The sequence below is a fragment of the Salinimicrobium sp. TH3 genome (assembly GCF_026676115.1).
GTDB lineage: Bacteria > Bacteroidota > Bacteroidia > Flavobacteriales > Flavobacteriaceae > Salinimicrobium.
Map to the genome: position 1 here is coordinate 115,343 of NZ_JAPONB010000005.1, position 115,343 is coordinate 230,685.

Consider the following 115,343-nt stretch of genomic DNA (forward strand, 5'->3'; position numbering starts at 1 on the left):
ATTCCTCAATGTAAATACCTCCCAGGCAAACAACGTTACCACGGGCCGTATTTACCAAAGTGTAATTGAAAAAGAGCGCCGCGGGGAATTTTTGGGAAAAACAGTACAGGTTATTCCTCATATTACTAATGAGATCAAAGAGCGCGTTCAGCTTTTAGGTAAAAATCATGAGTACGACATTGTAATTACCGAGATTGGTGGTACCGTGGGGGATATTGAATCTCTACCGTATATTGAAGCAGTGCGACAGTTAAAATGGGAATTGGGAGATGACAATGCACTGGTGATTCACCTCACGCTTGTTCCTTATCTTTCGGCTGCCGGCGAACTCAAAACAAAGCCCACCCAGCACAGTGTTAAAACTCTCATGGAAAGCGGACTTAGAGCCGATATCCTGGTTTGCCGTACAGAACATGAACTCTCTGATGATATAAGACGAAAGTTGGCCTTGTTTTGTAACGTGAAGCAAGAAGCAGTTATCCAATCCATTGATGCGTCCACGATTTATGACGTACCAAATATGATGCTGGAAGAAGGTCTGGACACAGTTACGCTGAAGAAATTAAATCTACCCGATGACACCACTCCAGATCTTACGCAGTGGAATGAATTTTTAAAGAGGCACAAGAACCCAAAACACGAAGTCACCATAGGGCTTATAGGAAAGTATGTGGAACTCCAAGATTCTTATAAATCTATACTTGAAGCCTTTATTCACGCAGGTGCTGCCAATGAGGTGAAAGTAAACATTGAAAGCATACATTCGGAATTTATCAACGAGAGCACAATTAAAAATAAGATATCTCACCTGGATGGAGTTTTGGTAGCCCCCGGTTTTGGGGAACGGGGCATCGAGGGTAAAATAGATGCTGTACGTTTTGCGAGAGAAAACAAGTTACCCTTTTTGGGAATTTGCCTGGGAATGCAAATGGCAGTGATTGAATTTGCGCGCAATGTGCTGCAATTGAAAAATGCGAATTCAACCGAAATGGATTCTACTACTCCACATCCCGTCATTGATCTTATGGAGGAGCAAAAAGAAGTCACTCATATGGGCGGGAGTATGCGACTGGGATCCTGGGAGTGTTCTTTGAAGGAAAATTCTATTGCCAGAGAAGTTTATGGTAAAAGCCAGATCTTTGAAAGACACCGTCACCGTTATGAATACAACAACCGTTATGCTCCCCAAATGGAGTCACACGGTTTGAAAAGCACAGGAGTAAACCCGAAAACAAACCTGGTTGAGATCATTGAAGTTGAAGATCACCCCTGGTTTGTTGGCGTACAGTATCACCCTGAATATAAAAGTACAGTGGCTTCGCCACACCCGCTTTTTATAGCCTTTATTAAAGCTGCAAAAGAATACTCACAGAAAAAAAAGAATGCCAGCCTGGCACAATAGTCCTGTTTGGTCACAATTTTGACTGGCAATGACGGCGGAACGGTCCGCATTTATTATTTTTTAGAATGGAAGAAAAAAAATTTGATATTAATTCTCTTATAGGTTTCCTTTTAATTGGAGGGATCCTGTTATGGATGTTGTACATGAATCCTTCTGCTCCAGAAGTTGTGGAGGAACCGGCTACAGACGAAGTTGTAGTTACTCCAGATGAACAAGAGGGCCTGGCACAATCTGAAATAATACAGGAGGCAGATTCTGCAGCCGTTGCTCGTGCAGCCAGCAGGTTGGGTGCTTTTGGATATTCGGCCACTTTACCTTCGGCTACAGAGAATGAAACTTCGGTTGAGAACGACGTTCTTGCATTGAGCTTTTCAAACAAAGGCGGTTATCTTTCCGAAGCAAAGATGAAGAACTACAAGACCTTTGATTCGATTCCTGTTTATCTTATTAAGGACAATAATGCCTCTTTAAATCTCACATTTACAACAAGTGATGGAAGGGTATTAAATACAAAAGATCTTTACTTTGAACCTACAGTGACCAAAAATGTAGAAAATACTGTTGTCTCCATGAAGTTAAAGGTCTCTCCGCAAGAATTCCTTGAATATCGATACGTTCTGAAACCGGGAGAATACATGATGGATTTCACCATCCGCTCACAGGGTCTTAGCGACGTCCTCAATCCATCAGATCCTGTCCTGCTTGACTGGAAACTTAAAGGCTACCGGCATGCGAAAAGTATAACCTACGAAAACCGTTATACCAAACTTGTTTACGAGTATGATGGCGGTGACGATGACGAGGTGAACGATGGAGAAGAGGAAGAAAATGATATTTCCTACGTTGCCTATAAGCAGCATTTCTTCACCTCAATCCTTCTTACCGATACTCCTTTTGAAACCGGAAAGTTTAAGGCCGAAGACCTTGTAGAAGATGAGGAAGTAGATACTTTATACACTAAAGCCTTTGCTTCTACCCTGCCGCTGCAGCTTAATGGTGGGGAGCTTAATTACAACATGAACTGGTACTATGGACCAAGTGATTACCAGATCCTAAACGACTATGACAGGAATCTGGACGAAATCATACCACTAGGATGGGGAATCTTTGGCTGGATCAACAAGTACGTGTTCATTCCTTTCTTCTCCTTTATCACCAATTATATGGGGTATGGGTTAGCAATTATCGTTATGACCATTGCAATTAAACTGGTGCTTTCCCCTGTTCAATACAAACAGTATTTGTCCCAGGCCAAAATGAAGGTTTTAAGACCCGAAATTAATGAGCTGAATGAGAAGTATAAGGACAACGCAATGAAAAAGCAGCAGGAAACCATGAAGCTTTACAGCAAGGCCGGTGCCAGTCCTATGAGCGGTTGTCTCCCTGCGTTGATGCAAATGCCGGTGTTTTATGCCTTATTCATGTTTTTCCCAAGTGCCTTCCAGCTGAGACAAAAGGATTTCTTGTGGGCCGATGACCTTTCAAGTTATGACAAGATAGCCGAATTGCCTTTTTACATTCCTTTCTATGGAGATCATGTAAGTTTATTCCCTATTCTTGCGTCCATTGCTATCTTCATTTATATGATGATGACAACCGGACAAACTATGCAGAATGCCCAACAGCCGGGAATGCCCAACATGAAGTTCATTATGTATCTTTCCCCCCTCTTTATGTTGATCTTCTTTAACAACTTTGCGAGTGGGTTATCTCTGTATTATTTGGTTTCAAACCTTATTACTATTGGAATCATGCTCTTTATTAAACATTTTATCCTTGATGAGGAGAAGATACACGCGAGAATTCAGGAAAATAAGAAGAAGCCTAAGAAACAGGGGAAATTTGCCCGCAAAATGCAGGAGATGATGGAACAGGCAGAACAGCAAAAGAAAGGAAAGAAATAATATTTCCTTTTCGAAAAATAAAAAGAAGAGCCCGGAAATTTCCGGGCTCTTCTAATTTAACCAACCACTATTAATCATCTAACCTATTCCATAGAAGGCAGCAACACTGTATCAACTACATGAATCACTCCATTGTTCGCCTGTACATCAACTACGATAATATCTGCTATTCTACCATTGGCATCTGTAATTTGTGCCCCGTTTTCGGTATTAATTGTAAACATTTGATCCGCAAGAGTAGAGACTTCCATATCGTCCATAATATCTCCAGATCTCACATTAGCCTCGGTTACAACGTGGTAACTTAAAGTTGAAGCAAGCACATCTGTAGGAATATCTCCCAGAGAATTCATCTCCAACTCCGCCAACAAATCAACAAAAGCATCATTTGTAGGTGCAAAGACTGTAAAAGGAGCCGGAGAATCTGTCATCATTAAAGTACTTACAAAGGTTAAGTCGTCTTCACGTGTAAGAGCTGCCACCAAAGTGTCAAAAGTAGGGTCTGCCAGTGCAAAAGTCACAATAGTTGGCAAGCCTATAACTTCATCTACAGCATGGATAACCCCATTGTCTACCTCAATATTTGCGGCAGTAACTGTAGCTACACCATTAATCATTACGCCATTTTCAGTACTTATGTACATAGATAGGTTATCATCAGATCCAGTTCTGGTAGCCATACTCGGTATATAACCGGTAGAAAGATCGGCTGCCATTATTTCCCCCATTTGAACATGATTAAGGAGTACCTGGGTAAGCAAAGCGACAGGAACTTCAGATAGTTCAGAAAATCCGTTATCTGCCAGGAAAGCAGCAAATGCATCATTATCGGGTGCAAAGACGGTATAATTTTCTGTTCCGTCAAGCGTTGAAGTAAGACCGGTCACCTCGAGTGCTGCCTCCAGGGAAGAGTAGTCATCATTTGCGGCAACAAAATCTGCTATGGTGTTTGTTTCAACGACCGGTGGAGTTGTACCATTGTCATCATCATCACTGCAGCCAGTAAAAGCTAGCAGAAAAAATAGACCTGCTGCTATACGATTTAAATTCAATAAATGTTTCATAAGTTTTAATTTAGCGTTACAGTTTCAAAGTTAGATCATTACAAACGACAATAATGTTTAAGTTTAGTTAATTTTTATTAAACAAAAAGAATGAACAAATTAAAGAGTTTTACCCTCACATGTTTCCTGGTTATGCAAGTGATCACGGGATGGGCACAGGAAGATATAAATAGGCACGACCCAGAAGAGAGGAGGCATGGATACTGGAAAGAATATTTTAATGACAACAAATCACAACTAAAATTTGAAGGAGAATTTAAACACGGAAAGAAAATAGGATTGTTTAAATTTTATCAAGAAGGATTGAAACAACCTGTCGCTATCATGGACTTTAATGCCGAATCTGACCGGGCTACGGCAAAATACCTCTCTCAAAATGGAAAAATTATTAGCGAAGGGGAAATTTATGATCAAAAACGAGTAGGAGTTTGGACCTATTATCACAAAAATTCTGATGAGGTGATGATGACCGAAAATTATGAAGAAGGAGAACTTCACGGTCCAAAAAAGGTTTATTACGATGAAGGACAACTCGCCGAGGAGGCTAACTATAATTATGGAGAATTACACGGCCCCCGGAAGCTATACTCAGAAAAAGGTATTGTACTCGAAGATCTCTATTATGAAAACGGGGAGCTTCATGGACCTGCTAAGATTTTCAATGGCAAAGGAGAATTAATGATTGAAGGCATTTATCGCAACAATAAACACCATGGCACCTGGAGATATTATGAGAACGGAAACCTTAAGGAAGAAAAAGAATTCTAACTAATCTTTTTCTTAGCAGACTTTTGATATATTTACTTAAAACCTAAAATTGACCAATATGAAGAAGTATTTGTTTTTATTTTCAGCATTTGCACTTTTGTTATTTGCATCCTGTAGTGATGATGATGACAACACCGCAGACAACAGTATAGTTGGAACCTGGACCTTAGTAAGTGTCAATCCTCCTGTTATTAACTTAAATTGCCCACAACCTTCAACTCTTGATCTTATGGGGAATGGTACAGCAGAGTGGGAACTCTATGATGCCGAGAACGAATGTGCCCTTGAGTCAAGCACCGGTACCTGGGAAAAAAATTCCGGTGATAGCTACACCATTTATGTTCCCAACCTGGAAGCTATAGAGGGAACAGTCAAATTCCAAAACGCTAACAGCTTTACCTTCACCACATCGGTGATGGGGGTTCCCGCAATCCTTACCTTTAACAGGCAGATCTAAATTGCTTTAGAATATTTTAAAAAGGCGGCTTAGTCCGCCTTTTTTAATTCAGGTCATTCCCACCATACATTCCTAGCTTCCCAAAAGTGGCAAATTTTCTGTATTTTTGCACCTCATTTTAAGCCTTAAAAAGGCGGGAGAAAGCATATGAAAAGAGTAGTTGTAGGTTTATCGGGCGGTGTCGATTCGAGTGTGGCAGCCTATCTTTTAAAAGAGCAGGGATATGAAGTAATTGGCCTTTTTATGAAGAACTGGCACGATGAAGGGGTAACGATTTCTAAAGAATGCCCCTGGCTTGATGATTCCAACGATGCCATGCTTGTAGCCGATAAACTGGGGATTCCCTTCCAAACCGTGGACCTTAGTACCGAATACAAGGAGCGAATCGTGGATTACATGTTTAATGAATACGAGCGAGGCCGTACTCCCAACCCGGATGTTCTTTGTAACCGCGAAATAAAATTCGACGTGTTCATGAAGATCGCCCTATCTTTGGGTGCCGATTTTGTCGCTACCGGTCATTACTGCCGCAAAGGAGAAATCACTGTAAATGGTGAACCCGTTTATCGTCTCCTTTCAGGAAAAGACAAAAATAAAGATCAGTCATACTTTCTTTGCCAGCTCTCTCAGGAACAACTGGCAAAAACTCTTTTTCCCATTGGGGAGCTTCAAAAAAGTGAAGTGCGACAAATAGCTGCCGGGCAAGACCTCATTACTGCGGAAAAAAAAGATTCTCAGGGCCTTTGTTTTATAGGAAAAGTTCGGCTTCCCGAATTTCTTCAGCAAAAGCTTCAGCCTAAGGAGGGAGATATTGTGGAGGTTTCGGCTTCCGAGGCAAAGTACAAACCTGAAGCACGGGAATTCAGGAATAAACAAGAGGAACTGGAATACCTATCGAAAAAATATACCTATTCTCCTTCAGAAGGAAAAAAAGTTGGGGAGCACCAGGGGGCCCATTATTTCACTAAAGGCCAACGCAAAGGACTTGCAGTTGGAGGTACACCAGAACCTCTTTTTGTGATCGAGACAGATGTGGAGCAAAATGTTATTTATACTGGCCAGGGAAAAGATCACCCAGGGATTTACCGGCGTGCGCTCTTTGTCTCGCCCGACGAGACCCATTGGGTGCGTGAGGATTTAAAACTGAAAGAAGACCAGGAGATGCAGGTACTCGCCCGAATTCGTTACCGACAACCCTTACAGAAAGCCACCCTTCATCAAACCGGCAGTGGCCTTTATATAGTTTTTGAGGAGCCCCAGGCTTCCATTACAGAAGGCCAGTTTGTTGCCTGGCATCTTGATGATGAGTTAATAGGATCGGGAGTTATTTCTTAAATTCGCGAAAGAACTTTTTCAACCCTTCCAGGATTTCAAACCCCAGAAGGGTTATAATCTCCATATATGACCAACAACAGAATTACTCAACTCTTCAAAATTAAATATCCAATAATCCAGGCGGGAATGATCTGGGCAAGCGGCTGGAAACTGGCCAGTGCCGTGAGCAATGAAGGAGGACTGGGTATAATTGGTGCAGGCTCAATGTATCCCGAAGTGCTGCGGGAGCATATCCAAAAATGTAAAAAAGCGACTTCCTTTCCTTTTGCCGTAAATGTCCCCATGCTATATCCAAATCTGGAACAGATCATGGAGATTATCATTGAAGAGAAGGTGCCAATTGTCTTTACCTCGGCGGGAAATCCTAAAACCTGGACCTCCTATCTTCAGGAAAAAGGTATAAAAGTAGTGCATGTGGTGAGCAGCGTAAAATTTGCTCTTAAAGCTGAAGCCGCCGGAGTCGATGCAGTTGTTGCCGAAGGTTTTGAGGCCGGTGGTCATAATGGAAGAGATGAAACTACCACCTTTACACTCATCCCAATGGTTAAGGAACAGATCAAGATCCCATTAATAGCCGCCGGCGGAATCGCTACCGGTCGTGGAATGCTTGCTGCCATGGTCCTGGGAGCAGATGCGGTACAGGTAGGAAGCAGATTTGTTGCAAGTAACGAAGCTTCTTCTCATCCCCATTTTAAGGAAATGGTTGTGAAAGCCAAAGAAGGGGATACTGTGCTCACTCTAAAAGAACTGGCTCCGGTAAGACTGCTTAAAAATCACTTTTTTGAGCAGGTAACCGAACTCTATTCTAAAAATCCTACCAAAGATCAATTAATAGAGCTCCTGGGAAGAGCAAGAGCTAAAAAAGGAATGTTTGAAGGGGATCTGGAAGAAGGGGAATTGGAAATTGGCCAAATTTCGGGCTTGATCCACGATATCAAACCTGCAGCAAAGATCCTGCAAGACATGCTATTGGAATTCAATGAAGCTAAAGCAGAAGTTGCTAATCTTTAGGAAGAAAAATTTTCCAGCTTTTCCAGTTCTTTTTTAATATACTCCTGCCACTCAAGCTGGGCGGCTTCTTCCATGCTGTGTTTGGTTTCAAGATCGAATTTATTCTGCATAGAAGCCCGTTCTATTTCTACTTTTTGATAAATTGCCTGCAAAGCAGGCTTTACTTCCCTGGTTTTCTTAAAATCGAATTCTGAAAGAGCTTTACGCAACTTTCGTGCGTGAAGTTCTGTAATATCAAAATGCAACTGCTCATGAGCTAAAAGGTGGATTGAGCCGCTATTTTTGACCCAGGATTCTTCAGGATTAAAAAAAGAATGCACTTCATATTTATATTCTTTTCCTAAAACAGAACTTTTGAGGGACCAGGAATAAGAGATTCCCGAGCTTGTATTGGCAGTGAAGGGACTATTTGGATCTGGCGTGGCTTTGAAATTTTCCCAGGTAAGGGAATTTGCTCCCCATTTCAATTTCTCCTCTTCCATTTGAGCCTGTAACCCAAAGGAAATCAACAGGAATAGGAGACCGTTAAAAATCTTTATTTTCATGCTTATAGTGAAAACTAATATCCAGAACAATATCGGGGTGTAAACTGTAGAGAACGGGACAGGTCTTTGCTGCCCGCTCAAGGATCTTCCTGTGCTTCTCGTCATAGGAAGCCGGGAATGTTAGCACAACTTCTATGCCTGCTATTCTCCGTGGGTCTGCAGCCATACTTTTAGTTATTCCGGCAGTTGCGCCTTCAATATTTATTCCCAGGTCCCGGGCCTTGATCCCCATGATCGTAAACATACAACTACCCAGGGCCGTGGCGACAGTATCTGTTGGAGAAAAGGCTTCCCCTTTTCCCTGATTATCAATGGGCGCATCTGTAATGAAACTGCTTTTGCTTTGCAAATGTTCACATTTGGTCCTAAGCTCCCCTAAATATGTCACTTTTGAAGTCATTACCGCACTACATTTAAATTAAGGTTGCGGTCGTAGGCAAGAATATAAACCGAATTGTTGATGTACCCCCCATTTGGCCTTTGCTCATAATTGAATTTATTCTCAACGTATTGTGTAGTTCCATCTTTTTTGATCGACTCATAAAGATTCCCGGCAGATGCCAGCCTTAGCAGTACATCATAAGTTACGTCAAAACCTCTTACCGCAGCTGCTGAAGGCGTAACGCCGTATTTCTCAATATACTTTTTAATGAAATTCCGGTTCTTTTCGGGATCAAAAGCGCGATCAATCGATGGATAATGGAAGTTCAATTTTCCCAGGTGATTGTTGGAAATATTATCACTTTCAAAAGATTTATTTCTGTCGGTGGTCAAAAGTGTGATCTTATAACTATCGGCCAGGGAGTTGAGGTATGAGGTCGCATTGCTCAATACACCAATCTTACTGGATTCCAGTATAACCCAATTTGGCCTGGTTTTATCTAAAGCTCCTGCCACCTGTCCCTGATTGAGATATCCACCTTCTGAAGGAGTGATGACCCGTGCTGAAGGAAAGGCAGAAGAAAGTCTTCTTCTTTTTTCTGAAGCACTTCCATCGGCAATAATGATTAGGTTCTTGCCTGCAGAATGTTCTGAAACATAAGTGATCATCGCCTCACTCAGCATTTCATCTGTAGGACGTGCCTGCAGGAAATTATTAAGAGAGGCAGTCTCTCTTTTGGTAAGGGGAGAGATCACAGGAATATTCCGGTTTTCCATTGAACGTGCAACGGTTTCTACCGTAGACTGCAAAAGAGGTCCAATTACGGCATCTACATCATTGAAGTTATGAGTATTTAAAAGCACATTTACCTTCCCCGGATTCCCTTCGGTATCCAAAAAAGTAACATTTGAAGAAATTCCCTTTGCCTTGGCAGAATCAATAGCCATAAGTACTCCGCTGTAAAAATCCAGTGAGAGTTGCATTACCTGGTCTTTCTTGATCCTTTCAGGAAAATTGTTGGAAGTATCGTTTACTACAAGCTTGTTCTTATTGAATGGCAACATCACCACCAGCTTTTTAGTCTCATAGTTATTGATCTTGCGCTCCAGGTTCACGTATTCTTCAACAACATATTCCCCTACTCCTTCAGCAAGCTCAATGTTGGGAATTCGTAAAACCATGCCCGATTTTAAACCATCGGTTAATGCGGGATTTAACGATTCAAGGGAATCCCGGCTTATTCCAAAGCGACGCGTAAGACTAAACAAAGTTTCCTGCGGCTGTACCTGGTAATATTTAAAGAGGTTTCCTTCCACATCCACAACTTTCTCCACATCCCCGTTACGAACCTTGATCACCATACCAGGCTGCAGGTTCTCCATGCTTGGATTTAATCTTTGTAGATCGGCAATGGTGATGTTGTATTTCCGGGAAATACCGTAGAGGGTTTCCTGCGGAAGCACTACATGCTCCTTGACACTAAGGTCTAATGGATTAGAACGTGGCGGTGTGCTGGTTTGGACCTCAACTTTAGCGGATTGTTTTGGGATCCTGATGCGTTCTCCCCTGCGAAGTTCACTGGAATAAAGATGCTTATTATACTTTTTGATGGCCTCAATACTTACGTTGTACTGCTGAGACAGGCTAAACAGGGTTTCTTTCCTTTTTACCCGATGAATTTCAAATTGTTGATCGTCTCCTCCTGAAGTCTGAACATTTTCTACTGACCCTGAATTAACAGGCACTACCAACTTCCCTTCCGGCGTTATTCCGCGGCGGGCATCGGGGTTGTATTTAAAAAGGGTTTCTTCAGAAATATTGTATTGCCGGGCAATCTCCTGTGTAGTTTCTCCTTTCTTAACTATGTGATATTTGTACTGCTGTGCAAAAGCCTGGACGGCAAACATTTGAAAAAACAGGAAAAAAACTGCAATTTGTTTCATATATCTTTTTTTATTCCCACTCAATAGTGGCGGGTGGTTTGGAGCTTATGTCATACACTACCCTATTAACGCCTTTCACTCTGTTTATTATTGTGTTAGATGTTTTTTGTAAAAAGTCGTAAGGCAGGTTCACCCAGTCTGCCGTCATTCCATCTGTGGATTCAACTGCACGCAAGGCAACAACTTTCTCATAGGTTCTTTCATCTCCCATTACCCCTACCGAATTAACCGGTAAAAGGATAGCACCAGCCTGCCATACCTTGTCGTATAACATCCATTCTTTAAGTCCATTTATAAAGATGGCATCTACCTCCTGTAAAATACGAACTTTCTCGGGGGTGATATCCCCAAGTATCCTAATTGCTAATCCTGGACCCGGGAAAGGATGCCTACCTAATAATTCTTTGTCAATTTCCAGCTCTGCTCCCACTCGCCTCACCTCATCTTTAAATAACATTCGAAGCGGCTCAACTACCTTTAGCTTCATATAAGCCGGTAAACCTCCCACGTTGTGGTGAGATTTTATGGTGACCGAAGGACCATTCACAGAAACAGATTCAATAACGTCGGGATAAATCGTTCCCTGCGCAAGAAATTTCACATCCTGGATACGATGAGCCTCATCATCAAATACATCAATAAAAGTTTTTCCTATCGCCTTTCGTTTTCCTTCAGGATCGGAGATACCTGCCAGAGCTTCCAAAAAACGTGCCGAAGCATCTACCCCTCTTACGTTAAGCCCCATGTGCTTATACTGGTCCAGTACACTTTCAAACTCATCTTTTCTAAGAAGACCATTATTTACGAAAATGCAGTAAAGATTTTTACCAATGGCTTTGTGAAGAAGAACAGCAGCAACGGTAGAATCTACCCCACCGCTAAGACCCAGCACTACTTTATCATCGCCAATTTGCTTTTTTAGATCATCTACGGTCATATCTACAAAAGCCTCGGGAGTCCATTCCTGCGCTACTTTGGCGATCTTTACCAGGAAGTTCTCGAGCAGTTGCTTTCCATCTGTGGAGTGATAAACTTCCGGATGGAATTGAATAGCGTATGTCTCCTCACCATCAATGCGGTAAGCGGCATTCAGAACGTCTGGCGTACTTGCAAGGCGAATTCCGTTTTCAGGTAATTCCTTGATGGTATCGCTATGGCTCATCCAAACCTGGGAATTTTCAGTTATATCTTCAAACAAACCTTCGTTGTCTTTGATCACCGAAAGGTTTGCGCGACCGTATTCTCTTATTTCTGAAGCTTCCACTTTTCCGCCGTTAAAATGAGCGAGATACTGGGCGCCGTAACATACCGCTAGAATAGGTAACTTCTTCCTAATCTTGGAAAGATCGGGATGAGGCGCATCTTCTGCTCTAACAGAAAAAGGACTTCCCGAAAGAATTACCGCTTTAAAAGTTGAAAGATCTGTAGGAATCTTATTGAAAGGGTGGATTTCGCAGTAAATATTCAGTTCTCTAACCCTGCGGGCGATCAACTGTGTGTATTGCGAACCAAAATCTAATATGAGGACGTTGTTGTGCATGCGCAAAAATAGGAATTTGAGGTAAAATTTGACCCTGCATACACTTATTTTATATCTTTAAATAAATTTCCCTTTCATATCTGGCTCTATGAAACACATTGCTGCTATTGTTTTTTCTGCTGCTATTGTACTGGCTGCATATATTTTGGGTAGTTCTTATGTAAAAAGAGCAACTCCACCGGGAGTTATCTCGGTCACCGGGTCTGGAAGTGAAGATTTTACCTCAGACCTTATTGTGTGGGAAGGAACCTTTTCCCAAATGAACCTGGAGCTGCAAACAGCTTTTGAAAGGCTAAATGAAGACAAGGAAACTGTAAAAGAATATTTGATCTCTAAAGGGATTGAGGAGGATAATTTTGTTTTTAACTCGGTGCAGACTATTGAACAAACCGAAGCTCAATACCAGGATGGTAATTACGTAGGTAATATTTTTAAAGGATATCTACTGCAGCAAACCGTAAAGATCGAATCTAAAGATGTTCCAAAGGTTGAACAGGTATCGCGGGAAATAACCGAACTTTTGCAAAAAGGTGTACAACTTAACTCCACGCCCCCACGCTATTACTACACCAAATTGTCTGACCTGAAGATCCAAATGATCTCTGCAGCAACAGAAGATGCACGCCTAAGAGCCGAAAAAATAGCCGAGAACAGCGGGAGTGATCTGGGCTCCCTTAGAAGTGCCGACCTTGGGGTCTTCCAGATCATTGGACAAAACAGTGGGGAAGATTTTACCTGGGGCGGCGCATATAACACTGCCGATAAAAAGAAAACAGCTTCTGTCACTATGAGACTGGAATTCGAAATAGATTAATTTAATTTCATTTCTGCTGAAGCCAACCGGAAGTTAAGGAGTCTTCAAAATGGCATTTTTGAGAGGTTAGCTTTTTAAACTTTTCCCAAACCTGACGACTGATTCTCATGCTTTTAATATTTTTGAAAGAATCCTATTACATTCCAGCATGAAACTCTCTATTTCTTCTGAATTCAGAAAAGTTGCATTAATTACTTATACTATTTCTGCTGAAGTCGTTGAAAAATATCTGCCAGATCATACAAAACTTGATTTCTACAATGGAGAATGCCTTATAAGTCTGGTAGGATTTCAGGTGCAAAAACTGAAGGTTAGCGGTGTAAAATTACCCTTGCTGAAGGATTTTGAAGAAATTGATCTACAAATTTATGTGAAGCGATTTGACGGTGCCAAATGGAGAAAAGGAGTGGTAGTTATTAAAAGGATCTTTGACCAGCCAGGGGCCGCAGCTTTGACCAATACCATCTTCAAAACCAACTACACCTCTCTCCAGGCTACAGGAACTATTAAGGAAACGGAAGAATCTTTAGTGGTAAAGTATTCCTGGCAATACAATAAAATGAACCAGAATTTCCAGGTGAGAAGTAGTCACCTGGCCGCTCCATACGATACAAATACCGAAGCTGCTTTTCTTCTGGATCGACCATACGGATACCTCAAGGCAGGAGAAAAAACTTTTGAATACCAGTTAGATCATGTTGACTGGCATCTTTACACTGTGGAGGAGTATGCTGTTGATATAGATTTTTCCCGGCAATTTGATCCTGCTTTTAACCTTCTTAACGAACAAAACCCGCGCTCGGTGATCCTTACCGAAGGTTCTACTGTGGAAATAGGAGAAAATCAACTGGTAACCTCATAATTTTTCTCATTACTAATTGTAGATACAAGAAAAAACCCAGGATTGGTTAATCTACCAATCCCGGATTTTAAATTTTAAATCCTGAACCAGAAACGACTATTTCATTGTTTCCAGAATTATATCAATATCTTTTTCGGTAGTTTCAGGATTAATGAAACAGAAACGGGAAATGGTTTCATAACCGTCTTCTCCCTTCCATTTTGTTGGTGTTACCAGCGCAATTCCGTTTTTGTGGTTGCGGTAGGTCCAATCCCTATAATCATCGGGAGTCCAGCCTTTTCTTCGGAAAAGAACAACCGAAAGGCTGGCCGGCCGCACCAGTTCCAGGTTCTCATCTTCTTCGATCTTTTTTGCAGCGATCTTGGCAAGCTTAATTCCCTTTTCTATGGCATTGGTGTACTTATCTGTTCCGTGCATTGCCAGTGAGAACCATAAAGGCATCCCACGAATTCTTCGGGTAAGCTGAATCTGGTAATCTGCCGGGTTGAATCCCTGGGCTCCTTCATCCTTAAAGATCTCCAGGTAAGAACCTTTTTGGGAATGCGCTTCGGCTGCAAGTTCCATGTCCTTATAAATCACTGCACCACAGTCATAGGGGGAAAAAAGCCATTTATGAGGATCAATTGTAATACTGTCTGCTCTTTCAATCCCATTAAAAAGATGACGTACAGAGGGCGCAGCAAGGGCGCCGCCACCGTATGCAGCATCTACGTGAAACCATAGATCTTCTTTTTCACAAACATCAGCGATAGAATCGAGTTCATCAATGATCCCGGCATTTGTAGTCCCGCCGGTAGCTACCACTGCAAAAAGCCTTTTTCGGTCCTTTTCTTCCAGCTCGTCAATAGCCAATTGTAAGGTATTTCCCCTAAGGTTTTCATCTGGGCAGTCGATCATGACTACATCGGCATCCATAACTTTTGCCATTGCCTGTATTGATGAATGCGCACCATTGGAGGTGAGCAATAAAGCCTTTACTCCAATATTACCGGAATCTTTCTTTCTCCAGGCCTCACGTGCTGCCACCATCCCCGAAAGATTTGCGGCCGTACCTCCACTGGTGAATACTCCAAATGATCCTTTTGGCAACCCCGTAAGGGAAACCAGCCATTTCATCGCCTGATTTTCACAGAAAATTCCGCCGGCACCTTCCATCCAGTAAGCACCGTGGATACTTGACGCCGAAGTTACAAGGTCAAACATGATGGCCGCCCTGGTAGGCGCTGCAGGCACAAAAGCGAGGTGGCGGGGGTGATCGATAGGCACTGTAGCTTTCACCAGAATATCCCTGAACATTTTAAAAGCTACTTCTCCTCCAATTCCTTTAGGGGTGATTGTCTCCCCAACCATTTCCAGTAACTCCTCCTCTCTTTTAGGAGCACCCAGTTCGGGCGTGACATTAGAGATACGGTCAACTGTATATTTCATTACATCGAGGGTCATTTCAACCAGGTCGATGTCTATTTTATGCATTTTCGTCATAACGAAAGAATATCAAATTTTAATTCTAGTGGCCTTAAAGACTGCAGGAGATTTGGTATAAGAGTATCACCGTATTCCAGGTAAAACTCAGAGAAATTATGATGCCGTTCCTGTAGCCCCTGTCCGGGAAATAAATCCTGCTGCAAGGCAGCTATTCGGGAAACCTCATCTTCCAGTTTTCTCTTCTGCGCTTTTAATAATCGTTTTTCCAGGTGGTCAAGGCCTTTTAATTGTTTTACCTCCTGGGCTTTTACCGCGTTTATAAATGTTTTATCTGTCTTTTCTGCCAGTTCGTACATTCCCTGAAATTGTTGCACCAAATGCTCTTTTTGAGGGGAAAAGTCAATATCAATATTTGAAATCTGGCGGACTTTCCTGTTGATCAATTCGTGTGACTTCAGGAAAAGTTCGGGTAAAGTAATATTCAGTTTTTTCCTTTTTTTGTCCTGTTTTTCTGTTTGAAGCAAAGCAGAATTCCGAAGTAAGAGAACGGGAAAAGTAACATTTGTTTTTTCAAACAGTTTTTTTAGCTGAAACCAATAGGCCAGCTCTCCGCCTCCCCCAATGTAACACAGGTTGGGAAGGATCACTTCTTCATATAGAGGGCGTAAAAGCACATTGGGACTAAATCTTTCAGGATGTTCCTTGATCAACTCCTGCAGTTCTTCTCTGGTCCAGGTGATCTCCTGTTCATGTACAAAGAATTTCCCGTCTTTTTCAATGATTCGCTCCCGAAGTCCTTCTTCCAGGTAAAAAAGATTTACTTCTCTAGGATTTACCTGTACCCCATACCCTTCTTTTTCTAAAGCTTCGGTTTTTTGCTGAGCGGTTTTAAAAGAAACCTGCTCAAAAAGCTCCTGCTCAATATATGGGCTATACAATTTTTTCAAATTAGAATCATGGGCGTCAAGGATCACAAGTCCCTCATCTTTAAAAAGCTCATTTGCGAGATAACGGGTAGCATCGGCAAGATTGTCGTGCTCTAAATAAGCTTTTTGGAACCATTCCTTCAGCTGTTTCGCATTTTTGCTGTTGCCAATTTCAGCTGAAAAAAGTTCAAAGACATCATTTAAACCTTCAGTAGGCAGTTCTCCAACGGGTCCTCCCGACTTATTATTCTGTGGGGGATTCCACTGAAATTTCTTTCCGTGGAGATTAAAAAAACTGATCTCTTCAAAATCATGATCTTCGGTCGCCATCCAGTAAACCGGCACAAAATTATAATCTGGATATTCCTTTTTAAGGTCGGCAGCAAGATTAATTGCAGTGACGATCTTGTAAAGGAAATATAGTGGACCTGTAAAAAGGTTTAGCTGGTGGCCTGTAGTGACAGTAAAAGTTGTGTCATCTTTTAATAGTTCAATATTTCCTGCAGTGGCTTCGGTAAGCTTAATATTTTGGTATTGCTCCTTCAGGACCTTTACGAGAACAGCACGTTTTTCGTTACCGCCATGATTGTCGTAATTATCTTTTTTGGAAAGGATCTGTTTTCCGAAGTTTTCAAGGGTGGGAAATAAACCATAAAACTGCTCTACATTCTCTTTTTGATCCAGATAGTCGTTCACCAGGGGGGTAAAAAAATTAGTATCCCGATACGAAAGAGAGTTTTTCTGCATTGAAAGGAGTTTTGGCAAATATACAATTAAGAGCGGTGGTGGTAAAATCAATAAAAAGATATTGACAGAGATAAAGTTTTATATTTACCATCTAAAATTAACATGGAAAAGTTCCCCTTATGAGAAAATTACCGGTCTTACTTACTGCACTTTTTGTAAGTTTCCAATTTGCATTTGCTCAGCAATCCCCAGAAGAATTTTTAGGTTATCCTCTTGGTACCAGCTTCACCCGCCATCATAAAGTGGTTGAATATTTTGAACATGTGGCTGAAAATTCACCCCTTGTAAAATTCCAAAAATACGGGGAAACCTATGAAGGAAGACCCCTCACCTATGCCGTAATTTCTACTGAAGAAAACCTGCAAAACCTGGAGGAAATTCGAAAAAATCATCTTCAAAATGCGGGTATAAGTACAGATTCTAATGCTTCACCGGCCGAAAAAGGCATTGTTTGGTTAAGTTATAACGTGCATGGAAATGAAACTTCCAGTACAGAGGCTGCAATGAAAACCCTTTATGAGCTTATCACTCAAAAGCAGGAATGGCTTAAGGATCTGGTGGTCATTATGGATCCCGCAGTAAATCCTGACGGCAGGGACCGCTATGTTAACTGGTATAAGCAGGTGAAGTCCACTCCCAATAATTCCGAACCTATGGCTGTGGAACATAACGAGCCATGGCCGGGTGGAAGACCCAACCACTACCTATTCGACCTTAATCGGGACTGGGCATGGGCAACACAGGCAGAAACCCGACAGCGTTTAGATATATACAACGATTGGTTACCTCATATCCATGTAGATTTTCATGAACAGGGCAGGAACGATCCATATTACTTCGCTCCCGCAGCAGAACCTTTGCATGAAGTGATCACTCCTTTTCAAAGGGAATTCCAAACCGAAATAGGAAAGAATCATGCAAAGTATTTCGATGAACAGGGTTGGCTTTATTTTACCAAAGAGAGGTTTGATCTTCTTTACCCGAGCTATGGCGACACTTACCCCACATATTTGGGTGCTATTGGAATGACCTATGAACAAGCGGGACATACAGGACTTGCAATACAAACAGATCATGGTTATGAACTTAACCTGGTGGACAGAATTGAGCATCACCACACTACGGGACTCTCAACAGTAGAAATTGCTGCTCAAAATGTGGACAGGCTGAATTCTGAATTTGCCAAATTCTACAATAATCCAGAAAAAGGGGCTGTCAATTATGTTCTTACAGGACATGAAGATAAGCTGGACCTGTTGAAGGAATTACTGGATCGCCACGAGATTTCCTATGCCATGCCACAACCGGGAAATATCAAAGGTTATGATCCTCTTAAAAAGAAAAACAGCAGGATTAAGGCCGACGAGAACACGCTGGTCGTAAGTACTGCACAACCTAAAGGTAAAATGGTGAAAGTTCTTTTTGAACCTTCAGCAAAACTTTCAGATTCTCTAACTTATGATATTACCGCCTGGAGCCTTCCATACGCGTATGGATTAGAGGCCATTTCCACCGGCTCCTCTGTCCCAACCCTTACGTCAAAAGATGAAGCCGAAATTATTAACCAGGCTTCTAAAACCGCTACAGCTTACATCACCGAGTGGAATAGCATGAAAGATGCAAGATTTCTAACTGCGCTTCTAAAAGAAGGAATCAGGGTTAGATTTACTGAAACAGCTTTAGAAAATTCAGGGAAGAATTTTGCTCCCGGAAGCCTTATCATAAACAGGATCGATAACAATAAAGTTGAAAATCTTGATGAGCTACTGGTTGATTTGGCCAATAAATATGAAAGAGAGCTTACCGCCGCTGCCACAGGTTTTTCAACTTCGGGACCAGATCTTGGCTCCTCCCAGGTGAAGGCTATAAATAAACCCCGAATTGGTCTTTTAAGAGGAGAAGGCACTTCTTCCCTTAATCAGGGGGAGCTTTGGTACTTTTTTGAACAGGACCTTAATTATCCTGTTACCTCCATCGACACCCGTTACTTTGGTGATATTGATCTTTCAAAACTGGATGTAATAATCCTACCCTCGGGTAACTATTCCGATCTATTTGATGAAAAAGGTCTGGATCGTCTTACTTCCTGGGTTCGTGGGGGTGGTAAAGTGATCGCCATAGGTCGCGCCATAAAAACTTTTGCAGGAGAAGAGGACTTTAATCTAAAGTTTAGCGACAAAGAAGAAGCGGACACCATCTCAAAACCGAATCTAGTGCCTTATGCCCAACGAGAAAGAGAAGAAATTAAAGATCTTATTACGGGCAGTATTATTGAAACCAAAATGGATAAAACACATCCCATGGCCTTTGGATATGAAGACAATTATCTAAGTCTTAAACTTAGTAATGATAGCTACAGCTTACTTAGCGAAGGCTACAATGTTGGATATCTTGAAGATTCTCCCAATATAGTTGCTGGATTTGTTGGTAATAATGCAAAGGAAAAAATTAAAAACTCCCTCACATTTGGAGTAGAGCCAATGGGAGAGGGAAGTTTTATTTACCTGGTAGATAATCCATTATTCCGCGCATTTTGGCAGAATGGGAAACTCCTTTTGGTGAACTCCATTTTCTTTGTTGACAATAGTGAAATTAAAAATTACGCCACTAAATAACTCTTATGCTTGTAGATATTCTTTTGTTACTGGGCGGCTTTGTCGCTCTTATATATGGAGCAAATGCTCTTGTTGATGCTGCTTCAAGTCTGGCTGCACGATGGGGTGTGCCCAGCATTGTTATAGGTTTAACCATTGTTGCTTTTGGAACCTCGGCTCCCGAGCTGGTGGTGAATGTCTTTGCCGCCACTACAGGAAGTACAGACATGGTCCTTGGAAATGTCCTGGGAAGTAACATTTTCAACGTTCTTGGGATACTGGGTATTTCTGCCCTTATTTATCCCTTAACCGTAAAAAGTAATACTACCTGGATAGAAATTCCTCTGAGCTTACTTGCTGCTATTTGCGTGCTGGTGGTAGCATCAGATATTTTACTTGACGGTACAGCCGAAAACTTTATTTCCAGAAGTGACGGGATCATTCTCCTGCTTTTCTTCCTTATTTTTCTCGTTTATAATCTTGTTGTTGCCAAAAGCGGTGGCGCAGATGAAGAGATGGAGACAAAGGATTACAGCACAGGGAAAGCTGTGCTTTTTATTATCCTTGGATTAGTGGGATTGATAATTGGCGGAAGATTAATTGTGACCAGCGCCGTTAGTATAGCCGAAGTTATAGGCCTTTCTGAAAGGGTTATTGGTTTGACCGTGGTTTCAATAGGAACTTCCCTACCCGAGCTGGCAACCTCTATAATCGCGGTGCGAAAGAAAAATGTAGATATCGCGATTGGGAACGTAGTCGGGTCGAACATCTTTAACATTTTCCTCATCCTGGGAATATCGGGAACCATTGTGCCTCTTGGAATAAACCCCGACTCCCTCTTCGATATTATGATTAATATCCTAACAGGACTATTGCTCTTTATCTTCGTCTTCACCGGTCGTGGCCGGAAAGTGGAGCGGTGGGAAGGCGCGGTTTTTGTTATCTGCTATGTCGCATACGTCACCTATTTAATAATTTAATTCTGAATAGATTCTGAATGAGAACATCTTTAAAATTTTATTTCCTGGTATTTCTGGTTTCGGTTTTCACCGGAAGTGCCCTGGCACAGCAAACGGCTGAAGCTACCGGTTTTGAAGTGGATTTTGAAACCTTTACCCTTGATAACGGGTTAAAAGTTATTTTTCACGTAGACCGATCTGACCCTGTAGTTGCTGTAGCTCTTACCAGCCATGTAGGTTCTGCCCGCGAAAAGGAAGGAAGAACAGGCTTTGCACACCTTTTTGAGCACCTGTTGTTCCTCGAATCTGAAAACCTTGGAAAAGGTGGTCTGGATAAACTCAGCGCCCGTATTGGGGGAAGTGGGGCCAACGGTTCTACCAGTCGTGACCGTACAAATTATTTTCAAACGGTTCCCAATGACGCTCTTGAAAAGATGATCTGGGCAGAAGCCGATAAACTTGGTTATTTTATAAATACAGTTACAGAGCCTGTACTTGCAAAAGAAAAGCAGGTAGTAAAAAATGAGAAAAGGCAGGCTGTTGATAACCGGCCTTATGGTCACACTCAGTATGTGATCGACAAAAATCTTTATCCAGAAGGTCATCCTTATAGCTGGCAGGTGATAGGTTCTCTTGAAGACTTGCAAAATGCAACGCTTGCAGATGTAAAGGAATTCTTTAACCGCTGGTACGTTCCTAATAATGTTGTGCTCACCATAGCCGGAGACTTTAATACAGACCAGGCAAAAGAATGGGTTGAGAAGTACTTTGGAGAAATTGAAAGAGGTCCAGAAGTGAAAGATCTTGACAAAAGACCTGCAGGCCTTGAGCAGACAAAGAAGTTATATTTCGAAGATAACTTTGCGAGGCTACCCGAATTGACAATGGCCTGGCCTTCGGTTCCTTCCTATGACAAAGATTCTTATGCACTGGATGTACTGGCAAATTACCTTGCTGAAGGTAAGAATGCTCCTTTCTATAAAGAGTTGGTTGCGGATAAAAAATTGACACCCAACGTTAGGATGTACAACTACAACTCCGAACTGGCAGGGCAATTCATGTTACAGGTTAGGGCTTATGACGGGACCGATCTTGACAAGGTACAATCGGCAATTGAAGAAACATTCAAAAAGTTTGAAAAGGAAGGAATTTCAGAAAAAGATCTAAAACGAATTAAAGCGGGACAGGAAACCTCCTTTTACAACAGCCTTTCAAGCGTACTGGGAAAAGGTTTCCAGCTGGCACAGTATGAGATTTTTGCCAATGATCCCGATATGATTAACAAGGAGATTGAATACATCCTTGCCGTTACTCCGCAGGATGTGATGAGGGTCTACAAGAAATACATTCAGAATAAGCCTTTTGTAGCCACTAGTTTTGTTCCGAAAGGACAGGTGGAACTTGCGCTTGAAGGCTCAAAACCTGCTGAAGTTGAAGAAGAGGAGATCGTAATGGGAGCCGAGCAGGAATTCGATCTTGAAGAGGAGGTGACTTACCAAAGAACTCCCTCCAGTTTTGACCGCACTGTGGAACCTCCTTATGGAGATTCCCCTCAAGTAAAAGTTCCTGAAATTTGGGAGGACAAACTTGAAAAAGGTCTTGCGATCTACGGGATCACAAATTCTGAAGTCCCTCTTGTGCAATTCATGCTCGAGATCAAAGGGGGAATGTTGCTGGAAGATCCTTCCAAAATAGGAGTTTCGAATTTACTGGCCAACTTGCTTACTAAAGGAACCAAAAACAGGACTCCGCAGGAACTCGAAGAAGCCATTGAACTTTTAGGTGCAAATATTCGTGTAGACGCCACAGATGAGAAAATGATCATAAGCGGCAGTACCCTGGCTAAGAATTTTGATGAGACCATGGATCTTGTAAGGGAGATACTTCTTGAACCAAGATGGGATGAAGAGGAATTCTCTTTGGTAAAACAACAGGTTATAAGCCGCATTCAGCAGGAAAAAGCTTCTCCAAATAACATCGCTTCAGATGAATTTAAGAAACTCATATTTGGAAAAGACCACATTTTATCTCACAATAATCTTGGAACCGAAGAATCTGTAGCCCAGATCTCGCTCGAGGATCTTAAGAATTATTACAATAAAAACTTGTCCCCAGACCTCGCCTCCTTCCTGATTGTTGGAGATATTGACCAGGAGGCGGCCATTGCTGAAGTTGAAAAGCTTACTGAAGATTGGAGTGTCAAAAATGTCATTTTTGAAGATCTTGCTGAAGTGACTCCCCCGGCCGAATCCCAAGTGTACTTTTATGATGTTCCCGGAGCTAAGCAATCGGTTTTACATATAGGCTATCCTGCTTTAGCCCAAACAGATGAAGACTTTTTCCCGGCTACTGTGATGAATTACAGACTTGGGGGTGGTAGTTTTGCCTCACAACTCACCCAGGAACTTAGGGAAGGAAAAGGTTATACCTATGGAATTCGTTCGGGGTTTGACGGCAGCACCATTACCGGTCCCTTCCTTATTTCCAGCGGAGTGCGATCTAATATCACTTTTGAAGCCGTAGATCTAATAAAGGAAATTCTTGAAGATTATCCCGAAAATTTCAATGATCAGGACCTGGAGGTAACAAAAGGCTTTATGATTAAAAGTAATGCGAGGAAATTTGAAACCCTTGGCTCAAAACTGCAAATGCTCCGCGAAATAAGCAATTTTAACAAGCCTAAGGATTATGCACTGCAGCAGGAAGAAACGGTGAGAAATATAACAGTACCCCAAATTAAAGCACTTGCTCAAAAATACGTGAACCCGAACAAGATGTATTACCTCATTGTAGGAGATGCAGCGACACAATTAGAGCGCCTTGAGGAACTGGGATTTGGGAAACCTGTTCTTCTGAATGAGGAAATGGAATAGTACATATGAACTTACTAAATAAAAAATGCCCGGAACTTCCGGGCATTTTTTATTATTGAGAATAGCTTTAGGGTCCAAAATCCCGGGGGCTGATCCTTATTAAGAATCTTTCTTCTTCCCACCTTTTTTCTTGCGGTGTTTAAGAACTTCAGCCTCCCTGAAGAAAATGATCTCTTCAGCAATATTGGTGATAAGATCTCCTATCCTCTCTACCTTTTTTATTACTGAAAATAACAACATGACCTGATCGATGACTTGAGGATTTGCCTTTACTTCTTCAGAAATAATTTCGAAAGATCTCATATTTATCTCATTGAGGATTTTATCTTTCTTAAATACTTTACGGGCCACTTTAGTGTCTGAATTAGTATACGCCAGGGTGATGTCCTCAAGCATGGATAGACCCGTGGTGAACATCTCCTGAACCCGCATCCTTTCCAACAACCTGGGTTCAATTTTCGTGTCGATCTTGACTATATAATTGGAGATCCCATAAGCATGGTCGCCAACACGCTCCAGGTCAAAATTAATTTTTCTTAATGCTAAAACAAAGCGTAAGTCGCCGGCCACAGGGTTGTGAAGTGCGATAAAGCGTTCACAGTCGCGGTCGATTTTAAGATCAAGCGCGTTGACCCTGTTTTCTGTATGCATCACTTCTTCGGCAAGATCACTATCGTGATTGAAGAATGCTTCCTGTGCATTTTCCAGCTGCTTTTTACAAAGCTCCAGCATTTCAAGCCCGGCCGAATTTAATGCCTCTCTATTTTGATCTAAACTTATCATGATGTATCATTTATCCGAACCTACCGGTAATATAATTCTCGGTTTGCTGTTTTTCGGGGTTGGTAAATAGCTTTTTAGATTTATCGTATTCTATTAGTTCTCCCATATAGAAAAAAGCAGTGTAATCACTTAATCTTCCCGCCTGCTGCATGTTATGGGTAACAATTACAATTGTATATTTTTCCTTTAGCTCATAAATTAGTTCCTCGATCTTTGCAGTGGAAATAGGGTCTAAGGCAGAGGTTGGTTCATCCATTAGAATAATAGAAGGTTCTACAGCCAGAGTGCGGGCGATGCACAAACGTTGTTGCTGCCCACCCGACAATGCCAGGGCAGATTTGTTAAGATCATTTTCTACCTCACTCCACAAGCCCACCTGCTTAAGAGAATCTTCAACTTTGTCTCTTAGATAATTCTTATCCTTTATACCCTGGATCTTAAGTCCATATGCCACATTTTCATAGATGGATTTAGGAAAAGGATTTGGCTTTTGAAAAACCATTCCAACCTGTTTCCTTAGCTGTTCAACATTGACTTTCTTCTTATAAATATTTTCCCCGTCAATGAGAATTTCCCCTTCCATTCTAAAACCATCCACATAGTCATTCATACGGTTAAAAAGCCTGAGAAAAGTTGATTTCCCACATCCGGAAGGCCCTATAAAGGCGGTAATTTTATTTGCCCTAATGTTCATGTCAATACCTTTTATCGCCTTGAAATCATCATAAAAAACCTTTACCTCCTTAGCCTGAAGTTTGTGTTTTCTTTTTAGAGATTTATCTATTGTGTCTTTTTTTTCTTTCATCTTATTTTAATTTACTCTGCCACCTGTTCCTGAAGTACACCGCGATCCCGTTCATAACAAAGGTAATCAACAAGAGGATAATGATGGCTGCCGCCGCATTGACTTCAAAGCCGTGTTGCGGTCGGGAGATCCAGTTAAAGATCTGTATGGGTAATACCGAAAATTCATCCAAAGGCGACGCTGGCGCGAATGGCACGTATGCCAAAGCTCCAATCACGATCAAAGGTGCTGTTTCTCCAACCGCTCTGGACAAAGCCAGAATGATCCCGGTGAGGATCCCGCCAAAAGAAGCCGGTAAAAGCTGTTGAGAGATAGTCTGCCACTTTGAAGCTCCAAGAGCATAAGAAGCATCTCTAATGGACTTGGGAACTGCCTTTATAGATTCCCTGGTAGAAACGATCACAATAGGAAGAATTAACAGCGCAAGCGTAAAACTTCCCGCCAGGATACTGGCTCCCATTTCAAGTATTCTTACAAAAACTTCAAGACCTAATAATCCGTAAATAATGGAGGGTACGCCCGCAAGATTGGAAATGTTTACTTCAAGTAATGACGCCATCTTACTTTCTTTAGCATATTCCTCAAGATAGATCGCAGCTGCAATTCCAACGGGCAGTGCTATGATCGTCGTTAGGACGAGGATCCAGACACTTCCCATAAGCGCCGTGAAAATTCCGGCTCTCTCAGCCTTCCTGGAGGGCAGACTGGTAATAAAATCCCAGTCAATCCTTTGTATACCGTCCACAAATATGGAACCTATAAAGATCGTAAGTAAGATTAATCCCAGAAAAGTACAGGCAATCCCCCAAAACTTAAAAACCTGATCAAGTAGTCTGTTTTTTTTAATATTATTCATATTTCTCCCTGAATTTTTTCCTGATCCTGTAACTAATAGTGTTGAGCAGGAAGGTGAAAATGAAAAGTGTAATACCCGCAGCAAAAATTGTTCGGTATTCCAAAGAACCATGCTGTACGTCTCCCAGACTCACCTGTACAATATAGGCAGTAATGGTCTCCACCGGCACAGTGGGGTCAAAGGTAAGTCGTGGTTGTTGACCTGCCGCAATGGCCACGATCATGGTCTCTCCAATAGCCCTTGAAATTGCCAGGATTATTGATACCACTATTCCCGAAGAAGCTGCAGGCACCAGCACCCTGAATGAATTCTGAAGCTTGGTGGAACCCATTCCATAGGCCGCTTCCCTAAGGGAATTTGGAACGGCGTGTAGCGCGTCCTCACTTAAAGAAGAGATAAAAGGAATGATCATAATTCCCATTACCAGTCCCGCCGAAAGAGAGTTAAAACCCGAAAGCGATGGAATAAATGACTGGAGGAACGGAGTCACTACAGTAAGAGCAAAGAATCCATAAACTACAGTGGGTACGGCCGCAAGTAATTCCAGAAGAGGTTTGATCGTCTTCCTAAAACTTCGCGGTGCGTATTCACTTATATAGATACTTATTGAAAGTCCTATTGGAACCGCAAAAAGTATGGCTATAAAAGAGGTAAGAAGGGTTCCCGAAAGTAAAGGCAGAATTCCGAAATGTTTATCGGTATAAAGAGGAGTCCATTGAGTATCTGTAAGAAAATCAACTATAGACACCTCACTAAAAAACCTTATTGCCTCAATTGAAAGAACAAGGATAATGCCCACAGTCACCGCAATGGTGACCAGAGCACTGGCCTGTAATCCTTTTTCAATAACTCTTTCTTTTATTTTCCTCATGTTCCCGAAGGCATTAGGTCCCAAAAATGTTATTCCTGAGCATTATTTTCTTTAACGAAAGCAGCGAATTTCTCCCTCTCTCTCTGGTATTCTTCTGTAGTAAGTGGAATATATCCAACATCTTTAAGTAATTGCGGAGCCTCTTCAAGATAAAACTCCACGAAATCTACCACTGCAGGATTTTCCAGGGAAGAACTGTTTACGTAGATAAAGAGTGGACGGGAAAGCGGTGCGTAAGTGCCTTCACTTACAGTTTGGGCAGATGGTTCAATACATCCTTCTCCTCCGTCTACAGCTACCATTCTCAATTTATCTGAATTCTCCTCGTAATAAGCCAGTCCAAAGAACCCAAGACCATATTTATCTCCAGAAACTCCCTGCACCAAAACATTGTCGTCTTCACTTGCCGTATAATCTCCACGGCTGCTTCCGCTCTCTCCAACAATTGCTTCTGTGAAGTAATCAAAAGTACCTGAAGCTACTCCGGGACCAAAAAGGTGAATTTCTTCATCTGGCCAAGAAGGATCGATCTGGTTCCAACGGGTAATAGTTCCCTGTGCTCCTGGCTCCCAAATCTTTTTAAGTTGTTCTACAGTCAAGCATTGCACCCAGTCATTCTCTGGGTTTACCACAACAGCAAGTCCGTCATAAGCAACTTCAAGTTCAACAAAATCTATATTATTTCCTTCTGCAATGGCTTTTTCATCCTCCTTGATAGGACGGGAGGCATTGGTGATCGCAATTTCTCCCCTGCCAAATTTTTGAAATCCTCCACCGGTACCCGAAACTCCAATGGTAACATCGGTATCAGGTGCTTCGGCACGATATTCTTCGGCTATAGCTTCGGTAATAGGATAAACTGTACTGGAACCATCAATAGCTATGGCAGTTCCATTTCCACCGTCTTCTTTTTTGGTATTTCCGCAGGAAGCAAGGGAAATTGTTATTGCTGTTAATAAAATAAGCTTTTTCATAATTTGTCTTTGTTATAATTGTAATTCAAGTTGTAATCTATACATAAGACCATCATCCAGCCCCAAATTCATATCGGTATAGCTAAGATCGGTCTGCACTTTGAGTTTATGGCCCACAAAATATTTAGAGAGGGCAAGAGTGTATTGGTTCTCTACGGCCTGAGTCACTTCATCTTTAAGATCAATATTGGTATATCTTCCCACCAGCTGCAGGTTATTCCTGAATAAATAACCGGCCTGCAGGTTAATTCCACTACCGGCATTTACAGCATCACCTGTTAAACTGCCATCTGTATCCCTTGCAAAAATGTCATTGGCATCGCGGTACGCATATTCTCCCATTGCAGAAAATCCCTGGTACTTAAACATCGCATCCACAAAAATGGTAGAGATATCGGCTTCAAAAAAGCCATTTTCAATGAACATGTAGTTCCCCGCATTAGATCTGGTTCTAACAGCATTGTCATTATAGTCATAGGAAAACCCCACAGCCAGTTTAGGATTGTCTTCCCTGGCAAAGTCGGCTCCTGCGTAGTCTTCGAAATTTCCCATAGGCAGGAATTCCAGTCTTGCAGTATATTGATAGCCACCAAGGTTACCGGTGGTCACGTTGCGACCTTCGCCCTGGGCGATAGATAAGGCTTCTCTCATGATAAAATCCCCGCCAAGAGATGTTTCATGATGTAGCTGTATCCCAAGATCACGCCCAAGATTAAAACGGCTGTTAACCAGGGAACGATCTACAGTTTCAAGGCTTCCTGAAGAGATCAACTGCTCTCTGTTTCCAGGCAATTTTGTCTGGCCGGCCCATAATTCAAAATTTCCGTAAAAATTCCACATTACCACCGCGTCAAGAATGTACCTTGGTGCATCACTGGTAAAACCTGAAGCTCCCGAAATGTCCCTGTTGGACAAACCAAGCTGTAATTTATATTTTAAACGGGGTGAATAAGCAAAACCGTCAAACTTAAGACGGGCCCGTCGTATAAGGAAAGCAGATTCTCCTGTTCCAAAACCATCATCTTCGGTAATCACCCAATCAGAAGTAAAGAGAGTCTGCATTCTCAAGCCCATCTTCATACTGTAGGAGCTATCCTGAGCTACCACGTTAATAAGGCCTTTTCCAAATTTGTTCTCTGTAATATCCTGACCATAAAAATGAATGGAAAGAAATAGGCTTATGGCTGTTAACCAGCCGGTTCTAATTCTCATGATTTCTTAATTTTTGTCACAGCAAAGAACAAGAATCAATGTTAATTTAATGTTACCCCGAAATTATCAATAAGTAAAAAGGTTGCCCGAAAGGACAACCTTACTACATACATCTAAATCGACAAAAACTAAGAATATATGAGTACTCAAAAATGCTATTTTCAAGCCTTTTTAATGTCACCTTAATTTAAATTTTAGATTAATATTTTTATTATCAGACTGTTTCCGGGCTGCTGATTTTTTTTTCTAACTTGTACTCAAACTAACTTCTGGTTTGGGCAAATCATTTCTTAAAAAGTATGCTTCCTTTATTATAAGTTTTGGCATTTTGGCTATCCTGGTGATCCTGTACTTTAATTATCCTCCTTTTCAAAAATCATTACAGGAAGCCTGGAATGTCCTGCTTAGCGAAGATGAGCAACGTATCCAGGAGTACGTGCAGCAGTTTGGAGCCCTGGGTCCCCTGGCTATTATTGTCTTTACAATTCTGCAAATGTTCCTCATCATATTTCCCTCCTGGCTGCCCATAATTGTAGGGGTACTGGCCTATGGATTCTGGTGGGGAATTTTGATCAACCTGGTGGGAGTGGGAATTGCCTCTACCCTTGGTTATTTTATCGGAAAAAGATTTCAGAATGTATTTATCAGCGAAAAGAAATATGAAAAGATGAAGTTTTGGATTAAAAACTACAGTTTTGGAACTGTAATACTTTTTAGGGTTTCACCGTTCTTTTCAAATGATGCGATAAGCTTTATTGCAGGAATCTTTAGAATGAGCTATAAAAAGTTCATCCTCGCCACTTACGCAGGAATGATCCCGCTGTCACTTGCGGTAGGTTATTTTTCCACCGATATTGATAAGCTGGAAAATGGCCTCTACTGGATAGGTGGGATAGGAGCCGCTCTCTATGCCATTTATATTTATATTGACCATAAAAGAAAAAAGAAAGATGCAAAAAAATAAATTCCCGGTTGAAGAAGTAAGGGCGCAGTTTCCTGCTTTAAATTTTAAAAATAAGGAGCAGGTTTTTCCAATTTATTTTGACGGCCCCGGCGGCACCCAAATGGTGCAATCCTGCATAGATCGAATGTTGGAATATATAGAAACCGGAATGGCCAATCTCCATGGAACTTTTTCCACAAGCCAAAAGACAGATGCTTTACTCGAAGAGGCAAAAGAAGCAGTGGGAGATCTACTTAATTGTTCTGCAAAAGAAGTGGCGTTTGGTCAAAACATGACCAGCCTGGCATTTCAGGTTGCAAACAGTTTGCGAACTCTGTTGCAGGAAGGGGATGAAATTTTAGTAACCCAACTGGACCACCGTGCCAATGTCGACCCATGGATCTACCTGGCAAAAGAGACCGGTGCAACTGTGAAATGGATTCCTGTTGACAAGGAAAAACTGGTGCTCGATCTTAGCGATCTTGACAGCCTCATCAACAAGAATACCCGGGTGGTGGCCATTGGCCTATCCTCCAATCTTACAGGAACCATAAGTGATGCAAAAAAGATCTTTGAAACGGCTAAAAAGGTAAATGCCATCACTATTGCAGATGCAGTACACGCAGTACCTCATTTTCTCGTAGATAAACAAGAGCTGGGAAGCGACATTCTCTTTTGCTCTGCCTATAAGTTCTTTGGACCACACCTGGGAATCGCTGCAATTAAAGAAGAACTTTTTGAACAACTGGAAATCGCGAAACTTAAACCCGCTCCAAGCCAGATTCCCTATAAGCTTGAAACCGGCACCCAAAATCATGAAGGGATCGCCGGACTTTGCGGCGCCATAAGCTTTATCGAGAACCTTGGCAGCGGAAATTCACGTCGACAAAAACTTAGTTCGGGAATGCAAGCCATAAAAAGCCATGAAGAAGAGCTAATGACAGAACTGCAAAGTTTCCTGAATTCAATCCCTGAAGTAACTCTTTATCGTGCCGGAAATGAGGTGAACAAAACTCCCACTTTTGCTTTCAAAATTAAAGGCATTCACTCCCGGGAGGCCACAAAATTTTTTGCTGAAAAATTTAATCTGTGTATTGCCGATGGTCACTTCTACGCCTCTACCATGGCCGAAGTTTTCCCGGTGATGGAAACCGGGGGTTGGATAAGGATTGGGCTGGCCCCGTACAACACCCTCGGAGAGATCGCAATATTCAAAACTGCACTTAAAGATCTCCTCCTCATGAAATCCTAAAAAATGATCGTTCGGGTAATAAAATTCTTCGCCAAAGGCCTGCTGGCTTTTTTAATGCTTTTGCTGCTGTACTTCGTGGCGGCATTAATAGGTTCGGCCATTCCTGTGAATACAGACAGGCAGGCTGGTGGAGATATTACTATCTACCTGCGAACGAACGGGGCTCATACAGATTTTATCTTTCCGGTAGAAAATAACGTCATGGATTGGGAGCAAATGATCGATTCCACATATATCCTCTCTAAAAAGGGAAATTACGATTACATTTCTTTTGGCTGGGGAGATCTGGAGTTTTACCGGAACACACCGGAATGGAGTGACCTTACCTTTCCCACAGCCATGCAGGCCGTTTTCCTGCCAACCCCCTCGGCTATGCATGTAGAATTTGAATCCCCTCCCCGTTTCGATCAGCCTACTGTGCCTATCAGAGTAACAGAAGAGGAATACCGAACACTTGTGGATTATGTAAAATGGAGCTTCCAGAAGGATTTTTCTGGAAATGTGAGACCGGTTCCCGATTTGCATTACAATCAAAACGACGCCTTCTTTTATGCAAAAAGGTCCCTCAACTCTTTTTACACCTGTAATACCTGGGTTAATAATGGTTTAAAAGAAGCTGGTCTACCCGCTTGTTTATGGACCCCTTTTGACGAAGGCATCTTCTACAAGTACCATTGATTTTATACATTTTTTAAGATGTAGCTGCTTAAGATTAAATGTAAAAATCTTAACTTCAGCCTTATACGTTTTAAACCAACCCGTCAAACCACATTTTTATGAGTAATCTAAAAAAGATCACCGAGCTTCTTGGAGATGAAGCTTCCTACCTGCTAGAACACCGCAGTGAAAAGATTTCTAAAGAAAGATTAACTATTCCCGGCCCTCATACGGTTGACAATTTTGCTGAAAGTGACCGCAATCCACAGGTCCTCAAAAGTATTTCCCAACTTTACAACCATGGTGCACTTGGAGGAACAGGTTACCTCAACATTTTACCTGTTGACCAGGGAATAGAACACAGCGCGGCTGCTTCTTTTTATAAGAACCAGGATTATTTTGATCCCGAAAATATCATCAAACTTGCCCTGGAAGCAGGCTGTAACGGTGTAGCATCAACCTTTGGCGGTCTTGCATTACACGCGCGAAAGTATGCACACAAAATTCCCTTTGTTGTGAAAATCAATCACAATGAGCTGCTTACTTATCCCACCAAATACGACCAGATCCCCTTTGGAAGTGTTCGCGAGGCGTGGGACATGGGTGCCACTGCAATTGGCGCTACCATTTACTTTGGAAGTGAAGAAAGTACCCGACAGATCCAGGAAATAGCTGCAGCGTTTGAAGAAGCCCACCAGCTGGGAATGGCAACTATTCTTTGGTGCTACACCCGGAATTCAGCTTTTAAAAAGGACGGAAAAGATTACCATTCGGCTGCCGATCTTACCGGACAGGCGAACCACATCGGAGTAACCATTAAAGCCGATGTGATTAAACAAAAACTTCCCGAAACCAACTTTGGATTCCAGGACATCAACTTTGGAAAGCATTCAAAAGAAATGTACGAGAGTCTTTCCACAGATCATCCTATCGACCTTTGCCGGTTGCAGGTTGCTAATTGCTATATGGGGAAAATTGGGTTAATCAACTCCGGTGGTGGCTCCGAGGGAGATTCAGATTTTAAGGCGGCAGTAAAAACGGCGGTCATCAATAAACGCGCCGGCGGCTGCGGACTCATTATGGGAAGAAAAGCATTTCAAAGGCCTCTAAAAGACGGAGTTGAGATCCTTCAAAGTGTACAGGAAGTTTATTTGACAGATGAGATCACCGTGGCTTAGAAAGTATTGAGAAGTTAGTTTTGAGTATTGAGATATTTACAAACCTGCAGGGTTTTTTAATGAAACCGCTGTCAGGGCTATAAGCCGCTGACAGGGTTGCGGAAGAACCCTTTCTGGGTTTGGAACTCTGAAGGAGTTGACCTAATTCAGAAAAAAACCTCACAGGTTTTGAAAACCTGTGAGGTTTGATAAAAAATATATTTTACTGCCAACTAATAAACTGCGTACTGCCTACTGATTAAAAAGTACCTTCCTCTTTGGCTTTTCCACGTTCGCATTCACCGGTTCTCCAAAAAGGTCAAAATCGGCGGCATCTGTTATTTTAACATCGTAGAAATCTCCGGTTTTAAGGTAGATCTTGGTCGCGTCGATCAAAACTTCATTATCCACATCGGGGGAATCGTGCTCGGTTCTTCCCACATAATTTTCGCCTTCTTTGCGGTCGATAACCACCCTAAAGGTCTTTCCAATTTTCTGCTGATTCAGTTCCCAGGAGATCTGCGACTGAATTTCCATGATCTCATTGGCTCTCTCCTGCTTCACCTCCTGTGGCACATCATCTTCAAGGTTATAAGCATGTGTATTCTCTTCATGAGAATAAGTAAAACAACCAAGACGTTCAAAACGCATGTCTTTTACCCACTGCTTCAGCTCTTCAAAATGAGCTTCAGTTTCTCCGGGATACCCAACAATAAGAGTGGTTCTAATTGCCATTTCGGGCACCCTGTTACGGAATTCCTTCAGTAAGTTTGTTGTTTTCTCATGAGTGGTTCCGCGTCGCATTGATTTCAGAAGATCATCAGAAATATGCTGCAACGGAATATCAAGATAGTTACAAACCTTTGACTCCCTTTTCATCAGGTCCAAAACATCCATTGGGAAACCAGTTGGAAAAGCATAATGTAACCTGATCCATTCAATTCCCTCCACCTTTACCAGGTTCTCAAGAAGTTCAGCGAGGTTTCTTTTTTTATAGAGGTCAAGCCCATAGTAAGTAAGATCCTGCGCAATAAGGATCAGTTCTTTCACTCCCTGAGCAGCAAGTTTACGCGCCTCTTCCACAAGATTTTCAATTGGAGTGGATTTATGTTTTCCGCGCATCAAAGGTATGGCACAAAATGAACACGGCCTGTCGCAACCTTCAGCGATCTTGAGGTAAGCATAATTCTTCGGAGTTGTGGTAAGACGTTCCCCTATTAGTTCATGCTTATAATCGGCTTCCAGGGCAGCAAGAAGTTCGGGCAGCTCGGTAGTTCCGAAGTATTGGTCAACGTTAGGGATCTCTTTTACAAGATCTGGCTTGTAGCGTTCACTAAGACAACCGGTCACAAAAACCTTATCCACTTCTCCCTGTTCCTTTAATTCTACGTATTCTAAAATGGTATTTACAGACTGTTCTTTTGCGTTGTCAATAAAACCACAGGTGTTGATCACCACTATATTTCCTTCCTGCTCATGCACCACATCCTTGTTGTTCGCCTTAAGCTGCCCCATAAGGATCTCACTATCATAGACGTTCTTGCTGCAGCCAAGGGTGACCACATTGATCCTGTTCTTTTTTAATGACTTTGTTCTCATACTATATATTTTCACCTGTCAAACCTCGCAAGTTTCTAAAACCAAGGAGGTTTCAGAAAATAAGGTCTTTCAAAGCGGGTGCAAAGATACAACCTAAAATGACAAATCTAACATTCAAGGGTTTAAGCTTTTAAAATTCCCGTTTAGCGAAATTTTTTCCTCCTGCGGAACTACTATCCCAGATTAAAACTCTGAAATAAATTCAGGGTGACGCTCTTCATGTGCTCGTCATGCTGAACTTGTTTCAGCATCTGATTTGGAAGACCCTGAAATAGATGCTGGGTGACCCTTTTTGAGTTCCTATCTCCTTGTCCTTTTAATAAATTCCTCCTGCAGGAGTCTTGTAATTTCACCTTTTTGAGAGGTAAATACTTCTTTACCTTCTAGGGTCACAGAGGACACAGGAGCGACCTGAGTAGTGGTGCCGGTGAGAAAGATCTCATCTACATCTGGTAGTCCCGCTACTGGAAAAGCCTCTTCTTTTAAAGGAATTTCCAGCTCACGACATAGGTCTATCATCACCTTCCTCGTAATGCCAGAGAGGATCTGCCGGCCTTCGGGATGGGTATAGACAACTCCATTTTTTACGAAGAAAATCGTGGTGTGGGAGCCTTCAGTGAAAACGCCGTTGCGGAATAAAAGGTTTTCATCATAACCGGCGGAGATGGCGGCATCATTCGCCATAGTATTGGCCAGTAATGCTGTCGACTTGATGTCGCACCTGTGCCAGCGGAGATCTTCTGAAGCGATTACTTTCCAGAACCTGTCTTTAAAGTTAGTAAGATCCACCCGGAAAGCGTAAAGCAATAAAGTTGGCTCTGCATCTTCGGGAATGAAGTGAGAACGAGGTGCTTTTCCGCGGGAGATCTGCAGGTAAACCGCAGCATCTTCCGAAGAAAAAGAGGATCGCCTTACCGCTTCCAGCATCAACTTTTCAAGGATAGAAGCATCAAAATCAATATTCATTTCCTTAAGGCAATATCTCACCCTTGCCAAATGATCCTGCAGCCGAAAAGGTTTTCCGCTGTAAAAAGGTGTCACCTCATAGATCCCATCCCCGAACATAAAGGACCGGTCAAAAACAGAAACAAAAGCGTCTTCAGGTTTTTTCCATTTATCATTCAGGAAAACTTCGGCAGGATAGAATTTTTTGTTTTTCATTTAAAGGCTACTTTTCCAATATTTTTATAAAAAACTCTGCGTCTCAATTAATTAGATCCTAAAAGCACATTTTGAAAAGCCTGCAAACTTTTCCCTGAATTTATATCGTGACCCAGTTCTGATAAGGCACGTTCCAATGCACCCAAAACCGCAATAAGATCATTTGCAGATACAGAGCCCATATGGCCGATCCTAAAGTAATTGGTTTTTATTTCTGAAAGTAATCCTCCCGCGAGTATCACATCACTCTCGGCTACTTTGGAAAGTAACGCCGTGCCATCCATCCCTTCCGGGTAATAGACAGCAGTAAGCGTATTAGCGGCTATTTCATTTCTTTCAGGTAAAATTTCTAGATCTAAGGAAGAGACCCCTTCACGAAATGCTTTTGCCAAAATTTGATGTCTTTTTACCCTTTCCTCTACGCCTTCTGCAGCTATGATCTTAAGGCTTGCTTCTAAGGCAACAATTAAATTGACTGCAGGTGTTCCAAAATAAGAAGGTCTTCTTTCTTCATAAGCTTTCATTATGGGCAACCAATTATTCCAGTCGGCATAATAATTAGATACAGGCATTTTTCTTTTTTTCCAGACCTCCATCGCTTTCTGTGAGGCTATTAAAAGAGCGAGCCCGGGAGGTACACCAATAGCCTTTTGAGAACCTGTTAAAACAACATCAAGCCCCCATTCATCCTGATCAATCTCTTCACCCGCAACCGAGCACACCCCATCTAAGATACTTAGAGTGTTATATTTTTTCGCTAATTGCGCTATAGGCTTTGGCTCTACCAACACTCCGGTAGAGGTATCAACATGAGTAATGGTCAAAGCTTTGTATTGTTTGGATTGAAGCTCTTTTTCAATTGCTTCGAGGCTTACAACATCACCTATTGGAGCTTCCAGAATGGTAGTTTCAGCACCATAGCGATCCATGATATCTTTAAAACGGTGACCAAAGTATCCTGTGGAAATCACCAACACACGATCCCCTTGTTCCACGAGATTGGCGGCTGCCATATCCATAGCCAGAGTGCCGGTTCCGGCGACGATGAAGGGTTGGCCTTTTGGAGACTTCCATACTTCTCGCATGAGCTCAAGGCTGTTCCCGAAAGTCTCTATAAAATCTGGTGCAACATGGCTTTGAGTTGGTATTCCCATGGCCTGTAAAACTTCCGGTTCAAATTCTATAGGACCGGGAATCATAAGTAGTTTTCTGCCTTTCATTATTTTTATTTCTATTTATAAGATGCTCTAAAATAATAAATGCGATATACCTGGATATCGCATTTATTAATCAATTTTATTAAATTATTTATCGAGAACAGGCTCCCGTTCAGTAACAGTTTCATGTTCTTTGAACTGATTACTTGTATTTTTTTCGCCTCCCGCTTTTAAAGCTTTTTCTCCGGCAAAGAAGCTCTTATGATCATCTCCAAGATCGGAACCTGCCATACGCTGATGTTTGACACAGGAAACGCCCTTACGAATTTCCTGTCTTTGAACCCCTTTTACATAGGCTAACATGCCTTCTTCAGAAAAATAACCTGCTGTTAGGTCATTCATGTGAAGGGCCGTTGTATGATAGGTTGGCAACGTGATCAAGTGGTGGAAAACCCCTGCTTCTCTTGCAGCATCGATCTGGAAAGTTTTAATCTTTTTATCTGCTCTAAAGCATAATTCGGTATCATCATATTCCGAACACATCAAATTATTCCTGTCATAACCGGTCATATTTTCACCCTCTGCAAACATATCATCATAAGCCTGGTGACGAAAGTTTAAGGTCCAGTTAAAGGATGGAGAGTTATTGTAAACCAGCTTGGCGTTGGGCACAACTTCTTTTACCCGGTTCACCATGTGGGCGATCTGTTTGACATTGGGAGTGGGAGTCTCGATCCATAGAAGATCTGCTCCATTTCGAAGACTTGTTATACAGTCTAACACCACCCTGTCTATGTTTGAACCATCTTTAAATTTGAACAAACCATTAGCCAGTCGCACGGGACGCATTAATTTCCCGTCTCTTTTTAGAAGAACGTCATCTTCTTTGGCATCGTTGATTTCAATTTCTTCAGCTTCTATAAAGGCTAAATACTGAGATGCCAGATCCCCCGGCTCCTGACTTACCGGAAGCTTTTGAGTTAAACCGGCACCTTCAGAATCTGTTCTTGCTACTATAATACCGTCTTCCACACCTAATTCAATAAATGCATATCTAATGGCATTTAATTTGGCAATAAAATCTTCATGAGGCACGGTAACTTTTCCGTCCTGATGTCCACATTGTTTGGCATCAGAAACCTGATTTTCTATCTGAATGGCACAAGCCCCGGCCTGGATCATTTTTTTAGCTAATAAATAGGTCGCTTCTTCATTCCCGAAACCGGCGTCAATATCGGCAATAATAGGAACTACGTGTGTTTCAAAATTATCAATTTGATCCTGTACATCTTCTCCTTTCTCAAGTCTTTTAAAGAGATCGTTTAACTCAATAGCATCTGCCTGACGTAAAAAATCATAAATTTCATTTATTAAGGAAGGAACAGCAGTTTTTTCGTGCATAGATTGATCTGGCAGCGGTCCAAATTCTGAACGCAACGCAGCAACCATCCAACCGGAAAGATACAGGTATTTCTTACTGGCAGTTTTGTGATGCTTTTTGACAGCTATCATATTTTGCTGCGCCACAAAACCATGCCAGCTACCCAAAGACTGGGTGTATTGAGATGGATCTTCATCATACTCTGCCATATCATTTCTCATAATGGCCGCTGTATATCTCGCAATATCCAATCCTGTTCTAAACCTGTTTTGGGTAACCATCCTGGCTGCGCTTTCAGGATTTATTGAATTCCATGTTTCTCCATACTTTTCTTTTAGGTTTTTTACAGCCTCTAATGCAGAGCTGTAATTTGTTTGTGGTTGATTTTTCATAATTTTGTTAGATGTTATTTATTATTAATAATTAGATCCTGTTGATTGTTGCCGCAATCGCAGGATTGTTTTTTATAGGTATTGATATGCCGGGAGGGTTAAGAACTCTTCAAATTTTTCTGAGAGAACTAATTTGTCAAAAAGCTCTATAGCAAGTTTATAGCGGTTGTTGTAGTTAGAGGTCCCTCCGTATTCTTTTAAGATTTTTTCGACCTCATCATTCAAAAGATATATGTACAATTCCGTATTGAATTTGCGTCCGTCTTCCAGTACGACTTCGTGCTTTAACCATTGCCAAACCTGTGTTCTTGAAATCTCGGCAGTAGCTGCATCTTCCATTAGGTTATATAGCGCTACAGCACCATAACCTCTTAACCAGGCTTCCATATATAGAATCCCGACATTGATGTTTTTTCTTATCCCGGCTTCTGTAACAGTACCTTTCGGTATTTCCACAAGGTCTTCTTCGGAAATATTGATGTCTTCACGAGTGACGTGTAATTGATTTGGGGTTGGCATATGCTTGTTGAACTCCGCCATAGCTACTTCAACTAATGCAGGATGAGCAACCCATGTACCGTCATGACCATTTTTAACTTCACGCTCTTTATCTTTTCTTACTTTTTCTATAGCAGCTGCGTTGGCCTTTTCATCATTTTTAATAGGAATTTGAGCAGCCATACCGCCAATAGCATGGATGCCACGTTTATGGCAGCGTTGAATAACTAGCTTGGAATACGCCTCCATGAAAGGAGTGGTCATGGTAACCTGGTCCCGGTTTGGCACTACAAAGTCTGGGTGGTTTCTGAATTTTTTGATGTACGAAAATATGTAATCCCATCGTCCACAATTAAGGCCTACAATATGATCTTTAAGTTCGTATATGATCTCGTCCAACTGAAAACTTGCAGTAATGGTTTCAACAAGAACGGTGGCCTTAAATGTCCCTTTAGGCACTTCCAGGTATTCCTGGGCGAAAGTAAACACTTCGTTCCACCAGCGTGCTTCCATATAGTGCTCCAACTTTGGAAGATAGAAGTAAGGGGCGGTATTATTCTTCAACAAGGTTTGGGTGTTGTGGAACACGTATAAACCGAAATCAACCAGGCTACCTGAAGTTTCTTCGTCATTGATTATAATATGTCTTTCATTTAAATGTAAACCTCTGGGTCTAAGCATCAAGACTGCAGTCTCCTGATTAAGGCTATAAGATTTACCCCGATCTGAATCTACCAGTGAAATTGTCTTTTTATTGGCATCTATAAGATTTTGTTGACCTTCAATAACATTTTGCCATGTAGGCGCAGTGCTGTCCTCCAGGTCTGCCATAAATGTCCTGGCTCCGGAATTTAGAGCATTTATTACCATCTTTCTGTCTGCAGGTCCTGTGATTTCGACCCGTCTGTCCTGTAAATCTTCAGGGATTTTGTCCGCACTCCAGTCACTTTCCCTAATTGATTTAGTCTCTGGTGAGAATTCAGGTAATTTTCCTTCATCAAAAACTTTTTGCTGGTTTACTCTTTTTTCCAAGAGAAAAAGTCTTTCTCCATTAAATCTTTCATGAAGTGCCGCTATAAAAGTTAAGGCATCATCTGTCAGGATTTCCGGATAATAATTCTTCGCATCCCTTGAGAATTTTAAACTAGGTATTTTTAAAGTTTTGGTTTCCATGGTTTTAGTGTTTTACATGACAATATTAAAGGAAAGTTTTCTAAAAAACAAGCGAACGTTCGCTAAAACCAAATATTCGCAAAATATTAAGATTCGCGAAAATGCCTATATTTGAATTATGGAAGAAGATTACATCAAATTAATTTTTGGCCTGAAGCTAAAGCAGATAAGGACTGAGAAGAATTTGTCTTTATTCGGACTGTCGAAACTTTCCGGTTTATCAAAGTCTTATTTAAATGAAATTGAAAACGGAAAAAAATACCCTAAACCAGATAAAATAGCTTTGCTTTCAGATAAACTGGAAGTTCCCTATGATCAAATGGTCTCTTTAAGGCTGGATAAAAATTTAGCTCCAATTGGGGAACTATTACAGTCCAAAATTCTAAAAGAAATCCCATTGGATCTCTTTGGCATTAAGGAAAGTAATTTAATAGATATAGTCGCCAATGCACCTACAAAAGTGACTGCATTTATAAGTACTATTATTGAAATTGCACACCATTACAGCTTTAGCAAGGAAAGCTTCTTTCTGGCTGCTGTACGTTCTTTTCAGGAAGCGAATAACAATTATTTTGATGATTTAGAACAACAGGTTTTAAAATTCTCAAAAGCCTATCAGGTAGAATTAACAAGGTCTCTTACATCAAAAGATCTGGAGGAGATCCTGACTGAAGAATACGGTTACATCATCAACGATAGTGAATTAAGTAAAAATGAAGCTTTAGGAAACCTGCGATCTTTACTTGTGCCTCAAACCAATACGCTGTTGCTCGCGAACGGGATCGATGAATCCCAACGCACTTTTATTTTCGCAAAAGAAATTGCATATAATTACCTGGAAATAAAAGACAGGCTTCATACTTTTCCCTGGATCAAATTCCAGAGGTTTGACCAGGTACTTAATAATTTCTATGCCTCTTATTTTGCCGGCGCACTAGTCATTCCTAAAGATGATTTGACTTCACAACTAGAAACTATTTTTGAAAAAGAGACTTTTGATGAAGCTCTTTTTCTTCAAATGCTGGAAGGCTTCAACGCTTCACCAGAAACATTTTACCAGCGATTGACCAATATCCTGCCCAAAGCGTTTAATATTAAAAATTTATTCTTTTTAAGGTTTACTCATAAGGCAGGCACAGAACAATTTTACCTGAACAAGGAACTTCATTTATCACATCAGCATTCCCCGCGGGCCAATGAAACCAATGAGCATTATTGCAGGCGATGGGTGTCTTTGAGAGGTTTAAAAGAAATAAGTAAAAGTAAGAAACCTCATGAGTTTGGGCTTCAAATTTCTCATTATCCCAGTCATGGGAAAACTTATCTAGTGATCTCGTCTGCAACTAAAGATCCTTTTCGAAACAACCAGTATAGAAGTATAAGTATAGGTTTATTGATCAATAAGCAACTGGAGCGGAAGCTTAAGTTTTTGGAAGATCCAACTATTAACCGGCGCGAGGTTGGAGTTACCTGTGAACGCTGTGGTATTATTGATTGTGAGGTAAGACAGGCTCCCGCAGTTATTCTGGATAAAGAAGCTAAGAATAAGAAGATAGAAAGGATTGTGGAGGAATTAAATGCCAGATTTCAGGTCTAATAGCGCTCATTTAAACCCCTTAAACTTTCGTTGAAGAAAATTTTTAAAAACACTGCACAAAAAACCGTGAGGTAATTATCTGAATGGCTTCGGTTTAATTAAAGGAAATATCTTCCGCAGCAACCTACGAAATAACCTGTTGCTGCACCCAGATACTAAAAGAGGTTTCATAAACCCGGGTGAGAATGATCACTGCTGCGCCAATGCCCATCAGCCACCAGGAATAGGCTTCCCGTTTCACCTGGATTGCTGCAATGATCCCCAGAATAAGGTAAGGAAGCATAAGGAGCAGGTTTGGCCATAGCCAGGCGCCGCCAAATATGATGACCGTCTTCATGACGATATAAAAAATACTGTAAATAAGGATGATCTTGGTAAGGATCACCAGGTTTCTGTACGACATATTATCTGTAATTCCCCGGTGGTTTTCTTAAGTAATTCAACTGTTCAAAACTGTTCCCGATATTTAAAAGTTTATCTTCTTCAAAGGGTTTTGCAATGAAGGTAATACTTTTAGGTTCCCCAGAAGATTCAAAACCTGCAGGAACTGCCAATGCCGGATATTTTGCCACGGCAGCGTAAGCCGCATGGTAATTATTAATTGAAGCAACTGCATCAAGGTCGTATCTTTCCATTGGCTCATCAAAGAACTTCCTACCGCTCTCCTGAAGCTGTGCAGAGATCCTTTCCAGCTCTTCGGCACTGGTAGTATCGGCCACTATGGCATCAAAAAGCTGCTGTCCATAAGGAGCTCTAATAAGGCTGTCTTCAAGGTTGTACTTCACAATCGCTTCCACATTATTATAAGTCACTTCTTTTCCGGCATATTTAGAAAGATAGGCCGGCAGATCCTTTTTCATATCGGCGTTGAGCAAGGTTAGAAAATTATCGAGAGAAACCTGCTCCTCTTCGAATTCCACAACAGTGGCACCGCTCTCTTTCATTGCCTCCACAGCATTGTTGTATAAAGAATCTGTCAAAAGGGATTTCATGACGCCAATCCGCTTTCCGCGAAGACCATCGGGAGTCAGGGCTTTTACATAGTTTTTTCCTCCGCTTACAGAGGCAGGATCTTCTGAGTCTTTTCCGGTAAGGGCGTTGAGTAAAATAGCGTTATCAATGACGTATTTTGTCATAGGTCCCGGAGTGTCAAGCGTGCCCGAAATAGGGATTATTCCGGTTCGGCTTAGCAGTCCAACCGTTGGTTTTAATCCTACCACAGAATTCTTCGAAGCCGGAGAAAGTATGGAGCCTGCGGTTTCAGTTCCAACTGCAGCTACAGCATAATTTGCGGCCACCGCAACCCCACTACCTGAGCTGGAACCTCCTGTTTCAAATTTCTTTCTTCCGTAAGGATTTAAAGTTTGCCCGCCTACTGCGCTGTATCCCAAGGGACAGCCATCACAAAAGTAATATGCCCATTCGCTCAAATTTGCTTTTCCCAGGATGAGTGCATTATTTTCTTTTAATCGGTCGACAATAAAGGCATTTTTGGAAGGTTTATTTTCAGCCAGGATCAAAGCTCCGGCGGTAGTGCTCATATTGTCGGTATTGACATTGTCTTTCAACAGTATAGGCATACCATATATTGTATTTTCCCTGCCTTCAGGAACTCCTTTTTCATCAAGCTTTCTTGCCTCGGCAACTACATCGGGGTTAAGAGCGATCACTGCGTTGAGCGACATTTCATTATTGCTCTCAAATTCCCTGATGCGATAAATGTAGAAAAGTGTGAGATCTGTGTAGCTCAGCTTTCCGCTCTGGATAGCACGTTGTAGTTCGGGGATGCTTCTTTCGAAAATAACCGGCTTCAGGGATTCATATTTTTCCGCAGAAAAAGCAGAAAGCTCCTTCTCAAAAGGACGCCATATCTCGTTCTTATCTAAAGTCTTTGAATTGATAAGCTTAAACCTCATCCTTTCATTCTCATGCTGCGCCTGTTCTTTAAGCTGGGCAGTTTCATCCTGTCGCTCCCACAAAACGGCAGGTTCTTTTACAGCTGCCTCCTCTTCTTTCTGAACTTTGCAGGAAGTGGCCATAAGAAATACCAAAAAAGGAATGAAAATTTGCTTCATGAGTTATGGTTTAATCGGAAAGATTATTTAAAAAAGGAATCCACAAATTCATATTTGTTGAAAACCTGCAGGTCTTCAATGCCCTCTCCCACCCCTATGTATTTTACGGGGATCTGGAACTGGTCACTAATTCCTATCACAACGCCACCTTTTGCTGTGCCATCAAGTTTAGTCACGGCCAGGGAAGTCACCTCGGTAGCTGCAGTAAACTGTTTTGCCTGCTCAAAGGCATTTTGTCCCGTAGAACCATCAAGAACCAGGAGAACTTCATGCGGCGCATCGTCCACCACCTTTTGCATCACTCTTTTCACCTTGGTAAGCTCATTCATTAGGTTTACTTTATTGTGAAGACGCCCGGCAGTATCAATGATAACTACATCGGCATCTTGTTTTACGGCACTTTGCACAGAGTCAAAAGCTACAGATGCAGGATCACTTCCCATACTTTGTTTTACAATAGGAACATCCACCCTGTCTGCCCAAACCTGAAGTTGATCAATAGCAGCTGCCCTAAAAGTATCGGCTGCACCAAGCACTACTTTTTTACCTTCTTTTTTGAACTGGTAGGCAAGTTTTCCAATGGTAGTAGTTTTGCCCACCCCATTCACACCTACGACCATGATCACGTAAGGCTTTTTATTTGTGGGCACATAGAAATCTGTTGCTTCGCCCGAATTTGTTTCGGCCATTAAAGCCGCGATCTCTTCCCTAAGGATCTTGTTAAGTTCATCTGTTCCAAGAAACCTGTCCCGGGCCACACGAGCTTCTATTCGGTTAATGATCTTCACTGTAGTTCCCACACCCACGTCGCTGCTCACCAGCACGTCTTCCAGGTCATCCAGCACCTCATCATCAACTTTGGATTTACCGGCGACTGCTTTCCCCAATTTGGAAAAGAAATCGGTTTTTGATTTTTCGAGGCCTTTGTCCAGGGTCTCCTTTTTCTCACGGGAGAAGATCTTTTTAAATAAACTCATTATGTGGTGTGGTCTTAATATTTATAAAAATGGCAAAATACCCACGGGCAACATGCCGAGGGTAAATATACACAAAAACAAAAAGCCGTCCCGATGCGTATCGGGACGGCCTTCAAAATATTTTGAAAATAACTTATTTCTTATTAAGGAAGTCATTTACCATTTCAGGAGCCATAATTCCTTCAACAAAAGTATAGGCACCGGTCTTTGGAGATTTAACCATTCTAATGGCTTTAGTTAGCCTCTTTGATCCTGTCTGTAATGTTGCTACTGATTTCTTTGCCATGACTTATGCTTATTTAATTTCTTTATGAACCGTCATTTTCTTTAGAATTGGGTTGAATTTCTTCAGCTCCATTCTATCTGGCGTGTTCTTTTTGTTTTTTGTAGTAATATATCTTGAAGTACCGGGTTTTCCCGTTGCTTTGTGCTCTGTACACTCTAATATAACCTGAACTCTGTTACCTTTCTTTGCCATTTTACTGCGTCTTAAATGTTAGGATTACTTGGTTAAAAAGCCTTTTGCACGGGCATCTTTAATTACTGCAGCAATTCCTTTTTTATTAATTGTCTTAATTGCAGAAGTAGATACTTTTAAAGTGATCCATTTATCTTCCTCAGGGATATAAAAACGTTTTTTAACCAAATTGGCGTCAAATTTACGTTTTGTCTTGTTCATCGCGTGGGAAACGTTGTTTCCAACCATTGCTTTCTTACCTGTAAGTTCACAAACTCTTGACATTGCTCTATACTTTAACTCGTTATTTCAAAACAGGCTGCAAATTAACGATTTTTTTACCTAATAGCCAATAGAGAATAAAAATATTTTTCTGAAGCTGCTCTTTATTTACTTTTCCTGAAAAAGCTTCTGAAAATGCCACTTTTGACACCTTAATGATCTTCTTTCTTTTGTCGCTTCGGAAGTTTTACTGACATTAATTTTCATTCCCAGCCTCCCGAAAGTTCCTGTAAGACTTAAAAGGCAGAAAAAATCTCTTAAGCTTCAGAAATTTCCTTCAATATCATTTCAAAGGCTTTTTGAACAGATTTTTTAACCACCTGGTCCCTGGTATTGCCAAAAATAAACTTTTTGGAGTAAACTTTTTCCGGAGTGGCAAGACCAATGTAAACCGTCCCGACTTCAGCATCACTGTCTCCTTTTGTAGGTCCGGCATTACCGGTCGTAGACAAAGCGTAGTCGGTTTTAAACATCTTTTTGACATTTTTGGCCATAGCCTCGACCACCTCGTGACTTACCACACTATGTTTATCTATGAGCTCCTGTCTCACTCCCAAAGTTTCCACCTTGATCTGGGTCGAATATGAGACAATGCCGCCTTTAAAACAAGCCGAAGCGCCGGGATGGGTAGTAAATTCGGCAGCCAGTGCGCCACCTGTACAACTTTCTGCTGCCGATAAAAATTTCTTTTGGGAAGTGAGTAACTTACTTATCTGTACCGCAATTTTTTCATCCTCCTCCTGTTCATCAGAAATAATATCCTCCAACAGTTCATAAAGACCAGAAACCTGCTTTTCAACAGAATTGATCAACTCCTCCTCAATCTCCCCTTTTCCAGAGAGTCTTAAGCGCACACGACCAAGACCGGGGAGGTAAGCAAGCTTGATATGAGAAGGGAGTTTATCTTCAAAAGAGGCAAGTTTATTGGCAATTGCACTTTCACCTTCTCCTTTTGTAAGAATGGTCTTATGGTAGATAAAAGGCCGGTGGAATCTTTCCCGCAGGCGTGGAATTACCTCCACCTCCACGAGGTTTTTCATCTCATAGGGCACTCCGGGAAGGGAAATATAAACTTTGCCCTCCTTCTCCATCCACATTCCCGGGGCAGTACCATATTTATTATGAAGCACAGTTGCTTTTGAGGGCACCATGGCCTGCTCACGGTTAAGATCGGATATTGATGTTTTTTTATACTTTGCAAAAAGCGCCTCAACATGCTGCAGAACTTCCTGGTTAAGCTTTAGCTCGTCTTGAAAAAATTCGGCAAAAGTGTATTTTGTGACATCATCTTTAGTTGGGCCCAGCCCGCCGGTAAGGATGACAATATCTGCCCTTTTGGAAGCCTCCTGCAAAGCATTTAGAATATGCTGCTTTTCATCCTGGACAGATGTGATTTGATAGACAGAGATCCCAATAAGATTAAGCTCCTTGGCAATAAAAGCCGAGTTGGAGTCTACAATTTGCCCAATAAGGATCTCATCCCCAATAGTTATGATCTCTGCAGTCATTACAGGTCAAAATCTTCCTTGAGTTCTTTTTCGGCTTTTTTGTACTTATCTGTGATGATGCGGGCAGCTTCGTTTACACCTTCTTTGCTATCACCGGCTTTAGCCCAACCCTCCAGGACCTTGATTTGTGGCATCACACCCAGCCCGAACATCTGGAAATTGGGTTTCATCTTGTGAGCATACTGGTAAGCCTGCTGCGGATTATCTTCTATAATCGCCTGATTCATTGCTTCAAGATCTGGCGGAATTTCTTCCAGAAATGTCTGCACCACGACCTTTACAAAGTCCTGGTCCCCGCCGGCCATTTCTTCAACGCTTTCTAAGTTGTAGTTCCTCATTATTTTACCTGTATTGAGAATATTTGTTGGTCTTCTATAAATCCGCTCAGGTTATCATTTAATTCAACCGGCCCCACTCCTGCGGGAGTTCCTGTGAAGATTACATCTCCTATCTTGAGCGTAAAATAGCGTGAAATATATTCAATTATTTCGTCAATTTTCCATAACATATGTGAAGTTCTTCCCTGCTGCACTAAATTTCCGTTCTTTTCAAGGCTAAAACTTATATCATTAAGGTCACTAAAATGGGTTTTCGGAATCCATTTTTCTCCAATAACGGCAGAGCCGTCAAATCCTTTCGCCTTCTCCCATGGTAGACCTTTTTCCTTAAGCTTAGCTTGTAAATCCCGGGCAGTGAAATCTATTCCCAACCCTACCTCATCGTAATATTTATGAGCGAATTTTTTTTGAATATGTTTTCCAATCTTGTTGATCCTTACCAGGAGCTCTACCTCGTAGTGCACATCATTGGAAAACTCGGGAATAAAAAATGGCTGCTTCTTAAGAAGCACCGCCGAATCGGGTTTTAAAAAGATCACCGGCTCATCGGGTCTTTCATTCTGAAGTTCGGCAATATGATCGGTATAATTACGGCCTATACAGAGGATCTTCATCGACGGTAAATTTTATTTAAGCTTAGTGTTGAGTTTTCTCAACTTTATTGCGGTAAGTACCTTTTTAGTATACAGCGGGAAATCGGCATTTTGGAACCATCCGAAATATCCCGGTTCCTGGTCGAGAATATCTTCAACAGATTTTCCTTTATGTTTCCCAAAGCTAAAGACTTCTCTTCCTTTTTTGTCAAAAACAATAAGCCCTGCAATATCTGCACATTCTTTTCTCGAGGTAAATGCGGAAAGCCACTTCACATCATTTTGAAGCTGGTCTTCGTAACGATCAAGTTGAGACTTTAAGACTTCAAAAGTCGCCATGGTATCAACTTCGGCACCATGTGCTCCTTCGAGATCCTTTCCGCAGTAGAATTTATAGGCGGCAGAAAGGGTTCGTTGTTCCATCTTATGAAAGATGGTCTGCACATCAACAGCGAGGGAATTCTTCATATCAAAGTCCACTCCTGCCCGCAGCATTTCTTCAGCTAAAAGAGGGATATCATAACGGTTTGAGTTGTAACCCGCAAGATCGCAGCCCTTGATCATTTCGTAAACCGCAGGAGCAAGCTCTTTAAAAGTGGGTTCGTTGGCCACTTTTTCGTTGGTAATGCCGTGCACAGCCACTACCTCCCTGGAGATTGGCACAGTGGGATTTACAAGCCAGGTTTTACTTTCACGATTTCCATTAGGAAAGATCTTAAGGATCGAAATTTCTACTATCCTGTCTTTAGCCACATTTGTACCAGTGGCTTCAAGATCAAAAAAACACAAGGGCTTATTCAGCTTCAACTCCATATTAATTCAGGTTTTGGTAAAGATACTATTTCCCGAAACTTTAGCAGGAAACAGCTAAAAAAGAAAGCCACAACCGGAAGGGTCATGGCTTTTTATCATTTTTGAGACTGTATTTAAATGTCTCTGTTTTTATCAAATTTTTCAAGGTACTGGGCTACTCTCTGAACAAATTGTCCTCCTAAAGCGCCATTCACAACGCGGTGATCATAGCTGTGAGAAAGGAACATCTTGTATCTAATCCCAATGAAATCCCCCTCGGGAGTTTCGATCACGGCCGGTACTTTTCTTATAGCACCAAGGGCAAGGATCCCAACCTGCGGCTGATTTATAATAGGTGTTCCCATGATACTTCCAAAAGTTCCCACGTTGGTAACGGTGTAAGTACCACCCTGGATATCATCTGGCTTAAGCTTGTTAAGACGGGCACGGCCGGCAAGATCGTTCACTGCCTTTGCCATTCCAACAAGATTAAGTTGATCGGCATTCTTAATCACAGGCACAATTAAATTTCCATCGGGTAAAGCTGCTGCCATCCCCAGGTTAATATTTTTACGCTTAATGATCTTATCCCCGTCAACAGAAATGTTGATCAATGGGAAATCTTTAATAGCCTTGGCTACAGCTTCCATAAAAATCGGGGTAAAAGTAAGCTTCTCTCCCTCTCTTTTTTCGAACGCATCTTTATTCTTCTTTCTCCAGTTCCAGATGTTAGTAACATCTACTTCTATAAAAGACTGCACGTGAGCCGAAGTCTGGGTGCTTTCCACCATATGATGCGCGATCATCTTGCCCATACGGGACATCTCGATGATCTCATCTTCGCCACTCACGCTCACAGGAGTTTTAGCCGGTTGCGGCGTTGCCTGCTTTGGCGCAGAAGTTTGTTGCTGTTGTTGTGATTGTTGTTGTTTTGGCTGAGCAGACCTGGATTCAAGATATCCTAAAATGTCATTTTTAGTTACCCTTCCGTCTTTTCCGCTGCCTTCAATCTGCTCAAGCTCATCAAATGAAACTCCTTCTTCCTTCGCAATGTTCTTTACCAGGGGCGAATAGAACCGGTTACTGTCGGCATAATCTGAAGAACTTATACTTTTCGCTTCTTCTACCCTTTGATCTGCTGCGGCAACGGCCTCTTCGATCTCGGGTGAAGGCACTTCCTGGTCGGCCACAGGAGTGGCGTTTGCTGCCTCTTCCCCTTCAGCTTCAATAATAGCAATGGTTTGTCCCACCTGCACCACGTCATCTTCATTGAACAGCTTTTCTACCAGTACTCCATCAACTTCACTCGGCACCTCGCTGTCGACCTTATCTGTGGCAATTTCCAGAACCGCCTCATCGGCTTCAATGGTATCTCCAACCTCTTTTAACCAATTTGTAATGGTTGCTTCCGCAACACTTTCCCCCATCTTGGGTAATTTTAGTTCAAATCTTGCCATATTCTTATTTCGAAGGTGTTATACATAAATTGGATTGCAAAATTATTAAAAATTTACGGCAATTAATAATAATTAATCAGCAGCCGACATTTTCCAATGTTTTTTGGCTTCTGAAACAGAGCTAATTTACCGAGTAAAATTACAATTTTTCTTCAGGAATCCTTCGAAGTAAAAATATTTGAAGATTTCAGGGCAAAAATTTCAGCTGAAGTTAATTTTTAAGAGAATTTTCAAAAGGGATCCTATTGGTTATACTGCGCCCCAGGGTAACCTCATCTGCATACTCCAGCTCATCCCCCACAGAAATTCCACGGGCAATAGTACTTGTTTTGACATCAAATCCTTCCAGCTGTTTAAAAATGTAAAAGTTGGTAGTGTCGCCTTCCAGCGTACTGCTTAGAGCAAAAATTATCTCCTCAATTTCCCCTTTTCGGGCCTTTTCAACCAGGGATTTTATGGTGAGCTGCGAAGGCCCAACTCCTTCCATAGGATTGATCTTCCCACCCAAAACGTGATAAAGCCCGCGGTACTGGCTTGTGTTCTCAATCGCCATTACATCCCGAATGTCTTCTACCACGCAAACTACTTCCTGCTGGCGGTTTTTGTTCGCACAGATCTCACATAGCTCGGTATCACTAATGTTGTGACAGTTCCTGCAGAATTTCACTTCGGTCTTGAGATCTACTAAAGCTTTGCTTAATGCGACCGTCTGGGACTCGGGCTGCTTTAATAGATGTAAAACCAATCGCAGGGCAGTGCGCCTGCCAATCCCGGGAAGCTGGGACATCTCATTCACAGCTTCCTCCAATAATTTTGAAGAAAATTCCATAACCCAAAATTACTCCTTATTTAATACAATTCCCAGAAAAAGAAGCCGCATTCCCCATGCTGCAGATATTCTGAAGTTTCGTATTTTGCCGCCGAAATTCTGACAAATGCAGCCCTATTCCATACTACTTTTAATAGCCGGTTATTTCCTTACCCTTATTTTCATTTCCTGGATAACCGGAAGAAAATCTGATAATAACACCTTTTTTAAAGCTAACCGGCAATCCCCGTGGTATATAGTGGCCTTCGGGATGATTGGAGCATCCCTGAGCGGGGTGACCTTTATCTCTGTTCCCGGCTGGGTGGAAGCGAGCCAGTTTAGCTATATGCAAGTAGTATTGGGTTATGTAGTGGGATATATAGTGATTGGGCTGGTGCTACTCCCCCTCTATTACAGGATGAACCTAACTTCTATTTACACCTATCTGGAAGGAAGATTTGGCACTTACTCCTATAAAACCGGCGCCTCTTTCTTTTTACTTTCCCGGGTAGTGGGAGCAAGTTTCCGGCTGTTCCTGGTAGCGAATGTACTGCAGATCATCCTTTTTGACAGCCTGGAGATTCCTTTCTGGGCAACAGTGATTATGACCATTTTGTTGATCTGGCTGTACACCTTCAGGTCGGGGATAAAAACCATTGTTTATACCGATACTCTTCAAACCCTTTGCATGTTGGTAGCAGTGGGAGTAAGCATATATTACGTTTCAGAAGACCTGGGAATACAGGGCGGAGAATTGATCTCTCACATCTCAAACAGTGAACTGTCAAAAATGTTCTTTTTTGATGACTTTAAAAGTGCCGACTTCTTTTGGAAGCAATTTATTTCGGGTGCCTTTATAACTATTGTGATGACAGGGCTTGACCAGGACATGATGCAAAAAAACCTTACCTGCCGCAACCTGGGTGATGCACAAAAAAATATGTTCTGGTTTACCATTGTACTGGTATTCGTCAACCTTTTGTTCCTGGCGCTGGGAGTTTTACTTACCGAATATGCACGTGCTAATGGTCTCGATGCCTCAAAGGATGATCTCTTCCCGGTAATAGCAACTTCGGGAGAACTGGGAATGGGAATCGCAGTCTTCTTTATCCTTGGATTGATCGCAGCCGCGTACAGTAGTGCAGACAGTGCGCTCACTGCCCTCACCACTTCATTTAGTATAGACATTCTGGATATTGAGACCAGGTACAGCCCCGAGAAGCAGGAAAAGGTGAGAAAACTAATTCACATAGGTGTTTCTGTCGTATTGATCCTGGTCATCATCGCCTTCAAATACATCATAAGAGATGAAAGTGTGATCGCTAAACTCTTTGTGTTTGCGGGATACACCTACGGACCATTACTTGGTTTATACAGCTTCGGTCTGTTCACAAAAATGAAGGTGAAAGACAAACTTGTGCCGGTAATAGCCATTCTTTCTCCTATCCTCACTTATGTAATAAGCATCAACAGCCTTGTTTGGTTTGGTTTTGAATTCGGATTTTTTGTCCTTATCCTCAATGGACTCCTCACTTTTCTGGGACTAGTACTGCTTCGTAGAAAGTAATATAAGCGTACACGCCACTTCTACCTCAATACCATTTTCCTGAAGAAGTTTGTAAAACTCAGGGTTTTCTGTGCCGGGGTTAAAAATTACTCTTTCGGGGTGTAAGGAAGAAAGGATGTAGTCATAATATTCGGGCTGTCGTGAGGGACCAATATACAAGGTAACCGTATGCACATTTTCAAAAGGCAATTTTTCATTCTCGATTTTTACTCCCGCTACTTCTCCCTTTCTTAAGCCTATAGCCACTGTAGGAACGTTATTTCTTACAAGTCTGTTTATTGCGATGTTGGCATATCTTGCAGGGTTAGTAGACGCACCCAAAACGAGGGTTTTTTTATCCATTTTAAATTTCTTTTTCAGTTAGTGTAACAATGTTCGTAGTTAGGCAGTCATTAAGGTAAGAAATATTTCCCGCATTGGGGTGATTTGAGAAACATTGATGGTTAGTGTTAAAGGAGCCCCATGCTAAACCCATGCACTCTGTGCATGGGTTTTTCTTTTCTTGATAAAGCCTTTTTTGGAAGGAAATAACCTACGAAAAGCTTAAAATCTCATCTTTTTTGTAACAAAACGTTTTTTGAGCAGTCTTTTATATATACCTGGAGAGCAAAATTGAGAAAACATGGCTTCTTTTATTATGCATTACAAGGTATTAGGCTAAATCAATCATCATCATCAAACAATCAAAAAATGAAACAGTTTATTTTAATTTTTATTCTACTCCTTGGAAACATTTCAGGATACGCGAACACCGATCCCGCTGAACTTGGTACCATAACTGGACAAGTCATGGATAAAGAACTTCAGGAACCTATTCCCTATGCCACCATTACAGTAACAACTCCGGAAGGTGAAATGATCACCGGAGCCGTCACCTCAACCGACGGAACTTTTTCCGTAGAGAAACTGAAAGACGGAATATATATTTTTAAAGCCCAGTTCATGGGCTACAAAACTTTTTCGCAGGAGGTGAAAGTATCCGGCGGCAATCGACAAATTAAAATAGGTGCTATTTACCTTGAACCTGAAGTTGCACAACTGGAGAGCGTTGATGTAGTTGCCGAAAGATCTACCATTGAACAACGAATAGATCGAAAAGTAGTAAACGTGGGGAAAGATCTTACCACTACAGGCGCATCGGCCAGTGAAATCATGAACAATATTCCAAGCCTCGCCGTGGACCAAGATGGTAATATTTCCATGCGGGGAAATGAAAACGTAAGGATCCTTATTGACGGGAAGCCAACCAATATTCCCGCGGCCCAACTGCTTAAGCAAATTCCCAGCACTTCGATCAAGAGTATTGAACTTATCACCAACCCTTCGGCCAAATATAACCCCGAAGGTATGAGCGGGATTATAAACATCATCCTGCACAAGAATTCGAATATGGGCTTTAACGGAAATCTCAACACCGGGGTAACCTTAGGGGAAAACACCCGCTACACCGGCTCCCTGGACATGAACTACCGCAAGGGAAAACTCAATTTCTTTGGAAACTTTGGAACCAATGGCGGCAAGAGAGGGCAAACTGGGGTCATTCAAAATTTCACGAACAACTATACCGAAAAAATTCATTTCCTTAATGATAACGAGTCTTACCTTTTTAAGGTTGGTGTAGATTATTACCTGGATGACAAGAACACTTTCTCATTCTACACAAATCAAAACTATTATCTTGGAGAACCATTTGGAGAAGCGGATATTATTTTTGACGATCCTGCTGCCGAAAATATTTACCAGGACTTCTTTATAGAAAATGATAATGTAACCCGCACTTATAATTTTGTTTACAACCACGAGTTCAATTCTGAAGGTCATAAGCTAATTCTGGAAGCAGATCATAGTACGACCGATTCAGAAGAGATAGCCCGGTTTGAATATACCGGGGGTGGCGCAGAGAACCTGGATTCTTATCGCGATGACGTGCAGGAAGATATTTCCAACACCACGTTTAACCTGGATTATGAAAATCCCTTTTCTGAAACTGCAAAACTGGAGCTGGGAGCCGAAGCAAGATTGAGAAGAAGTGCTAATGACTACCGTACCACCAACGAGATGCTGGATAATGCGTTATACGATTATGACAATAATATCTATTCCTTCTATTCCACTTTTGGACAGAATTGGGACAAATGGTCATACCAGTTAGGGGCCAGGATAGAAAGCTATGATGTTGAGGCCATCCTGGATGGGGACCTTGTTTATGAAACAGATTACTTTACGCTTTATCCTTCAGCCTTTCTTTCTTACAAAGTCAATGAAATGAAAACCCTGCAGATAAGCTATGGAAGAAGAGTTGACCGCCCAGGTCTCAATCAAGTGAATCCTGTAAGGGAATTTTCTACTCCCAGGATCACTGCAGTGGGTAATCCCGTACTGGATCCACAATTTACCAACTCGATAGAGCTCAACTACACCCATAACTTCAAAAAAGGAAGTTTTACCGGAGGAGTATTTTACAGACTTATTGAAGATGAAATTAACCAGGTCTTATTAATAGATCCCGAAGATCCTTCCCGATTGTTGCTAACTTTTATGAACTGGGAAGACAACACCGCCTATGGAGCTGAATTGAGCGGAAGATATAAACCTTTTTCCTGGTGGAGCTTAAACCCAAGTTTTGAACTGTACAGCAGTACCGAAAAAGGATTTGTAGGAGAAGACTACCTGGAAGTGGAGAGCACCGTTTACAACTTTAGACTAAGCCAAAGCTTTAACGTGACAAAGAAACTTACGCTCCAGCTTTTTGGAATGTACCGCAGCAGCTCCGAGATGTTGCAGATACAACCAGAGGAATTCTATTTCGTGAATGCGGGAGCCCGATATAGCTTCTTAAACGACAAAGCCACTTTAAGCCTCAATATTAATGACATTTTTGACACCCAGGAATTCACCTTTACTACAGATGTACCTTATTCCCAAGAGGGTAATTTTAAAGGGGATTCACAAACAGTATATCTTGGTTTTTCCTACAGGTTTGGCGGCGGAAAGAACAAAGCCCTTGACAGAAAACAAAGAGATGATAATACCAACTCCGGAGGAGGTATATTTTAATGATGATGTTTAATTAGCCAAAAAAAATCCGCAGCTAAAAAGTTGCGGATTTTTGTCATTTTAGACTATTTAAAGAGATATCTTAAAGTCTTGGTTCTTGACTCTTGAGTCTTGACTCCTCTTAATTACCACTTTATAACTGCACTGGCCCAGGTGAAACCACTACCAAAAGCAGCTAATACAACAGTATCTCCCTCTTTAATCTTTCCTTCTTCCCATGCTTCGGTCAAAGCAATAGGAATAGAGGCAGCTGTCGTATTCCCATACCGCTGAATGTTGTTATAAACCTGATCATCACCAAGGCTAAACTTCTGCTGAATAAACTGCGAAATCCTCAAATTCGCCTGGTGCGGAATAAGCATATCAATATCCTTAACCTCCAGGCCATTCGCATCCAGTCCTTCTTTGATAACCTCAGAAAAACGGACTACAGCGTTTTTAAAAACAAACTGCCCGTTCATATATGGATAGTAGATGATATCATCTCCCTGTGGATTCTCCTCAATGATCTCGGGAACCCAATGCATGGTGCTTGGACCTCTAAGAGATAATTCCAGCGCATGTTTCCCTTCAGAATGTAAGTGAGTGGAAAGAATTCCCTGCCCGTTGTGATCGCTACGGGTAATAACCGCTGCTCCTGCCCCATCTCCAAAGATCACTGAAACAGCCCGACCGCGGGAGGTAAAGTCCAAACCTCCACTGTGGTTTTCACTACCTATAAGCAGCACATTTTTGTACATGCCGGTCTTGATATATTGATCTGCTACAGAAAGGCCGTAGATGAATCCGCTACACTGGTTTCTCACATCCAATGCAGGGCAGGTATCAATGTCCAGCATTTCCTGAATTTGCACACCTCCTCCCGGAAAATAATAGTCGGGGCTTAGTGTAGCAAAAACAATGAGATCAATGTCATCTTTTGAAATATTTGCGCGTTCAATGGCTATTTTGGCGGCTTTGGCTCCCATCACGGCAGTAGAATTCCCATCTCCTTTCTTGATGTGGCGCCTTTCTTTAATTCCTGTTCTCTCCTGGATCCATTCATCATTGGTATCCATAATCCTGGAAAGATCATCATTAGTCACCACATTTTCGGGCACGTAAAATCCCAGACCCGCTATCTTTGATTGATACATTTAGTAATTTTTAGGCTCTGATAAATTATTTCTTTTAAATTTAAGCAATTAATAAAAAGTTGCGCCGCAATATAAGAAAGATTAACATTTTCTCAGTGCAGTGCTCACTAATCTAATTTTATAACCATGAAAAAAGCCTTTTTAAGCTTGCTCTCCTTTCTTTGCTTCACAGGAGCCACTTTTGGTCAGGAAAATCTTACTTATCAAAAACCACCACAGGAGATCCTGGAACTCGTTGATGTTCCGCTTGCTCCTTCCACATTGATCGATAGCGATGCCAAAAAGATCGTCTTCCTTTACCGCGACCAGTTCAAATCTATAGCCGAATTGAGTGAGGAAGAAATGCGTCTTGGAGGTCTAAGGATCAATCCTGTTACAAACATTAGCAGCCGTGCAACCTACTTTAATAATATTGAAGTAAAGAAAATGGAGGCAGATCAACCTACGCAGGTCAAGGGACTTCCTGAAAACCCACGTCTTACTAACTTCAGCTGGTCGCCAGATGAGTCAAAAATGGCATTTACCCATACCACTTCAGAAGGAGTGGAACTTTGGGTAGCCGATCTTGAGGCTGCAACTGCCAAAAGACTTACCGGTCCCACCCTTAATGCCAACATGAGAGATGTGCTAAACTGGTACAGGGACAATTCGGCTATTTTGGTGAAGATGCTTCCCGAAGACCGTAAAAAATTGATCAATCCTGAAACTTCTGTACCTACCGGCCCAACAGTTTCAGTAAGTGATGGAAAAGAAGCTCAAAACAGGACTTATCAGGACCTGCTAAAAAATCCCACAGATGAATTCAACTTCGAACAATTAGCCCGTGCCGAACTGGTGAAGGTGAATCTCGAAGGAAAGACTACAAAATGGCTGGATCCTAAAATGTACGATGACATTTCTTTTTCTCCCGATGGAAATTATGTGATGGTAAGCCACATCAAAAAACCATTTTCTTACCTGGTACCTTATTACCGTTTTCCTTCAGAAACTAACATCTACACCAAAGATGGAAAACTGGTCAACCAGGTGAACCAGGTGCCTCTTACAGAAGATCTTCCGAAGGGTTTTATGGCAGAAAGAGAGGGCCGAAGAAACCTTAGCTGGAGAAATGATTCACCATCCACTCTTGTTTATGTGGAAGCACTTGATGGTGGTGACCCCGAAAGAGAAGCTGAATACCGGGATGAAGTTTTCCTTTTACAAGCTCCTTTTAAGGGGGAAGGAAAATCCATTCTTAAAACCAAAGACCGTTTTAGCGGAATTATCTGGGGAGATGAAAATACTGCAATAGCAAATGACTATTGGTGGAACAATCGTAACACCCGCACCTATGTCTTTGATCCATCCAACCCGGGGCAGGATCCTAAGGTACTTTTTAATCGTAACTACCAGGATCGCTACAGTGATCCCGGAAGCTTTGTGAGAGTAAAAAATAAATTCGGGCAACAGGTGCTAAAAATAGAAAATGAGAACACTTTCCTTCTGGGAGACGGGTTTACTCCCGAAGGCCAATACCCATTCGTGGATCGTCTTGACCTTGAGACCGGCGAAACAACAAGGCTTTACCAGTCCAGCTATAATGACCGGAAAGAGACTTTGGTGGAAGCCATAGACATGGAAGAAGGAGAGATCCTGGTAAGAATTGAAGCTTCTACCGAATATCCTAACTACTTTATACGTGATATAGATAATGAAGAGGATCTAACCAGGGTTACTTCTTTTGAAAATCCTTTTAAAAGTCTTGAAGAGGTAAGCAAAGAAGTGATTACCTACAAAAGAGAAGACGGGCTTGACCTCAACGCTACTTTGTATTTACCTGCCGGATATGATAAAGAAAATCCTGAAGAACTTCCAATGATCGTATGGGCATATCCAAGAGAATTTAAAGACAAGGCTTCTGCCGGACAAAATACTTCTAACGCAAATGATTTTACCTTCCCTTATTACGGTTCTCCTGTTTATTGGGTAAACCGCGGATATGTGGTTCTGGATGACGCTTCTTTTCCTATAGTAGGGGAAGGAGAGGATGAACCAAATGACAGCTTTAGAAAACAACTTGTTGCTAATGGAAAAGCAGCTATTGATGCCGTGGACGAAATGGGTTATATCGACAGGGACAGAGTTGCTGTAGGGGGGCATAGCTATGGCGCCTTTATGACAGCTAACCTTCTCTCCCACTCCAATCTCTTTGCCGCCGGAATTGCCCGAAGCGGTGCTTATAACCGGACGCTCACCCCATTTGGGTTCCAGAGCGAAGAGAGAAATTACTGGGAAGCACCGGAAGTTTATTACAATATGTCTCCTTTTATGCATGCCGATAAAATGAAGACCCCGCTACTACTTATCCATGGAGAAGCCGATAATAACTCAGGAACTTACCCCATGCAGAGTGAACGCTATTTCAATGCCTTAAAAGGTCTTGGTGCAACTGCCAGACTGGTTATGTTGCCAAAAGAAAGTCATGGGTACAGTGCAAAAGAATCTGTATTGCACGTACTTTGGGAGCAGGATCAATGGCTTGAGAAGTATGTAAAGAACAGGGAACAAACAGAAGCTAATATTGAGAAGACCACGCCTGAGCTTCAGAATTAGGAAAGTCTGAAAATTGAAAAAGCCCGCAACTTGCGGGCTTTTATCATTTTAGGCTGCTTTGCATCCTACCAATTTTCAAATGCATCATAATCGTTGAATTCTTCTTCATCAACAAAATTGTCATCATTTACATCCCAGTCATCAAATGTACTAATGTTCCACTCATCATTATCAATAAGGCCATCTTCATTTGAATCATACCTGTCAAACCAGGTATTATTGTTCATACCTTCATCCCATTCATCGGTGTCTAACATACCGTCCCTGTTGGTATCAAACAAGTCGTAATCTTCTTCTCCAAAGGATTCACCCATTCCGGTATCCATTCCTGTGTTCCATTCATTTTCATCTATAAAATTGTCGCGATTACGATCAATATTATCATAGGCTCTTTCTGAAAATTCAATGTCATCTATATTTCCATCTCTGTTGGTATCCCAGTTATCATAACCGGCATTATTTCTTTCACTAAATTCGGTCCGGTCGAGCCTTCCATCAGTATCGATATCATAAGTGTCAAAATCCTGAGCATAAACTGCAGTTCCAAAGATCATGCAGACTGCCATAAATATTCCTTTAAAAGTTTTCATAATCATATTTTAAGTTCAACTTCATTTAATTCTACAATCTTCAATGTAACATCTAACCACGCTGATCTAAAGCACTTTAATATTTTTAACAGGCTTCGAGAAGAATTTAGAGTTATAATAACAGGAATAAAAAAACCGGAACAAATTTGTCCCGGTTGGAAATAAAATAAGATCCTAAAAATCAGGAATACTGCTTAAAGTTATTGATCTTAACTGTTGCTCCCAGATCATGCAGTAAATTGTATAGCCCGAAGAAAGTCCGGTTGATATAAAGAAAATGCTTGCTTCCGCGGTTACCATTCATTTTCCTCAACTCCTGATCCTTGCTGTACTTCTCACTAAGTGTTGTAACCGAAGTCCAGAAGCCTTCATCTGAAAAGTCAAATTCCTCCCCCTGGAAAGGAGCAGTAAATAAACTAAGCATCTGGTAGAACAATTCCGAGAAGAAGGCAATTTCCTTTGGACTATCCTCTTTCCTCAGTATTTCCAGTTCAAACAGTTTTGCATTAAAAACTTCTGGATCATTGATCTTGTCCTTATCGGCAAGCTCAAAGTATGGATCGTAAAAATCTTGCGGCACCTGCTTAATGCAACCGAAATCTATGGCTATTAAATTGTCATTCTCATCTATTAAGAAATTCCCGGGATGTGGATCGGCATGTACCGATCTTAGAACATTCATTTGATACATATAAAAATCCCAAAGCGCCTGTCCCAATTTATTTGCCTTTTTTTTATCCTTATTCTGCTTTGCAAAATCGCTTAAATGAAGACCATTCATCCAGTCCATGGTAATGATCTTTTCACTTGACAATTCCGGATAATATTTGGGAAATTTTAGATTAGGGATATGGTTACATTTTTCTGAGATCTCAATGCTTTGCTGCACTTCGAGCACATAATCTGTCTCTTCCAGCAGCTTTCCTTCCACCTCCTTAAAATATCTCTCGGAATCTTTTCCCTGCAAATTGAACATCTTAATGGCAATGGGTTTTACCATGGCAAGATCTGAACTTATACTATCGGCCACTCCCGGATACTGGATCTTAACCGCAAGTTCTTTCCCATCTTTAGTCGCTCGGTGCACCTGACCTATACTGGCAGCATTTACAGAATCCAGTGAAAAAGTATCAAAAAGTTCATCGGGATATTGCCCGTGATATTTTTTAAAGGTCTTCCTCACCAAAGGAGCAGAGAGCGGTGGCACGCTGAATTGCGCAAGACTAAACTTTTCAACATACGCATTGGGGAGCAGGCTTTTTTCCATAGAAAGCATCTGCGCCACCTTGAGTGCGCTTCCTTTTAAACTCTTTAGCCCATTGTAAATATCTTCTGCATTACTTTCGTCAAGTTGATCCCGGGAAAGATCGCTGTTTATTGCCTTTTTTGAGTAGTATTTGAGGTAATTACCTCCTACCCTGATCCCGGTTTGTACCATTTTACCGGTACGACTTATCTTTCCCGTAGGAATTTTATCTATTGTTTTCATATTGTTTTAAAATAAAAGCCCGGGGCCGAAATAGTAGGGGTAAAACGACCGCAGGCATAAAAGGGTACTGTTGAAAACCTGATTAGGCCATTTTTTCCTTCCAAAGGAATTTTCCCAGGTCAAGCACCCTCTCTAAAGGGCTATTTTCAAACAGATCAAAAACAGTGTTGACAGATTTTTCTATAGCCACGTCTGTACTTTCAAATTGTGGCGAATTGTCATCCATCCAAAACTTAAGAAGAAACATTAACTGTACCCAGGCAGCTTCAGAAAATATAGTTTCCGATCTTTTTAGTAGTTTTCCTTGTTTTTCCTGGTTGCTCTCGCGAATAAGTTCTGCAGTATAGTGTTTCACCTCACGACGAAGACCCTTCAACTGCCTTGCATTCTTCAGCATTGGTTCCTCTTTTCGAAGTGTGAAAAGTACATAGCTGCGGTTTGCAGTTAACATTTCAAAAAAGGTATAGTAAAGTGTGAGCATTTTCTCCCGATTGTCGAAAGAAGCATATTCTTTGCTGCTCTGCATTACTTCCAGGGTATGTTCAAAAAATCGTTTCCAGATTCCCATTTTAAGCCCCTCAAAACTTCCGAAGAAATCATAGAACTCCGTTTCAGTAATCCTATGCTGCTTGCAAAACTTGTATACCGTTCCCGGCTCTTCTCCGTTTTCCAGCACATCATTCATATACATTTCTATAAGACGATCCTGAGTTAAAACCTCATCCTGCTCTTGTATTTTCTTTGCTTTTGCCATTGTGTGTTAATTAATTAAGTCAAATTTACAACTTATGTTTAAATTTATAGGTTAAAATTTAAACAATATCGTGTTAATTAAATTCGCTTTCAGGGTAAGACTTTTAGCGTAGTCGTAAAAGAAGCTGCAAAATTACTTTCGCTGTCAGTTTGTCAGCGATGTTTAGTTGGTACTTTTTTTGACTTCTCTGTGGGAACGTAAAATTTAATAAACTAAAATATATGGCAACCGGAAACATTAATGTATCTGTTGAAAACATTTTTCCCTTAATTAAAAAGTTTTTATACAGTGATCACGAGATCTTTTTACGAGAATTGATCTCTAACGCCACAGATGCTACATTAAAGCTGAAGCACCTCGCTACCATTGGAGAGACTACGGTAGAATATGGCAATCCTGTCATCGAAGTGAAGATCGACAAGGAAAAGAAACAGCTTATTATAAGCGACCAGGGAATTGGAATGACGAAGGAAGAGGTTGAAAAATACATCAACCAGGTAGCATTTTCGGGTGCTGAAGAATTTCTTGAAAAGTATAAAGATTCAGCCAAAGACAGCGGAATCATAGGTCACTTCGGGCTTGGATTCTATTCAGCTTTTATGGTGGCTAACAAGGTAGAGATCCTCACCAAATCCATCAAAGATGAGCCTGCAGCTCACTGGATCTGTGAAGGTACTACAGAATTCACACTTGAAGAAGCCGATAAAAAAAGTCACGGTACAGACATTATTCTTCATATCAATGAAGATGACAAAGAGTTCCTTGAAGAGAACAGGATTGAAGAGCTACTTGTGAAATACAACAAGTTTATGCCTATCCCAATTAAATTTGGAACTCGTGAAGAAACTTTGGAGCTTCCTGAAGATGCTCCCGAAGATGCCAAGCCAGAGACTAAAACGGTAGATAATATTGTCAATAATACCAACCCGGCCTGGACCAAGCAACCTACAGATCTTGAAGACAAGGATTATAAGGATTTCTACAGGGAACTTTACCCTATGCAGTTCGAAGAACCTTTGTTTCATATTCACCTAAACGTGGATTATCCTTTTAATCTTACAGGAATTCTCTATTTCCCAAAGATGTCTCAGGATATGAACATCCAGAAAGATAAGATTCAGCTGTACCAAAACCAGGTTTTTGTGACCGACAACGTGGAAGGTATAGTTCCTGAATTCCTTACCATGCTACGTGGAGTAATAGACTCACCCGATATCCCGCTGAACGTGTCCCGTTCCTACCTGCAGGCCGATGGAGCTGTGAAAAAGATTTCCAGCTATATCACCCGTAAGGTAGCAGATAAACTGAAATCTCTTTTCAATAATAACCGTGAAGATTTTGAGAAAAAGTGGAATGACATCAAGATCGTTATCGAATACGGAATGCTTTCTGAAGATAAATTCTTTGAAAAAGCAAAAGACTTTGCTCTTTACCCAACAGTAGACGACAAATATTTCACTTTTGAAGAGTTTATTGAAAAGATCAAGGACAACCAGACCGACAAGGATGGCAACAGGGTAATTCTTTACGCTTCCAACCAGGATGAGCAGCACAGTTACATAGAAGCAGCCAAAGAAAAAGGTTATGAAGTTTTACTATTGGATTCTCCAATTGTATCTCACCTGCTTCAAAAACTGGAATCGGGAGAGGAAAAAGTTTCTTTTGCCCGTGTAGATGCAGATCATGTTGACAACCTAATTAAGAAGGACGAAGAGAAGATCTCCAAATTAAGTGAAGAGGAAAAAGAAAAGCTCAAAGCAGATTTTGAGAAAGTAGTACCAAAAGAGAAGTATACTGTACAACTTGAGGCTATGGATAGCAATGCGGCTCCTCTTATTATCACTCAGCCGGAATTCATGCGCCGCATGAAGGAAATGCAGCAAACCGGTGGCGGCGGAATGTTTGGAATGGGTAAAATGCCCGAGATGTATAATTTGGTGGTGAATACCAACCATCCATTGGTTACTGAAATCCTTAATACAAAAACAGAAAAGAAACAGGAACGATTAATTAAACAATCCCTTGACCTGGCGAGACTGTCACAGAACCTTCTAAAAGGGGAAGAATTGACATCATTTATTAAGCGAAGCTTTGAGATGATTAAATAAGGTCTTGTAATTTATAAAAGAAAAACCGCCTCTCTGCTTATATGGGAGGCGGTTTTTTTATTTAACATTAAGAGGTTTTGTTCTTTTGAACTACCAAAGATTTCCAGATATAATTTAATGAAGGTTTTTTGGATCGTTTCCCTGCCCTCTATTCCGCCTCAGGAACAACCGGCGTATTTAGATTCCTAAAGATCGTATTAAAAAAAGTGGGGATATCATATGGTTTTATTATGATGTCATTCATCCCGGAATCAAGGATCTCATCCCGCATTTCCTGTACCTCTACTGCTGTCAAGGCGATCACAGGAACATCGGGATTAAATTCCCGAATCTTTTGGGTGGTTTCCATTCCGCTTAGACCTGGCATGTTGACGTCCATCAATACCACCCCAAAATCTTCCTTTTTAAGCATTTCAATCGCCTCATAACCGTCCCCGGCTACCTTACATTTAAAATGACGTTTTTCAAGAACTCTTCTGGTTACTACCTGGTTGATCCTGTTATCATCTACGATTAGGGCTTTTTTCAACACACTCTCTTCGGAAACATCCTCATCCCCAGATCGAGCAACAGTTTCTTCAGTTTCTCCTTTTTCAAACAAAATTTCAAAACTAAATATTGATCCTTCGCCTTCCTTACTTTCCAGGTGAATTTCTGACCCAAACAACTTAAGCAGGTTCCTTACAATAGGTAGACCTAAACCTGTACCCTGATAATTATAATTGTTTGCCTTTAACTGGGAAAACTCTTCAAATATCTCCTGTTGTTTATTTTCAGGGATTCCCGTTCCGGTATCCCCCACTTCAAAATAAATAAGACATTTCCCGTTCTCACAATGAATAAATCTGGCGTTGATCCAAACCTTACCACGTTCGGTGAATTTCACTGCATTCCCGACAAGGTTCATGATGATTTGAGAAAGACGTACGGAGTCTCCAATAAGGATTCGTGGGATATTGTCATCAATGTTTAATTCAACCGTGTTATTATTTTGATGCCTTGTAAATTCAAAGGATTTTACGATACCTTTCATAAGACCCTTAAGGTTGAAAGGAGTATTCTCCAGTGAAACTAACCTGGATTCCATTTTGTTCATTTGAAGAACATCGTTAATTAAAGCGAGCAGGTAATCGGCAGAAAACTTCAAGGATTTAAGGTCCTCTTCCATTTTTTTGTTTTGATTATCTTCCAGTAACAAAGATGTTAAACCCACCACCCCGTAGAGCGGAGTTCTTAATTCGTGGCTTACCGTAGAAAAAAAGCGGCTTTTTAAACTTGATAATCGCTCAGCCTCCTCTTTTGCGGCCAGTAATTCACTATTCTTACCCTTTAACTCGAGAATTAGTTGTCTTCTTGCACGATTATTTCTCACAAGAAGTAAAATAAACAGGAGCATTACAATCGAGGAAATGAGCATGATATAAAAAATCTGCTCAGATTTTTCTATCGCCTCATCTTTATACTGCTGCTCTCTTCTTGCTCTTTCCAGGTTCTCCCTGTATTGATTGGTTTCGAAACGAGCCTGGGCAACTTCCATTTGCTCCAGTTTTTCCTTTTCGTATAATTCGGCGTCGTATTCAATATACTTTTCAAGAGCCTTGTAAGCTTCTTCGAATTCCTTGTTTTTGAACAAAACTTTGGCATAACCATCGTAGGCAGTCACAGCTTCGTAGTAAAGAGAATCTTTTTCGGCAATTGCTATGGACTCTTCATAATAGTCCTTAGATCTTTCAAAATTGTCTTTCCCGGAATAATAGTCCCCAAAGAGGGAAGCGATTTGACTTTGGATGTAAGGATCCTTTACATTCCCAATAAGTCTTTCAACTTCCACCAGGTATGGATAGGCTTTATCATATTCTTTCATGTAAAGATGGGTCCATCCTTTGTTCATGAGAGGTGTTGCCCTGCTATCGGGATCATCCAGGTGGGATGCAGCTTTTATGGCTTTGTCATAATACCTAAAACCCTCCTCTACGGTTGCCTTGTTGGAAGTATACATATTCCCAAGGTTATTATATGCCCACCAGAGAAGTGTATCGTTTTTTACGATTTTGGCATACTTTAAAGCTTTTTCGTAATTATTTTTAGCTCTTATCGTATCGTACAACTCATCATAAGTTATACCCAGGTTATTGTGACCGTGGTAAAGATTGTAATAATCTTTTTCCTTTTCTGCCAGCTCTATTAAACGCAGGGAGTAGTCAATGGCTTTGCTGTACTCATAATCATTCATAGCCTCAGTAGACAAATCCAGAAGATCACGAATACTATCACAAGCATTATCTTCTTCAGATTGGGAAAAAGAAAAGCCTGAAATCAGTAAAGCAAGAAAAAGAGAAGCGTAATTTGCATTCAATTCTGCAACATGTTAAGTTCGATAATAGGGCAATGCAAATTATTTATTTTTAGCATCTTATCCAACAAAATTTTAAAATTATATTAAAATCCTTAATCTTTTGTTAAAGTATTCACCCCAACAACATCTTACAAAAAAAAGAACCCGAATTTCTTAAATTCGGGTTCTTTTATATTATAGAAAGATCTTACTTATAAATTTCATTAAGAATACTGGCTAACCTTAGACCTCCCTTCTGGATTTGGTCATGAACCACAGGAAACCATTCATACATATATTTATAACCTAATTTTTCGCCTGTTTCAGCCGAATTATAAACTTTGTTGGCAAGTTTTTTAGACTCGTACATCCAGTCCAGGATCGATCCCTTCTGAATATTACGTATTTGTTCTTTAGAGAGCTCATCGGTATTGTAAGCAAGTTCTGTGTAGCTCATGTCAAAATCATTGATCATTTCACTGTCCCATACTCTGTGAAGGTTTGAGCCATCTCCAAACCATCTAACCTGTATATCATTACCCCCTTTGTCTTCTCCTCTCCCGGCGTGTAATGGCTGGTGTAGGTCTCCCACAAAATGCACGAGCATTTTCAAGGCAAATTCTTTATCTTCTTTAGAGGCATTTTTATCTTTTAATACCTTAATAGAAGAATTAATAGCATGGATCAGGTCCCCACCGGGATTGGCTTTTTCCTTAGAGTATTCAGTCTCTCCCGGTTCAAGATTCACATAATGCCAGGAGTTGTATTTTCTATAGGCTGGATCACTTTTAATATCATCACCAAAAGTAGATACAAAAGCCAAATTCATCCCGTCAAGAAGTTCTCTAACCTTTGCTTTTGCTTTTTTGGATAAATGCTGTTCTGCCACTTCTCCTGTAGCTCTGTGGCCCGTCCTGCCCCAGTCATTTTCAGAAGCAAATGTGAAGGTAGAAATAAACAAAGCCGCAGCAAGTAAATAAATTTTCATGTGTTATTATTTTTTGGTCCGTAAAGATAGAAAAAGGTGGACATTTTTAAGTGAATTTCAAAAATCCTGCCTAATTTTCCCTTTTTTGAAAGGTTGTAAAGACTAACAGGAAATATTATTTTTAAAAAGACGAATTTGAGCCGGTGAAAATTTCCTAGAATGAAGTGTTAAAAGCCGAAAGTTCCGGATTATGCGGGGTCATCCTCGAAAACATGATCCAAATCCTTCACAAAATTGAAGGTAAAAACCTTGAAAATTTAAAATCCTATAATTAAATCCACCGGTCTCTACACCTTCAATTGATCCAGGGATATCTGGATTTATAAAAAACTTAAAATGACCTATAAGATTATCTTTACCGATATTGACGGCACCCTGCTCAACAAGGACCGACAACTCTCGCCGCTTACGCTGAAGGTTTTTGAGCAACTCAGGGAAAGAATTCCGGTAGTCCTTATTTCTTCCCGAATGCCACAGGCTATGAAGCACCTTCAGGAAGAATTGGATATTACTCATCACCCACTTATCTGCTACAATGGAGCTTTAATAAATATTGATGGGAAAACAGAGGGATCAAAGGAAATTCCGTGGACAATAATTAAAGATCTGCACGATTTTAATCTTGAACTGGATTGTCATATCAGCCTTTATAATAACACCGACTGGTATGTTCCCAAAATGGATCAATGGGCGAAAAGGGAGGAAAACAATACTAAAGTTACTCCCCAGATCAAATCGACTAATGCTGTTTTAGAGGACTGGAAGAATTCAGAAAAAGGAGCTCATAAGATCATGTGCATGGGGGAAACAGATAAAATAAATGCTATTGAAAATCACCTTTTTAAAAGGTTTAAGGATCAACTACATTTGTATCGGTCCAAGGACACTTACCTGGAAATCACCAATAAAGATGTATCAAAGCTTACGGCTGTAAAATTTTTACTGGATAAACATTTTAATTTCTCTCTAAAAGAAACTATTGCTTTTGGCGACAATTACAACGATTTTGAAATGCTAAAAGCAGCAGGAATGGGAATTGCGGTTGGGAATGCGCGCCCGGAAATTCTTGCAATTGCCAAACAGGTAACCCATCACAATACCGAAGACGGAGTGGCAAAAAGCTTACAACAATTATTTAACCTCTCTCAGTTTTAATAAATTTTTAAGACACTTCTAAAAGTCGTATTTTGCCGGCCTTTAAAGAAAAATTATGGACAATCCCCCTATTTTTACTAATGACGCCATAGTCCTTGGACTATTAATGCTGGCGTTAGGATTCGTATTCTTCACCTCTTCTAAAGAAGAAGGTTTTTGGTATAAATTTTATAAAGTAGTACCGGCGCTGTTGATGTGTTATCTCATCCCGGCGATTCTTAACTCCCTCAACATAATATCTGACGAGACTTCCAATTTGTACTTTGTTGCAAGTCGTTATCTGCTCCCGGCTTCCCTGGTGTTGATGACACTAAGTATTGATCTCAAGGCAATATTTAACCTGGGACCAAAAGCTCTTATCATGTTCTTTACAGGAACTATAGGTATTATTATTGGCGGCCCGATTGCTATTCTTATTATTTCTGCTTTCTCGCCCGAGACTGTTGGAGGTGTAGGCCCAGATGCTGTATGGCGGGGACTATCGACCCTCGCAGGAAGCTGGATTGGTGGCGGAGCAAACCAGGCCGCCATGCTGGAGATCTTTGAATACAACCCCGATCTTTACGGCGGAATGGTTCTCGTAGACATTGTGGTAGCCAATCTATGGATGGCAATCCTGCTCATGGGAATTGGTAAAAGCGACCGAATTGACGAATGGCTTCGTGCCGACAATTCGGCTATTGTTAGTCTAAGAAAAAAAGTAACCGCCTATGCCGACAGTGTGACCCGCAATCCCTCTCTTCCTGATCTTATGATCATGCTGGCCCTCGCCTTTGGAGCAGTTGGTTTTGCCCACTGGAGTGCCGATGGAATTTCTGAATATCTATCTTCTAATTTTGCAGCTTTTCGGGATAATAAATCGGCATTATCATCCTTTGCCTCTTCCTTTTTCTGGATGATATCTATCGCCACTGCGGTGGGTATAATCCTGTCATTCACCCGGGCCAAGGAATATGAAGGCGCAGGAGCGAGTAAACTGGGGAGCGTATTTATTTATTTTCTTGTAGCCACAATAGGTATGAAAATGGATCTTACGATGGTCTTTGACAATCCGGGGCTTATTGGAATAGGCCTGGTTTGGATGAGTATTCACGCCGGCTTATTGATCCTTGTTGCAAAACTAATTAAAGCGCCTTACTTTTTTCTCGCAGTTGGAAGCCAGGCAAACGTTGGAGGTGCAGCCTCTGCTCCTGTAGTTGCAGCTGCCTTTCACCCTTCTCTTGCTACTGTGGGTGTGCTTTTAGCAGTTTTTGGATATGTAGTAGGAACATACGGCGCTATCCTGAGTACAATTTTAATGCAACTGGCTGCCGGGGGCCAAGGTTAAAAAGGAAATTTTTAGCATATTTGCGCGCATTTTACCAAAAGAAAAAAATGAAAAAAATAGGATTATTATTACTCGCCCTTGCTATGTTGGCGGCCTGCTCGTCTGAAGAAAAAAATCTCAAGATCCAGGGGAAAGTTCAGGGATTAAAAAAAGGAACCCTTTACCTTCAAAAGGTGGAGGACACCAGCCTGGTTACTATTGATTCTGTAGTAATGAAGGGAAACGAGACCTTTGCTTTTGAAACCTTCATAGAAAGTCCGCAGGTATTATATCTTTATCTAAACAAGAAAGACAATAATATTTACGACGACCGCATCCTGTTTTTTGCCGAGCCCGGTGAAATGACCATCAACACTACTCTCAAGAAATTTGAAGATGATGTGGTCGTGGAGGGTTCCGAAAATCAAAAAAAGCTATTGGAGTACCAAAAAATGGTAAACCGTTTTAATACCCGAAATCTTGAACTCATCCAACAGAGTGTAAAGGCACGGCAGGAGGATAACCTGGCTTCTTTAGATTCAGCAAATGTGGAATATGACAGGCTCTTGAGAAGAAGGTATCTTTTTACCGTGAATTTCGCTATCAATAATAAGGATCTTGAAATAGCCCCTTATCTGGCCATGTCTGAAGTGTTTGACGCTAATATTAAATATCTTGACACCATATACTCTTCCCTTAGTCCCAAAGTAAAGGAGTCCCGGTATGGAAAGAATCTTAAAGAATTCCTGAAGGAACGCCGGGAAAATGAAAAAGTGCAGGAAGAAGCTAATTCCCAATAACCAGCCTGTCAAAAACTTGTAATTACCCATCCCGCCAACCGGCGGGATTTTTTTTGTCTCTGTTTTTGGAAAGGTTTAATACTTCCTTAGTAAAGCTTATTTCCTGAAATCTTTATTTTGAGAAAAAGCAATAAAAATGAACAAACCTGGAGAGATTAATCGAGAATATGATTTCATATGTGTAGGTGGAGGTGTAATGAGTGCAACTTTAGCTATAATGCTAAAGATCCTTGATCCCGATCTCAACGTTATAATTTTTGAAAAACTGGATGAGGTTGCACTGGAAAGCTCGGCTGCCAAAAACAATGCAGGTACTGGTCATTCGGCTTTTTGTGAATTGAATTACACCCCGCGCACCGGGGACGGAAGTATAGATATTAGTAAAGCCATTAGAATTTTTGAAGAGTTCGAAACCTCTAAACAATTCTGGTCTTTCCTTGTACAGGCGGGAATACTTGATGAACCTGAAGCCTTTATTAATAGCATTCCACACCACGCCTGGGTTCCCGGAGAAAAAAATGTGGAATTTTTAAGAGACAGGTTTAAAGCCATGCAGTCGCATTTCATGTTTGAGACCATGGAATACACTGAAGATCATGAGACCATGAGATCCTGGTTTCCTCTTATCATGAAGGAAAGGTCAAAGGATGAGAAACTGGCAGCAACAAGAATGGAGCTGGGAACCGGTGTTAATTTTGGAGCCCTTACCCGTAAACTTTTTGGCGTACTTAAAGAAAAATTTAATGTTCCTGTCCTCACAGAACATCAAGTACTGGATATAGATCCCGGAAGAAAAGATCAATGGCTGGCAGAGGTTAAGAATCTTAAAACCGGGGACCGAACCTATTTTGATGCACAAAACGTCTTTATAGGTGCCGGTGGAGGCGCACTTCCTCTCCTTCAAAAAGTAGAAATTGATGCGAAGGATGGCTATGGTGGTTTTCCTATCAGCGGGCAATGGCTATTTTGTAAAAACGAAGATTTAATAAAACAACACACCGGAAAAGTCTACAGCAAAGCAGAAGTAGGTTCGCCCCCAATGTCTGTTCCCCACCTGGACACCCGGTACATCAATGGAAAAAAAGAGTTGATGTTTGGGCCTTTCGCAGGTTTCAGCACCAAATTTCTTAAACAGGGATCAAAAACAGATCTAGTCAAATCTCTAAACCTGAGTAACCTTCCATCGATGTGGGGAGTTTTCTGGCACAATTTGGACCTCACAAAATACCTTATTGAGCAGGTAAGCATGGGGCATGAAGACAGGATCGAGGAACTGCGCGTCTTTTTAAAGGATGCCAAACCCGAAGACTGGGAACTGCAGGTAGCAGGACAGCGGGTGCAGATAATTAAAAGAGATGAAGAGGAAGGTGGAACTTTAGAATTCGGAACAGATGTTCTGCACAGTAAAGACGGTGCCATTACCGCATTACTTGGAGCATCCCCCGGAGCATCGGTCTCAGTTAAAATTATGCTGGAAGTGCTGGGCCTGGTCTTTCCTGAAAAGATGGAGACCGAAAAATGGCAAAAAAAGTTAACTGAAATGATACCATTTTGGAATCGGGATATAAAGGATCATAAAGAGGAATTTCAGAAAGTACAGGCTGAAGCTTCTAAATCCCTAAAACTGGATGTGCTTCATTAGATAGGAGATTTGAGACTTGAGACTTAAATGTCTTGACTCTTAAGTGTGAAAATTTGAATTTTAAAAAGATTTCCTTTTACAAAACATTTTTGGTCGATTGAGGGACTTCTTTGGACTAGAAGAAAAGACTACCTCCTATTAGATCAGGTCTCCCGTACCGCACTTAAATAAATAAAAAAGCTTCCACAAAGGAAGCTTTTTTATTTAGAGCCAATCGAGGGACCCCGTTCGACAAGCGCTATAAGAGGCGTGCCCGGCACAGGCTCCTCGTCCCTCAGAATGAGGCATAAAAAAACCTCTCAAAATGAGAGGTTTTAAATTAAGAGCCGATGGAGGGACTCGAACCCACGACCTGCTGATTACAAATCAGCTGCTCTAGCCAGCTGAGCTACATCGGCAATTGCTTTATTATTATAAAGCGTTTATTTTTTCTACAAGGTTTTTGGCTTTTGCCTCAAACTCTTTTTCTATTCCTTTAAAATGTTGCTTTTTGTTCTCAACATTTTTCTGGTTCATCTTTCCAATCAACTCGTCAAAATATGAAATCGCCTCATCAACAACTTTTTCAGATTTGGCAGGATCTTCATCGGGATGGGTTATCTGATGCAGGTAAGCAGCCTCTATGATGTCTCCAAAGACATAATTCATATCCCTTTTTAATGTTCTTCTATTGGCCATCTTTCGCGTAATTTTTCAGGTGCGAATTTACACTATTTCTCAATTCAAAAAACAGTTTTGTGAAAAAAATTATTCTCCTTTGTAGGTAACAAAGTTTCGTGGGGTTTCATACAAGGTTACTTCCAAATCAAGATGCGGCTCAAGTTCTGCTCTTAATTTACGCCATATCACTACAGAAATATTCTCGGCAGTAGGGTTTAGATCTTTAAATTCAGGCACTTCTACATTGAGGTTTTTATGATCAAAAGGAACTTCTATTTTATTATAGATTAACTCCTTAAGATCCTTAAGATCCATCACAAATCCTGTTTGCTCATCAATTTCTCCTGTGACTGCAACAATTAATTCATAGTTGTGGCCGTGATAATGAGGATTACTGCATTTTCCAAAAACCTGGCGGTTTTTCTCCTCATCCCAGTCTTTTCTATGCAATCTATGTGCTGCATTGAAATGTGCCCGTCGGTTTACCGTTACTTTCATTACTGGATGTGCTTGTAATATTTATCAAAAATGATCTTGAACCAGGCAGTATAGATCTCTGGATTTTCTTTCATATCCTTTTTAAGCTCATCAAGACTTACCCATTTATAATCATTTGCCTCATCTGGGTTAAGATTGGGTTCACCATTGTAATACCCTACAAGAATATGGTCGAATTCATGTTCGGTAAGACCATTGTCAAAGGGGGCTTTATAAATGAAAGAAATAGTGTCCTTTAATTCAGTAGAGAATCCCATTTCTTCCTGCAGGCGACGCTTACCTGCCTCAATATTGGTTTCTCCTTCCCGCTGGTGACTGCAACAGGTGTTGGTCCACAGCCCGGGGGAATGATACTTGCCCAGTGCGCGCTGCTGGATCATGAGCTCGTTCTTATCATTAAATACAAAGACTGAAAAGGCCCTATGCAGCAATGCTTTTTCATGAGCTTCCATTTTTGCCATAAGGCCAATTTGCTCATCATTTTCATTAACCAGGATGACTTGTTCTTCTTTCATTGTAAAAATTGAGCTTCAAATGTACAAAATCGATCGGGAAAACCTCTTTTTAAGGCTCCAGAAAAGCCGGAAAAGGAGAGTCTCTTCTTAGTACGAAATTCACGATCAAATAATTATCTTTGCAGCCTTAAATACAAGTATGAAGTTTTCAGAAGAGATCAAGAGAAGAAGGACTTTTGGGATCATTTCCCACCCCGATGCCGGGAAAACTACCCTAACCGAAAAACTGCTGCTTTTTGGAGGCGCAATCCAGGAAGCCGGGGCTGTAAAATCCAACAAGATCAAAAAAGGCGCGACCAGTGACTTTATGGAGATAGAGCGCCAACGGGGAATTTCGGTTGCTACTTCTGTACTTGCTTTTGAATACAAAAAGAATAAGATCAATATTCTGGATACCCCGGGACACAAGGATTTCGCCGAAGATACTTTTCGAACCCTTACTGCTGTTGACAGTGTGATCGTAGTAATTGATGTTGCAAAAGGGGTTGAGGAACAAACCGAAAAACTTGTAGAGGTTTGTCGCATGCGCAATATTCCAATGATCGTTTTTATAAACAAACTTGACCGGGAAGGAAAAGATGCTTTTGAACTCCTTGATGAGATCGAACAAAAACTTAACCTTACCGTTACTCCGTTAAGCTTCCCTATCGGGATGGGTTACGATTTCAAAGGGATCTACAATATTTGGGAACAAAACGTAAATCTTTTTACAGGAGACCCAAGAAAAGATATCGAGGAGACTGTAGAGATCTCTAATCTCGAATCCAAGGAGCTGGACGATCTTATAGGGAAAAAGGCTGCCGATACTTTAAGAGAGGAGCTCGAACTGGTACACGGGGTATATCCCGATTTTGACAAGGAGGCTTATTTGGCAGGAAACCTGCAACCGGTATTTTTTGGTTCTGCCCTAAACAATTTTGGAGTAAGGGAATTGCTGGATTGTTTTATTACTATCGCACCTCCTCCCCGTCCAAAAGACAGTGACATTCGAAAAGTTAATCCTTCCGAAGATAATTTCACCGGCTTTGTTTTTAAGATTCATGCCAACATGGATCCCAAGCACAGGGACCGACTTGCCTTTATCAAGATTGTTTCGGGAAAATTTGAAAGGAACAAACCTTACCTGCACGTAAGGCACAATAAAAAGCTGAAATTCTCCAGTCCTAATGCCTTTTTTGCTGAAAGAAAGGAGATCGTGGACGTTTCCTATCCCGGAGATATTGTGGGGCTTCACGATACCGGGAATTTTAAAATTGGAGATACGCTTACTGAAGGAGAAGAATTGCGATACAAAGGTATCCCGAGCTTCTCTCCTGAACATTTCCGTTATATCAATAATGCCGATCCAATGAAGTCCAAACAGCTGGAAAAAGGGATCGACCAGCTTATGGATGAAGGGGTGGCCCAGTTATTTACCTTGGAATTGAACGGCCGAAAAGTGATTGGAACGGTTGGGGCACTACAGTTTGAAGTAATACAATACCGACTGGAACACGAATACGGCGCCAAATGCACCTATGAAAACCTGAACGTCCACAAGGCATGTTGGGTGGAACCCAAGGATCCAAAAAGCGAGGAATTCAAAGATTTTAAAAGAGTAAAGTCCAAGTTTCTCGCCATTGATAAACGGGGCCAACTGGTATTTCTTGCCGATTCTGCTTTTTCACTACAAATGGCACAGCAAAAATATCCCAACGTGAAGTTCCACTTCACTTCGGAATTTTAAGAAAACCTATTCAATTAAAAGCCTTCCAAAAAAGTCATTTTTGGAAGGCTTTTCTAAGTTTAGAATCTCCTAAGAAATTCACCCCGCCCTGAAAGGAATCCCCTTGGCCTCTGTAGTATCCTGCCGGTAAAGATTCTTAAGCCAATCCAACATCCACAGGTACGCCATGTGAAACTACATCGAAAACGGGCGAATTCTTTGCGTATGATATTAGCTCCATTCTTTGTTCCTCGGTAAGATTTCCTTTAATATCAAATTTTACCCTTATATCTTGATATCCATTTCTAACTTTATCATTTAGACCTAAAAATCCCTGCACATCCAGATCACCTTCAAGATGAGATTCAACGCTTTCTACTTCCATACCCCTGGCAGCGGCGTGTAAAACCATTGTTGTGGTCATACAACCAGCCAAAGCATGTAGGATGAATTCCACAGGATTTGCTCCTTCGTTGCTTCCTAAAAGAATAGGTGGTTCACCGTTATCAAAAACGAATGCTTCCTGTCTTGAATTATCTTCCTGCCCGGCTCCATAGAATGATTGGATCCTACTCCGGTTGTGTCCGCCGGTCACCCATTTATTGTCTGCCCTAAATTGAAATTTAGCTAATTCGGGTTGTTCCTTTAATAAATTCACGGTTGCTGTAATGTCTTCAGATTTGAATCCATTTACCTGTTTTTTCATTGTTTCCATTTTACTTTTGTTTTAGTTAATGTACCTACCATAAGTCACAACCTGTACCAAACAACCCAAATGTTTATTTTACAGGTGTTTACAATATTTTTAACATCCTTACATCACCCGAATCTTCGTAAATTTGTGAAAGTTCGTTAGCGAATTTCCGTAAAATTCATAGCGATGAAAGAAAGGGAAGCTCAATCTTCAAAGCTGTTTGCCCTCAAGCAAATCCTGGAAGGAACAGCCGAGTATACCGGGGAGGAATTCTTTATGTATCTGGTAAAAATTCTTTCAGAAGTCCTCCATGTAAAGGGAGTCTGGATTACCCAATTTCTTAAAGAGAAAAATATGCTGGACTCCCTGGCATTTTATCTTGATGGTAAATTTGTAAAGGAATACTGTTACCCTGTTGAAAATACCCCCTGTGAGCCGGTCCTGGAAACTAATGATATTTGCCACTTCTCAAATAACCTCATAAATTTATTTCCCAGGGATCCCGACCTGGCGGAGCTAAATGCGGTAAGCTATCTGGGGATTGCCCTTAGGGATATGGACGGCCAGGTATTAGGTCATCTTGCAGCACTGGACTCCAAACCCATGAAGGAGGTACCGGAATTCTTTGCCGTATTTAAAATTTTTGCTGGTCGCGCTGCAGCAGAGTTGAGAAGGATCAAAAAAGAACAGGAGCTAAAAGAAAGCAATCATAAACTCGACCGCATTCTGAACGGTACTTCTGAAGCTATTCTGGAACTGGATAGTGATTTGAACATCACGCAAGCGAATACCGCTGCAGAAAAAGAATTTGGTTATTCTAGAGTTAATTTCTATAATCTTTCGGTTCAGAAAATTGTGGATTCGGAGGCTTTCAAGAAGATCCTCAGTGCAATTTCCAAGTTGAAATTAGAGGAGAAAGCCTTTTGCACCACCCGTATTCAAGGAAAGATAAGATGTATTTCTGCCTCAAAAAAGACATTTTCTTCAAAGGTTTCCATGTCCTGTTACAGATTTCAGCAAAAACACTTTTATTCTCTGTTCATAAGAAATGTTGAAGAAAAGGAGAAGGCAGAAGAAAAAATAAGAGAGCTCCATATTGAAACCCACCTTCTCCGGAACAAATTGAAAGAAAACTTTAATAGTAATATTATTGGAAAAAGTCCGCAGATATTATCGGTTCTCGATCTTATTTCCAAAGTGGCGAAAACAGATTCCACTGTTCTAATCACCGGAGAAACAGGCACCGGAAAGGAATTGGTTGCTGAAGCTATTTTCAAGAACAGCAAAAGAAATCATAACTCTTTTGTAAGCTTGAATTGCGCTGCACTACCTGCAGAAATTATTGAAAGTGAACTCTTCGGCCATGTGAAGGGAGCCTTCACTGGCGCAAACAGTTCGAGAGAAGGCCGCTTTTCCCTGGCCGATAAAGGCACCATTTTTCTGGATGAAATTGGGGAATTACCCTTACAATTACAGTCAAAATTACTAAGGGTCCTACAGGAAGGAGAATTTGAACCGGTCGGAAGTTCCAGAACAAAGAAAGTGGATGTAAGAATAATTGCCGCAACCCATCGTGATCTTTTTGAGGAAATGACCAAAGGAAATTTTCGCGAAGATCTTTATTACCGGCTCAATGTATTTCCCATCCCGGTAGCACCTCTAAGGGACCGGGGTGAGGATATCATTTTATTGGCAAATGCCTTTATTGAAAGACTGGCTAAACAATCTGCTACAAACCTGGAACCCTTGAGCGAAACCTCAAAACAGCAATTACTTTCCCATCATTGGCCGGGCAATGTTAGAGAACTCCAAAATATAATAGAAAGAGCTGTAATAATTTCTGAAGATGGAAGGCTTGACTTTTCCCAGATCCTTTCTGGTAATGAAATCGAGAAGAAAACAGTATTTAAGAGGGAACATAATCGTGTTCTTACCGATAAGGAAATGGCAGCACTTGAAAAAAGGAACCTTCTTCTGGCCCTTCATCTTACCGGGTGGAGAATATCGGGTAAGAAAGGTGCAGCTAAGCTACTCCAGATTCCTCCTTCTACCTTGTCCTCGCGTCTTGCTAAATTCGGTATAAAAAAAGCTGGAAATACGAGCGGATTGGAGTTCACCGATTTCTAAAATGTCTGTACCTTAATTTTAATCATCTTTAGAATCAAAACTTCTTTTACCAAAAAAGGTTTCAAAAAACAATTTAAAATCTGAAATCAGACTCCAAAAAGGGTATTTAAATGTGGCTAGTTTGTTCCTCTCAAAAAAAGCATGACCCAACCAGTCGAAGCCGTAGCCCACTAACGGCAAAAAAATCCATTCCCAGCCCCAGCCGTTGAAAATGGCCAGAAAGAGCAATACAAACACCAGAAAAGTGCCTTTAAAATGCAGAATCCTGCTCGTCCTGTTTTGGTGCTCGGTGAGATAAAACCTGTAAAACTCCCGGTAGTTAGTAATTCTTTCTGCCATAAGTATGTTCATCTTTAAAGAGTATAAGTAGGTACTCTTTATTATTGTGGAAAACGGTTATAAGAGATTAGCAGGTAAATCAAACTTTTGAGAGCTAAGATCCTTCCTGCCTCTGCTGATAACTTCGAAAACTCCCGCGAGAAATAACCAAATGGGTAAAACCATAATAACAGCGGCTTCGGCAATTCCAAAAACATCTACAGTAGAATAAAGGAGTGCTAAAGCGAGTATAACCAAAACAATCCCACTAATGATGCGAAGCCATTTGGTAGCACCACCCAGAAATAATCCTGCTACAAAGTTCCACAAAAGTAATAAACCAATAAGGGCAAAGAAACCTGCCCAGATATAGTCGGCGGTATCTGCGCCTTCAAGTAAAAAGATAACGCAATAGCTGAATATAACTCCAAGCACCAGCCTTGAAATGATCCAGAAGATGCGGGTAAGCCTGAAAAAGGATTTTATGATTCCCATCTGTTTTAGAATTCCTTGGATCAAATAAATATACAGTTTAATTTAAAAGAAAAACTAAAGCTTTTGCTCCGGTTGCCTCAATTTATTATGCCGGTTCTAAAGGTTCAGATTTTTATCTAATATATCTTTCTCCTCAAGGATCAATGAGGCATTTTTTTCCAGGGTCTTTTCAGGTACCCGTAGAACAAAAAACAGCTAATAAGACCGTAAGGATATCATATATAAATCAATAAAAAACCCGAAGCATGAACTTCGGGTTCAAAAGATCTTCAAAAATGGCTTTTTAGAAAAGGGTAAATCTTCTCTTCTTGATCTGGGGAAAGTTGTGTAGAGAACAGTATATAATTTAATTGGTTATTTGAGCATCAGTTGTAAAGTGATAATCTGTATATCCAACAAGACAAGAAAATTCCACATCACAAAAAGTAATGGAATAGCTACCTTCTCCCAACCTCACTACATAAACTGAATCGCCGGCGCTGGGACCCGAAGTACACCAGGAATTAAGAGTCCCCATATCTACAACAGCTGAAATCATACATTCGTTAAGTGTCTTATTCAGGGAAAAATCTGATACTATTGTATAAATCCCAGACATTGGAACATGGCTAAAATCCACACGTAAATCTCCCCGTGACCCGTTGGCAATGACACCGTAATCACCAAAATGTCCATGTTGTTCACCGGCTAAAGGTTTTCTAAAAGTCATCAACATTCCCTGATGGTCCATTGTATTAGCTTCAGGTGAACAGGGAGCATTAATTTGAAGTTCTCCGGTCACAAATTCGACTGCATCACCGTAGGAAATACCTGTAGAATTTGTGGCATAACTCCTGACAAAATATTTGGTCTCCGGCTCCAAATTGACAAGTTCGATTGTGAAGCGGGTGTCATCTCCGTCAGCAACAACATACTGGTCATCTATTGTAGGGTTTTGGTTCGTGCTCCAACAAACTCCCTTGCCCGTAACAGGACTTGTTCCTTCAGAGATAATTTCACCACCGGTTTGGGCAGAATGATCAGTTATCAAAGTAACCTCTACAGTTGCAATTACAGGGAGGTTTTCATCAACATCGTCAGAACTTTCACCAGTACAACCTAGGAATACTAAAAGAAATAAGAGCCAAAGACATTTGAGTTTTTCCATTTTACTATATGATTAAGTTAAGTCCAAAAACTATTTATCTTGAATGATTCCATTCAAAGCGTTTTTTGTATTAAAAATTAAATTAAACAGAAAAACATCAATCATTAACCATTTTTCAGCAACATAATCTAACAAAAGCACATAAAAATATAATTATTTAATATTCATAATATTAACACTCCTAAAGAGGCGGATCAAAATTCAAAATCGCGTATTTTTATTATTCACCGAAAAGCCTGAAGCCAAAGCTTCGGTTTAAATCGACCATGAAAAATCGCTTTTTAGAAGGCACTTTTTGTAATATTTACTAGCCTTCCTTTTTCTTCATCTTCTTTACAGCCTTTGCCACATCCTTTAGATCTTTACTCTTTAGGTTATAAGACATTGGCTTGTAAGCGTTGAAAACGATCTCCCCGCTTGTACTATGGAAAACGGTAAAAAATTTTTCTGACGAACTTCTCGTGTACACGAGGTAATAAAAATCTTCCCCTGCAATTATCGCATCACTTATTTGGCAGGCAGTCTTAAATTCATGAGGATAGGGATAATTCTTCATAAGCTTTTCAGGATCCTCTGAACCCGCTACTAACCCAAACATTTTGCTCCTTTTCTCCAGGGCATATTCAGGTATATAAAGGGTTTTATTAGCCATACGGGCAATGGCTGGAACATCATCTATCCCCTTGTAAAGCCCTTTCCCCTCTCCTTTTTCCAGAAGGTCATTAATATTCCTGAAATAGTTACGTAGGAAACCGGGAGTCCAGTTATTTATTTCGGCGTCACCATAGAGATAAACAAATATTTCACTTTCGCTCATTGTTGCCATCGCCCTCATAGCTTCTTCAGAAGGAAAAAGATCAAGTCGCGCGAAACTTTGAACAAATTCTTTTCCGTTTTTATCTGGAAGCGACATGTACAAGTGCAAAAACAAATAGGAATTGTCAACCGTAGCATATTGCTTGACAACTTTTCTTAATCCCTCAATAACAAAAAAGGATTTCCCTGTAAGATCTATACTGCCGGCTTCAGAAAAAGGTATAAGAATTAGGTCGGAGATGGTCCAGACATCTTCAAGAGCCTTCCGCAGCTCTATTAGATCATCATCAGCACGATAAAAGAACACCGTTTGGGAATTCTTCAATCTGTCAATGGCTTCTTCACTTAATTCATTGGGGTCAAGTTGTTTTTTCTCTACAGGCTTTACTCTAAACTGCCCAAAAACGGGTAGAGTGAATAAACCAATTGCAATAAATAGTAATAGATAAGAGATTTTCAATTATTGAAAGATTTAATGAATTATACTTTCAATATAGAGGAAAAAATGATTAGTTATTACTTTTTTGTTGATATAATCGTTTAAGTGACAGAATAATAGGTTTTAAGTAGATAAATTTGAGGTGGAGGCGGTAATTGCAGTTAAAATAAAATTATGTACTTCAAAATAAATCGAAATGCCGGCTTTGCCATACAACTAAAAACGAAAGCAAAAGCTACGGGGTTTTAAAACATCTTCAAAAATGCTTTTTTAGAAGGGTAATCGTCTTCTGTCACTTTGGCGCTCTTACCAATGATGAAATATAGAATGATCCCAATATCCGGCGCGAAAAGCACCACCAAAGCCCGGAGCAGCTTCTTGTCCACTTTAAACTTTGAGGTAAGGATCTGGTAAAATGTCGCCACACAAAAGATGAGAAAAAGAAATTCCAAGCTGAACCAAATCGTGTTTTCCCAGAAGAAATGTTCCTGAAGGAACCTGGCGGGATCGATGTAAAAAAGTTTTCACTTTATATTATCTCACCTTTAAAGCCAAAAGCCCGGGGCCTAATATCCAGACTCTAAAGTTTTGATGAAAAACCTTTCAGAAATAACATTTTTTGAAAAGTCTTCTTGCACCTTAATGTTTTTCCCTAAAGGTGGATTCACAGTCGCTCTTTTACAAATTGTAGTGCTTTAGCCTGGTAAAACTCCACAAGCTCAAACCGCTTAGCTTCAGGTAAAAGGGTGGAGAATCTTCTATTTTCGGCACAAAAATAAACGAAGTCCCTAATACGATCTTCGGGAATATCCAAATCTGTGAAAAAAGCAAGTGGCAATGCCGCTACTCCCGCATCTACAATCTGCGAAAGATCTTCGTTGGCAGCGGCTTTTTGAAGCATTGCTGTTTTGCCGTTGATGCTGTTAATTATTCCGTCGAGACTTACATTTAGATTCCCGGGAGGATTATATTTTGAAGAGGTACTCACATTAGATGCCGTTTTTAACTTTCGTTCAATAGAAGTAGGCCTGGGCCTATCTGACATTGGGAAACCAAGATCAGCTTGGGTTAAGGTGGGAATGTTTTCAAGATCTTTCGCCAGGTTTCCGCTCAGGTTAATGTCGCTCAAAGTTACCTCCGGTAACTCATCGATTTTTTCTACAAGAAGCACAGGTAAAAATGCCTTTTTTAGCACCTCACTTGTTATCACTATTTCCCGGGACTCGTATTGAACCGAGGAAAAAAGAATTGTATCGTTAACTGCCACTTCTAATTCAAATTCCCCACGCTTATTGTTTGTTGTTCCCTTTTCGCTCGTAAGATTGATGATATTAATAGCGGAAATTTCTTTCTCTGGCGCCACAATCTTTCCCTGCAACAAAGTTTTTTCCTGCGCTATTGAGGAAAGATTAAAAATTAGAAATAGAAAAAGGGCTAGAGATCTCTTCATTGATTAATTAAAAATTATATTCTTTCCTTTACGAACTCCGGGGCCTTTTTCCGATAATACGCTACAAGTTCAAGACGCATGGCATCAGGTAAATATGTATGAAAATTGGGATCTTCTGCACAGAAATATATAAAGTCCCTTATTTTATCTTTCGGAATCAAAAGCTCCTCGAAAAAGGAAGTCGGTAGCGCAGCTTCCCCGGCATCAACCAACTGAGAAAGATCTTCATTGGCAGCAGCTTTTTTCAGCATTTTAATTTTCCCCTTTAGGGTATTGAAAAGTAAGTCCATCCCGGAGGACGCCGTAGTGAGCTTTCTCTCAATGGAAGTTGGCGGGGGAACATCGGACATTGGAAAGCCGATATCTGCTTGGGTAAGCGTTGGAATATCTTCAATATCTTTAGCAAGATTTCCACTAAGGCTAATATTGCTAATACTTACCTCCTTAAGCTCATCTATTTTCTCCACAAGAAGTACCGTCAAAAATGCCTTTTTTAGGACCTCTTTGGTTATTACTATTTCCCGTTGCTCATACTGGACCGAAGAAAACAGAAGAGTATCGTTAACTGCTACTTCTATTTCAAATTCCCCTTTACTATTGTTAGTTGTTCCCGTTTTACTTGTGAGGTTGACAATGTTAATAGAGAAAATTTCACCGTCAGGCGTTAATATCTTTCCCTGTAACAGAGATCTCTCCTGCCCCACTGAAGAAAGACTTAATAGAACGAATAGAAGAAGTAGAAAATTTTTGATCATTTACTAATCCTTTCGGGAATCAAAGCTCTTGCTCCCGAAGAGAATTTCAAAAAATAATTTAAAGTCGGAGATCAGGCTCCAAAAAGGATATTGGAAGGTGGCAGGCTTGTTCTTTTCAAAAAAGGCATGACCTACCCAGGCGAAGCCATATCCCACCAGCGGCAAAAAGATCCATTCCCAGCCCCAGCCGTCTAATATTGCGAGAAACAAAAGCACGAATACGAGAAATGTGCCTGTAAAATGAAGAATCCGGCTGGTTCTGTTTTGATGTTCTGTAAGGTAGAAATGGTAAAATTCTTTATAGGAGGTAATCCTGTTTCCCATGGAATGATGTTATGTAGGATAAATATAGAAGAATTTTAAAATTTTTCTGATGCTCAATGGTTTTTCTTCTTGGAATCCGCGACGTTTCCCAGAGATTTTCCAAAACAATAGCTTTTTTCCACTCCGGCGTACTGTCCATAATTAGGAATTCTCTGATATCCGCTTTTGAAGTAAAGCCGGATAGCTTCCGGCTGATTAATTCCGGTCTCCAGAACACAGCGTTTATAGCCGAGTTCTTTTGCCCAGGCTTCCAACTCTGCCAAAACCTTGCCGGCGTTACCCTTTCCCCTATTATCGGGTGACGTGTACATTCTTTTCACCTCTGCAGTTTCATTACTGTAGTACTTCAAGGCTCCACAGGAAACCGGTCTATCATTTTCAAAAATAACAACGGCATGTTTAATCGCATCCAGCTTATTAAACTGATCGTAAAAAGCATGGTCTTCCCCATCGGTTACAGCCAGCTCTTTATCCAGATCATTTACCAGCAAGATGAAATTCTCATCTGTTGCAGTTGTTCGTTTGACTGCCATATTTTTTGAATTATTTATTTCAGCCGCTGCAGTTCTTATTCTGTTCATCACACTTTATCTTTCTGAAAAAATAGCCAGCAATGAAGATAATTAATCCAATTCACTTAAATGTGCCGAAATAGCTTTCCATTCTCCATTCTTCTTCATCCACACAAAGGTGTATCTAACAGGTACAGAAAATTCATTTCCCTTCCACGCACCTGTGAATTCAGTGCTTCCGGTGGAAACAACGGTGTTACCGTGAACGGAATATTCCCGGTTATTGAGAATCAGAGGTTCCAGGTTTCTTTCGGCCATAGCAGAGGTCTCAAGATACTGCGATCGGGTTTCATTGATTGAGCTACTGCCGTTGAGAATAAAAGCTTGATCCAGAATTCCTGAAATGACCACAGTATCCTTTTTTACGAGAGCCTCCATCCATTGATCCTCTAAAACTATTATCCTGTCTGTATCTGTCGTAGAACAGCCTGAAAGGAAAATGATTAACAAGAAATAAAACGCAGGTTTCTTCAAAGCTCTATTTTAATGACATTATGCGTTTAAATGTAAGTCATATTGGAATTACTACATACACCTTAAAAAATAAAAACCTGAAGCGCGAACTTCAGGTATATTGACTCCGTTAAAAACATTATTTTAGAGGAGCATTTATTCCTTATCCTTAATTTCTTTCCTTGCCCGGAATCCCGATTAAACAATTCTAAACCGGCAATCTTCCAGAAGGAAAACTTGCCAAAAAAGAACAGCAAACTAAAATCCTTCAAAAAAAGTCATTTTTGATATATATTCTTTACTGTTCTGGTACTTCTCCCATAGGCCAAATAAGCCAGCAGTCCAATTACCGGAACAAAGAACACAAAGAGACCCCACAGCATTCCTTCTCTTCCTCTAAAACCTGAAGTAATAATCTCATATAGGAAATACATCCAGGCAACCAAAAAACCAAACATAAATGCCTGCCACAAAAAAGCTACATAAGAGATATCATTCAATATCATTTCTATTTATTTATGCCTGTCCTGTGGGCCCAAAGTTTAAAGGAATTGGCGGCTGGTCATAATCCTTGATCTCCCCATGAGCTTTCTCAAAACGCTGCACATTGTCCCCCAAAGCTTTTAACAGCCGTTTCGCATGCTGCGGAGTTAAAATTATACGGGATTTTACTTTGCTCTTTGGAGTACCCGGCATAATACTTACAAAATCCACTACAAATTCAGATACGGAATGGTTGATGATCGCCAGGTTGGAATAGGTGCCTTCGGCAACTTTTTCATCAAGTTCTATATTGATCTGTCCTTTTTTGGACTTTTTAGGATTGTTGTTTTCGTCGCTCATTATTAAATTTTTATAGGATTAAAAGTACAAAAAAATCCCGACCGTGAGGGTCGGGATTCTCTTTCTTAAACAGAAAAGGCCGCTATTGCGGCCTTTTCTTCTGCTAGTTATAATTTACTTCCTGCTTTTTCTCAAGCATTTCGTCAAATTCTTCTTTAGAACCAACAATGATATTCTCATACTCCCTAAGACCTGTACCGGCAGGGATTCTATGTCCAACAATAACATTTTCTTTTAGTCCTTCAAGTTCATCAACCTTACCGCTTACGGCTGCCTCGTTAAGTACCTTCGTAGTTTCCTGGAAGGACGCTGCAGAAATAAATGATTTGGTTTGCAGTGATGCACGGGTAATACCCTGTAGAACCGGAGTCGCTGTTGCAGCAACTACGTCCCTTGCGGTAACCAGATTCTTATCCTCTCTTCTAAGAATAGAGTTTTCGTCTCTAAGGTCTCTTGGAGAAATAAGTTGTCCCGGTTTAAGGTTCTCTGAATCTCCTGCATCTTCTACCACCTTCATTCCAAAGATCTCATCGTTCTCCAAAGTGAAATCATCTTTGTGAATCAATTGGTTTTCAAGGAAAATAGTATCTCCCGGATCAACGATTCTAACCTTACGCATCATTTGTCTCACAACTACTTCAAAGTGCTTATCATTGATCTTCACCCCTTGTAGACGGTATACTTCCTGAACTTCGTTCACAAGATACTGTTGTACAGCACTTGGTCCTTTGATAGAAAGTATATCTTCAGGCGTTACAGAACCATCAGATAATGGCATTCCGGCACGCACGTAGTCATTTTCCTGAACAAGGATCTGGTTGGAAAGTTTCACAAGATACTTCTTAACCTCACCAAGTTTAGATTCGATAATGATCTCACGGTTACCACGTTTGATCTTTCCGAAGGAAACAACTCCGTCAATCTCACTTACCACAGCAGGATTAGATGGATTACGTGCTTCGAAAAGCTCGGTTACCCTTGGAAGACCTCCTGTAATATCCCCGGACTTCGAAGATTTACGTGGGATCTTAACCAAAATCTTACCTACCTTGATCTTCTCATCGTTGTCTACCATAAGGTGAGCTCCAACAGGAAGGTTGTAAGAACGAATTACTTCGTCTTTCTTACCAAGGATCTGTAGAGTTGGAATAAGTTTCTTGTTACGACTCTCGGAAATTACTTTTTCCTGGAATCCTGTCTGCTCATCGATCTCAACCTGGTATGTCACCCCTTGCTCGATATTCTCGTACCTGATCTTACCTGCAAATTCTGAAATGATCACCCCGTTATAAGGATCCCACTGGCAAACAACCTCGTCTTTGGAAACTTTGTCTCCGTTCTTGATAAATATCTGTGATCCATAAGGAATGTTACTTGTACTAAGAACAATTCCAGATTTTGGATCTTTCAGTTTTAATTCTGAAGTCCTGGAAATCACGATCTCAGCCTCGCTACCGTCAGGAGCTTCTCCTTTAACAGTTTTAAGGTCTTCGATCTCAGCGATTCCCGGGAACTTCGCGATCAATTTATTTTCTTCAGAAATGTTTCCTGCAATACCACCCACGTGGAAGGTACGTAGTGTAAGCTGTGTACCCGGTTCTCCAATAGACTGGGCAGCTACAACTCCAACCGCTTCACCTCTTTGTACCGTTTTATTGGTAGCAAGGTTACGGCCGTAACATCTCACACAAATACCCTTTTTGGCCTCACATGTAAGAGCAGATCGTACTTCTACACTTTCAATTGGTGCACTGGTGATCTTCTTAACGATATCTTCGTCAATTTCAACACCCGAAGCTACCAAAAGCTCATTTGTTAATGGATCGTATACATCATGAAGGGCAGTTCTACCAAGAATACGCTCTCCAAGTGATTCAACGATCTCTTCATTCTTCTTCAATGGAGAAACATCAACACCTCTTAACGTACCACAATCTTCTTCGTTGATGATCACATCCTGTGAAACGTCAACAAGACGACGGGTTAGGTAACCAGCATCGGCCGTTTTAAGAGCCGTATCGGCAAGACCTTTACGTGCACCGTGAGTAGAGATAAAGTATTCAAGAATTGAAAGACCTTCCTTAAAGTTAGAAAGAATAGGGTTTTCAATAATTTCTCCACCTCCAGATGTAGATTTCTTAGGCTTAGCCATCAAACCACGCATCCCGGTTAACTGACGGATCTGTTCTTTAGATCCCCTTGCTCCCGAGTCAAGCATCATAAACACAGAGTTAAATCCTTGCTGGTCTTCACGAATACGCTTCATGGCTAATTCCGTTAAGCCGGCGTTCGTAGAAGTCCAGATGTCAATAACCTGGTTATAACGTTCGTTGTTGGTAATAAGACCCATGTTATAGTTACCAATGATGCCTTCTACCTGCTGGTTTGCATCATCGATCATGCTCTGCTTTTCCTCTGGAATAATAATATCCCCAAGGCTAAAGGAAAGACCACCGCGGTATGCATATCCATAACCCATTTCTTTAATGGCATCAAGGAATTCTGCAGTTTCAGGTACACTGGTTACTTTAAGAATATTACCAATAATGTCCCTAAGAGACTTTTTGGTAAGTACTTCATTCACATAACCTGCAACTTCTGGCACAGCCTGGTTAAATAACACCCTACCAACAGTTGATTCGATGATTTGGCTTACCAGTTTACCTTCTTCGTTATAATCTTTTGTACGTATCTTAATGATAGCGTTCAGCTCCACTCTCTTCTGATTATAGGCAATAACTACCTCTTCAGCAGAATAGAAAGTAAGGCCTTCACCCTGAACTTTTCTCTCTTCAGTTGATTTTCTGGCCTTTGTCATGTAGTAAAGACCAAGCACCATATCCTGAGAAGGTACAGTAACAGGAGAACCGTTTGCAGGGTTCAAAATATTGTGAGAACCTAGCATCAACAGCTGCGCCTCAAGGATAGCCTCTGGCCCAAGTGGAAGGTGAACAGCCATTTGATCCCCATCAAAGTCGGCGTTAAATGCAGTACACGCAAGCGGGTGTAACTGGATCGCTTTACCTTCAATAAGTTTAGGCTGGAATGCCTGGATACCAAGTCTGTGAAGGGTTGGGGCCCGGTTAAGCAACACAGGATGCCCTTTCAACACGTTCTCAAGAATATCCCAAACAACAGGTTCCTTCTTATCTATAATTTTCTTGGCAGATTTTACTGTCTTAACAATACCTCTTTCAATAAGCTTTCTTATCACAAAAGGCTTGTAAAGCTCGGCTGCCATGTCTTTTGGAAGACCACATTCGTAGAACTTCAACTCAGGTCCAACAACAATTACCGAACGGGCTGAATAATCCACACGTTTACCAAGCAGGTTTTGACGGAAACGCCCTTGCTTACCTTTTAAGGAATCGGAAAGAGATTTTAACGGCCTGTTAGAATCGGTTTTTACTGCTGAAGATTTTCTGGTGTTGTCGAACAACGAATCCACAGATTCCTGAAGCATACGTTTTTCGTTACGTAGGATCACCTCAGGAGCTTTGATCTCCATTAAACGCTTCAAACGGTTGTTACGAATAATTACGCGACGGTAAAGATCGTTCAAATCTGAAGTTGCGAAACGTCCTCCATCAAGCGGCACCAATGGACGCAATTCCGGCGGAATGATTGGAATTACCTTCATGATCATCCACTCTGGACGGTTCTCGCGGTTTTTATTGGCATCACGAAGCGACTCAACAACCTGAAGTCTCTTAAGAGCTTCAGTCTTACGTTGCTTCGAAGTTTCGTTATTCGCTTTATGTCTTAATTCATATGAAAGTTCATCAAGATCAATGCGCTGCAGGATATCAATAAGACATTCTGCACCCATTTTAGCGATAAATTTGTTCGGATCCTTTTCATCAAGGTACAGGTTTTCCTGCGGAAGGGTATCCAGAATGTTCAGGTACTCTTCTTCGGTTAGGAAATCCATTTTCTTCAACGGCGATCCATCTTCATTCTTGGCAATACCCGGCTGAATTACCACGTATCTTTCGTAGTAAATGATCATGTCTAATTTCTTAGACGGAAGACCAAGCAGGTAACCAATTTTGTTAGGTAAAGAACGGAAGTACCAGATGTGTGCTACAGGAACCACAAGGTTGATATGTCCTACGCGGTCTCTACGCACTTTCTTTTCGGTCACCTCTACACCACATCTATCACACACGATCCCTTTGTAGCGGATTCTCTTGTACTTACCGCAGGCACATTCATAATCCTTCACAGGACCAAAGATGCGCTCACAGAAAAGCCCGTCCCTTTCGGGTTTGTGCGTACGATAATTGATAGTTTCAGGCTTTAAAACCTCTCCGCGTGACTCGGCAAGAATCGACTCAGGAGAAGCTAAACCTATAGAGATCTTGTTAAACCTCTGTACTGTATTCTTATCATTATTTCTAGCCATAATAAATGGTGCTATCTAATTATTGTAAATGCTGTGCAGGGTTGCGGCCCTGCACAACAAAGCTTTATTCTTCTAATCTAATATCTAATCCCAGACCTTTCAATTCGTGCATTAACACGTTAAAAGATTCAGGTAGTCCAGGTTCTGGCATTGGCTCACCTTTTACAATGGCTTCATAAGTCTTGGCTCTTCCTATTACATCATCAGACTTCACAGTAAGGATCTCACGCAAGGTTGCAGAAGCACCATATGCCTCAAGCGCCCAAACTTCCATCTCTCCAAAACGTTGTCCACCAAATTGAGCTTTACCTCCAAGCGGCTGCTGTGTGATCAATGAGTATGGCCCGATTGAACGTGCGTGCATCTTATCATCGATCATATGCCCTAACTTAAGCATATAAATAACTCCAACAGTTGCAGGCTGGTCAAAGCGATCTCCGGTTCCACCATCATAAAGATAAGTGTGACCAAATCTCGGGATTCCAGCTTCATCTGTCAATTCATTGATCTGGTCTATAGTTGCACCATCAAAAATTGGAGTAGCAAATTTTCTACCCAGTTTTTGTCCGGCCCATCCAAGCACAGTCTCATAAATCTGCCCAATGTTCATACGTGATGGTACCCCAAGAGGGTTCAACACGATATCAACAGGCGTTCCATCTTCAAGGAATGGCATATCTTCCTGGCGAACGATACGTGCAACAATACCTTTGTTCCCGTGACGTCCTGCCATTTTATCCCCTACTTTAAGTTTACGTTTCTTAGCGATGTAAACTTTAGCAAGTTTGATGATACCAGAAGGAAGTTCATCCCCTACAGAAATAGTGAATTTCTCTCTTCTTAAGTTACCCTGAATATCATTTTCCTTAATACGGTAGTTGTGAAGAAGATCGGCAACCAAAGCGTTAAGGTGATCATCTGTAGTCCACGTACCTTGTGTAAGGTGAGCATAATCATCAACTGCATTAAGCATTTTTTGAGTATACTTTTTACCTTTTGGAAGGATCTCCTCACCCAGGTCGTTCATCACTCCCTGAGCAGTTTTTCCACCAATGATCGCGAACAATTTATCTACCAGTTCAGACTTTAAAATGGCAAATTTCGCTTCATATTTTTTCTCAAGTGCCGCAACATCTTCTTTATCCTGAGCTCTCTTACGCTTATCTTTAATGGCACGGGCAAACAATTTCTTGTCTATTACCACACCTCTTAATGATGGCGAAGCTTTAAGAGAAGCATCTTTTACATCTCCAGCTTTATCACCAAAGATCGCTCTAAGAAGTTTTTCTTCTGGAGTTGGATCGCTCTCTCCTTTTGGAGTGATCTTTCCAATAAGTATATCTCCAGGCTTAACTTCTGCACCAATTCTAATCATACCATGCTCATCAAGGTCTTTTGTAGCCTCTTCTGAAACGTTTGGAATGTCATTAGTTAATTCTTCGTTACCAAGTTTGGTATCTCTAACTTCAAGAGAATATTCATCAATGTGAATCGAGGTGAAAATATCATTTCTCACCACATTTTCTGAGATCACAATTGCATCCTCAAAGTTGTAACCTTTCCATGGCATGAAGGCAACCTTCATGTTACGTCCAAGAGCAAGTTCCCCTGCCTCGGTAGCATAACCCTGGCAAAGCACCTGTCCTTTCGCAACCCTGTCACCTACTCTTACGATTGGCTTAAGGTTGATAGAAGTTCCCTGGTTCGTCTTTCTGAATTTTACCAGTTCATAAGTCTTGGAATCTGAATCAAAGCTTACCATTCGCTCCTCTTCAGTTCTATCATACTTAATGGTGATTTGATTTGCATCAACGTACTCTACAGTTCCATCTCCTTCAGCATTGATCAATACACGGGAATCTGTAGCTACCTGTCTTTCCAGTCCTGTACCTACGATTGGAGAATCAACTCTCAATAATGGTACTGCCTGGCGCATCATGTTAGATCCCATCAAGGCCCGGTTAGCATCATCGTGCTCAAGAAATGGGATAAGAGAAGCAGAAATAGAAGCGATCTGGTTTGGAGCAACATCCATATAGTGAACCTGGGTAGGATCAACAACAGGGAAATCACCTTCTTCACGCGCAATTACTCTTTCAGCCTCAATAGTACCATCATCACTCATTGCAATGTTCGCCTGGGCGATCATCTTGTCTTCTTCCTCTTCGGCACTTAGATATCTTGGCTCCTCGGTAACATTTACTTTACCGTTAACTACCTCGCGGTAAGGAGTCTCAAGGAATCCCATTGAATTCACCTTAGCATAAGCCGAAAGTGAAGAGATAAGTCCAATGTTTGGACCTTCAGGAGTTTCAATAGGACATAGTCTTCCATAGTGGGTATAGTGAACGTCACGTACCTCAAATCCTGCACGCTCACGGGAAAGACCACCTGGCCCTAAGGCCGAAAGTCTTCTTTTGTGAGTGATCTCTGCCAGTGGGTTTGTTTGATCCATGAACTGAGACAACTGGTTGGTTCCAAAGAAAGAGTTGATAACAGAAGACAAAGTCTTCGCGTTGATCAAATCTATTGGGGTAAATACCTCGTTGTCACGTACGTTCATCCTTTCACGAATAGTACGTGCCATACGGGCAAGACCTACACCAAACTGTTGAGACAGCTGCTCTCCTACTGTTCTTACACGACGGTTAGACAAGTGGTCAATATCATCAACCTCTGCCTTTGAGTTTATAAGTTCAATAAGATATTTTACGATAGTAATGATATCCTCACGGGTAAGCACCTGCTTATCCATAGCGATATCAAGACCTAGCTTTTTGTTCATTCTGTAACGCCCTACTTCCCCAAGGTTGTAACGCTGGTCACTAAAGAACAACTTGTCAATAATTCCGCGGGCAGTTTCCTCATCGGGTGGTTCTGCGTTACGAAGTTGACGGTATATATGTTCAACCGCTTCCTTTTCAGAGTTGGTTGGATCTTTTTGTAATGTGTTATGGATGATGGCGTAATCCCCGGTCTGATTATCTTCTTTGTGAAGAAGAATGGTTTTAGATCCGGTTTCTACGATCTCTTCTATATGATCTTTTTCAAGAACAGTATCACGATCTAATACAATCTCGTTACGTTCAATTGAAACTACCTCACCTGTATCTTCATCTACAAAATCTTCATACCAGGTATTCAATACACGTGCAGCGAGTCTGCGTCCAAGGACCTTCTTAAGTCCGGTTTTGGAAACTTTAACCTCTTCTGCAAGGTCAAAGATCTCCAGAATGTCTTTATCACGCTCAAAACCAATGGCGCGGAAAAGGGTTGTTACAGGTAATTTTTTCTTTCTATCGATATACGCGTACATAACGCTGTTGATATCGGTAGCGAATTCAATCCAGGATCCTTTAAAAGGAATTACACGGGCCGAATAAAGTTTAGTCCCGTTTGCATGGAAGGATTGTCCAAAGAATACTCCGGGAGACCGGTGCAACTGAGAAACGACTACGCGCTCAGCTCCATTGATACAAAAGGTCCCGCTTGGGGTCATGTAAGGAATAGTCCCAAGGTACACATCCTGAACAATAGTTTCAAAATCTTCATGTTCCGGGTCTGTACAATAAAGCTTTAACCGTGCTTTAAGCGGCACACTATAGGTCAATCCACGCTCAATACACTCCTGTAGGGAGTATCGCGGTGGGTCCACAAAATAGTCTAAAAATTCTAGTACGAATTGGTTACGGGTGTCCGTAATGGGAAAGTTCTCCATGAAGGTATTATATAAACCTTCATTTCCTCTTTCTTCTGATTTCGTTTCTAATTGAAAGAAGTCCTGGAATGACTTAATTTGGATATCCAAAAAGTCTGGGTAAGCAGGCCTGTTCTTTACAGAAGAGAAACTCAATCTTTCAGTTTGCGTTGCTAACATCAATGGACGGAATTATGTTAAATAAAAAAATGTGTGCGAAATAAACAGGAAATGTTTATATACGCAAAATGGTTTAGACCTCAGAGAACCTAATCTCCGGGTCTAAACCTATATTAGTGTGTGGGTTTAGCTTACTTAAGCTCAACCTCAGCTCCTGCTTCTTCTAACTGTGCTTTAAGTGCTTCAGCTTCGTCTTTAGAAACTCCTTCCTTTACAGGTTTTGGAGCGTTATCTACCAATTCTTTAGCATCTTTCAAGCCAAGACCGGTAAGTTCTTTTACTAATTTCACTACGGCTAGTTTTGATCCACCCGGAGCTTTAAGGATTACGTCAAATTCAGACTGCTCTTCTGCGGCTTCTTCACCACCAGCGGCAGCACCACCAGCAACAGCTACAGCTGCAGCAGCAGGCTCAATCCCGTATTCTTCTTTCAAAATATCAGCTAACTCATTAACTTCTTTTACTGTTAAGTTAACCAATTGTTCTGCGAAATCTTTTAAATCTGCCATTTTCTATCGTTTTTAAAATGTAATGTAATTTATGTTTGTTAAAAAGTGCGTACGTGTTTATCCTTCTTTTTCAGAAAGAGTTTTAAGAATTCCTGCGATCTTACCACCACCAGACTTAAGTGCCGAAATAACATTTTTGGCAGGTGATTGAAGTAATCCAACAATATCTCCAATAACTTCTTCTTTAGATTTGATGCTAACCAGTGTATCCAGTTTATCATCTCCAATGAAGATAGCCTCTTCAATAAACGCGCCTTTTAGTAAAGGTTTGTCAGATTTTTTTCTAAATTCTTTAATTACTTTGGCTGGTCCATTTCCTGTTTCAGAAAACATGATGGAAGTATTTCCTTTCAATACTGAAGGAAGTTCTCCAAAATCTTTATCTGAACTTTCCATGGCTTTAGCCAAAAGGGTGTTCTTAACTACCGCAAGCTTTACGTTCGCTTTAAAACAAGCTCTACGTAAGTTTGATGTATTTAAGGCGTTCAAGCCTGAAATATCTGCTAGGTAAATAGTGGTATTATCAGCTAACTGGGCAGTTAAATCTTCAATTACTCTTGATTTTTCTTCTCTTGTCATAATCCAATAATATTATTGCTCAGTGAACCTTTTAGTATCAATTTCAACACTAGGACTCATAGTGCTAGACATGTGTATACTTTTAATGTATATACCTTTAGCAGCCGTAGGTTTCAATTTTACCAGGGTAGTTAATAATTCTCTTGCGTTTCCAGCTATTTTATCAGCCTCAAAAGATGCTTTTCCAATACCAGCGTGTACAATACCTGTCTTATCTACTTTGAAATCGATCTTACCGGCTTTAACATCAGAAACAGCCTTAGCCACGTCCATAGTTACAGTACCGGTCTTTGGGTTAGGCATTAAACCTCTTGGTCCTAAAATACGTCCAAGGGGTCCTAATTTACCCATAACGCTAGGCATAGTGATAATTACATCCACATCTGTCCAGCCACCTTTAATCTTATCAAGGTACTCATCTAAACCAACATAATCGGCACCGGCTTCTTTAGCTTCTGCTTCCTTATCTGGAGTCACAAGAGCTAAAACCTTTACGTCTTTACCTGTACCGTGTGGTAAAGTAACTACGCCACGCACCATTTGATTCGCCTTACGGGGATCTACGTTCAAACGAACGGCGATATCCACAGAAGGATCAAAGTTTACATTGGTAATGTCTTTTATTAAAGCTGAAGCTTCTGCAACCGAATAAGTTTTACCTTTTTCAACCTTAGACTGTGCTTCCTTTTGCTTTTTAGTCAATCTTGCCATTTTTAATTTCTTTTTGGATTAAAAAGGTGCTTGTCCTTTTACAGTAATTCCCATAGATCTTGCTGTTCCAGCTACCATCTTCATTGCAGACTCAACTGTGAATGCATTTAGATCCTGCATTTTATCTTCAGCAATGGCTCTTACCTGATCCCAAGAAACACTAGCTATTTTCTTACGGTTTGGCTCACCAGAACCCTTTTTAGCTTTCGCAGCTTCCAAAATTTGAACTGCAGCCGGTGGAGTTTTAATAACGAAGTCAAAAGACTTGTCTTTATAAACTGTAATTGCAACAGGCAATACTTTTCCCTGCTTATCCTGGGTTCTTCCGTTAAATTGCTTACAGAACTCCATGATGTTAACTCCGGCAGCACCTAAAGCTGGTCCAACTGGTGGTGATGGGTTAGCAGCACCTCCGCGAACTTGTAACTTTACAACCTTACTTACTTCTTTTGCCATTTTATTAATTTTAAGATGATAGTTTTGTTAGTGGAAGCATACTAAAACTATCCAAAAATATATAGTGTAACAGTTTATTAAACTTTTTCTACCTGCATGTAGCTGAGCTCCAGTGGGGTCTTTCTACCAAAGATCTTCACCATCACCTCAAGCTTACGCTTCTCTTCATTGATCTTTTCAACTGTACCGTTAAAGCCGTTGAAAGGACCGTCAATCACTTTAATAGTTTCACCAATGGTGAATGGAATTGCAACGTTATCTGCCTTAACAGAAAGTTCATCCACTTTTCCAAGCATACGGTTAACTTCAGATTTTCTCAAAGGCACAGGATCTCCTCCTTTTGTCTCGCCCAGAAAACCGATAACACCGTTGATAGATTTAATAATGTGAGGGATCTCTCCGCCTATATTGGCTAAGATCATAACATATCCAGGGAAGTAAACACGCTCCTTATTTACCTTCTTGCCATTTCTTATTTGAATGACTTTTTCAGTAGGAACAAGAACCTCTTCAATAAAATCTTCAAGGCCTTCATGAGCGATTTCCCGCTCAATATATTCCTTAACTTTATTTTCCTGTCCGCTTACGGCACGAACTACATACCATTTTTTGTCTTTCACCTCTGCCATTGCAATATTGTTTATGATTTAATCCACTCAAAATATTGCTCTATCACGCCACTAAACACAGTATCTACACCCCAAATCAATAATGCAAAAATTATAGAAAAGACAGCTACCACTACGGTTAACCTTTGAGCTTCTGCCCAGGTTGGCCAGGTAACGTGGTTCTTCAATTCATTATAGGACTCCGAAATGTAATTTGCTATTCCTGCCATGGTATAATTTTTTTTCGCTTAGTTTGAAGTTAAGCGCCGGCTCCCGTTTTACTACCCCTTTCTTCGGAAAGAATTCGGTGGCCATGTAGTTGATCAATATTGTTATAAAACAGAGGTTTTAATCACCCCTCTTTTTATGCACGGGTTGAGAGACTCGAACTCCCGACACCTGGTTTTGGAGACCAGTGCTCTACCAACTGAGCTAAACCCGTAAATATAAGTCAAGGTATTCACCAGAGTGAATACCTCAACTTTATAATATAAGACTGTATTAGTCTAGAATTTCAGTTACCTGACCAGCACCTACAGTTCTACCACCTTCACGGATAGCGAAACGTAGACCAACGTTCATTGCGATTGGCTGGATAAGATCAACAGTAATAGTAAGGTTATCACCTGGCATTACCATTTCAACTCCTTCAGGAAGGTTAATTGTTCCTGTAACATCAGTTGTACGAACGTAGAACTGTGGTCGGTAGTTGTTGTGGAATGGAGTGTGACGTCCACCTTCTTCTTTCTTAAGGATATAAACCTCAGCTTTGAATTTAGCGTGCGGAGTTACAGATCCTGGCTTGGTAATTACCATACCACGAGAAATCTGGCTCTTTTCAATACCTCTTAGAAGGATACCAACGTTATCACCGGCTTCACCTCTGTCAAGAATCTTACGGAACATCTCAACTCCTGTAATAGTAGAAGTAAGTTTTCCAGCACCCATACCAATAATCTCTACTGGATCTCCAGTGTTTGCAACACCAGTTTCGATACGTCCTGTAGCAACAGTACCACGACCAGTAATAGAGAATACATCTTCGATAGGCATAAGGAATGGCTTATCAACATCGCGCTCTGGCAATTCGATCCATGTATCAACAGCTTCCATTAACTTAAGAACTGTATCAACCCACTGCTGCTCTCCCTGAAGTGCTCCAAGAGCAGATCCAGAAATTACAGGTCCATTATCTCCATCATATTCGTAGAAAGAAAGCAGATCTCTTACTTCCATTTCAACTAGTTCAAGAAGCTCCTCATCATCAACAAGGTCAACTTTGTTAAGGAACACAACGATTCTTGGGATACCAACCTGGCGTCCTAGAAGGATGTGCTCACGAGTTTGTGGCATAGGACCATCTGTAGCCGCAACCACAAGAATAGCACCGTCCATTTGAGCAGCACCAGTTACCATGTTCTTTACGTAATCGGCGTGACCAGGACAGTCAACGTGAGCGTAGTGACGCTTCTCAGTTGAGTATTCAACGTGTGAAGAGTTAATAGTAATACCTCTTTCTTTTTCTTCCGGTGCGTTATCAATCTGATCAAAAGATCTAGCTTCTGAATAACCGGCATCAGCCATTACCTTAGTAATCGCTGCTGTTAAAGTTGTTTTTCCGTGATCTACGTGTCCAATTGTACCTATGTTTAGGTGCGGCTTGGACCGATCGTAAGTTTCCTTTGCCATAATTAATACTTATTTAATCTTAGTTATATATTAGTGTTCAATTTTATACAAATCTCAGAGCCAACGACGGGAATTGAACCCGTGACCTCTTCCTTACCAAGGAAACGCTCTACCCCTGAGCTACGTCGGCAAAAAAAGCCCCCTCCGACAAAGCTATTTCTTGGGGGAGACAACTATAGGTTTCGAGACTCAAGGTCCAAATTTTGCTAACAGGAAAACACGCCTTGTAGCGTGATAATCTCTATTATAAAAGAAGACCAGATTCCTCCTTACTTCCACAAGGTCTAAATTCAATATTTAAACCAGCAAAAGACTTTATGCGGGCAATCTATTTTAATTTGCTTTAACAGCCAATTTAAGACTCACCAACAAAAAGATTTAGAGAAGAAAACCAGTTTTGGGATTCTCACTCTGCTTTTCTTTTCAATAAAACTCAAAATTATCCGAGCTTTACAATTAAAAGAAAAACTTAGAGCGGGAGACCGGGTTCGAACCGGCGACATTCAGCTTGGAAGGCTGACGCTCTACCAACTGAGCTACTCCCGCAATTCCTAAATTCCAGCCTCAAGCACCAAATCCCAGTTTGGTATATGGAATTTGTTATTGGAATTTAATTTTTGTGGGGAGAGCAGGATTCGAACCTGCGAAGTTAAAAACAGCAGATTTACAGTCTGCCCTCGTTGGCCGCTTGAGTATCTCCCCAATTAATTTTTTCAGTATTTCAGAGAACCATCGCTTTGGAATGGCTTGTTTTTTGAAGCCGCAAATTAAAAGAAAATTAATTTACCAACCAAAGCTTTTTAATTCAAAATTTCAAGAACTTTAAAAACCGTTCTTTATTCGGTTTTTCAGAGCCGATGGAGGGACTCGAACCCACGACCTGCTGATTACAAATCAGCTGCTCTAGCCAGCTGAGCTACATCGGCGAAACTCTTAACTTTTTCACAAAAAAAGTCCGCTATTTCTAACGGACTGCAAATGTATAAATTTAATTCTGTTCTCAAAACATTTGAGAAAAATATTTTACGCTACTTGCGCATTAAATTTTGGCTTTCGTTTTTGAAGTTGTCTCCCTAATGAACTAATACATTCATCCACACCTACTTCAAACTTCCTACCCCTCTTCTTACAAATTACCTCATCCCCGGGAAGGCTCAATAAAATTTCAGTAAGCTTGTTCTCCTTGTCACTGGCTTTTTCGACTTTGAGATATACATCGGCATAAATCACATTGTCAAAATGATTTTCCAGCTTGTCCAGCTTTCTCTGAATAAAATTGACTAGTTTTTGATCGGCGTGGAAATTCACGGACTGTACATTGACTTTCATAAAAATAGAAGTTTTAATTAGACAATTCTAAGATCCCTTCTTCTTGTTCCGTGGATGCGCATTCTGGTAGACTTTATTAAGCTCGGCCATGCTGTTATGGGTATAAACCTGAGTGGCAGCGAGACTGGAATGTCCCAGAAGTTCTTTAACAGCATTTAAATGAGCACCCTGGTTCAATAAGTGAGTAGCAAAGGAGTGTCGCAGGATGTGCGGGCTCTTTTTTAACTTACTCGAGATACCTCTAAAGTAATTATTAATTGTTCGGTAAACAAGGGAATCATACATTTTAACGCCTGCTGCTGTTAAAAATAAATACCCCTGTGAAATGTCATTTTCCACACCTTTTCTTTCCTCAATATAATTCTGCACTGTTGCTACAACCGAAGTTATAAGCGGAATAAACCTTTCTTTGTTACCCTTACCCCTCACCTTCAAAATTCCCGCCGTTAGATCAAGGTCCTGCAGCTTTATTCCAATTAGCTCACTGCGTCTTATCCCCGTGGAATAGAAAAGCTCTACCATCAATTTATTTCTCACCTCTTCAAAACCTTCGGCCGGGATCTGCTGGAGGGCCTTCTCCATCTCGGTTTCAGAAAAAGGCACCTGCAGGTTTCGGGAAGTTTTTAAGGCACGATGGGTGGCTAAAGGAGATACCTCCAACTGCCTGGTTTTTTGAAGAAAACGATAATAGGCTTTTAGAGAAGAAATCTTACGGTTGATACTGTTGTTGGATAGCCCCTGCTCCACCAGTTGCACTATCCAGCTGCGCACCTGGGAATAATTAACCTCTTTAATATCTTTCTGGCTGTAAGTAGCAGAAATAAAATCAGAAAACGACAGGAGGTCGGCCCGGTAGGCGGTTATAGTGTGAGCCGAATTATTCTTTTCAAGCTCCAGGTACTCAAAAAAGGGGGTGTATTGATTTTGAGGCATAAAAAAACTGTTGACAAACAAAGTTATTAAACTTTATCTATCAACAGCTATAATTGTATACCTAAGAACTCAGGCTTAGGAATTGATACTAGATCTCTTCCTGATCTCTTAGATGCTGAATGTAAGCAGCTTTTTGGATTTGAGCCCTACGTTCTACTGACGGTTTTGTAAATGCTTGACGAGCTCTTAACTGACGCATTGTTCCTGTACGATCAAACTTACGCTTAAAACGCTTCAGCGCTCTATCAATATTCTCTCCGTCTTTAACTGGTATAATTAACATAGTGTCACCTCCTTTCTTTAAAAATTATTTTCGAGCTGCAAAGATAATCGTTAATTGCAAACTCACAATTTTAATTCATTTTATTTTCTGAAATTCTGTTGCGGGTTGTGCGACTGATTTATGTTTGACTTCTCAAAATTTAATCTATAGCCCAAAACCTTAAACCTGAAACCTTAAACTACTTGGCTGCCGGCTTGTACTCCTTGCCGTCGATAACCATTTTGGCAATGATCTCACGAAGGATCTCCGAAGTACCACCCCCAATAGGTCCTAAGCGGCTGTCGCGAGACAATCTCGCCAAAGGATAATCTTCCATATACCCATAACCTCCAAGGAACTGCAGGCACTTGTAGATCACCTCATCGGCAATTTTTGTAGAAAGCAATTTCGACATACTGGCTTCTTTCACCACGTATACCCCACGATGCATTCTCTCGGCAATGGAATAATTAAATTCTTTTGCCATTTCCACTTCACTGGCCATCTCGGCATAAGTATGGCGCAAAGCCTGGAATTTATCTATAGTTCGGCCAAAAGCCTCTCTTTCTTTCATGTACTGCAGGGTGTAATCAAGTGCAAATTCTGCACGGGCATGAGCGTTGATACCCATGATCAACCTTTCAAAAGCAAAATGCTGCATAATGTATGGGAAACCTTTGCCTTCTTCTCCCATTAAATTTGAGGCGGGAATCTCTACATTATCAAAGGCGATCTCTGCAGTGTCTGATGCTCTCCAACCCATTTTATCAAGCTTGGTAGCCGAGATACCCGGCGTGTCGCGGTCCATAATAAAAATGCTCATCCCTTTAGACTTTAGCTCGGGATTAGTCTTGGCCGCAACCACCAAATAATCTGAATAGACACCGTTGGTTATAAATGTCTTTGATCCATTGATCACATATTTATCTCCTTTTTTCACTGCCGTTGTTCTCATGCCGGCAACATCACTCCCTCCCGCAGGTTCGGTGATACAAAGACATCCTATTTTTTCTCCGCTAATACTTGGAGTAAGGTATTTTTCCTTGATTGCTTCATCTCCCTCTTTTGCCACATGCGTCATGGCAAGGTAAGAATGAGCCCACATAGCAGCGGCAAATCCACCACTGTTGATCTTTTGCAACTCCTCCAGAAAGATTACTGTATAGAAAATATCCAGGTCCAGCCCGCCATATTTCTCGGAATAATTAAGACCGAAATATCCCATCTCTCCAAATTTCTCCCAAATGAAACGCTCAATGGTTCCAGTTTTTTCCCATTTCTCAATATTGGGCACTACCTCTTTCTGTAAAAATTCCTGAAAGCTCTTGCGGAATAATTCGTGTTCTTCTGTAAAATATCTACTGTTCATAAAATTATTTTCTGAATATTATATAACCCAAAATTATTTATGGGAATGAGAAAACCTCAGTTTTCCTGGTCGATCGTCAAATATAGTGCAATTCTGTCTAATTTTTCGAAGGGAAAATTCTTAATCTGCTGTAGTTCCTCCATGCTTTTTATCTCCCCTACCTCTTCACGATATTTAACCACGGCCCGTGCCTGCTCATAATTAAAGAATGGCAGCTCTGTGAGTTGGATAATACTCACCTCATTAAGGTTCCACTTTTCTACAGCCATTTTTGGAACTTCAAACCGCTGCAAGACCCTTTCCACCACCTCGGGAGAAAGACCATAGACATCTTTGAGCTGTACCCCGGCCCGAAAACCTCCAAGGCTGTTACGATAGTTCACTATCCTGGCCGAAAGTTTTTCCCCAATGCCATTGACCTGCTGTAATTCTTCAGCCGTAGCCGAATTTAAATCGGCTTTGGAAAGAGGTGCCGAAAATGCCTTTTTTGACGCTCTGTTTTCTGAGAAAGTTTTTCCGCGGAAATCGGGAAACTTAAATGATGGCGAGAGGATCTTCAGCAAAGAATCTGAAATACCTGTCACCTCCTGAAATTCTTCAGCAGAATTGACCCAATGATCCTGCTCCCTATGCTCGTGAAGCCGGTCAATTTCGGCTATAGACATCCCCAGCATATACCCCTTGTAATCTGAAATATAGTTGGGATTAAAAGACTTTACCGAAAGTGAATCAAGTTCCACAGCATCCTGTTTCAGGGAATCTATAGTTTCCTGAAGCTGATTGGCAATTATCTCTTCTTCAGGATTGGGAGGATTTTCCGAAGAAAAAGGATAAAAGAAATATACTGCCTGCAGGATAACTATAAGAGTAACTAAAACAAAAATCCCATTTTGTTGACTTCTATCGAAAACAAAATGGGATCTCCAGTTATTCATGTATGTTAGTTCGGCCTAAGAAGCTTTTTTCACCCGCTCCTTTGAAGGATTGTGAAAAAGCTCACCGGCTTTTAATTTTCGAGAGTATTCTTTCAGATCTCTTCTCACCTCACCCGACATTATGTAAAGACCTATAATGTTAGGGAAGGACATGGCCAGGATCATCATATCCGAAAAGTCCAGAACTGCTCCAAGACTCACGGAAGCTCCAACTACAACAAACACAAGGAAAAGCGCTTTGTACAGTAGCTCCATATTTTTGCTTTTCCCAAATAAGTAAGTCCAGGCTCTCATTCCATAGTAAGACCAGGAAATCATGGTAGAGAAGGCGAAAAGAAATACTGCAGCCGCAAGCACGTAAGGGAACCATGAAATCACACTACCAAAGGCCGTAGAGGTAAGTTCTACCCCTCCTACTCCTTCAACTTCATGCATTCCGGTAAAAATAAGTACAAGGGCAGTAAGGGTACAAACCACCACGGTATCAATGAATGGTTCAAGAAGCGCCACAAAACCTTCAGACGGCGGATGGTGGGTCTTGGCCGCTGAGTGAGCAATAGCCGCCGATCCAACTCCGGCCTCATTCGAGAATGCCGCTCTTTGGAAACCTACAATTAAAACTCCAATTACACCACCTTTTAAAGCACTGGGGCTAAATGCACCATCCCAGATGGCTGCAAATGCAGGTCCAATATTTTCAATGTTTACTCCAATTACCACTAAAGCTCCAAGGATATATATTGCAGCCATAATAGGAACTACCTTTCCTGTTACTTTGGCAATACTACTTATCCCTCCAATAATTACAATCCCTACAAGGATAGCAACAACTACCCCAAAAAGAAATCCATTTCCTACAAGCGCAGGAAACTCCCCTGCAAGAATGACAAAAGACTGGTTCGCCTGGAACATGTTCCCACCTCCAAACGAGGCTCCAATCGCAAGTATAGCAAAGAAAACTGCCAGGAATTTACCAAAACCGCCCATGTTTCTCTTTTCGAGACCGTAACGAAGATAATTCATAGGACCTCCAAAAACACGACCTTCCGAGTTAATAAAGCGATATTTTACTCCCAGGGTACATTCCACAAATTTTGAAGACATTCCCAGTAGACCTGCAAGGATCATCCACATTGTTGCCCCGGCTCCACCTAAAGAAATAGCTACTGCAACCCCGGCAATATTACCAAGTCCAACTGTACCCGAAACTGCCGTAGCCAACGCCTGAAAGTGCGTTACCTGCCCCGGCGCATTTGGATCATCATATTTTCCTTTTGCAAGATCAAGAGCGTGTTTAAATCCTCTAATATTAATAAAGCCCATCCTTATTGTAAAGAATAATGCTCCGAGAACCAGCCATATTACGATAAAAGGAATATCTTTTTGCTGCAGGTCTCCGTTAGGATGCAGCAATGGCACGGGCTGGTCATATCTTATTGCAGCAAGGTAATGAGCCCCTTGTTCTATGACATGCTCTACATTTTCTGAATTATAAATTACCCCACCCTCTTTCACTAAATATTCTAGGGTTCCGGTTGCATTCGCATAAGCCTGGGTTTCTTCCTCTCCATCCTGAAGCACAATAGCAATTGGCTCCCCTTCTTCAACACGCTCGCCTTCGGCTTTAAGCCATTCCTTAAGAACGAATCGACCCTCGGCACGAGCTTCCCAGTTTGGTGCTGCCACTCTTTTAATATCGGCATAGACAACCGGGTCGTAAATTCCAATTGCCGAAAATGGATCCCAGAACAAAACGCTCCCCATGCTTGCCACAATTGGCGCAAAGGTTCCATTGAAATGCTCGGTAATAGCTTCTGCAGGCACTTTGACTGTTTTGGTGACAGAGTTGTTTGCTGCATCGGTAATCGTCACCGTATATTCTACCCCTTCTACAAGGGCTCCCGCCCTGGAAGCATCCAAAGGTGTTTGCTGGTTGGACCATTTATATTGATAAGGAGGTGTTCCCCCACGCACATCCAGCTCTACAAAACCGTCATTGATCACCTTTGACGGGTTTTCAATCTGGACATCAACCTCTAATTCCTGAGCATAGGAAGACAAAAAGAAAACAGAAAAAAATAATGAAAGTATGGACTTTCTCATATAAGAATTTTAAAATAATATTAAATGGAATTTTCGGCGAAGCAAGATGCTAAAAATATTAACGTTTTCAAATTTTCTGAAGTTAAATTGCAAACGAAACGTTAATCCATGAGAGATAATATGACAGGATCTTTTTTATAGATCAAAAACAGAAGTCCTCTTAGAATAGATCATGTCTTTGAATTTCAGGAGAAAGGCAAGTGTGAGATAAATGGCAAAACCAATCCCAAAGGTTGCAAATGAGAGGTAGATAAAGAAAAGCCGGACATTTTTTGCTCTCATTCCCAGCTTATCGGCAAAGCGTGAGGAAACATAGAACCCATGTCTCTCAAAAAAGTTTCTTATCTGGTTTACCCATTGCTGCATAAAGCAAAGATATTAAATTTGGACTTGCGGTTGAAGTATCTTTAAACCTACTGCACAATTCAAACAGGCTTTTTTATCGCAGTATTCCTTTTTTAATTGCAACAAAGCTTGCGACTCTAAAGCACCAGTGGGAATAGAAGGTCTTAAGGAATGGAATTTTTTAATGACCTCGTTCTGCTCTGCATCTACTGCCTCAATTAATGGTGCTATCTTTTCAAAAGCATCTTTCCCCTTACTTCTTAAATAGGCAAATTTTACGGGGACTACAGTGTTAATGATAAGGAGATCCAGAAATTTCCTGCTCATTTTCTTCTTCCTTGGAGAATGACTGCTGGAAAAAGTATAGTGTGTACTCCAGAACTCATCCAACCTTACCTCAAACAGATCATACACCTGCTGTGGATCCTCCCATTTAAGAAGTTTCGAAAACAATGCAGGATGTTCACTATAAACTACTGCCAATTGTACTAACCTAAGTTCTGGAAAATTATCGGGTCTTAGCCGAAAATACTTTACGGGCATTACTCCGGTATTGGACAAATTAAATTTATGCTTTAAATAAACGTATACCTCCCTTAACCGTAAAAAATGTTGATCCTCGCAATTCCCGTTTAGGATACCCGCCTGCCCCAGCAATAGTGCCTCCATATGGACCTTATTTGCTCGAACTTTCCTTACAATCGAAAATGGAATGGAGGCTGCTATACTAAGAAAAGCTTCTCCATTGATATTTAGCCCGAAACTTTTTGCCAGCATTTGGAAAAGCACTGCTTCCCAATCCCCGGCCATTTTGATTAAAAGCCCTTCTATAAGGGAAGATCTTTTTTCAAGCCTTTCCACATAAAGTCTTTCCAGCCAGTTATTCATTAAAAAATCATCTATGACAGGAAAATCCTGTTCACAGTTGATCCATCTGGAAGAGCCCTCGGTACAAAGGTTTTGATAACTGTTAAGACTTTCCCGGGAAACAAGTTGCTGTACCTCCATAACGGGAAGCGGGGAATTATCTTTTCGGAAAATTTCCACATCATGTATCCACACCACATGTAGAATTACATTATCATAGGCCGGGTCGGTCTCATGTCCATGCATGTACCAATCGGAGGAACGGAGGTGAATCTCCACATTACCTGCCCATTCCTGGTTACCAATGAGCAGCCGGGAATTAAAGAAATCGGGGCCGGAAAATTCATTATGCCGACCGGGCGAAATAACCCTAACTGCATTCCCATCCACAGTTTTCATCTCCTGAAGATCGAATTTTTGAAACTGCCATAGGTAATGTAAATAATCCTCCCGCATCAAATAAAAGTATGGAATTTTTCCATACACCTCTAAGAATCAGTTAAATAAAATGCAGGAGAAGCCTTACAAATACTGTTATTTTTTTATAGCGACTTTTTGCCTTACTTCTTCATAAAAATGATCTACCCACTGGCGATACATTTCCCCACTTGGATGCAGGTCATCTTCTGCAATAAGCTCAGGCTCATTGGCGGCCTTGCGTGAAATTGGAGTAATATCATAAAAATCCACATTGAATTCTGAAGCTACTTCTTCAAAAATCCTGTTGAATTCATCAAGTTCCTTTCCAATTTCCTCAGCTCTTTCCTCTCCGAAAGGAGTAACTCCATAATCGGGGATACTTACAGCAAAAACTCCCTCTGCTCCACTTTGGGAATGTGAAATCGCTCTTTCGAAGATCTCGTAAAGATCATCACGATAAGCTTCTATAGACTTTCCCTGGTATTGATTATTAACCCCTATTGAAACAGAGACAAGATCAAATTTCTCATTGTTGAGTTGAGCCTCCATGGCGCTTAGCAGATCCTGCGTGGTCCAGCCCGTTGTGGCAATTATTCTGGGATCTTCAATGTCAAGACCTTCTTTTTGTAGTCTTTCCACGAGTTGCACCGGCCATCTCATCTCTACCCCGACACTTTCTCCAATGGTATACGAATCGCCCAAAGCAAGATATCCTAGTGCATCTTCCTGGACGACAGTAACATTTTCAGATTCATTTTCTTTACAGCCTGTAAGCAGGACAATTAAGCACAATGGTAACAGATAAGTAAATTTCATAGGATCAGTTTTTTTGAATCTACTAAAATATATTTTTCTCCCGCAGCACCACCACTCCTCCCCTAAAATTTATAAACTCAGCCACATATTGAAACCCCGGGAAATAAAATTGTGTGGTCCCGTGTCTTTTGTGCAGATAAAGATTCTTAATTCCCGGTTAAACCGGCTGCTGTCCCAAGAAGTTTCCGGTAAAAATTTTATCTTATTCAAAAATCATTAGATATGAAGCCAGAGCAGCCTGAGCCCGGCGGGCAGAATCCGGAAAAATATAAAAATACCTCCCCTTCCAAAAATGAGAGTAAATTCATGAGCGGACTTAAAAAAGTGGGATTCAACGTTTGGTTAGCGGTAATGATCATTGGCGGGGCCCTGGCATTTATTACAGCTCTTTTTCTGATATGAGAAATATTTATCTGCTGTTTTTTATTTGCTTTGGAATTTTCCTTGGAAATTTAATCGTACTTAATCTTCCTTTACAACTGCCCACCTTCTTCTCCTCCTATCTTAACGACCTGCTGTGCATGCCTATAGTTTTGAGTGTTTGTCTTTTCGTGATCCGAAAGATCAGCAAAAGGAAAGATCTAAAAATTTCACTTTTTTCTGCTTTTTCTCTCGCGGCACTTTATTCTATTTACTTTGAATGGTACCTTCCTGAAATTACAACAAGATATACTCAGGATGTGGTCGATGTACTGCTGTACTTCGGCGGAGCCTTAATTTTCTGGCTGATCCAGAGATCTGAAGCATCATCACAAAAGCTTCAGTATGAGAAATAAAAAAAGCTGTCTAAAAAAGACAGCTCTTTACTATTTTATTTTACCAGGTACTGGTTCCTGAATATTGTCTCCCGGTTCTTACTCTATATATCCCATTTTTCGCATCCAGTCATCATTGAACATTTTCCCTACATAACGGCTGCCGTGATCGTGGAATAAAATTACTACTACATCATCCTTTTTGAAATGCTCTTTTAGCTGAAGTAAACCCTTGATCGCAGCTCCTGCACTATTCCCAAGGAACATTCCTTCTTCCTTAGCAAGTCTTTGGGTGTAGATAGCGGCATCTTTATCAGTCACTTTTGTAAAGCCATCAATAATATCAAAGTCAACATTCTTAGGCAAAATATCTTCTCCAATCCCTTCTGTCACATAAGGATATATCTCCTTCTCATCAAACTCTCCGGTTTCGTGGTACTTTTTAAAAACTGAGCCATAAGTATCCACACCCCAGATTTTCACATTTGGATTCTGCTCCTTCAGGTATTTTCCAACCCCCGAGATGGTACCGCCCGTTCCCACTCCAACAACAAAATGAGTAACTTTACCATCGGTTTGTCTCCAAATTTCAGGCCCTGTACTCTCATAATGAGCTTTGGTATTCGAAAGATTGTCATATTGGTTGACATACCAGGAATTTGGTGTTTCTTCAGAAAGACGTTTGGAGGTAGAATAGTAAGACTGAGGATCATCTGGTGCCACATCGGTGGGACAAACGACTACCTCACTGCCTACGGCACGTAAAATGTCAATTTTTTCCTTGGATTGCTTATCGGCCATGACACAAATCATCTTATAACCTTTTACAATAGCAGCAAGAGCAAGACCCATTCCCGTATTTCCTGAAGTCCCTTCAATAATAGTTCCTCCCGGCTTTAAAAGTCCGGCAGCTTCGGCATCTTCGATCATTTTCACTGCCATCCGGTCCTTAACCGAGTTGCCCGGATTAAAAGTCTCATATTTTGCCAGCACCAGTGCATCTATACCTTCTGTCAATTTATTCATCTTGACGAGAGGCGTATTTCCAATAGTACCTAATATATTTTCAGCGTATTCCATGTCTTAATTTTTCGGCTGCAAAGGTAAGAAAAAAAGCAGCTTTTAAAAGAGTTCAAAAGAGGTGCCAAAAATGCCGTTTTTGGAAGGTGCTTCTAATCAAACTTCATTGCTTTGACGGGAGAGATCCTGGTAATTATAAATGAGGGGATAAGCAACATGAGCATACATAGAAGCAGAGTTCCCAGGTTCACTCCCAAAATATATTCCCAACCCAGATAAACAGGCGCTTCGGTCACATAATAAGTTTCGGGATTAAGAGGGATGAGTTTAAGGTATTTTTGCGCAAACAGTAAGCCCAGGCCGATCAAGTTCCCCCAGAACAGCCCGAGAAGAATAAGATATCCGGCGTTGTACAGAAAGATCTTTCTTATGATCCAGTCGCTGCTTCCCAGCGCTTTCATGATCCCAATCATTTGCGTTCGTTCCAGAATAAGCACCAGCAAAGCCGTGATCATGTTAATTCCTGCCACCAGGATCATAATCCCAATAATAAGTGCAATGTTAAAGTCAAACAACGACAACCACTCAAAAATGGAGTAATACTGCTGCTTTATTGTGCGCGTATCAAGGAAGGAGCCGGTGTTTTCATAAATCTCCTGTCCTTTCTCTTCCAGTTGACTGAAATCTTCAAGAAAAACCTCAAAATTCCCCACCTGATCTTTTTCCCAGCGGTTAATACGTTGCACGTGCCGTATGTCGCCTAACATATATAGCTCATCAAATTCCTGAAACCCCGAATTGTATATACCTTTTACCTCAAAAGCCCTTGTCAAAGGAGTTCTGCTGCTTTCGTCCCGCAAAAAGTAGGTGATCGCTTTGTCCCCAACCTCCAGGCCCAGGCGGTTTGCGGTGTATTTTGATATAAGAACCTCATCATTGAGGCTTCCGGACACATCGGGCATTTCCCCTTCAACAAGAAAATCCTCAAAATATTCCCAGTTGAAATCGGTTCCCACCCCTTTTACAATAATCCCTTCAAAATCGGTTTCAGTGCGAATCACTCCGCCCAGGTATGCTGTTGCCTGAATATGCTCAACCCCGTCGACCCCGGTAAATTCGGGATAAAAATCCTGATCTGTTGAAATTGGCATCAATGACACCTGTGAATTATTGTTATCGTAGCTGGAAATGGTAATATGGCCAGTAAAAGCCGACATTTTTTCCCTTATCTTTTGCTGTAGGCCAATTCCTGTCGCAAAGGCAACCAGCATCATGATCACCCCTAAGGCAATAGCCACAATCGCTATTTTTATTATAGGGGCCGATATGCTACTTTTGTGCTGCTTCGAACTTATGAGGCGTTTGGCGATAAAGAATTCCAGATTCAAGAGTAGCTATGAGTTTAAGATTTTTCAAAAGTACATTTTTATTCCTATTTATTGCCGCTATGGCCTGCGGAAACAACCCGGGAAAACCTTCTCCTGTTCCTGCTGAAGTCAGTAAGGATTCGATAACTGCTGAAGCTGTGCAGGAACTAAAACTCGGCGCCGAAAGAACCGCCTTTTTTTTGCCCTTTTTGGAAGGTAAAAAAATCGGTCTGGTGGGCAACCAGACAAGTATCATTCCCACTGAAGCCAAAAATGTGCATCTCGTAGACACGCTGCTGTCTCTTGGAGTTGATCTTCGGAAAGTCTTCGCTCCGGAACACGGTTTTCGAGGCACAGCCGATGCCGGCGAGGCAGTTGAAGATGGTAAGGATCCACGCACGGGGCTTCCGGTAATTTCCCTCTACGGAAACAACAAAAAACCTTCTGCACAACAACTTGCAGGTCTTGATGTTTTGATCTTTGATCTTCAGGATGTGGGGGCCCGATTCTACACATACATCTCGACACTACATTACGTAATGGAAGCAGCTGCCGAAAATAATATTCAGGTTATTGTTTTTGACCGTCCTAACCCAAACGGGCATTACATCGATGGGCCGGTTCTCGAACCTGAACATAAGAGTTTTGTAGGAATGCACCCTATCCCGGTGGTACACGGAATGACAATAGGAGAGTATGCGAAAATGATCAATGGGGAAGGCTGGCTAAAAGATGGAATCCAGGCGCCTTTACAGGTGGTCGAAATGGAAAATTATAACCGGGATGCATCTTATAAGCTGCCGGTCAAACCATCCCCAAACCTGCCAAATACTAAAGCAGTCAACCTTTATCCCAGCCTGTGCTTTTTTGAAGGAACCAATGTGAATGCGGGACGCGGAACCTCGAAACAATTTCAGGTGTTTGGTTCCCCATTCCTTCCGAAGGAAAAATTTCCTTTTTCCTATGTTCCGGAATCTAACGAAGGGGCAAAATCTCCAAAGCACATGGGAAAAACCTGCTATGGCAAAGACCTTTCAGAAACCAACCGGCTGGACTCAATTAACCTGGAATGGCTTATAGAAGCCTACGCACATACCTCTCAAAAAGGGGAGTTTTTCAATTCCTTTTTCACCAAGCTTGCGGGGACCACTACACTTCGCCAACAAATTGAGGCCGGTAAAAGTGCAGAAGAGATTCGTGCTATTTGGAAAGCCGGGTTGGAAGAATTTGCAAAGGTCAGGAAGAATTATTTATTGTATTAAAGAAGTTACAGGTTTCAGGTTTCAGGTTCCAGGTTCCGGGTTTCAGGTAAAATGAACTAAGCTTTTTATTCAGGTTTTCCAGGAGCTTTCGACGTACCTAATGAAGGAAAGAATTTTTGCTCCTAGCTTTTCGTAATCCTTCTTTAATATCTCATTCCCTGACATTATCCCCGGATACAAAAAATTCAGTTTCTCTAGATGTGAGATAGTTTCGTCACTACTTGCGTGAGCGTATACTAGAAATTTCAGAAAATCTGCTTTATATCTTTTTCTTCCGTACCCCTCAACAATGTTAGTTGTAATTGAATCGGAGGACCTCCGTAACTGACTACCCAACTCGTACATTTCATATTTTGGAAGGCGTAGAGTTAATGGATGAACTTTATAAAAAAGTTGCAGTGCTGAGGTGTATATTTCCAGATCCCAATAAGAAGTACTCATTGTTTTTTTTCTTTAAGATAAAAAGAAAAGCTTTAAATTCTATGGTATGCTCTAATTCGGATTTCGCCGTGCAACTTGCAACGCTCTATGGTAGTCGCTTTTTCATCTCCTCCACAATATTATATGCTGCGGGACAGATGCCTACATTTTTAATGGTGAGATTGGAGATCTTGTGGAAGTCTTTTCTGTTTGTATGAGGAAATTCGCTGCAGGCTTTGGGGCGAACGTCGTAAATGAGACAGTAATTATCGGGAGCGAGAAAGGCGCAGGGCACTTCCTGTAGCACATAATCATTATCTTCATCTATGCGCAGGTATTGATCGATAAACTGCTGGGGTTTTAAACGCAGATGCCTGGAAATACGTTCTATGTCCTTGTTGGTAAAAAGAGGGCCTGTAGTTTTGCAACAATTGGCACAATTAAGACAGTCGGTACGGCGGAATTCCTCCTCGTGCAGCTCCTGCATTTGAAGATCTAAATGCTTTGGTGGCTTCTTTTTAAGCTGGGAGAAAAACTTCTTATTCTCCTTATGTTTATCTTTGGCCCTTTGCGGGAGCCCATTTAACTCATCCTGCATGCTGCAAAGATAAACAGAACCAACACGTGAACAAGTTAAAAAACGATCCCGATATTTTTGGAAAAGCTATAACTGCATTCTTTGAAACCGGTGACGAAGAGGATATAATAGTCCACTCGCCCGACTTTGATAATGATGTGATCCCCGTGCCTTACCTCTTTAGAGGTTATAAGGAAATGCCAAAGCTGGAACAAAAAGCTTTACAACTGTGCCGCGGAAAAGTGCTTGATGTGGGTTGCGGCGCCGGAAGCCACTCTCTTTACCTGCAGGAGGAACGAAAGCTTCAGGTTACTGCCATAGACACTTCGGCCGGAGCTATAGATATTTGTCAAAAACGTGGTATCTCAGATGCACGAAACATTGCCTTTGAAAAACTTTCCGAAGAAAAATTTGACACTATCCTGCTGCTCATGAACGGCACGGGAATCGTAGGAAAAATGAAATTCCTTGACAACTTTTTTAAGCAACTCAAAAATTTGCTGGCCAAAGATGGACAGGTGATCATTGACTCATCAGATCTTATTTATCTTTTTGATGCCGATGAAGATGGAGGTGTTTGGGTTGACTCTTCAAAAGGTTATTACGGGGAACTTACTTACAGTTTAAGTTATAAAAGTGAAACTTCAGCAAGATTCGACTGGTTGTACCTTGATTTTGATTCATTATCTTTAGCAGCATCAAAGAATGGATTTGATTGTGCAAAAATCTATGAAGGAGAACATTACGACTACCTGGCAAGGCTAACAATAAAAAAATAAAATGAGGGGGAAATATTTTTTTAGCTGGATCTTTTTTTTGCTTTTTTTAACCGGATGTAGCCCTGATGATCCTGCAAAGGCACCTTCTGCGCATAGAAATGACCTCGTTTTAGGAGCTTCGGCAAGAGATTATCTAAGCGATGAATTATTTACTTCAATGGAGCTGGAAGTAGTCTACGTGACAGGACACGAACCTGCAGAAGAAGCTTTACAAAGCCTCTCCACATTTCTCAACAAGTACATTAATAAACCGGACGGAATCTCCATTAAGAAGAGGGCCATTGCCAGTCCCCAGGATGATACGTACTCTATTG

106 protein-coding genes and 6 tRNA genes (2 of these 112 running past the window's edge) are annotated in these 115,343 nt (G+C 41.1%); 31 read left to right on the forward strand and 81 right to left on the reverse strand.

Going from position 1 to position 115,343, the window contains the following annotated elements; all coding sequences use genetic code 11:
* Positions 1–1,402 carry the 3' portion of a CTP synthase gene (gene pyrG / locus OU683_RS09560; protein WP_268137605.1) on the forward strand. 236 nt of this gene lie to the left of the window's left edge, so the window shows 1,402 of its 1,638 coding nt (coding positions 237–1,638); its start codon lies beyond the left edge, outside the window; its stop codon occupies positions 1,400–1,402.
* 65 nt (positions 1,403–1,467) lie between these two features.
* Positions 1,468–3,306 (forward strand): membrane protein insertase YidC, encoded by a 1,839-nt coding sequence (yidC, locus tag OU683_RS09565; protein WP_268137607.1) that lies wholly within the window; start codon positions 1,468–1,470, stop codon positions 3,304–3,306.
* A gap of 83 nt (positions 3,307–3,389) precedes the next feature.
* On the opposite strand, the gene OU683_RS09570 is transcribed toward yidC, so the two are convergent.
* Entirely contained in the window at positions 3,390–4,370 is a 981-nt protein-coding gene (locus OU683_RS09570; protein ID WP_268137609.1) for a fasciclin domain-containing protein, read from the reverse strand.
* Positions 4,371–4,460: 90 nt separating this feature from the next.
* Between OU683_RS09570 and OU683_RS09575 the strand changes: the two genes are divergently transcribed.
* The 4 genes from OU683_RS09575 (at position 4,461) to OU683_RS09590 (ending at position 7,941) form a co-directional block, all read left to right on the forward strand.
* A complete protein-coding gene (locus OU683_RS09575) occupies positions 4,461–5,138 on the forward strand; it encodes a toxin-antitoxin system YwqK family antitoxin (protein WP_268137611.1) in 678 nt (225 codons plus the stop codon).
* A gap of 58 nt (positions 5,139–5,196) precedes the next feature.
* Entirely contained in the window at positions 5,197–5,595 is a 399-nt protein-coding gene (locus OU683_RS09580; protein WP_268137613.1) for a lipocalin-like domain-containing protein, read from the forward strand.
* 147 nt (positions 5,596–5,742) lie between these two features.
* Positions 5,743–6,930: a tRNA 2-thiouridine(34) synthase MnmA gene (mnmA, locus tag OU683_RS09585; RefSeq protein WP_268137615.1), complete on the forward strand. Its 1,188-nt coding sequence runs from the start codon at positions 5,743–5,745 to the stop codon at positions 6,928–6,930.
* Between the two features lie 66 nt (positions 6,931–6,996).
* Complete coding sequence (locus OU683_RS09590) at positions 6,997–7,941, forward strand: NAD(P)H-dependent flavin oxidoreductase (protein WP_268137617.1); 945 nt, start codon at positions 6,997–6,999, stop codon at positions 7,939–7,941.
* Here the strand turns inward: OU683_RS09590 and OU683_RS09595 are convergent.
* The 4 genes from OU683_RS09595 to guaA are packed head-to-tail and all read right to left on the reverse strand — an operon-like array spanning position 7,938 to position 12,351.
* Positions 7,938–8,486, reverse strand: a complete 549-nt coding sequence (locus OU683_RS09595; RefSeq protein WP_268137619.1) for a DUF922 domain-containing protein — start codon at positions 8,484–8,486, stop codon at positions 7,938–7,940. The two genes, OU683_RS09590 and OU683_RS09595, sit on opposite strands and share 4 nt — an antisense overlap.
* Positions 8,467–8,886: an OsmC family protein gene (locus tag OU683_RS09600; RefSeq protein ID WP_268137621.1), complete on the reverse strand. Its 420-nt coding sequence runs from the start codon at positions 8,884–8,886 to the stop codon at positions 8,467–8,469. Before OU683_RS09600 ends, OU683_RS09595 begins: the two co-directional genes overlap by 20 nt.
* Positions 8,886–10,811, reverse strand: coding sequence for a LysM peptidoglycan-binding domain-containing protein (locus tag OU683_RS09605; RefSeq protein ID WP_268137623.1), 1,926 nt, complete (start codon positions 10,809–10,811; stop codon positions 8,886–8,888). Before OU683_RS09605 ends, OU683_RS09600 begins: the two co-directional genes overlap by 1 nt.
* 10 nt (positions 10,812–10,821) lie before the next feature.
* Complete coding sequence (gene guaA, locus OU683_RS09610; protein WP_268137625.1) at positions 10,822–12,351, reverse strand: glutamine-hydrolyzing GMP synthase; 1,530 nt, start codon at positions 12,349–12,351, stop codon at positions 10,822–10,824.
* A gap of 88 nt (positions 12,352–12,439) precedes the next feature.
* Between guaA and OU683_RS09615 the strand changes: the two genes are divergently transcribed.
* Together OU683_RS09615 and OU683_RS09620 are read left to right on the forward strand one after the other, a co-directional pair.
* Positions 12,440–13,165: an SIMPL domain-containing protein gene (locus OU683_RS09615; RefSeq protein ID WP_268137627.1), complete on the forward strand. Its 726-nt coding sequence runs from the start codon at positions 12,440–12,442 to the stop codon at positions 13,163–13,165.
* Between the two features lie 148 nt (positions 13,166–13,313).
* Positions 13,314–14,027 (forward strand): DUF2071 domain-containing protein, encoded by a 714-nt coding sequence (locus OU683_RS09620; RefSeq protein ID WP_268137629.1) that lies wholly within the window; start codon positions 13,314–13,316, stop codon positions 14,025–14,027.
* Between the two features lie 96 nt (positions 14,028–14,123).
* Here OU683_RS09620 and OU683_RS09625 read toward each other — a convergent pair whose 3' ends face one another.
* Positions 14,124–15,500, reverse strand: coding sequence for a pyridoxal phosphate-dependent decarboxylase family protein (locus OU683_RS09625; RefSeq protein ID WP_268137631.1), 1,377 nt, complete (start codon positions 15,498–15,500; stop codon positions 14,124–14,126).
* Positions 15,501–15,505: 5 nt separating this feature from the next.
* Positions 15,506–17,125 carry a bacillithiol biosynthesis cysteine-adding enzyme BshC gene (gene bshC / locus OU683_RS09630; RefSeq protein ID WP_268137633.1) on the reverse strand — a complete coding sequence of 540 codons (1,620 nt, stop codon included), beginning with the start codon at positions 17,123–17,125 and terminating at the stop codon, positions 15,506–15,508.
* Between the two features lie 119 nt (positions 17,126–17,244).
* On the opposite strand from bshC, the gene OU683_RS09635 reads away from it, so the two are divergent.
* The 3 genes from OU683_RS09635 to OU683_RS09645 are packed head-to-tail and all read left to right on the forward strand — an operon-like array spanning position 17,245 to position 23,551.
* Positions 17,245–19,740: a M14 family metallopeptidase gene (locus OU683_RS09635; protein WP_268137635.1), complete on the forward strand. Its 2,496-nt coding sequence runs from the start codon at positions 17,245–17,247 to the stop codon at positions 19,738–19,740.
* A gap of 5 nt (positions 19,741–19,745) precedes the next feature.
* Complete coding sequence (locus OU683_RS09640) at positions 19,746–20,699, forward strand: calcium/sodium antiporter (RefSeq protein ID WP_268137638.1); 954 nt, start codon at positions 19,746–19,748, stop codon at positions 20,697–20,699.
* Between the two features lie 17 nt (positions 20,700–20,716).
* On the forward strand, positions 20,717–23,551 hold the full coding sequence (locus tag OU683_RS09645; protein ID WP_268137640.1) for a M16 family metallopeptidase: 2,835 nt from the start codon (positions 20,717–20,719) through the stop codon (positions 23,549–23,551).
* Between the two features lie 99 nt (positions 23,552–23,650).
* Here the strand turns inward: OU683_RS09645 and phoU are convergent, their stop codons facing one another.
* From phoU to OU683_RS09675, 6 genes are read right to left on the reverse strand one after another with little or no spacing between them, the layout of a single operon-like run.
* Positions 23,651–24,334 (reverse strand): phosphate signaling complex protein PhoU, encoded by a 684-nt coding sequence (phoU, locus tag OU683_RS09650; protein ID WP_268137642.1) that lies wholly within the window; start codon positions 24,332–24,334, stop codon positions 23,651–23,653.
* A 10-nt stretch (positions 24,335–24,344) separates the two neighbouring features.
* Complete coding sequence (pstB, locus tag OU683_RS09655) at positions 24,345–25,139, reverse strand: phosphate ABC transporter ATP-binding protein PstB (RefSeq protein ID WP_268137644.1); 795 nt, start codon at positions 25,137–25,139, stop codon at positions 24,345–24,347.
* Position 25,140: 1 nt separating this feature from the next.
* Positions 25,141–25,995, reverse strand: coding sequence for a phosphate ABC transporter permease PstA (pstA, locus tag OU683_RS09660; protein ID WP_268137646.1), 855 nt, complete (start codon positions 25,993–25,995; stop codon positions 25,141–25,143).
* Positions 25,988–26,866, reverse strand: a complete 879-nt coding sequence (gene pstC / locus OU683_RS09665; protein WP_268137648.1) for a phosphate ABC transporter permease subunit PstC — start codon at positions 26,864–26,866, stop codon at positions 25,988–25,990. The genes pstA and pstC overlap by 8 nt, the downstream gene beginning before the upstream one ends.
* A gap of 29 nt (positions 26,867–26,895) precedes the next feature.
* Complete coding sequence (locus tag OU683_RS09670; RefSeq protein WP_268137650.1) at positions 26,896–27,840, reverse strand: PstS family phosphate ABC transporter substrate-binding protein; 945 nt, start codon at positions 27,838–27,840, stop codon at positions 26,896–26,898.
* 12 nt (positions 27,841–27,852) lie between these two features.
* On the reverse strand, positions 27,853–29,052 hold the full coding sequence (locus OU683_RS09675) for a porin (protein ID WP_268137653.1): 1,200 nt from the start codon (positions 29,050–29,052) through the stop codon (positions 27,853–27,855).
* Between the two features lie 274 nt (positions 29,053–29,326).
* On the opposite strand from OU683_RS09675, the gene OU683_RS09680 reads away from it, so the two are divergent.
* The 4 genes from OU683_RS09680 (at position 29,327) to OU683_RS09695 (ending at position 33,082) form a co-directional block, all read left to right on the forward strand.
* Positions 29,327–30,016 carry a TVP38/TMEM64 family protein gene (locus OU683_RS09680; protein WP_268137655.1) on the forward strand — a complete coding sequence of 230 codons (690 nt, stop codon included), beginning with the start codon at positions 29,327–29,329 and terminating at the stop codon, positions 30,014–30,016.
* Entirely contained in the window at positions 30,003–31,247 is a 1,245-nt protein-coding gene (locus OU683_RS09685) for a cysteine desulfurase-like protein (protein ID WP_268137657.1), read from the forward strand. The genes OU683_RS09680 and OU683_RS09685 overlap by 14 nt, the downstream gene beginning before the upstream one ends.
* 3 nt (positions 31,248–31,250) lie before the next feature.
* Entirely contained in the window at positions 31,251–31,925 is a 675-nt protein-coding gene (locus OU683_RS09690; protein WP_268137659.1) for a TIGR02117 family protein, read from the forward strand.
* A gap of 98 nt (positions 31,926–32,023) precedes the next feature.
* Complete coding sequence (locus OU683_RS09695; protein WP_268137661.1) at positions 32,024–33,082, forward strand: class I fructose-bisphosphate aldolase; 1,059 nt, start codon at positions 32,024–32,026, stop codon at positions 33,080–33,082.
* 231 nt (positions 33,083–33,313) lie between these two features.
* Here OU683_RS09695 and rimO read toward each other — a convergent pair whose 3' ends face one another.
* The 5 genes from rimO to aceB all read right to left on the reverse strand — a co-directional run bounded on the left by rimO (position 33,314) and on the right by aceB (position 40,422).
* Entirely contained in the window at positions 33,314–34,660 is a 1,347-nt protein-coding gene (rimO, locus tag OU683_RS09700; protein WP_268137663.1) for a 30S ribosomal protein S12 methylthiotransferase RimO, read from the reverse strand.
* 300 nt (positions 34,661–34,960) lie between these two features.
* Positions 34,961–35,821 (reverse strand): aminotransferase class IV, encoded by an 861-nt coding sequence (locus tag OU683_RS09705; protein WP_268137665.1) that lies wholly within the window; start codon positions 35,819–35,821, stop codon positions 34,961–34,963.
* Between the two features lie 47 nt (positions 35,822–35,868).
* Positions 35,869–37,041: a pyridoxal-phosphate-dependent aminotransferase family protein gene (locus OU683_RS09710; RefSeq protein WP_268137667.1), complete on the reverse strand. Its 1,173-nt coding sequence runs from the start codon at positions 37,039–37,041 to the stop codon at positions 35,869–35,871.
* An 84-nt stretch (positions 37,042–37,125) separates the two neighbouring features.
* The gene (locus OU683_RS09715) at positions 37,126–38,751 is read right to left on the reverse strand and encodes an isocitrate lyase (protein ID WP_268137669.1); all 1,626 of its coding nucleotides are present in this window, start codon (positions 38,749–38,751) and stop codon (positions 37,126–37,128) included.
* Between the two features lie 72 nt (positions 38,752–38,823).
* Entirely contained in the window at positions 38,824–40,422 is a 1,599-nt protein-coding gene (gene aceB / locus OU683_RS09720) for a malate synthase A (protein WP_268137670.1), read from the reverse strand.
* A 118-nt stretch (positions 40,423–40,540) separates the two neighbouring features.
* Between aceB and OU683_RS09725 the strand changes: the two genes are divergently transcribed.
* The gene (locus OU683_RS09725; protein ID WP_268137672.1) at positions 40,541–42,019 is read left to right on the forward strand and encodes a helix-turn-helix domain-containing protein; all 1,479 of its coding nucleotides are present in this window, start codon (positions 40,541–40,543) and stop codon (positions 42,017–42,019) included.
* 124 nt (positions 42,020–42,143) lie between these two features.
* Here OU683_RS09725 and OU683_RS09730 read toward each other — a convergent pair whose 3' ends face one another.
* From OU683_RS09730 to recR, 12 genes are all read right to left on the reverse strand, one after another.
* Positions 42,144–42,422, reverse strand: a complete 279-nt coding sequence (locus OU683_RS09730; RefSeq protein ID WP_268137674.1) for a hypothetical protein — start codon at positions 42,420–42,422, stop codon at positions 42,144–42,146.
* A gap of 1 nt (position 42,423) precedes the next feature.
* On the reverse strand, positions 42,424–44,094 hold the full coding sequence (locus OU683_RS09735; protein ID WP_268137676.1) for an amidase family protein: 1,671 nt from the start codon (positions 44,092–44,094) through the stop codon (positions 42,424–42,426).
* A 23-nt stretch (positions 44,095–44,117) separates the two neighbouring features.
* On the reverse strand, positions 44,118–45,071 hold the full coding sequence (ftsY, locus tag OU683_RS09740) for a signal recognition particle-docking protein FtsY (protein WP_228915058.1): 954 nt from the start codon (positions 45,069–45,071) through the stop codon (positions 44,118–44,120).
* Positions 45,072–45,204: 133 nt separating this feature from the next.
* A complete protein-coding gene (locus OU683_RS09745) occupies positions 45,205–45,357 on the reverse strand; it encodes a DUF4295 domain-containing protein (protein ID WP_228915060.1) in 153 nt (50 codons plus the stop codon).
* 9 nt (positions 45,358–45,366) lie between these two features.
* Positions 45,367–45,549, reverse strand: coding sequence for a 50S ribosomal protein L33 (rpmG, locus tag OU683_RS09750; RefSeq protein ID WP_029034962.1), 183 nt, complete (start codon positions 45,547–45,549; stop codon positions 45,367–45,369).
* Between the two features lie 24 nt (positions 45,550–45,573).
* Entirely contained in the window at positions 45,574–45,813 is a 240-nt protein-coding gene (gene rpmB / locus OU683_RS09755; protein WP_029034961.1) for a 50S ribosomal protein L28, read from the reverse strand.
* Positions 45,814–46,067: 254 nt separating this feature from the next.
* Positions 46,068–47,318, reverse strand: a complete 1,251-nt coding sequence (locus OU683_RS09760; RefSeq protein WP_268137684.1) for a competence/damage-inducible protein A — start codon at positions 47,316–47,318, stop codon at positions 46,068–46,070.
* On the reverse strand, positions 47,318–47,656 hold the full coding sequence (locus OU683_RS09765) for an Hpt domain-containing protein (protein ID WP_228915064.1): 339 nt from the start codon (positions 47,654–47,656) through the stop codon (positions 47,318–47,320). Before OU683_RS09765 ends, OU683_RS09760 begins: the two co-directional genes overlap by 1 nt.
* Positions 47,656–48,270, reverse strand: a complete 615-nt coding sequence (locus tag OU683_RS09770) for a fumarylacetoacetate hydrolase family protein (protein WP_268137686.1) — start codon at positions 48,268–48,270, stop codon at positions 47,656–47,658. Before OU683_RS09770 ends, OU683_RS09765 begins: the two co-directional genes overlap by 1 nt.
* A 12-nt stretch (positions 48,271–48,282) precedes the next feature.
* Positions 48,283–49,062 (reverse strand): 3'-5' exonuclease, encoded by a 780-nt coding sequence (locus tag OU683_RS09775; protein ID WP_268137688.1) that lies wholly within the window; start codon positions 49,060–49,062, stop codon positions 48,283–48,285.
* Between the two features lie 113 nt (positions 49,063–49,175).
* Positions 49,176–50,498 carry a dihydrolipoamide acetyltransferase family protein gene (locus OU683_RS09780; protein WP_268137690.1) on the reverse strand — a complete coding sequence of 441 codons (1,323 nt, stop codon included), beginning with the start codon at positions 50,496–50,498 and terminating at the stop codon, positions 49,176–49,178.
* A 211-nt stretch (positions 50,499–50,709) separates the two neighbouring features.
* Entirely contained in the window at positions 50,710–51,327 is a 618-nt protein-coding gene (recR, locus tag OU683_RS09785; protein ID WP_268137692.1) for a recombination mediator RecR, read from the reverse strand.
* A 106-nt stretch (positions 51,328–51,433) separates the two neighbouring features.
* Between recR and OU683_RS09790 the strand changes: the two genes are divergently transcribed.
* Positions 51,434–52,873 carry a sodium:solute symporter gene (locus OU683_RS09790; RefSeq protein WP_268137694.1) on the forward strand — a complete coding sequence of 480 codons (1,440 nt, stop codon included), beginning with the start codon at positions 51,434–51,436 and terminating at the stop codon, positions 52,871–52,873.
* Here the strand turns inward: OU683_RS09790 and OU683_RS09795 are convergent.
* The gene (locus OU683_RS09795; protein ID WP_268137695.1) at positions 52,850–53,215 is read right to left on the reverse strand and encodes a CoA-binding protein; all 366 of its coding nucleotides are present in this window, start codon (positions 53,213–53,215) and stop codon (positions 52,850–52,852) included. The genes OU683_RS09790 and OU683_RS09795 overlap by 24 nt on opposite strands.
* 348 nt (positions 53,216–53,563) lie before the next feature.
* Here OU683_RS09795 and OU683_RS09800 point away from each other — a divergent pair, with 348 nt between their 5' ends.
* Positions 53,564–55,930 carry a TonB-dependent receptor gene (locus OU683_RS09800; protein WP_268137697.1) on the forward strand — a complete coding sequence of 789 codons (2,367 nt, stop codon included), beginning with the start codon at positions 53,564–53,566 and terminating at the stop codon, positions 55,928–55,930.
* A 125-nt stretch (positions 55,931–56,055) separates the two neighbouring features.
* Here the strand turns inward: OU683_RS09800 and OU683_RS09805 are convergent, their stop codons facing one another.
* Entirely contained in the window at positions 56,056–57,066 is a 1,011-nt protein-coding gene (locus OU683_RS09805) for a 3-oxoacyl-ACP synthase III family protein (RefSeq protein ID WP_268137699.1), read from the reverse strand.
* Between the two features lie 126 nt (positions 57,067–57,192).
* On the opposite strand from OU683_RS09805, the gene OU683_RS09810 reads away from it, so the two are divergent.
* A complete protein-coding gene (locus tag OU683_RS09810) occupies positions 57,193–59,658 on the forward strand; it encodes a S9 family peptidase (protein WP_268137701.1) in 2,466 nt (821 codons plus the stop codon).
* A gap of 65 nt (positions 59,659–59,723) precedes the next feature.
* Here OU683_RS09810 and OU683_RS09815 read toward each other — a convergent pair whose 3' ends face one another.
* The 3 genes from OU683_RS09815 to OU683_RS09825 form a co-directional block, all read right to left on the reverse strand.
* Positions 59,724–60,248 carry an EF-hand domain-containing protein gene (locus OU683_RS09815; protein ID WP_268137704.1) on the reverse strand — a complete coding sequence of 175 codons (525 nt, stop codon included), beginning with the start codon at positions 60,246–60,248 and terminating at the stop codon, positions 59,724–59,726.
* A gap of 181 nt (positions 60,249–60,429) precedes the next feature.
* Positions 60,430–61,737: an ABC1 kinase family protein gene (locus OU683_RS09820; protein WP_268137706.1), complete on the reverse strand. Its 1,308-nt coding sequence runs from the start codon at positions 61,735–61,737 to the stop codon at positions 60,430–60,432.
* An 82-nt stretch (positions 61,738–61,819) separates the two neighbouring features.
* Complete coding sequence (locus tag OU683_RS09825; RefSeq protein ID WP_268137708.1) at positions 61,820–62,491, reverse strand: TetR/AcrR family transcriptional regulator; 672 nt, start codon at positions 62,489–62,491, stop codon at positions 61,820–61,822.
* 221 nt (positions 62,492–62,712) lie between these two features.
* Between OU683_RS09825 and htpG the strand changes: the two genes are divergently transcribed.
* On the forward strand, positions 62,713–64,599 hold the full coding sequence (gene htpG, locus OU683_RS09830) for a molecular chaperone HtpG (RefSeq protein WP_268137710.1): 1,887 nt from the start codon (positions 62,713–62,715) through the stop codon (positions 64,597–64,599).
* Positions 64,600–64,747: 148 nt separating this feature from the next.
* Here the strand turns inward: htpG and OU683_RS09835 are convergent, their stop codons facing one another.
* Both OU683_RS09835 and OU683_RS09840 read right to left on the reverse strand, forming a co-directional pair.
* A complete protein-coding gene (locus tag OU683_RS09835) occupies positions 64,748–66,955 on the reverse strand; it encodes a tetratricopeptide repeat-containing hybrid sensor histidine kinase/response regulator (RefSeq protein ID WP_268137712.1) in 2,208 nt (735 codons plus the stop codon).
* 187 nt (positions 66,956–67,142) lie between these two features.
* Positions 67,143–67,922, reverse strand: a complete 780-nt coding sequence (locus OU683_RS09840) for a S1/P1 nuclease (protein ID WP_268137714.1) — start codon at positions 67,920–67,922, stop codon at positions 67,143–67,145.
* Between the two features lie 336 nt (positions 67,923–68,258).
* On the opposite strand from OU683_RS09840, the gene OU683_RS09845 reads away from it, so the two are divergent.
* From OU683_RS09845 to mqo, 4 genes are all read left to right on the forward strand, one after another.
* Positions 68,259–69,077 (forward strand): Cof-type HAD-IIB family hydrolase, encoded by an 819-nt coding sequence (locus OU683_RS09845; protein WP_268137716.1) that lies wholly within the window; start codon positions 68,259–68,261, stop codon positions 69,075–69,077.
* Between the two features lie 55 nt (positions 69,078–69,132).
* A complete protein-coding gene (locus OU683_RS09850) occupies positions 69,133–70,404 on the forward strand; it encodes a DUF819 family protein (RefSeq protein ID WP_268137718.1) in 1,272 nt (423 codons plus the stop codon).
* A gap of 47 nt (positions 70,405–70,451) precedes the next feature.
* On the forward strand, positions 70,452–71,183 hold the full coding sequence (locus tag OU683_RS09855) for a DUF4369 domain-containing protein (protein ID WP_268137720.1): 732 nt from the start codon (positions 70,452–70,454) through the stop codon (positions 71,181–71,183).
* Positions 71,184–71,319: 136 nt separating this feature from the next.
* Positions 71,320–72,825, forward strand: coding sequence for a malate dehydrogenase (quinone) (gene mqo, locus OU683_RS09860; protein WP_268137722.1), 1,506 nt, complete (start codon positions 71,320–71,322; stop codon positions 72,823–72,825).
* 324 nt (positions 72,826–73,149) lie between these two features.
* Here mqo and OU683_RS09865 read toward each other — a convergent pair.
* The 4 genes from OU683_RS09865 to idi all read right to left on the reverse strand — a co-directional run bounded on the left by OU683_RS09865 (position 73,150) and on the right by idi (position 74,498).
* Positions 73,150–73,223 (reverse strand) — tRNA-Thr (locus OU683_RS09865).
* 13 nt (positions 73,224–73,236) lie between these two features.
* Positions 73,237–73,503 (reverse strand): hypothetical protein, encoded by a 267-nt coding sequence (locus OU683_RS09870; protein WP_268137724.1) that lies wholly within the window; start codon positions 73,501–73,503, stop codon positions 73,237–73,239.
* 69 nt (positions 73,504–73,572) lie between these two features.
* Positions 73,573–73,983: a 6-pyruvoyl trahydropterin synthase family protein gene (locus OU683_RS09875; protein WP_268137726.1), complete on the reverse strand. Its 411-nt coding sequence runs from the start codon at positions 73,981–73,983 to the stop codon at positions 73,573–73,575.
* The gene (gene idi, locus OU683_RS09880) at positions 73,983–74,498 is read right to left on the reverse strand and encodes an isopentenyl-diphosphate Delta-isomerase (RefSeq protein ID WP_268137728.1); all 516 of its coding nucleotides are present in this window, start codon (positions 74,496–74,498) and stop codon (positions 73,983–73,985) included. The genes OU683_RS09875 and idi overlap by 1 nt, the downstream gene beginning before the upstream one ends.
* A gap of 139 nt (positions 74,499–74,637) precedes the next feature.
* On the opposite strand from idi, the gene OU683_RS09885 reads away from it, so the two are divergent.
* Positions 74,638–76,224 carry a peptide chain release factor 3 gene (locus tag OU683_RS09885; protein WP_268137730.1) on the forward strand — a complete coding sequence of 529 codons (1,587 nt, stop codon included), beginning with the start codon at positions 74,638–74,640 and terminating at the stop codon, positions 76,222–76,224.
* A 136-nt stretch (positions 76,225–76,360) separates the two neighbouring features.
* On the opposite strand, the gene OU683_RS09890 is transcribed toward OU683_RS09885, so the two are convergent.
* On the reverse strand, positions 76,361–76,909 hold the full coding sequence (locus tag OU683_RS09890) for an OsmC family protein (RefSeq protein WP_268137732.1): 549 nt from the start codon (positions 76,907–76,909) through the stop codon (positions 76,361–76,363).
* A 174-nt stretch (positions 76,910–77,083) separates the two neighbouring features.
* On the opposite strand from OU683_RS09890, the gene OU683_RS09895 reads away from it, so the two are divergent.
* The gene (locus OU683_RS09895; protein WP_268137734.1) at positions 77,084–79,024 is read left to right on the forward strand and encodes a sigma 54-interacting transcriptional regulator; all 1,941 of its coding nucleotides are present in this window, start codon (positions 77,084–77,086) and stop codon (positions 79,022–79,024) included.
* An 18-nt stretch (positions 79,025–79,042) separates the two neighbouring features.
* On the opposite strand, the gene OU683_RS09900 is transcribed toward OU683_RS09895, so the two are convergent.
* The 35 genes from OU683_RS09900 to OU683_RS10070 form a co-directional block, all read right to left on the reverse strand.
* Positions 79,043–79,363, reverse strand: a complete 321-nt coding sequence (locus OU683_RS09900; protein ID WP_268137736.1) for an Mpo1-like protein — start codon at positions 79,361–79,363, stop codon at positions 79,043–79,045.
* 57 nt (positions 79,364–79,420) lie between these two features.
* The gene (locus tag OU683_RS09905; protein WP_268137737.1) at positions 79,421–79,837 is read right to left on the reverse strand and encodes a hypothetical protein; all 417 of its coding nucleotides are present in this window, start codon (positions 79,835–79,837) and stop codon (positions 79,421–79,423) included.
* Between the two features lie 346 nt (positions 79,838–80,183).
* Positions 80,184–80,984, reverse strand: a complete 801-nt coding sequence (locus tag OU683_RS09910; protein ID WP_268137739.1) for a hypothetical protein — start codon at positions 80,982–80,984, stop codon at positions 80,184–80,186.
* 307 nt (positions 80,985–81,291) lie between these two features.
* Positions 81,292–82,260, reverse strand: a complete 969-nt coding sequence (locus tag OU683_RS09915; RefSeq protein ID WP_268137741.1) for a hypothetical protein — start codon at positions 82,258–82,260, stop codon at positions 81,292–81,294.
* A gap of 224 nt (positions 82,261–82,484) precedes the next feature.
* Positions 82,485–82,691, reverse strand: coding sequence for a hypothetical protein (locus OU683_RS09920; RefSeq protein WP_268137743.1), 207 nt, complete (start codon positions 82,689–82,691; stop codon positions 82,485–82,487).
* 212 nt (positions 82,692–82,903) lie between these two features.
* Positions 82,904–83,689, reverse strand: a complete 786-nt coding sequence (locus OU683_RS09925) for a carboxypeptidase-like regulatory domain-containing protein (RefSeq protein WP_268137745.1) — start codon at positions 83,687–83,689, stop codon at positions 82,904–82,906.
* A 14-nt stretch (positions 83,690–83,703) separates the two neighbouring features.
* Complete coding sequence (locus tag OU683_RS09930; RefSeq protein WP_268137748.1) at positions 83,704–84,444, reverse strand: BamP family beta-assembly machinery protein; 741 nt, start codon at positions 84,442–84,444, stop codon at positions 83,704–83,706.
* A 3-nt stretch (positions 84,445–84,447) separates the two neighbouring features.
* Positions 84,448–84,768, reverse strand: a complete 321-nt coding sequence (locus OU683_RS09935) for an Mpo1-like protein (RefSeq protein ID WP_268137750.1) — start codon at positions 84,766–84,768, stop codon at positions 84,448–84,450.
* 53 nt (positions 84,769–84,821) lie between these two features.
* Positions 84,822–85,301 carry a GNAT family N-acetyltransferase gene (locus OU683_RS09940; protein ID WP_268137752.1) on the reverse strand — a complete coding sequence of 160 codons (480 nt, stop codon included), beginning with the start codon at positions 85,299–85,301 and terminating at the stop codon, positions 84,822–84,824.
* 90 nt (positions 85,302–85,391) lie between these two features.
* Positions 85,392–85,814 (reverse strand): nuclear transport factor 2 family protein, encoded by a 423-nt coding sequence (locus OU683_RS09945; RefSeq protein WP_268137754.1) that lies wholly within the window; start codon positions 85,812–85,814, stop codon positions 85,392–85,394.
* Positions 85,815–86,071: 257 nt separating this feature from the next.
* Positions 86,072–86,299, reverse strand: coding sequence for a PLDc N-terminal domain-containing protein (locus OU683_RS09950; RefSeq protein WP_268137774.1), 228 nt, complete (start codon positions 86,297–86,299; stop codon positions 86,072–86,074).
* Positions 86,300–86,309: 10 nt separating this feature from the next.
* Complete coding sequence (locus OU683_RS09955) at positions 86,310–86,636, reverse strand: DUF3467 domain-containing protein (protein ID WP_228915117.1); 327 nt, start codon at positions 86,634–86,636, stop codon at positions 86,310–86,312.
* Positions 86,637–86,739: 103 nt separating this feature from the next.
* On the reverse strand, positions 86,740–91,041 hold the full coding sequence (gene rpoC / locus OU683_RS09960; protein WP_268137778.1) for a DNA-directed RNA polymerase subunit beta': 4,302 nt from the start codon (positions 91,039–91,041) through the stop codon (positions 86,740–86,742).
* Positions 91,042–91,105: 64 nt separating this feature from the next.
* Positions 91,106–94,918, reverse strand: a complete 3,813-nt coding sequence (rpoB, locus tag OU683_RS09965; protein ID WP_228915122.1) for a DNA-directed RNA polymerase subunit beta — start codon at positions 94,916–94,918, stop codon at positions 91,106–91,108.
* Between the two features lie 131 nt (positions 94,919–95,049).
* Positions 95,050–95,427 carry a 50S ribosomal protein L7/L12 gene (rplL, locus tag OU683_RS09970; protein ID WP_268137780.1) on the reverse strand — a complete coding sequence of 126 codons (378 nt, stop codon included), beginning with the start codon at positions 95,425–95,427 and terminating at the stop codon, positions 95,050–95,052.
* Positions 95,428–95,484: 57 nt separating this feature from the next.
* Positions 95,485–96,006 carry a 50S ribosomal protein L10 gene (gene rplJ, locus OU683_RS09975; protein WP_228915126.1) on the reverse strand — a complete coding sequence of 174 codons (522 nt, stop codon included), beginning with the start codon at positions 96,004–96,006 and terminating at the stop codon, positions 95,485–95,487.
* Positions 96,007–96,018: 12 nt separating this feature from the next.
* The gene (gene rplA, locus OU683_RS09980; RefSeq protein WP_228915128.1) at positions 96,019–96,717 is read right to left on the reverse strand and encodes a 50S ribosomal protein L1; all 699 of its coding nucleotides are present in this window, start codon (positions 96,715–96,717) and stop codon (positions 96,019–96,021) included.
* An 18-nt stretch (positions 96,718–96,735) separates the two neighbouring features.
* Positions 96,736–97,173, reverse strand: a complete 438-nt coding sequence (rplK, locus tag OU683_RS09985; RefSeq protein WP_228915130.1) for a 50S ribosomal protein L11 — start codon at positions 97,171–97,173, stop codon at positions 96,736–96,738.
* Between the two features lie 77 nt (positions 97,174–97,250).
* Positions 97,251–97,802, reverse strand: coding sequence for a transcription termination/antitermination protein NusG (nusG, locus tag OU683_RS09990; protein WP_029035716.1), 552 nt, complete (start codon positions 97,800–97,802; stop codon positions 97,251–97,253).
* Positions 97,803–97,813: 11 nt separating this feature from the next.
* Entirely contained in the window at positions 97,814–98,011 is a 198-nt protein-coding gene (gene secE, locus OU683_RS09995) for a preprotein translocase subunit SecE (RefSeq protein WP_168025835.1), read from the reverse strand.
* Between the two features lie 139 nt (positions 98,012–98,150).
* Positions 98,151–98,223 (reverse strand) — tRNA-Trp (locus OU683_RS10000).
* 59 nt (positions 98,224–98,282) lie between these two features.
* Positions 98,283–99,470, reverse strand: a complete 1,188-nt coding sequence (tuf, locus tag OU683_RS10005) for an elongation factor Tu (RefSeq protein ID WP_228915132.1) — start codon at positions 99,468–99,470, stop codon at positions 98,283–98,285.
* A 58-nt stretch (positions 99,471–99,528) separates the two neighbouring features.
* A tRNA-Thr gene (locus OU683_RS10010) sits at positions 99,529–99,600 on the reverse strand.
* Positions 99,601–99,943: 343 nt separating this feature from the next.
* Positions 99,944–100,016: transfer RNA gene (locus OU683_RS10015), tRNA-Gly, on the reverse strand.
* 74 nt (positions 100,017–100,090) lie between these two features.
* A tRNA-Tyr gene (locus OU683_RS10020) sits at positions 100,091–100,172 on the reverse strand.
* A 150-nt stretch (positions 100,173–100,322) separates the two neighbouring features.
* Positions 100,323–100,396: transfer RNA gene (locus OU683_RS10025), tRNA-Thr, on the reverse strand.
* Between the two features lie 97 nt (positions 100,397–100,493).
* Positions 100,494–100,799 carry a ribosome hibernation-promoting factor, HPF/YfiA family gene (hpf, locus tag OU683_RS10030; RefSeq protein ID WP_268137786.1) on the reverse strand — a complete coding sequence of 102 codons (306 nt, stop codon included), beginning with the start codon at positions 100,797–100,799 and terminating at the stop codon, positions 100,494–100,496.
* A 27-nt stretch (positions 100,800–100,826) separates the two neighbouring features.
* The gene (locus OU683_RS10035; RefSeq protein WP_268137788.1) at positions 100,827–101,732 is read right to left on the reverse strand and encodes a tyrosine-type recombinase/integrase; all 906 of its coding nucleotides are present in this window, start codon (positions 101,730–101,732) and stop codon (positions 100,827–100,829) included.
* A gap of 88 nt (positions 101,733–101,820) precedes the next feature.
* Positions 101,821–102,015 carry a 30S ribosomal protein S21 gene (rpsU, locus tag OU683_RS10040; protein ID WP_228915138.1) on the reverse strand — a complete coding sequence of 65 codons (195 nt, stop codon included), beginning with the start codon at positions 102,013–102,015 and terminating at the stop codon, positions 101,821–101,823.
* A 178-nt stretch (positions 102,016–102,193) separates the two neighbouring features.
* Positions 102,194–103,363: an acyl-CoA dehydrogenase family protein gene (locus OU683_RS10045; RefSeq protein ID WP_268137791.1), complete on the reverse strand. Its 1,170-nt coding sequence runs from the start codon at positions 103,361–103,363 to the stop codon at positions 102,194–102,196.
* A 56-nt stretch (positions 103,364–103,419) separates the two neighbouring features.
* Positions 103,420–104,298, reverse strand: coding sequence for a ComEA family DNA-binding protein (locus OU683_RS10050; protein ID WP_268137793.1), 879 nt, complete (start codon positions 104,296–104,298; stop codon positions 103,420–103,422).
* A gap of 15 nt (positions 104,299–104,313) precedes the next feature.
* Positions 104,314–106,401, reverse strand: a complete 2,088-nt coding sequence (locus OU683_RS10055; RefSeq protein WP_268137795.1) for an amino acid carrier protein — start codon at positions 106,399–106,401, stop codon at positions 104,314–104,316.
* A gap of 135 nt (positions 106,402–106,536) precedes the next feature.
* Complete coding sequence (locus tag OU683_RS10060) at positions 106,537–106,767, reverse strand: PspC domain-containing protein (protein WP_228915147.1); 231 nt, start codon at positions 106,765–106,767, stop codon at positions 106,537–106,539.
* Between the two features lie 12 nt (positions 106,768–106,779).
* Complete coding sequence (locus OU683_RS10065) at positions 106,780–108,069, reverse strand: DUF2851 family protein (protein WP_268137797.1); 1,290 nt, start codon at positions 108,067–108,069, stop codon at positions 106,780–106,782.
* A gap of 78 nt (positions 108,070–108,147) precedes the next feature.
* Positions 108,148–108,849 carry an SGNH/GDSL hydrolase family protein gene (locus tag OU683_RS10070; RefSeq protein ID WP_268137799.1) on the reverse strand — a complete coding sequence of 234 codons (702 nt, stop codon included), beginning with the start codon at positions 108,847–108,849 and terminating at the stop codon, positions 108,148–108,150.
* A gap of 222 nt (positions 108,850–109,071) precedes the next feature.
* Here OU683_RS10070 and OU683_RS10075 point away from each other — a divergent pair, with 222 nt between their 5' ends.
* Complete coding sequence (locus tag OU683_RS10075) at positions 109,072–109,251, forward strand: hypothetical protein (protein WP_268137801.1); 180 nt, start codon at positions 109,072–109,074, stop codon at positions 109,249–109,251.
* Entirely contained in the window at positions 109,248–109,625 is a 378-nt protein-coding gene (locus OU683_RS10080) for a hypothetical protein (protein WP_268137803.1), read from the forward strand. Before OU683_RS10075 ends, OU683_RS10080 begins: the two co-directional genes overlap by 4 nt.
* Before the next feature lie 78 nt (positions 109,626–109,703).
* Here OU683_RS10080 and OU683_RS10085 read toward each other — a convergent pair whose 3' ends face one another.
* Both OU683_RS10085 and OU683_RS10090 read right to left on the reverse strand, forming a co-directional pair.
* Positions 109,704–110,684, reverse strand: coding sequence for a PLP-dependent cysteine synthase family protein (locus OU683_RS10085; RefSeq protein ID WP_268137805.1), 981 nt, complete (start codon positions 110,682–110,684; stop codon positions 109,704–109,706).
* 92 nt (positions 110,685–110,776) lie between these two features.
* Positions 110,777–112,012: an ABC transporter permease gene (locus tag OU683_RS10090; RefSeq protein ID WP_268137807.1), complete on the reverse strand. Its 1,236-nt coding sequence runs from the start codon at positions 112,010–112,012 to the stop codon at positions 110,777–110,779.
* Between the two features lie 8 nt (positions 112,013–112,020).
* Between OU683_RS10090 and OU683_RS10095 the strand changes: the two genes are divergently transcribed.
* Positions 112,021–113,253 (forward strand): exo-beta-N-acetylmuramidase NamZ family protein, encoded by a 1,233-nt coding sequence (locus OU683_RS10095; RefSeq protein WP_268137809.1) that lies wholly within the window; start codon positions 112,021–112,023, stop codon positions 113,251–113,253.
* Positions 113,254–113,322: 69 nt separating this feature from the next.
* Here the strand turns inward: OU683_RS10095 and OU683_RS10100 are convergent, their stop codons facing one another.
* Together OU683_RS10100 and OU683_RS10105 are read right to left on the reverse strand one after the other, a co-directional pair.
* On the reverse strand, positions 113,323–113,694 hold the full coding sequence (locus OU683_RS10100) for a four helix bundle protein (protein WP_268137811.1): 372 nt from the start codon (positions 113,692–113,694) through the stop codon (positions 113,323–113,325).
* A gap of 85 nt (positions 113,695–113,779) precedes the next feature.
* On the reverse strand, positions 113,780–114,271 hold the full coding sequence (locus tag OU683_RS10105; protein ID WP_268137813.1) for a YkgJ family cysteine cluster protein: 492 nt from the start codon (positions 114,269–114,271) through the stop codon (positions 113,780–113,782).
* 26 nt (positions 114,272–114,297) lie between these two features.
* Between OU683_RS10105 and OU683_RS10110 the strand changes: the two genes are divergently transcribed.
* Positions 114,298–115,029, forward strand: coding sequence for a class I SAM-dependent methyltransferase (locus OU683_RS10110; RefSeq protein ID WP_268137815.1), 732 nt, complete (start codon positions 114,298–114,300; stop codon positions 115,027–115,029).
* A gap of 1 nt (position 115,030) precedes the next feature.
* On the forward strand, positions 115,031–115,343 hold the start of the coding sequence (locus OU683_RS10115) for a hypothetical protein (protein ID WP_268137817.1). The gene runs 452 nt beyond the window's last position; the window shows 313 of its 765 coding nt (coding positions 1–313); it begins with the start codon at positions 115,031–115,033; its stop codon lies beyond the right edge, outside the window.

Bases quoted from the DNA above. Each gene is read 5' to 3' on its own strand.
- yidC (WP_268137607.1), top strand. From the start codon at position 1,468: ATGGAAGAAAAAAAATTTGATATTAATTCTCTTATAGGTTTCCTTTTA.
- OU683_RS09570 (WP_268137609.1), bottom strand. From the start codon at position 4,370: ATGAAACATTTATTGAATTTAAATCGTATAGCAGCAGGTCTATTTTTT.
- OU683_RS09575 (WP_268137611.1), top strand. From the start codon at position 4,461: ATGAACAAATTAAAGAGTTTTACCCTCACATGTTTCCTGGTTATGCAA.
- OU683_RS09580 (WP_268137613.1), top strand. From the start codon at position 5,197: ATGAAGAAGTATTTGTTTTTATTTTCAGCATTTGCACTTTTGTTATTT.
- mnmA (WP_268137615.1), top strand. From the start codon at position 5,743: ATGAAAAGAGTAGTTGTAGGTTTATCGGGCGGTGTCGATTCGAGTGTG.
- OU683_RS09590 (WP_268137617.1), top strand. From the start codon at position 6,997: ATGACCAACAACAGAATTACTCAACTCTTCAAAATTAAATATCCAATA.
- OU683_RS09595 (WP_268137619.1), bottom strand. From the start codon at position 8,486: ATGAAAATAAAGATTTTTAACGGTCTCCTATTCCTGTTGATTTCCTTT.
- OU683_RS09600 (WP_268137621.1), bottom strand. From the start codon at position 8,886: ATGACTTCAAAAGTGACATATTTAGGGGAGCTTAGGACCAAATGTGAA.
- OU683_RS09605 (WP_268137623.1), bottom strand. From the start codon at position 10,811: ATGAAACAAATTGCAGTTTTTTTCCTGTTTTTTCAAATGTTTGCCGTC.
- guaA (WP_268137625.1), bottom strand. From the start codon at position 12,351: ATGCACAACAACGTCCTCATATTAGATTTTGGTTCGCAATACACACAG.
- OU683_RS09615 (WP_268137627.1), top strand. From the start codon at position 12,440: ATGAAACACATTGCTGCTATTGTTTTTTCTGCTGCTATTGTACTGGCT.
- OU683_RS09620 (WP_268137629.1), top strand. From the start codon at position 13,314: ATGAAACTCTCTATTTCTTCTGAATTCAGAAAAGTTGCATTAATTACT.
- OU683_RS09625 (WP_268137631.1), bottom strand. From the start codon at position 15,500: ATGCATAAAATAGACATCGACCTGGTTGAAATGACCCTCGATGTAATG.
- bshC (WP_268137633.1), bottom strand. From the start codon at position 17,125: ATGCAGAAAAACTCTCTTTCGTATCGGGATACTAATTTTTTTACCCCC.
- OU683_RS09635 (WP_268137635.1), top strand. From the start codon at position 17,245: ATGAGAAAATTACCGGTCTTACTTACTGCACTTTTTGTAAGTTTCCAA.
- OU683_RS09640 (WP_268137638.1), top strand. From the start codon at position 19,746: ATGCTTGTAGATATTCTTTTGTTACTGGGCGGCTTTGTCGCTCTTATA.
- OU683_RS09645 (WP_268137640.1), top strand. From the start codon at position 20,717: ATGAGAACATCTTTAAAATTTTATTTCCTGGTATTTCTGGTTTCGGTT.
- phoU (WP_268137642.1), bottom strand. From the start codon at position 24,334: ATGATAAGTTTAGATCAAAATAGAGAGGCATTAAATTCGGCCGGGCTT.
- pstB (WP_268137644.1), bottom strand. From the start codon at position 25,139: ATGAAAGAAAAAAAAGACACAATAGATAAATCTCTAAAAAGAAAACAC.
- pstA (WP_268137646.1), bottom strand. From the start codon at position 25,995: ATGAATAATATTAAAAAAAACAGACTACTTGATCAGGTTTTTAAGTTT.
- pstC (WP_268137648.1), bottom strand. From the start codon at position 26,866: ATGAGGAAAATAAAAGAAAGAGTTATTGAAAAAGGATTACAGGCCAGT.
- OU683_RS09670 (WP_268137650.1), bottom strand. From the start codon at position 27,840: ATGAAAAAGCTTATTTTATTAACAGCAATAACAATTTCCCTTGCTTCC.
- OU683_RS09675 (WP_268137653.1), bottom strand. From the start codon at position 29,052: ATGAGAATTAGAACCGGCTGGTTAACAGCCATAAGCCTATTTCTTTCC.
- OU683_RS09685 (WP_268137657.1), top strand. From the start codon at position 30,003: ATGCAAAAAAATAAATTCCCGGTTGAAGAAGTAAGGGCGCAGTTTCCT.
- OU683_RS09690 (WP_268137659.1), top strand. From the start codon at position 31,251: ATGATCGTTCGGGTAATAAAATTCTTCGCCAAAGGCCTGCTGGCTTTT.
- OU683_RS09695 (WP_268137661.1), top strand. From the start codon at position 32,024: ATGAGTAATCTAAAAAAGATCACCGAGCTTCTTGGAGATGAAGCTTCC.
- rimO (WP_268137663.1), bottom strand. From the start codon at position 34,660: ATGAGAACAAAGTCATTAAAAAAGAACAGGATCAATGTGGTCACCCTT.
- OU683_RS09705 (WP_268137665.1), bottom strand. From the start codon at position 35,821: ATGAAAAACAAAAAATTCTATCCTGCCGAAGTTTTCCTGAATGATAAA.
- OU683_RS09710 (WP_268137667.1), bottom strand. From the start codon at position 37,041: ATGAAAGGCAGAAAACTACTTATGATTCCCGGTCCTATAGAATTTGAA.
- OU683_RS09715 (WP_268137669.1), bottom strand. From the start codon at position 38,751: ATGAAAAATCAACCACAAACAAATTACAGCTCTGCATTAGAGGCTGTA.
- aceB (WP_268137670.1), bottom strand. From the start codon at position 40,422: ATGGAAACCAAAACTTTAAAAATACCTAGTTTAAAATTCTCAAGGGAT.
- OU683_RS09725 (WP_268137672.1), top strand. From the start codon at position 40,541: ATGGAAGAAGATTACATCAAATTAATTTTTGGCCTGAAGCTAAAGCAG.
- OU683_RS09730 (WP_268137674.1), bottom strand. From the start codon at position 42,422: ATGTCGTACAGAAACCTGGTGATCCTTACCAAGATCATCCTTATTTAC.
- OU683_RS09735 (WP_268137676.1), bottom strand. From the start codon at position 44,094: ATGAAGCAAATTTTCATTCCTTTTTTGGTATTTCTTATGGCCACTTCC.
- ftsY (WP_228915058.1), bottom strand. From the start codon at position 45,071: ATGAGTTTATTTAAAAAGATCTTCTCCCGTGAGAAAAAGGAGACCCTG.
- OU683_RS09745 (WP_228915060.1), bottom strand. From the start codon at position 45,357: ATGGCAAAGAAATCAGTAGCAACATTACAGACAGGATCAAAGAGGCTA.
- rpmG (WP_029034962.1), bottom strand. From the start codon at position 45,549: ATGGCAAAGAAAGGTAACAGAGTTCAGGTTATATTAGAGTGTACAGAG.
- rpmB (WP_029034961.1), bottom strand. From the start codon at position 45,813: ATGTCAAGAGTTTGTGAACTTACAGGTAAGAAAGCAATGGTTGGAAAC.
- OU683_RS09760 (WP_268137684.1), bottom strand. From the start codon at position 47,318: ATGACTGCAGAGATCATAACTATTGGGGATGAGATCCTTATTGGGCAA.
- OU683_RS09765 (WP_228915064.1), bottom strand. From the start codon at position 47,656: ATGAGGAACTACAACTTAGAAAGCGTTGAAGAAATGGCCGGCGGGGAC.
- OU683_RS09770 (WP_268137686.1), bottom strand. From the start codon at position 48,270: ATGAAGATCCTCTGTATAGGCCGTAATTATACCGATCATATTGCCGAA.
- OU683_RS09775 (WP_268137688.1), bottom strand. From the start codon at position 49,062: ATGGAGTTGAAGCTGAATAAGCCCTTGTGTTTTTTTGATCTTGAAGCC.
- OU683_RS09780 (WP_268137690.1), bottom strand. From the start codon at position 50,498: ATGGCAAGATTTGAACTAAAATTACCCAAGATGGGGGAAAGTGTTGCG.
- recR (WP_268137692.1), bottom strand. From the start codon at position 51,327: ATGGAATTTTCTTCAAAATTATTGGAGGAAGCTGTGAATGAGATGTCC.
- OU683_RS09790 (WP_268137694.1), top strand. From the start codon at position 51,434: ATGCAGCCCTATTCCATACTACTTTTAATAGCCGGTTATTTCCTTACC.
- OU683_RS09795 (WP_268137695.1), bottom strand. From the start codon at position 53,215: ATGGATAAAAAAACCCTCGTTTTGGGTGCGTCTACTAACCCTGCAAGA.
- OU683_RS09800 (WP_268137697.1), top strand. From the start codon at position 53,564: ATGAAACAGTTTATTTTAATTTTTATTCTACTCCTTGGAAACATTTCA.
- OU683_RS09805 (WP_268137699.1), bottom strand. From the start codon at position 57,066: ATGTATCAATCAAAGATAGCGGGTCTGGGATTTTACGTGCCCGAAAAT.
- OU683_RS09810 (WP_268137701.1), top strand. From the start codon at position 57,193: ATGAAAAAAGCCTTTTTAAGCTTGCTCTCCTTTCTTTGCTTCACAGGA.
- OU683_RS09815 (WP_268137704.1), bottom strand. From the start codon at position 60,248: ATGAAAACTTTTAAAGGAATATTTATGGCAGTCTGCATGATCTTTGGA.
- OU683_RS09820 (WP_268137706.1), bottom strand. From the start codon at position 61,737: ATGAAAACAATAGATAAAATTCCTACGGGAAAGATAAGTCGTACCGGT.
- OU683_RS09825 (WP_268137708.1), bottom strand. From the start codon at position 62,491: ATGGCAAAAGCAAAGAAAATACAAGAGCAGGATGAGGTTTTAACTCAG.
- htpG (WP_268137710.1), top strand. From the start codon at position 62,713: ATGGCAACCGGAAACATTAATGTATCTGTTGAAAACATTTTTCCCTTA.
- OU683_RS09840 (WP_268137714.1), bottom strand. From the start codon at position 67,922: ATGAAAATTTATTTACTTGCTGCGGCTTTGTTTATTTCTACCTTCACA.
- OU683_RS09845 (WP_268137716.1), top strand. From the start codon at position 68,259: ATGACCTATAAGATTATCTTTACCGATATTGACGGCACCCTGCTCAAC.
- OU683_RS09850 (WP_268137718.1), top strand. From the start codon at position 69,133: ATGGACAATCCCCCTATTTTTACTAATGACGCCATAGTCCTTGGACTA.
- OU683_RS09855 (WP_268137720.1), top strand. From the start codon at position 70,452: ATGAAAAAAATAGGATTATTATTACTCGCCCTTGCTATGTTGGCGGCC.
- mqo (WP_268137722.1), top strand. From the start codon at position 71,320: ATGAACAAACCTGGAGAGATTAATCGAGAATATGATTTCATATGTGTA.
- OU683_RS09870 (WP_268137724.1), bottom strand. From the start codon at position 73,503: ATGGCCAATAGAAGAACATTAAAAAGGGATATGAATTATGTCTTTGGA.
- OU683_RS09875 (WP_268137726.1), bottom strand. From the start codon at position 73,983: ATGAAAGTAACGGTAAACCGACGGGCACATTTCAATGCAGCACATAGA.
- idi (WP_268137728.1), bottom strand. From the start codon at position 74,498: ATGAAAGAAGAACAAGTCATCCTGGTTAATGAAAATGATGAGCAAATT.
- OU683_RS09885 (WP_268137730.1), top strand. From the start codon at position 74,638: ATGAAGTTTTCAGAAGAGATCAAGAGAAGAAGGACTTTTGGGATCATT.
- OU683_RS09890 (WP_268137732.1), bottom strand. From the start codon at position 76,909: ATGAAAAAACAGGTAAATGGATTCAAATCTGAAGACATTACAGCAACC.
- OU683_RS09895 (WP_268137734.1), top strand. From the start codon at position 77,084: ATGAAAGAAAGGGAAGCTCAATCTTCAAAGCTGTTTGCCCTCAAGCAA.
- OU683_RS09900 (WP_268137736.1), bottom strand. From the start codon at position 79,363: ATGGCAGAAAGAATTACTAACTACCGGGAGTTTTACAGGTTTTATCTC.
- OU683_RS09905 (WP_268137737.1), bottom strand. From the start codon at position 79,837: ATGGGAATCATAAAATCCTTTTTCAGGCTTACCCGCATCTTCTGGATC.
- OU683_RS09910 (WP_268137739.1), bottom strand. From the start codon at position 80,984: ATGGAAAAACTCAAATGTCTTTGGCTCTTATTTCTTTTAGTATTCCTA.
- OU683_RS09925 (WP_268137745.1), bottom strand. From the start codon at position 83,689: ATGAAGAGATCTCTAGCCCTTTTTCTATTTCTAATTTTTAATCTTTCC.
- OU683_RS09930 (WP_268137748.1), bottom strand. From the start codon at position 84,444: ATGATCAAAAATTTTCTACTTCTTCTATTCGTTCTATTAAGTCTTTCT.
- OU683_RS09935 (WP_268137750.1), bottom strand. From the start codon at position 84,768: ATGGGAAACAGGATTACCTCCTATAAAGAATTTTACCATTTCTACCTT.
- OU683_RS09940 (WP_268137752.1), bottom strand. From the start codon at position 85,301: ATGGCAGTCAAACGAACAACTGCAACAGATGAGAATTTCATCTTGCTG.
- OU683_RS09950 (WP_268137774.1), bottom strand. From the start codon at position 86,299: ATGATATTGAATGATATCTCTTATGTAGCTTTTTTGTGGCAGGCATTT.
- OU683_RS09955 (WP_228915117.1), bottom strand. From the start codon at position 86,636: ATGAGCGACGAAAACAACAATCCTAAAAAGTCCAAAAAAGGACAGATC.
- rpoC (WP_268137778.1), bottom strand. From the start codon at position 91,041: ATGGCTAGAAATAATGATAAGAATACAGTACAGAGGTTTAACAAGATC.
- rpoB (WP_228915122.1), bottom strand. From the start codon at position 94,918: ATGTTAGCAACGCAAACTGAAAGATTGAGTTTCTCTTCTGTAAAGAAC.
- rplL (WP_268137780.1), bottom strand. From the start codon at position 95,427: ATGGCAGATTTAAAAGATTTCGCAGAACAATTGGTTAACTTAACAGTA.
- rplJ (WP_228915126.1), bottom strand. From the start codon at position 96,006: ATGACAAGAGAAGAAAAATCAAGAGTAATTGAAGATTTAACTGCCCAG.
- rplA (WP_228915128.1), bottom strand. From the start codon at position 96,717: ATGGCAAGATTGACTAAAAAGCAAAAGGAAGCACAGTCTAAGGTTGAA.
- rplK (WP_228915130.1), bottom strand. From the start codon at position 97,173: ATGGCAAAAGAAGTAAGTAAGGTTGTAAAGTTACAAGTTCGCGGAGGT.
- nusG (WP_029035716.1), bottom strand. From the start codon at position 97,802: ATGGCAGAGGTGAAAGACAAAAAATGGTATGTAGTTCGTGCCGTAAGC.
- secE (WP_168025835.1), bottom strand. From the start codon at position 98,011: ATGGCAGGAATAGCAAATTACATTTCGGAGTCCTATAATGAATTGAAG.
- tuf (WP_228915132.1), bottom strand. From the start codon at position 99,470: ATGGCAAAGGAAACTTACGATCGGTCCAAGCCGCACCTAAACATAGGT.
- hpf (WP_268137786.1), bottom strand. From the start codon at position 100,799: ATGAAAGTCAATGTACAGTCCGTGAATTTCCACGCCGATCAAAAACTA.
- OU683_RS10035 (WP_268137788.1), bottom strand. From the start codon at position 101,732: ATGCCTCAAAATCAATACACCCCCTTTTTTGAGTACCTGGAGCTTGAA.
- rpsU (WP_228915138.1), bottom strand. From the start codon at position 102,015: ATGTTAATTATACCAGTTAAAGACGGAGAGAATATTGATAGAGCGCTG.
- OU683_RS10045 (WP_268137791.1), bottom strand. From the start codon at position 103,363: ATGAACAGTAGATATTTTACAGAAGAACACGAATTATTCCGCAAGAGC.
- OU683_RS10050 (WP_268137793.1), bottom strand. From the start codon at position 104,298: ATGAATAACTGGAGATCCCATTTTGTTTTCGATAGAAGTCAACAAAAT.
- OU683_RS10055 (WP_268137795.1), bottom strand. From the start codon at position 106,401: ATGAGAAAGTCCATACTTTCATTATTTTTTTCTGTTTTCTTTTTGTCT.
- OU683_RS10060 (WP_228915147.1), bottom strand. From the start codon at position 106,767: ATGCAGCAATGGGTAAACCAGATAAGAAACTTTTTTGAGAGACATGGG.
- OU683_RS10065 (WP_268137797.1), bottom strand. From the start codon at position 108,069: ATGCGGGAGGATTATTTACATTACCTATGGCAGTTTCAAAAATTCGAT.
- OU683_RS10070 (WP_268137799.1), bottom strand. From the start codon at position 108,849: ATGAAATTTACTTATCTGTTACCATTGTGCTTAATTGTCCTGCTTACA.
- OU683_RS10075 (WP_268137801.1), top strand. From the start codon at position 109,072: ATGAAGCCAGAGCAGCCTGAGCCCGGCGGGCAGAATCCGGAAAAATAT.
- OU683_RS10080 (WP_268137803.1), top strand. From the start codon at position 109,248: ATGAGAAATATTTATCTGCTGTTTTTTATTTGCTTTGGAATTTTCCTT.
- OU683_RS10085 (WP_268137805.1), bottom strand. From the start codon at position 110,684: ATGGAATACGCTGAAAATATATTAGGTACTATTGGAAATACGCCTCTC.
- OU683_RS10095 (WP_268137809.1), top strand. From the start codon at position 112,021: ATGAGTTTAAGATTTTTCAAAAGTACATTTTTATTCCTATTTATTGCC.
- OU683_RS10100 (WP_268137811.1), bottom strand. From the start codon at position 113,694: ATGAGTACTTCTTATTGGGATCTGGAAATATACACCTCAGCACTGCAA.
- OU683_RS10105 (WP_268137813.1), bottom strand. From the start codon at position 114,271: ATGCAGGATGAGTTAAATGGGCTCCCGCAAAGGGCCAAAGATAAACAT.